The organism is Clostridiales bacterium, assembly GCA_015243575.1.
Taxonomy (GTDB): Bacteria; Bacillota; Clostridia; order Peptostreptococcales; family Anaerovoracaceae; genus Anoxybacterium; species Anoxybacterium hadale.
In genome coordinates, this window is record CP042469.1 from 4,497,958 (window position 1) to 4,613,300 (window position 115,343).

Genomic DNA, 115,343 nt, shown 5'->3' on the forward strand with positions numbered 1-115,343 from the left:
ATTATTTGGCAGCTCTGCGGAAAAGAGACCCGCAACAGCTGTACGGCAGGGTACAAGGAGATCTGGAATAAAGCCGCCGGATATCCGACTAATGAGTTTTTCAAAGCGCTTGATCCCAGACTGGAGAAGGTAGTTGAGGAAAAGCTTGGCACGTTGATTACTCCCCTTGGTGAAAAGGCAGGCTTCGTTACTCAAAAAGCCGCACAACTGACTGGACTGAAGGAAGGAACTGCCGTGGCAATTGGAAATGTGGACGCCCATGTAAGCGCTCCGGCAGTAGGAATTGACGGGCCGGGAAAGATTTTGGCGATTATGGGGACCTCTACCTGTCACGTGTTGATGGGAACAGAGGAAACACAGGTGCCCGGGATGTGTGGTGTGGTAGCCGATGGCATTCTCCCCGGGTATTACGGCTATGAGGCAGGTCAATCCTGTGTGGGAGATCATTTCGCATGGTTCGTAGATCACTGTTTGCCGGCAGGATACTATGATGAAGCTCAAAAAATGGGCATGAATGTACATAGATATCTCACAGAAAAAGCCCAGAAGCTCAAGCCCGGAGAGAGCGGACTTCTGGCTCTTGACTGGTGGAATGGAAACCGCAGCGTGCTGGTAGACGTGGACCTGACCGGAATGATCCTGGGAATGACCCTCCAGACAAAGCCGGAGGAGATTTACCGGGCTTTAATTGAAGCAACTGCTTACGGAAACCGTGAGATCGTAGAAAACTTTCGACGCAACGGTGTGCCGGTGGAAGAGTTCTTTGCCGCAGGAGGCATCAGCCAGAAAAATCCGCTCATGATGCAGATCTATGCCGATGTTCTTGGAATGCCGGTGAAAATATCCGGAAGCGACCAATGTCCCGCATTGGGAAGTGCCATCTTTGCGGCAGTAGCCGCAGGAAAAGAGGCAGGGGGCTACGATACGGTCTATGAAGCTGCAAGAGTGATGGGCAAGATTAAGGATACAGTTTATCAGCCAAATCCGGAGCATGCAGCAGTATACGACCGGCTCTTCCGAGAGTACGTAACGCTCCATGACTACTTTGGCAGGGGAGAAAACGACGTTATGAAACGACTTAAAAGGATAAAGATAGAACAGTCGAAAGCCTAAGGAAAACGCTGACTCATTACGCGAGTACGCTATCGAATGAGCGCTTTTCCAAAATAAATATTGATCGTCAGTAAAGGAGGAAACGGCAATGGCATTAAAGGATTATGAATTTTGGTTGATCGTAGGAAGTCAGATATTATATGGACCGGAAGTATTAAAGACGGTGGCCGAGCGGGGAGAAGAAATGGCTGCAGCAATGAACGCATCCGGCTTACTGCCCTGCAAATTGGTCTATAAACTTACGGCCAAGTCTCCTGAGGAAATCAGCGAAATCGTCAAGGAGGCGAACTATGATGAGAAATGTGCGGGTACCATCATGTGGATGCATACTTTCAGCCCGAGCAAAATGTGGATCAATGGTTTGAAAGACCTCCAAAAGCCATATTGTCACCTGGCTACCCAATACAATCGACAGATACCCAATGATGAGATTGATATGGATTTTATGAACCTGAACCAGGCAGCCCATGGAGACAGAGAACATGGTTTTATTGGTGCTCGTCTGCGTATGAAACGAAAGATCATTGCAGGATACTGGAAGGATGAAGAGGTTCAAAAGCGTTTGGGAAATTGGATGCGTGCCGCTGTTGGAGCCGCTTTCAGTAAAAAACTCAAAGTGATGCGCTTTGGCGACAATATGAGGAATGTAGCGGTAACAGAAGGAGATAAGGTCGAAGCACAGACAAAGCTTGGCTGGCAGGTAAATACCTGGCCTGTGGGAAAGCTGGTTGATTTGATCAACGAAGTGGCTGAGGACGAAATAGAGACTCTGATGAAAGAAATGGAAACGCTTTACGAAATCAGCACCTCTCAGCTGGACAGTATACGGTATCAGGCCAAAGCAGAGCTTGCCATGAAGAAGCTGCTGGAAGAAGAGCACTGCGGCGCGTTCAGCAATACCTTTGAGGATTTATACGGCATGGAGCAGCTGCCCGGCCTGGCCACCCAGCGCCTGATGAGTCAGGGCTATGGCTATGGAGGTGAAGGGGATTGGAAGGTTTCGGCCATGACTGCTGTGATGAAAGCTATGGCGGAAGGTCTCAGTGGCGGAACGACATTTATGGAAGATTATACATATGATTTGACAAAGGGCGCGGAGTGCAGTTTGGGTGCTCATATGCTTGAAGTCTGTCCGTCCATTGCAGCAGGAAAACCGAGAATCGAGGTTCACCCTCTTGGCATCGGCGGCAAATCAGACCCCGCACGTCTTGTTTTTGAAGGCAGGGAAGGAACTGCAATCGTAGTTTCCCTCGTTGATATGGGAGGCCGACTCCGCCTGATCTGCCATGATATTGAGTGCATTAAGCCCATTTACGAGATGCCGAATCTGCCCGTCGCTCGTACCATGTGGAAAGCAATGCCGAATCTGCTGACCGGTTTAGAGGCATGGATCTTGGCAGGCGGCGCGCACCATACGACACTGTCCTATGATATTACTGCAGAGCAGATGAAGGATTGGGCAAGAATGATGGATATTGAGTTCGTGCATATCTCAAAAGACACCACGCTGGAAGGTTTGGAGCACAGTCTGTTTCTTGCAGATCTCGCGTGGAAACTGCAATAAAAAAAGAAGGGAGTATTTATGCTGGAGCAGTTGAAGGAACAGGTTTACAACGCCAATATGATGCTGCCACGCTATGGTTTAATTACCTTTACCTGGGGCAATGTATCAGCGGTGGACCGAAAGGAAAACGCTATTGTGATTAAACCGTCTGGCGTCGAGTATGATGAAATGATGGCGGAAGATATGGTCGTAATCGATCTGAAGACAGGAGATAAACTGGAAGGCAGTATGAATCCTTCCTCTGATACACTGACCCATCTGGTGCTTTACCGCACCTTTCCCAATATTGGAGGCGTGGTGCATACCCATAGCAGGTGGGCTACGATTTATGCCCAGGCAGGACGGAGTATTCCAGCACTGGGAACGACTCACGGAGATTATTTCTATGGGGAGATTCCCTGCACACGGGGTATGCTTCATGAAGAAATTTATGGAAGTCCGGGACATTACGAAGAAGAGACGGGTAATGTAATCGCTGAAACCTTTCAGGAGCGAGACCCGGATCAAGTTCCTGCTGTTTTAGTGAGAAACCACGGACCCTTTGCCTGGGGAAAGGATGCCCGAGATGCAGTACATAATGCAGTGGTTTTGGAGGAATTGGCATTTATGGCATGGCAGAACCAGATGGCAAATCCCTTCATACCGCAGATGCCCGGTGACCTTCTCGATAAGCATTATTTGAGAAAGCACGGCGCCGGAGCCTATTACGGACAAAGCAGAAAATAAGGTATGAAGAAATAAGTGTTTAACAGTATTTGACGTAAGCCAAATGTGTTATAATGAACACAAAACAAGGAAAAAAATCAAAGATTTTCAAGTCAAGTCAGGAGCATGTTGTACCAGTCTGTAACAAGCTGGTGCAACATCGGCTTGCATTTATAATACAATTGTATCAAAAGGGGAGAAGGGAAAATGTACAGTGTATTCCTGGTCGAAGACGAAATTGTAATGCGCGATGGAATCAGGGAACTGATTGCATGGAATGAATATGGATTTTCCTTCGCCGGTGAAGCTTCGGATGGAGAACTGGCCTGGCCTCAGATTCAAAAGCTAAAGCCTGATATAGTGATTACGGATATTAAAATGCCATTCATGGATGGTCTGGCACTCAGCCGTCTTGTGAGAAAAGAGTTCCCACGAACTACAATTATTATCCTGAGCGGCTATGATGATTTTGTTTATGCAAAGGAAGCCATCTCCATCGGGGTAAATCAATATCTGCTCAAACCTCTCTCCAGAGATCAGCTTGTGGAGATTCTTTGCGAAGTAAAAATGCAAAAGGACAAGGAAGCGGAGCAAGCTAGATATCTTGCTCAGTTCAACGGTGAAATACAGGAATACCTCAGCAATTCCAGAAGGGGCTTCTTTGATCAGCTCGTTTCCGGCAAACATTCGGTAGGGGAATTGCTGGCAAGGGCGGAACGTCTCAAGCTGCCATTATCGGCAGAATGCTACAATGTAATTCTTTTTCTTCTTGAAGAGGATCCGGTGCGTACACAATATTCTGCCCAGATGGCTGATGTACAGTCGGATATCTGTGGCTGTTTTCCAGAAAACAAGAACCTGGTCATGTTCAGCATGGGGATTGATCTGATCGTATTTCTAGTAATGGCTGATGCAAGCTCCATTCAACTGGAAACAGAATCCTGCGTCGAATGTATCCGAGAGATTTGTCAGCCCATACGGAAGACAATCAACTGGTCGGTCGTCGTAAGCACCCCGGTCAACAGGCTAAGCGGGGTTGCAGACTGCTATCGAGCAGCTCGAAAAGGAATGTTTTATCGCCATGGAGCTAAAGACGGAAATGTCTTCTACGTGGATCGCACCGCCTTGAACGGTGGGCCTGCTGCCCAAACTGCCAATGTTGTAGATTTTGACCTCAATGATACGGATGCAGCCAAGATGGACCAACGCATTGTAGAAAAGTTTTTGATCAGCGGCCTTCCGGAGGAGCTCACCACCTTCGTTGAGGATTATTTCAGATCCATAGGAATTGCGGCAGTTCAGTCTCTGATCTTCCGCCAATACGTAGTACTGAATATAAATTTTACAGTAAAAGCATTTCTGGAAAAGTATGGGTATACGAAGGAATCCATCTGCTCCACTCAAGAGAAAGGTCCGCAGCTTCAGGAGTCCATTCTCTCTTTGGAGGCGTCAGAACAATATGTCCGGGATCTTTTGGAGCATGCGCTGGAATTAAGAGATCAGGCAGTTAACAGCCGCTATACAAAAAAACTGCAAAAAGCAGTGGATTACATAAAAAACAATTATTCCGATCCTGAGATCAGCTTGAATACAGTGGCAAAGGTGGCAATTGTGAGCCCTACTCACTTCAGTGCAGTGTTCAGCCAGCAGATGGGAAAAACCTTTGTGGAATACCTAACAGAGCTGCGTATGGAGAAGGCGAAAGAATTGCTGCGGTGTACGGACACCAGTTCCAGTGAAATTGCATATCAGGTGGGGTACAGCGATCCTCATTATTTCAGTTTTATATTTAAGAAAATCAATGGATGTTCACCTCGGGATTATCGTATGGGGAGGAAGGCCACATGAGGCATTTGATTCAGAAATTGATCCGCCTATTAGAAACACGCTCTACCTTAAGCAGGCAGTTGCGTGTTTTGCTCATTGTAGCAGCAGCACCCTTCATCATTATGATTTCCATCCTTCTTTTTATGCTTTATTCTTTCAACCATGAATACGATGTTACGCTTCATAATGCAAGTATCGCAAGTGAATTCAACTTTGATTTTAAAGATAAACTGGATCTTGAGATGTATTATTATGTTGTAGGCAGCAGAAGCAACATTGACCATCTTCCGCTGGAAGATGTGGAGCATGCTCAAAATGTGATCGGACGCTTGCAAAAAACCACCACACAAAAGGAAAATCAGTGGCGGATTCGCAGTATGCTGAACCTGTGCAGAAGATTGAGCGAATGTATGGTGGAGATTAAAAATACGGCAGACTATGACTCAAGAATGGAGCAGCTTGAGCACAATACCTATATCATCACCGCGCTCATTGAAGCATACATGCATGATTACATATACGATGAAGTCCGGGAACTTTCTGCACTTCAGCAACAGATCAGCGATCGGGTCATAACCACAGTGATCTTTACCGGCGTAATCAGCATGGTTCTGCTTTTATTTATGCTCTGGTATTCCCTGAGATTTACAAAAAGCATTACAAGACCGGTACAGGAGCTTTGCAAGAAAGTAGAGCGTCTAGGCGCAGGAGATTTCACAATCATACCAGTAAAGACCAATAACCTGGAAATCAAAACCCTGGATGACGGCTTTAATAAAATGATTGGCAGGATCAATCAACTGCTGGAGCATGTGAGGGAGGATCAGAATGCCCTTCACCGTGCAGAAATGGAATTGCTTCAAGCACAAATTAATCCCCATTTCTTATACAACACCTTCGACTCTATTGTTTGGCTGGCCGAGGCTAATCAAAATTCAGAGGTGGTCAAGATGACCACCAGTCTTTCCACTTTTTTTCGTAACTCTCTCAGCAAGGGGCAGGATATCATTACGCTTGAAGCGGAAATGCAGCAGGTTGAGAGTTATCTGAACATCCAGCAGATTCGCTATAGGGACATCCTCGATTACAGTATTAGCATTCCGGAAGAACTGCTTCAATACACCATACCCAAGCTGACACTGCAGCCTTTGGTGGAAAATGCCCTGTATCACGGAGTAAAAAACAAGCGGAGCAAAGGAACCATCGAAATTAGTGGAAGGTCTTCTGGTGAGGACATCTATCTTTCTGTCACAGACAACGGGGCAGGTATGACGCCGGAACAGCTCAAATCCCTTCGTGCTGGGATTTATCAGGATCGGCACACCGGATTAGGTCTGATGAACGTTCACAGAAGGCTTCGTATGTATTGCGGCGATCGATACGGCTTGACGTTTAAAAGTAAGCTAGATGAAGGAACGACAGTGACTGTCCGCATATCGAAAAAAAATCAACCAGAATCATAGGATATTTAACCTTGAACTTTGGAAATTTCCTTTATGGTGATAAATAATAAAATTAAGATATTATTGAGTAAGATTCTCAATGGGAATTTCTTACACGCTGGGTTACAATCAAATTGAGTAAGCGAAGTCGTTATGTCGCTGATCTTAATAATAAGGAGGAAGTAATAATGAAAGGAAAAAAGTCTTTTGTATTTCTGCTTGCAGTACTGCTAGTCATCAGTCTTGCTGCATGCGGCGGAAGCTCAGGCGGAGACGCAACAGCGCCACCTGCGGATGACTCAAGTGCCCTGATCGTTGTCGGGTTTTCACAGGTTGGAGCTGAGTCTGACTGGCGTACTGCCAACACCCAATCCATGAAAGATACTTTTGTGGAAGCGAATGGCTATAAACTGATTTTTGACGATGCTCAGCAAAAACAAGAAAATCAAATCACTGCAATTCGTAATTTTATTCAGCAGGAAGTTGACTATATCGTTCTTGCTCCTGTAACGGAGACCGGATGGGATACCGTTTTGCAGGAAGCCAAAGATGCAGGAATTCCTGTCATTATTGTAGACCGTATGATCGATGTATCTGATGATAGCCTGTATACCGCATGGGTTGGCTCTGACTTCCGCAAAGAAGGCGACAAAGCCGCTGCGTGGATCGTTGACAACTTTAAAGATAAAGAGGTCAATATCGTACATATTCAGGGAACCATCGGCTCCTCGGCTCAAATTGGACGTACCGCAGGTTTGGAAGATGCAGTAGCAAAGAACAGCAATCTGAAGATCATCGCGCAGCAGTCCGGTGAATTCACTCAGGCCAAAGGTCAGGAAGTAATGGAAAGCGTACTAAAACAGAATGATAAAATCGATGTCGTTTACTGTGAGAATGATAATGAAGCCTTTGGTGTAATCGATGCACTTGAAGCTGCAGGAAAAACCTACGGCAAAGACGGCGATATCAAGATCATCTCCTTTGATGCGACCAATGCTGGATTGACCGATACCCTCTCCGGAAAGATCAACTACAACGTTGAGTGTAATCCGCTTCACGGACCTCGTGTTGAAAAGATCATCAAGCAGCTCGAAGGCGGCCAAACTCCGGATAAGAAGGCATATGTAGACGAAGCAGCTTTTGATGCCAACACCATTACTCAGGCTGATATTGATGCACGTGCGTATTAATAGACGATAGTGTGCTGACCGGCTGACATCTCGGGTAATGGCTTGCTTAAATTTCCATCTGCGTTGTTGCCTTTTTGCCCCAAGCTTGCTTGGATGGCAAAACGGACAGCAGGGAGCAGTGCGAGTCGGAGTCCCTGAAAGGGACGTTGTTGTCGGACAGCGTAGCTACGGCTACGCCGTCCTCCTCCGCCTAGCAGACTGAAAATTTATTCGGCGCCATTACTCCAAGTACCAACCGGTCATCACACTAGCACCTATTCCTTGCAATACTGCCGGTTCAATTTTGCTTTCCGGCTGGTATTGCTAGAAGGTTCATGATTTGTTATGACATGGTGCGGAGACCCCGGATCCTCTCCGGATCTCCGCACCGTTTCTTTTTGTCCAAGGAAGCGCTGATCTAATCCAGTGTGCGCATGGAATGAACCAACGTTTCCCTAAGGGATTCATGCAGTTGAATCGTATGAAAGCAGGTGAGAAATACGATGGAAGACAGGATTGTACTATCAATGCGAGGAATTAATAAAGCCTTTCCTGGAGTGAAAGCACTGAAAAATGTTGATTTCACACTGCGAAGCGGAGAAGTGCACGCATTGATGGGAGAGAACGGTGCAGGAAAGTCAACATTGATTAAAGTATTAACAGGAGTTTATGAAGCAGAATCGGGAGAGATCAGAATTACAGGTGAGGATAGGCCCGTCATCATCCATTCCCCAAAGGAGGCACAGGAAAAAGGAATAAGCACCGTTTATCAGGAAATTACCCTTTGTCCCAATCTCACCGTTGCAGAAAACCTGTTCCTGGGCAGAGAGCCTAGGAAAGCCGGATTCATAGACTGGAAAACGATGAACAGAAAGTCCACAGAGCTGCTATCGGGGCTGGATATTCATGTTCCACCAACCAAGCAGCTTGACGGATGCTCCATTGCTGTGCAGCAGATGATTGCCATTGCAAGAGCAGTGGATATGCAGTGCCGGGTTCTCATTTTGGATGAACCCACCTCTTCTCTGGATGATGAAGAGGTCGGAAAGCTATTTTCATTGATGCGTAAGCTCAAAGATCAGAATGTCGGTATTATCTTTGTTACTCACTTTTTAGAGCAGGTATATGCGGTAAGCGACCGGATAACGGTCCTTCGCAACGGAGAACTGGTGGGCGAGTTTATGACGCAGGATCTTCCCAGACTCAAGCTAGTCGCAAAAATGATGGGGAAAGATTTTGATGATCTTGCGGAAATCAAGCATGCTCATGAAAAAAGAAAAGAATTTGAAGAAACACCGGTGGTGGAAGCAGAAAGCCTTGGCCGCCGGGGCTCAATCAAGCCCTTTGATCTGAGGGCACATAAAGGAGAGGTTATGGGTTTTACCGGTCTTCTCGGAAGCGGACGCAGCGAATTGGTGCGGACGATTTATGGTGCTGATAAGGCCGATAACGGTACTTTGAAAATAAAAGGAAAAACCGTTCGAATAAATACTCCGCTTGATGCGATGAAGAAAGGAATGGCCTATCTTCCGGAAGATCGCAAGCGGGACGGAATTATCGCAGACCTGTCGGTGCGGGAAAATATCATCATCGCACTTCAGGCAAAACGCGGTATGTTCCGTCCTATGAGACGAAAAGAGGCGGAGGAGTTTGCGGATCGTTATATCGAGCTTCTGCAAATCAAGACAGCATCCAGAGAAACTCCTTTAAAGAGCCTGTCTGGAGGAAATCAACAGAAAGTAATCATCGGACGCTGGCTTCTTACCCACCCGGAGTATCTGATTTTAGATGAACCAACCAGAGGAATTGATGTGGGAACAAAGACAGAGATTCAGAAGTTGGTTTTGAATCTGGCGGATGAGGGCATGAGCGTAGCCTTTATCTCATCTGAAGTGGAGGAGATGCTGAGAACCTGCTCGCGCATGGCTGTATTGCGCGACGGCGAAAAGGTTGGCGAATTATTTGGAGAAGATTTGACTCAGGAGAAGATCATGAAGACCATCGCAGGAGGTGAGCATGCCAATGGCTGACAACGGAAAACTTCATCTAAAAAAAATAACTGAGCATCATCTTTTTCTGCCGCTGGTCTGTCTGGCTGTGGTGCTCCTTGCAAATGTAATCAAAACACCAAATTTCTTTCAGGTATCCATTAACAATGGCATTTTGTACGGCTATGTTGTGGACGTGATCAATCGCTCATCGGAACTCGTCATTCTGGCAGTTGGCATGACGCTGGTAACTGCGGCCTCTGGAGGTCAGGATATCAGTGTAGGATCGGTGATGGCGGTGGCTGGCGCAGTCTGCTGCCAAGTTCTTTCTGGCGGTCAGGTATCGGTCAACAGTTTTCAGAATCCTTTTCCCCTTGCAGTGCTGGCAGCCTTGGCTGCGGCGGCTCTGTGCGGTGCTTTTAACGGGCTTCTGGTTTCAAAAATTAACATCCCGCCCATGGTGGCAACGCTGATTCTTTATACAGCAGGCCGGGGTATTGCCCAGCTTGTCACCAACGGGCAGATTACATACGTTCGTGTGGAAGCTTATAAGCTTGCAGGGGGCTATCTTCCCGGATGCCCTGTACCCACACCGGTATTCTTTGCTGTGGGAATTGTTGTTCTGGTCAGTATTATTATGAAGACAACGACCCTGCGCCTCTATATTGAAAGCGTAGGGATCAACGGGAGTGCGTCACGGCTTGTGGGACTCAATTCGACGAGGATCAAATTTATCAGTTATGTGATCTGCGGCCTGCTGGCGGGGGTCGCCGGAATTGTAGCCAGCAGCAGGATTTATTCAGCAGATGCAAATAACATCGGTATTTATCTGGAGATGGACGCGATTCTGGCTGTGGCGCTGGGAGGGAATCTCCTGGGTGGAGGAAAGTTCAGCCTGGCAGGGTCCGTCATAGGGGCTTTCACAATCCAAGCCCTCACAACAACACTGTATGCGATGAATGTTGCAGCAGATCAGCTTCCTGTTTATAAGGCAATTGTAGTTATTATTATTGTTACCCTGCAAAGTTCGGTTTTCAGGAGATTCATTACCTCAAAGCTGCCCGCAGGCAGAAAACCTCTGACGCCTGTTGAGCAGGAAGTGGAGGTGCAGTCATGAAATCGCTGAATGATAAAAAGCATATGAGCGGGACCACGTTCCTGCTTATCATAACCATCGGCTTGTTTGTCATCATGTACGCTGCGGGAATGATTGCCTTTGCAGAGGGTGGCTTTGCAAAACCGCAAATGTTCCTCAACCTTTTTATTTCAAATGCGGGACTGATTGTCATTGCCTGCGGACTGACCCTTGTCATGATCACGGGAGGAATCGATATCTCCGTTGGTTCCGTCACAGCATTGGTATGCATGGCGGTTGCCTATCAGATGGAAGTAAAGCATATGAGCGCCTACGGAGCCATTTTCATTGCGCTGGGCATTGGGTTACTCTTTGGGATTGTTCAGGGCTTTCTAGTGGCGTATCTTGATATCCAGCCCTTTATCGTGACTCTGGCAGGTTTGTTTTTAGGCCGTGGATTGACCTCATTGATCAGCACTGAGATGATCTCTATAAAAAATGAGGTATTCCTCTCCTGGGCCAAATACAAAATATTTTTGCCCTTCGGCTCTGTCAACAAAAAAGGGATCTTTCAGCCGGCTTATATTTATCCTACGGTGATCATAGCACTCCTTGTCGTTGTGATGATGGTGATTATTCTGCGGTATACAAAATTCGGAAGAAGAGTGTACGCGGTGGGAGGAAATCAGCAAAGTGCCATGATGATGGGGCTCAATGTCCGGAGAACAAAAATGCAAGCCTATGTTCTGAATGGTTTTCTTGTAGGACTGGGTGGCTTCCTATTTGGACTGAACAGCTGCGCCGGCTTTGTAGAGCAGGCTAAATGGCTTGAAATGGATGCGATTTCTTCAGCAGTTATTGGCGGAACCCTACTGACGGGAGGAGTGGGAAATCCCATTGGAACCCTCTTTGGCGTTCTGATCAAGGGAACGATCTCCAGCCTGATCACGACCCAAGGTACCCTTTCCAGCTGGTGGGTGCGCATTGCACTATCTGCGCTGCTTTGCTTCTTTATTGTGCTGCAGAGCATCATTGTATCAAGAAACAGAAAAACTCGATAATGTGTTTTTTCTCCTCATATAACAAAACAAGGGCGTCTCAAATGATCACCGCAGAGATTTTGAGATACCCTTGTTTTTGTTGCTGAATAAATCTATTTCGGCTATTTCGTCACAGGCTCCTGATATTCATAATCAAACAGCTCTACTGTTGCTGATTCGATCATCTGGGGCTCGATAGGCTTGTCCTGTGCATTGGTTTTAACAGAAGCGATACGATCTACTTCCTCGATTCCCTCAATGACCTTGCCAAAGCCGGCATACTGACCATCCAGATGCGGGGAATTTTTGTGCATAATGAAAAACTGTGAACCTGCGGAATCGGGATGCATCGATCTAGCCATGGAGATGACGCCTCGGTCATGCTTGAGGTTATTCTCAACGCCGTTGATTTTGAATTCACCCTTGATCTGATATCCAGGACCTCCGGTGCCGATTCCATTGGGGCAGCCCCCCTGAATCATAAAGCCGGAAATGACCCGGTGAAAGATAAGGTTGTTGTAATAGCCCTTTTGGACCAGAGAAATAAAATTATTCACCGTATTCGGCGCGATGTCCGGATATAGTTCCAACTTAATTTTATTTCCGTCTTTCATGTTGATTGTTACGATTGGATTACTCATTGAATACCATCCTTTATTTTTTTTCTACCTCTATTTTAGTATCTGACACTGCCATAGTAAAGAGTTTTTCCAAAGGAGGCTGGAATTATAACATTTGGTTCGTTCAGGTGGTAGGGACTCAGGCTTTTTCCAGAAAAAGGACAGCCTTTTGTACCGCAAAGTAATTATAACGGGTAGCAAGCTAATCCTTTGGGGATATAAGGAAATGAAGTGAAATGTGGGCTACAACCATTGAAAAATCAGGATTATTATAAAAAATACGTGTGTTTGCTTTGTGAATTTTGATTTGACTGCATTGACTTTCTTGTAACAATATTGTAATATTTCAGTAAGTCATGAAACTGACCGGGAATACATATTATATAACTGGGTATGCTATTTCGAAGCATTATTTCAGTTTCCCAAAATTTGTACAAGGAGGGTTGATTAATAAATACGCTATCACTTAAGGAGAGAATCATATGAGTTTTAAAGATAGTTTTAAAATGAAATCATGCAAGGAATTTATAAATAAATGTAGATTAGATACAGCAGCAAAAGTGGAAAAAGCGGTAGAAACATTCGAAGCAAAATTGAAAGCTGGAAAAGCCGCTGAAGTATTTAAAACGAAAATCAATGCGGGTAAAGCTTCCGAGGTATTCAGAGCAAAATTTGTTGATTCAAAAACCGCAAAGACACTGAAAGCAGGGCTGACTGATTTTAGGATAGATATATTAAGCCGTCTCAACACAAAAGCCAAAATCGGAATCGGAGCGGGAGCGCTGTCGGTGGTCGTAATCAGTACCGCAGTATTCCTGAATTCGGGCCCGGACGTTTATAAGCTCACCATAAATGGACAGGAGGCAGGTTACCTGCCTGATGGTGCCATGGTGGCAGAAAGTCTTGAAGAAATAAAAGCAGATCTGTCAAAAGGTTCAGATGGACTGGAATTCATCGTGGATGATCAAGCCATCACCTATGAAAAGACAGAGTTAAAAGCCAGAAAAGTAACTTTCTTAACAGAGGAAGATCTGAAAAAAGCGATTCTCGCCGCTGACCTTTGTAAAGCCAGCGCCTGGGCTGTCACAATCAACGGAAACAAAGTTGTGGCGGCATCAACAGAGGCGGAAGCAAACAGCATTCTTGAGGGCGTTAAGAGCCATTATCTCACCCAAGGCTCTGAAGTTCTGAGTGCAAGCTTTAATGAAGATGTTTCAGTGACGAGAGCAGCCATCAATGCAGCGGACATTATGAAGGCTCCTGATGCTGTCAGTCTGATCTTGACAGGTACTAAGGAACCCAAGGTATACACCGTACAGGGTGGAGATACCCTTTGGGATATCGCAATCGCAAACGGCATGACTCCGGCAGAACTGGAAAGCGCCAACCCTGGCTTCAATCCGGCTAAGCTTCAGATCGGACAGCAGCTGAATCTGTTCCAGACAAAGCCTTTCGTAACCGTTCAGACAAAAGAAGTTGTAGCTGCATCGGAAAAAATTGATTTTAAGACCATCTATGAAAACACAGACTCCCTATACAAAGGAGAGGTGAAAGTCAAAACACCTGGTGTATACGGAACAAAAGAAATCAGAACAGAAGTAACAAAAGAAAACGGTGTTGTTGTCGCATCTGCTCAGCTGGATGCAGTGGTAACTGCCGAACCGCAGGATCAGGTTGCATTAAAAGGAACAAAGTCAATTGCAACCTTTGCGGGAACAGGATCTATGTCAAGCCCTGTAAGTCACATTGAAATTTCTTCCGCCTTCGGTGCATCCAGAGGAGGAAGCAGACACACGGGAGTTGACCTCAGAAATCCTAAAGGAACACCAATCAAAGCGGCTGACGACGGCGTAGTTACTTTTGCAGCATATTCTGGCACCTACGGAAATGTGGTAAGACTTAGCCATGGCAACGGACTGGAAACCTGGTATGCACACTGTGATACAATGAGCGTATCCGTTGGGCAAGTTGTGAAAAAAGGCGAAGTGATTGCTACGGTAGGAATCACCGGTCGTGCTACCGGATACCATGTTCATTTTGAAGTCAGAAAGAATGGTACACCGCAGAACCCCATGAATTATCTGTAATAGAATATTCTCCGGACAGATGTGGTATAAAAGTTTTGATTCCAACAGAAAAATAATGTATAATTTTAGGGCAGGTATGAACCTGCCCTGTTATTTTATAATAAGACTGGGTAACATATTTTTATTCAGTACTCTGTAATCCTTAAAACTTGCGTTAACCGGCGGCTTGGGAAGGAATTGAGTATCGCAGAGTACTCATGCGAAAGATACTTTATATAAAGGAGCTGCTTTCTATGGCGTTTTTTAAAGATATTCAAGAGGATATTCATGCAGTGCTGAACCGGGACCCCGCAGCGCGGAACGGGTTTGAAGTGCTGATCTGTTATCCCGGTATCTGGGCTCTGATCTTACATAGGCCGGCCCACTGGCTGTATCTGAATGATCTGAAACTGCTCGCAAGGTTGATTTCACAATGGGCTCGATTTTTCACCGGAATTGAAATTCATCCCGGTGCGGTAATCGGCAGAAGATGTTTTATCGATCATGGTATGGCGGTGGTGATCGGGGAGACGACAGAGATCGGCGATGATGTGACAATCTATCAGGCCGTTACCTTGGGCGGTACAGGAAAAGACACTGGGAAACGTCATCCGACCATCGGAAATGATGTCGTAATCAGTTCGGGAGCGAAGGTTCTGGGGCCGTTTAAAGTTGGAGATCATTCCAAAATCGGAGCAGGGTCGGTAGTTCTGGAAGAAGTTCCTCCAAACTGTACTGTTGTAGGCATCCCCGGCAAGATTGTTCGAAGGGGAGGAAACAAGACCCAGGATCTGAACCAGACAGATCTGCCCGATCCTATTGCGGTAGAGCTGGAGTGCCTCAGAAGACGTATCGTGATGCTGGAAAACAAGCTGAGGGAGCTGGATACAAATGAAAGCATGGTGTTGAACAATAGATTGAGCGGCGGCGTCGGTAAGGGGCAGATTACAAGGCGACTAAAAAAATAAGGAAGAAAGGAAACGGAATGAAAATATATAATACACTCACAAGAAAAAAAGAAGAATTCGTACCAATTGACGAAAACGAAATAAAAATCTATGTCTGTGGTCCTACGGTCTATAACTATTTCCACATCGGAAATGCTAGACCTTTTGTTGTTTTTGATACGCTGAGAAAATATCTCACGTATCGCGGAAAGACTGTTAAATTCGTACAAAACTTTACCGATGTAGATGATAAGATTATCAACAAGGCGAGAGAAGAGGGCGTTAAAGCTGGAGAAATCAGCGAGAAATATATCGAAGAGTATTATAAGGATGCAAAAGCGCTCAATGTTGAAAAGGCCAGTGTTCATCCCAAAGTTACGGAGAACATGACTGAAATTATAGATTTTGTTCAGGAGCTCATTGACAAGGGCTACGCATATGAAGCTGGCGGAGATGTTTATTACAGCACCCGTAAGTTTAATGATTACGGAAAGCTCTCAAAACAGAATATTGAAGATCTGGAAGCGGGTGCCCGTATTGAAGTTGAGGAGAAAAAGCAGGATCCCCTTGATTTTGCCCTGTGGAAGGCACAAAAGACAGATGACGAGCTGGCATGGAAGTCTCCATGGGGTCTTGGGAGACCGGGCTGGCATATTGAATGTTCGGTCATGTCCACCAAATATCTGGGTGAAACCATAGACATTCATGCAGGAGGACAGGATCTGACCTTCCCCCACCACGAAAATGAAATTGCCCAGACAGAAGCCCATACGGGAAAGCCATTTGCAAACTACTGGATGCACAATGGATACATCACCATTGATAACGAAAAAATGTCAAAATCAAAAGGGAATTTCTTTACTGTCCGGGATATCCTAAAGGACTATGACGGCGAGATTATGCGATTCTTTCTACTGTCCGGTCATTACCGCAGCCCCATCAATTTCAGCAGAGAGCTGATGGAACAGGCGAAAAATGCTTTGGCCAGAATGCAAAACGCAAAGAACAACCTCAAACACCTGGCGGAAAAGGGTGAGGGCAGGTTGACAGACCGTGAAAAAACAGCCTACGAGGAACTTCTAAAATATCGAGAAAAGTTCATCGATGCCATGGATGATGATTTAAATACCGCCGATGCCATCAGTGTAATTTTTGAGCTGATCAAGGATATCAACACGGTTTCCAAAGATGGGGCAACTAAAGAATTTGCCGAAAAATGTCTATCGTTGTTAGACGAACTAACTGCAGTTCTTGGCATTTTGAGAGATAAAGAAGAATCAGGTGGAATCGACGAAGAAATTCAAAAACTCGTCGACGAACGCCAGGCTGCTCGGAAAGCTAAGGATTTCGCAAGATCTGATGAGATCAGAGATATCCTGAAGGCCAAGGGAATTACCCTGGAAGATACCCCGCAGGGCGTAAGGGTGGTTCTCTGTAAAAATTAGAATGAATACAGGCTGAGTTATCGAAATCTAGTAATTTCAACAATTATGTTAAAAATGGGACGGCTAATCGGCGTCCTTTTTTATTTTTTGTTATGCGATCAGATCCGAATTACAAATGAAAATTGGTAAAAGCTAAACCGATTCCTTATTATCGAATTTGGCTAAACTGAGCCTTTTATTAATCTATAAAATTAACTTTATAAAAAGATCCCCATTTTTTTGTTAATGGATTGATCTTTTTTTCGTATTTACTAGTGTAACAGAAAGATGAACTGCGCAGGGAATCTGGTTATAAGAAAGGAGGGACGAATGGAGATCTCCCAAACTGACACCACGCTTTTAAGACTAGAAAAAACATCCAAATCAGCGGACAATCTGACCAGCAAGGAATTTGATGAGATTTTCGATCTGTATTATAAACGCGTATATAAATATATATGTTATAGAATCGATGATCGGAATATGGCGGAAGATCTTTGCAGCCAGGTATTTGAAAGGGTTATTTATAAATATCACACCTTTTTGCCGGAGAAGTCCTCTTTAGAGGTATGGCTGTTTGCCATAGCGAGAAATATTGTAACGGACTATCATCGTTCCAGCAAAAGCCGATACCTGCTTCCTCTGGACAGCATATTTGATATGATTTCACCGAATTCTACGCCTGATGAAAAAATGATTAAGCAAGACACAAATGAAAAACTGCTGGCCGCGATAAGGAAACTGAGCGAAAAGGAGCGGAATATAGTGGCCATGAAGTATGCGGCAGGTTTAAAGAACTCGGAAATCGCAGCGTTACTTGATATCAGTGATTCCAATGTTGGAGTTGTTCTCTATAGGAGTTTAAAAAAGCTTCAAAAACATCTGGATTTGGGAGGGTATAAGCGTGACTAAGAAATATAATATGGATGAATTCCAAGAAGTAGACCGTCTGCTGGTCGAAGCGGACTTTAGTGATAGACATCTCATGGAGCGAACACATGACCGAATGAAATTTATCATTGAAGCAGCACCTGAAAAAAATGATTTTACAAAAGGGGATAAGAAATATATGATAACAAGTAAAAACAATAAAAGAAAATCTGCTGCAATTGCGGCTGCGGTATTTGTTTGTCTGCTTGGAGGATTCTCGGCGACAGCGTATGGGCAGGATATCGTCCATAACATAGTAGCCTATTTCCAGGCGGGGAATATTGAGATTACTCAGTATGATAAAATTCCGGAAAACCCAGCGGGTGACGGAACGGAAAGCAGCGACCAGAAAAGTGAGGAAAAATATACATCGATCGAATCAGCAAGAAACGATATGGGGATTGACTTTGCTGTACCGACCTGGCTGCCGGAGGGCTTTTCTTACACGACAGCTATCCAGCATGGTAGCAGCGCAGTTGAGTTGCAATATACAAATGATGAAGAAGGGACATTCTTTTCCCTTCTGATCTCCCAAGGAAAAAACGGAATTGACACCGCCGGTGATGTGAAGGAAGAAACGATTGCCAAACAAAAAGTGTATTTTGCGAATGGGATCATATTATGGGGACAGGATAACATGAATTACGAGATATATTATACGGGCGAAAAAGACTTTGATTCCAGAACCCTTGAACAAATAATTGGAAATATGACACGAGAGGCAGTATCATACGATAAAGCTCCGCCGGTGGTTTTAGAAAATGGTCGTGAAACTGCCGGGCCAGCACGGGTTGAGCAGACCCAGTAAAACCCATCAAACTGAAAGAGACCTTCCGAGCTGAGGAATGAATCGGCTTCGGGAGGTTTTTCTTTTCTCGCGCCCACAACAAACGTTATCGTGGGGTTTTTACTGTCGTATGATGTTTTTGATGGATAAAACAGCAAAACTTAAGGTAAAAGGTGAGGGTTTCTTGTCGATGGGTTTGCGAGTTTTGCGAATGGCAGAAAAGCCGGAGCATGAAAATCCTTAAGAGTGGTCAATTGTTGATTCGAGACAGTAAATGCTTAAATTTCAACGGTTCCTGAATTTTATCCGGTTGGATGCAAAATGCAAACAACGAAAAATGCATATCATTTCCAATCTTGACTATTTTTCCGGTGCGTTATTTTTGAGAAAAACATTGCATATTTAACAAACGTTTGCTATGATGAATTTAATAAGAGATAGGGAGATGATTCCAATTAGTATTACGATTAAAGATGTTGCTAGAGAACTGGGTGTTTCCTACTCTTCCATTTCCAGAGCTTTGAACGGAAAAGAAGGCGTCAGCAAGGAAACCCGGGATAAAATTCTAGAGATGGCAGAGAAAATGGGATACCAGCCTAATGATCTGGCCAGAGGCCTGGTGAATAAAATTTCAAAGACCGTAGGAGTTATCGTACCGGATATCAACAATCCTTTTTTCGGAGAAATCGTAGCGGGTATCACCGATGCTTCCAGTGAAAACGAATATAACATATTCCTATGTGTTTCGGGCTGGAGTGTAAAGCGGGAGAAAGAATATTTCAATACGCTGATACAGAAGAGAGTTGACGGCATTATACTGAAATCCGTTGGGGATTATAATGAATATGAAAATATCAAGTCACCACTCATGATTATTGAACGATATGACAGAAATCAAAAATTTGATTCCGTAGAGGTGGATAATGAATTTGGTGGCTATCTTGCGACAAAACATCTCCTGGAATGCGGATATCGAAAATTGGGATTCATTTCAGGTCGAGAGGATGATTCTGCTTGCAAGCGGCGACTGAGAGGTGCCAAAAAGGCTCTTGAGGAATACGGTCTGTCCTTAAATAAGGATCTCGTAATAGAAGGAAGCTTCTCTATTGAGGGCGGCAGAGCAGCGGCAAAACAGTTGTTTGAAAAGGGTCTGCCCATCGATGCAATCTTTGGGATGAATGATTTGATTGCCCTGGGTGCACTTCAGTATTGTGATGAAACTGGGATTAGCATCCCCGATGAGGTTGGGGTTGTCGGTTTTGATAATATTTCCTATGCCGGACTTCCTCAGATCAGACTGACTACTGTACATCAGCCTAAGTATGAGCTCGGAAAGATGCTCTTTGCGACCCTGCTTGAAGAGATACATAATAAAGAAGAGAAAAAACCGACAAAGAAAATTATCTTGAATCCCGAACTTAAGATCAGGAAGACCACCAGGATGAAATAGCCTGGATTCACTGCAGCCAAGCCTTAAGACCAGGCTGCAGCCAAGTGTTAAAAGCAGCTGCAACCAAGTGCTGTTAGCACCTCAACCAAGTGTTGAAACAGAGAAACGGATCGCAGCAACTCGTAATAGATTGATGAGGTGAAGAAATGGTAACAAAAAAAATGACGATGGCCCAAGCTTTGCTCAAATTTCTTGACAACCAGTACATAAGCTTTGACGGTGAAGAAATTAAATTTGTTCAGGGAGTACTGGGTATTTTCGGGCACGGTATGGTAGTAGGATTGGGGGAAGCTCTGGAATCCGGTGATCATGGCCTTAAATTCATTCAAGGAAAGAATGAACAGGGCATGGCTCATATTGCCATGGGCTTTGCAAAGCAGAAGAACAGACGACAGATCATGGCAGTCACAAGTTCCATTGGTCCCGGCGCGCTGAATATGGTAACCGCTGCAGGAACTGCAACAGCCAATCGAATTCCCGTGTTATTCCTGCCATCTGATGCCTATGCCAGCAGACAGCCAGACCCGGTTCTGCAGCAAATTGAGCAGACCTATGATTATAATGTAACCGCAAACGACGCATTCAAAGCGGTAAGCAAGTACTGGGACAGAATTGCAAGGCCGGAGCAGCTGATGACGGCTGCCATTAATGCAATGCGTGTTCTGACCGATCCCGCTGACACGGGAGCTGTAACTCTTTGCTTACCCCAGGATGTCCAGGGAGAAGCCTTTGATTATCCTGTGGAATTCTTTGAAAAAAGAGTTCATTACATACAGAGAAGGGACATTGATCCCGTTATTTTGGAGAAGGCTGCTGCACTGATCGCATCCAAGAAAAAGCCATTCATCATCTGCGGCGGCGGAGTAAAATATTCCGATGCAGCAAAAGAACTGGCTGCTTTCACGGAAACCTTCAAGATTCCTTTCGGAGAGACACAAGCCGGAAAAGGAGCTGTACTTTTTGAACATCCGATGAATATGGGCGGAGCCGGATTGACTGGTGCTTCTGCAGCAAATCAACTTGCTCAGGAAGCAGATCTGATCATCGGCATTGGAACGAAGCTCAACGACTTTTGCACCTGTTCCAAATGGCTGTATCAGAATGACGACGTATCCATGCTGACCATCAATCTCAACAGCTTTGATGCATATAAAATGAATTCACTGCCGGTAATCGCTGATGTGAAACTTGCGCTTGAAGGGCTTTCCAAAGTTCTCAAGGAAAAAGGTTATCAGAGTGCCTATACCAATGAGATCACTGAGGCAAGGCAGGAATGGGATCAGGAAGTAGACCGCCTATATGCCATTGAAAATGAAAACGGTTTGGCCCAATCCCGGATCCTAGGCGAACTGAATGAGAAGCTTATAGAGAACAACGGCATCATTGTCGCGGCTTCCGGAAGTCTTCCGAGTGACGTGCAGCGGGTATGGAGATGCAGAGACGAGGGCGTGTACCATGTGGAATACGGTTTCTCCTGCATGGGCTACGAAGTAGCTGCGGCAGTAGGTGTGAAACTGGCTGAGCCTGACAGAGAGGTTTATGTACTGCTTGGTGATGGAAGCTTTAATATGCTCCATTCTGAGTTTTTAACCAGTTTGCAGGAGCAGATTAAAATCAATGTGATCCTTCTGGATAACCACGGCTTCCAATGTATTCACAACCTCCAGAGAAGCCAGGGAATTCCAAGCTTCGGAAACGAATACAGAAAGAGAGAAAAAGAAACGAATCGTTTGACTGGAGACTATCTTGCTGTGGATTATGCTATGGTAGCAAGAGGTTACGGCGGAAACGGTTACTCTGCAAAAACTGTAGAGGAAATCACGGAAGCTTTCGCGAAGCTAAAGAAGAGCGAAGTAAGCAGTATCGTAGATATTAAGACACTGCCCGGAACTATGACTGATGGATACAATGCTTGGTGGAGAGTGGGTACCGCACAGGTTTCCGCCCATCCTTCTGTTGAATCAGCAGCAAGAGACATTCAGGAGCACGTTGCCAAGGCAAGAATGTACTAGGATGCATTTGGTACTGGATATACTAGCGGAATGCAGCTTTTCATGCAGCAAATGTATGAAAAAATAAATATCATAAAGACTAAATAAAAAACTATGGCAGGGCCTTGCTTGAAAAAACAAGTTAAGGTGCCCGCCTGGTGATAGATTTCCAATACTAAGACTCCGGGCGAGTCTAAAAACTCAGTTTTCTGACATGCCCAAGTAAAAACCAAAAACAAATCAAACGTAGTATCCGCTATTAGCCAAAGATCATGAGATTTTTGTGAACCTATAAATCAGAAAATAACACGAAGAATAAATCAGCAGTCAACAGGCTAATAAGTAAGAGAACAATCACTAAAGGATGGTAAAAGAGTATGGAGAAGAAAAGAATCAGAATCGGAATTGCTCCAATCGGCTGGACTAACGATGACCTGCCAGATTTAGGAAGTGAAAACACCTTTGAGCAGTGTGTAAGCGAAATGGCTCTGGCCGGTTTCAAGGGAACAGAAGTAGGAAACAAGTATCCTCGTGATACAGCAGTTCTGAAGAAGGCCCTTGCCCTGCGTGACATCGAAATCTGCAATGCATGGTTCAGCGCTTGCTTTACAACTAAGTCAGAAGAAGAAGTTCTGAAGGAATTCGTTGAACATAGAGATTTCCTCTATGAAATGGGAGCTAAGGTTATCGGTGCTGCAGAAGTTGGAAACAGCATTCAGGGGCTGAGCGATCCGATCTTTGATGCAAAACCGGTATATACGGAAGAACAGTGGGAAAAGGTTGTCAGAGGCTATAATAAGATGGCAGATCTGGCCGCAGAAAAAGGAATGAAGGTGGCTTGCCATCATCATATGGGAACCGGAGTTCAGACGATGGAAGAAATCGATCGCTTTATGGAAAGCGTTCAGGATAACGTTTACCTGCTTTACGATTCCGGTCATATTTACTATTCAGAAGGAAATTATGAAGCCTGCCTGACTCTGCTGAAGAAATACATCGACAGAACAGCACACATCCACCTTAAGGATGTAAGACCTGAAATTGTAGAACAGATCAGAGCAGAGAAGAAGAGCTTCCTGGACGGCGTTAGAGCTGGTACCTTCACAGTACCCGGAGACGGAGCGATCGACTTTGAACCAATTTTCAAGATTGTTAACGAGAGCAACTTCGAAGGCTGGATGGTCGTAGAAGCTGAGCAGGATCCCGCTAAGGCAAATCCTCTTGAATATGCTTTAAAAGCAAGAAAATATATTGAAGAAAAATCCGGTTGCTAATATAAGGAAGCACTGCTTAATCGATAAAAAATTTTTGAGGTGAAATAAATGGATAAGAAATTAAAGGTTGGTATTATTGGTACCGGCAGAATCGGAAAGGTTCATACAATGAGCATTATGAACCAGCTTCCAGATGTTGAAGTTGCAGCTGTTACAGACATTTTCCTTGATTCCGCTAAGGAATGGGCAGCTCAGACAGGCGTGAAGAAAGTTTATAATGATTATAAGGAACTGCTTGCAGATCCTGAAATCGATGCTGTACTGGTATGCTCCTCCACAGATACACATGCAGATATCGCCATTGCTGCTGCAAATGCAGGTAAGCACGTATTCTGTGAAAAACCTGTTGATCTAACGATTGAAAAGGTTGAAGCTGTTATCGATGCTGCGAAAAAAGCAGGCGTTAAGCTTCAGATCGGTTTTAACAGAAGATTTGACCACAATTTCCGTAAAGTAAAGGAACTCATTGATAATAAAGTAATCGGAGATCTTCAGATTCTGAAAATTACTTCCAGAGATCCGGGACCGCCGCCAATTGAATATGTAAAGGTATCCGGCGGAATTTTCATGGACATGACCATTCATGATTTTGATATGGCAAGATTCCTTACCGGCAGCGAAGCAGAAGAAGTTTATGTAGCTGCTGCCTGCATGGTAGATCCAGCCATCGGTGAAGCAGGAGATGTTGACACAGCTCTGATCACGATTCGTTTCAAGAGCGGAGCAATCTGCGTAATCGACAACTCCAGAAAAGCAGCTTATGGCTACGATCAGAGAGTAGAAGCGTTCGGTTCCAAGGGTAAGGCTGAAATCGCCAACGATTATCCAAACACAGCTGTTTGGAGCACTGAAGAAGGCGTATTCAGTGAAAAGCCTTTATACTTCTTCCTGGAAAGATACATGGATTCCTTCGCAGAAGAAATGAAGCAGTTTGCAAGCGCTCTTATCAATGATACAGAAACTCCTGTAACAGGAATCGACGGACTTCAGCCAATCAAACTCGGACTTGCAGCTAAAAAATCTGTTGCAGAAGGAAGACCGGTTAAGCTGAGCGAAATCGACGCATAGTAAAAAATTGGAGACCGTGATCTACGTTTCAATTTATGTAAATAGATTTGGAAGAAATCATTGGTCACAATTCACATTTTATGGTAATATTAGGGTTGCCGGAGGAAACAGAGCTGTATCCTTAGGCAACCCTGAATATTTCATTTCCTAAAGGGAATAGTCTGGAGGCATGTATGGTAGGAATCAAAGAGGTAGCAAAAAAAGCAGGCGTTTCTATTTCCACCGTTTCCAATGTAATGAATGAGAAGAAGCCCGTCAGTCCCGAACTGAAAGCGCGCGTGACAGAAGCTATTGAATCGCTGCAGTATGAAGTCAACCCCGTTGGCAGAGGCCTGAAGAGCAATAAGACGAATCAAGTTGGAGTTATTGTCCCTTCTTTCAATCAAGTATATTTTCCGGCTATTTTGCAAGGAATCCATGAAGCCGGTTTAAAATTCGGATATACTATTTTGGTTTTTGAAACCAACGGCAATGTTGAATTGGAAAAACAACACGTAAGGTTTTTGCAGCATTCCTGGTCCGATGGAATCATTCTTGCCTCCTATGCAAATGGAGAAAACATATCAGATCGAAAATATATTCGCTCTCTTCTTGACAGTGGAAATCGAAAAAAGAGGATTCCTGTTGTTTCCCTCGAAAATGTTCTTGATCCTGGCATTGATGCAGTGGTGATCGATAACAAAAGGGCTGCAGAAACCGCAGTAAAACACCTTCTGTCCCTTGGTCACAACAAGATCGCGCATGTTGCAGCACCTCTGAGATTTCAGATCGGCAGCCTTCGTCTTGAAGGATACAAAGAAACTCTTTCAAAGGAAGGCATTCTGGTGGATGATGAGCTCATTGAAGAAGGGGACTATTCCCCGGCCAGCGGGTACGATGCAATGATGCGGCTCCTCTCAAAAGGAAAGTCTTTTTCTGCTGTTTTCGCAGGGAACGATCAAATGGGAATCGGTGCCATTCGCGCACTGCTGGATGAGGGATATCGGATTCCGGAAGACGTTGCAGTAATCGGTATTGACAACAACTTTCCCTCCACACTGGTCTCCCCATCTCTTTCAAGTGTCAATCTTCCTAAGTATGATATGGGATATCAGGCGATGTATCTTCTCAATGAGAGAATGAAGGACCCTGATAAGAACCGTTCCGTAATTACCTTGGAATCTGAGCTGGTGGTGAGAACCTCTACGAGCAAAGACGGAGACGGAACATGGAACCTTCGCGGTTGGTAAACCCGTGAGCAATCTTTGTGGATCGTAAAGACCAGAAACAATATTCGGATTGATTTAGGCAGCGCTCAACTTTTGTATCTGAAAAGAGGAATCCTATGGAAGAATTCTTAACGCTTAAGGATCATGTTTACAATTATATTGCCGAACAGATCAGCGGCGGCAGTCTTGTGCCGGGTGAAAAGATCAATGAAAACAGCATATCAGAGCGGATGAACATCAGCAGGACCCCTGTCAGGGAGGCATTGATTCAGCTTGCTTCTGAAGGACTTTTAGAAAATTCGCCGCGAAAAGGTTTCGTTATCAAGCATCTATCAGAGGAGGAAGCAAAAGAAATTTATTTCATCATTGGTGTGATGGATGGATTGGCCGTTTCTCTGGCTTGCCTTTTTCTCACAGAACAGGCAGTAAAAGACATGGAATTTTATGCTGCAAGTATGGATCTTGCCATTGAAACCGGAAATTTTGTGATGTATCATAAGCTTCAAGAGGAGTTCCATAATGTTTATTTGACTCTTTGTCCCAATAAAAGCCTCGTCAATCTGCTGCAGCAGCTAAAGAAGAAATTCCTCAGAAGGACTTATGTGGCTGAGCCTCAGGTTGACATGAAGGAAATCCTGTTTGCCACCAATGAGGAGCATCGCGAGATGATTCGCCTAGCTAAGGAGAAGGATACCCAGGGATTGGAGCGCTATCTTCGGGATGTGCACTGGAATCCTAATAAGGCATACATGGAGACACTATAATCATATAAAATATTTGTTTCGGAAGTACGTTCTGTATAGGCGGCCTCGCATTTAATGTGGAGCCGTTTTTTTATTCTTTCAAGTATTTTCACTTTTTCCTTCTATTCATTTGACTTCGCAATAAATATACAGTATAAAATATATAATATATTTAGTCTGATGGAGGATGATAAGTTACAGTTCTACACGCCTTTGAGACACTGAGATATAGAACGTGATAGAAATCAGTGTCCTTCAGTAAGGCATCTTGAAAAAGACGAAACTGGAAGGTGAAAGAAAGGAAGGTACTATGTTTCAGAATGTTATTGTAAGAAGGCCATGCAAAGCAATGATCCAGGGAATTACCTCAGCACCGGAGCTTGGGGCTCCTGACTATGAACTGGCGCTAAAGCAGCACGACGCGTATATTGAAGCGCTGAGCTCCTGCGGAGTGAAGGTGACCATTCTGCCTGCTTTGGAAGAATTTCCGGATTCTTGCTTTGTAGAAGATCCTGCGGTATTAACGGAAAAATGTGCGATTATTACCAATCCGGGAGCGCCCTCGAGAACGCAGGAGACAATAGCTATGATTCCGGTTATCAAGGAGTTTTATAAGGAAGAACAAATCGAATATATCAAGGCGCCCGGCACGCTAGAGGGCGGAGACGTGATGATGGTAGGAAATCATTTCTATGTGGGACGATCTGCAAGAACCAATGAAGAAGGGATCGGGCAGTTTATAGCAATCCTGAATAAATACGGCTATACTGGTTCCGAAGTGCCTCTTGATGAGGTTCTGCACTTAAAAACAGGAGTGAATTACATAGAGAATAACAACATGCTTGTCAGCGGAGAATTTGTGTCGAAGTCGGATTTTGCTGCTTTTAACAAAATTATCGTACCAGAGGAAGAGGCGTACGGAGCAAACTGTATCTGGGTCAACGGCACCGTTATTGTGCCGAAAGGTTATCCTGCAGTTCACGATGCTGTTCTTAAGGCAGGATATCAGACCATACTTGTTGATACCTCAGAGTACCGGAAGCTGGACGGCGGTCTGAGCTGCCTGTCTCTTCGGTTTTAAAGGAAGGGGAGGTTTGATTCATGGAAAAGGTAACGCATGATAAGAGTAAGTCCTTCCGTCTGCAGCGAAAACTCAGAGCACGTCATATGAATATGATTGCCATCGGAGGCGCTATCGGAACAGGGCTCTTTGTTGCAACCGGTGCTTCCATCAGCACCGCAGGGCCTGGTGGGGCAATGGTTTCCTATGCAATCATTGGAATGGCAGTATTTTTTGTAATGAATGCACTGGGGGAAATGGCCACCTATACTCCTGTGCCTGGTGCATTTGAAACGTATTCTACCAAGTATGTAGATCCATCCTTTGGATTTACCATGGGCTGGAATTACTGGTACTGCAGCACTATGACCATTGCGGTAGAGGTGGTAGCCGCCTCTATCCTAATAAAATTTTGGCTTCCAAGCAGCAGCTCTGCCCTTTGGAGTGCGCTGTGCCTGATCATTCTGATCGCACTGAATCTTTTTTCTGCCAGTGTATTTGGTGAGGCAGAATTCTGGTTTGCAGGAATTAAGGTCGTAACCATTATTATCTTCCTAATAGTAGGTATTTTGATGATCTGCGGTATTTTTAACGGAGAAGCAACCGGATTTCACAATTGGACTTTAGCTGAGGCTCCCTTTGTAGGCGGAGGGTATGCGATTTTTAGTATCCTCATGGTTGCCGGATTTTCCTTTGTCGGTGTGGAGGCAACTGCGGTGGCAGCAGGCGAATGTGTCGATCCGGATAAAACGGTACCAAAGGCCATCAATCATGTATTCTGGAGAATTATGATCTTTTATATTGGCGGAATCTTTGTGGTTGCGACACTTCTTCCATATACAGACCCCAATTTGCTCAGTGGCTCCATCGACAACGTTGCGGTAAGCCCCTTTACCCTTATCTTCGAGCGAGCGGGTCTTGCCATTGCCGCGTCTCTCATGAATGCGGTCATTCTTACATCTGTGCTATCCTGCGGAAATTCTACCTTATATATTGCAAGCCGACTTCTATACTCCATGGCTAAAAGTGGGAAAGCGCCAAAGGTATTTGGTAAAGTAAGCCGCAGAGGGGTACCGATCTACGCTGTTCTTGGCACTGCAGCCATCTCCTGTTTATGCTTTCTTTCCTCCTTTGCAGGGGACAGCGTAGTATATACCTGGCTCTATAATGCAACTGGCTTGACAGGCTTCATTACATGGTTCGGCATCTGCATCTGCCATCTACGCTTTCGAAAGGCGTTCAAGGCGCAAGGCAGGGATCTTGCAGAGCTAAAATATCAAGCGAAGCTCTACCCCTATGGAACCATTGCAGCGCTGATCATCTGCGGACTGGTAATTGCTGGTCAGGGCTATTATGCCATAACCGAAACGGGAATTGACTGGTATGGAATTCTTGTGGCTTACATCGGTCTTCCCATTGCTGTAGCGCTTTATCTCATTCATAAATTGGTTAAAAAGACAAAGCTGATCCCTGTTATGGAAATGGATTTAACAGCAGGGGAAGGGAAAGAATAATCAGCCGGGAGGGAACAGAAATGAAATACGGATGCCAGTCCATGACTGGAGAATTGAAAACAGTACTAATCAAAAAGCCTGAGCGTGCATTTCGAAATCAACAGTACCTGAAGGATGAATACCAGGCTTATGGGTATCTGGAGTGTCCTGATCTGCAGAAGGCACAGCAAGAGTTCGCTGTGTTTGAGGAAATTCTTCGTCAGAATACGGAGATGGTGTTGTATTTACCCTATGATGAATCAGCGGGTATGGACTCGATCTATACCCATGATACTGTAAAGGTGACGAAAAATGGTGCCATCTACTTCCCGATGGGAAAGAAACTGCGGCAGGGGGAGCCTGCTGCAACCAGAAGATATCTCGAATCCATCGGTATCCCCACACTGGGAACCATTGGGGGAGCAGGAAAGATGGAGGGCGGAGACGTTGTGTGGATTGATGAAGAGACGGTGGCTATCGGAATGGGATACCGTACCAACGCAGAAGGAATTCGTCAATTTCAGGATCTGACTGCGGATCTGGTTAAGGAAATCATAACGGTCCCCATGCCCCATGGAGAAGGAGCGGATGCCTGCCTCCATCTCATGAGCATCATCAGCATGGTGGACAGAGACCTTGCAGTAGTGTATTCTAAATACATGCCTGTCTTCTTTCGGGAATTGCTTCTGGAAAGAGGAATCAAACTCATTGAAGTACCGGATGAGGAGTATGACCTTTTGGGATCAAACGTTCTCTCTCTTGGTGGTCGGAGGTGCATGGTTCTCCAAGGCAGTCCTAAGACGAAGGAGGCACTTTTGGAAGCAGGCGCAGCGGTGCTGGAATATCAGGGAAGGGATCTGTCCTACTTCGGAACAGGAGGCCCAACCTGCTTGACTTGTCCTCTTCTTCGGGAATCAAATGGATAGATTTCTTAGAGAATAAAGGGACTCATAAAAGAAAGAATAAAAAGGAATCAATAAATAAGAATAAAAAAAAGAACGGAGCGAAAACGATAGATGATGATCGGCACAACAGATTTGACTGGAATTGATACGGAAATCGACTTGGTATTAAGGAGATTGATTGCGGTAAACAGTGAGACAGATACAGCAGGCGAAAAGGATTGCGAGGCGTTCTTAACAAGTTACTTGTCCGATATACCCTATTTTCAGGAAAATAGGGAGCTATTCGGCAGCTATGCGGTTGAGGAAGACCCGCTTCATAGGGCCGTATGCTGGGCATTGATCAAAGGGAGGGGGGCTTCCACCGTTGTGCTGATTCATCATTATGATGTTGTTGGTATAGAAGATTTTAAAAATTTGAGAGAGTTTGCATTTCAACCTGATGCTCTTGCAGAAGCATTGGAAAGCATCAAAGAAGAGCTGAATCCGGAGGCAAGAGCAGATCTTTCCTCGGGGGACTATTTGTTCGGACGGGGGAGCGCAGACATGAAAGCCGGAGGTGCAATACAGCTTGCTCTGCTGAAACGATACTCAGAAATCAAGGAGCTTGAGGGGAATATCCTGCTGCTGTCCCTGCCGGATGAAGAGAAACTGTCTGCCGGCATGCGAGCAGCGGTGGATCTGCTGGATGAACTCAAGGAAAAACACGGACTACATTATGTATATGGTTTTAATTCGGAGCCTCATCAGAGAAGAATAGATGGGCGGGGTCTGATTTCGGAAGGTTCTGTGGGGAAAATTCTTTCTTTTGTTTCGGTACGAGGATTTTTATCTCATGTTGGGAAGGTTTTTGAGGGATTCAACCCAGTACATTTGCTCTCTGAAATTGTAGCAGAAACAGAACTGTCACCTTTGTTTTCTGATTGGATCAACGGGGAAGCAGCCCCGCCGCCCACCTGGCTGAACCTGCGAGACAGAAAGGAAAACTACGATGTATCCATGCCTCTCAGCGCGGGAGGCTGCATCAGTATTCTAACACTGGATTCAGACCCGAGGAATGTCCTGAAATTACTACGCTCGTCTGCTGAAAAGTCCTTTGAGACGGTGATCGATCGGATGAACAGCAGTTATACAGAATTCTGCAGACGGACGGGACGAACAACAGAAAAACTTCCATGGAAATCGTTGGTGATGACCTATGCAGAGCTTTTGGATGAAGCAGAAGAACATGGGGGGGAGAACTTTCGCAAGGCATATACTGACGAACGGAAATCCATTGAGAAACGGATCAAGGAAGGGGAACTGGATTTCATAGAAGGAACCTTTCTCCTGACAGAATTCGTATTTCATTTTATCAGTGATCTCTCTCCGAGAGTTGTATTAGGTTTTGTGCCGCCTTACTATCCCAATGTATCAAACTTTTTACTGAAGGATCTGACTCAGAGCCAGGTCATGGTGGCTGACCGGATTCGTGAATTCAGCTTGGAGAACTTTTCGGTGGAATACGAGAAGGAATCTTATTATACGGGGATCTCAGACCTAAGCTATCTATCTCTGAAGGACAGCAGAGGAGTTCAATCGGAGCTTAAGAGGGATATGCCCCTTTATGGCGACGCCTACTCCATACCGCTAGAAAAGATAGAAGCGCTTTCTATGCCCTGTGTCAATATAGGACCGTGGGGAAAGGATTTTCACAAGCTTACGGAACGAGTTTACAAACCCGATCTATATATTCAAACGCCTGCGCTGCTCGACCATGCGATCCGGTTTATTTTGGAACAAGAGAAATAATTAAAAAGCTCAGTGGCTTGTTTGCGGCAAGCACTGAGCTTTTGTATTGTTCGTCTTTATTTCATGCTGACGACGGTTCTCTTGTCTACTGCTTCTTTTGCAGCGAATGCCCACTGAACAGCTTTGTAAGCATCTTCAAGGCCAGCTTTTGGCTGTTTGCCGTTTTGGATGCAGTCTACGAAGTCCTGAAGCTCTGCTTCAAAGGTTGGAAGCCAGAATTCAAAGAAGGATTTTACGCATTCTGTGGTAACACCATTGCGGTTCATGGATACGACTCTGTCTTTATTCGGTGTCGTTCCCAGTCTCAGGGAGCCTTCTGTACCGAATACTTCGTATTCTACATGATATCCGTAAGTGGCATTTCTGGAAGTTTCCATATAACCCATGACGCCGTTTTCAAATCCGATGGAGATGATGCAGTTGTCAATATCGTTGAGTTCAGCAAGTCCTTCATATCCATAAGCACCACCAATTCCGTAGAGCGTTTCGGCATCGGAACCGATAAGCCATCTTGCTACGTCATAATCATGGGTCAGCATGTCAAATACCAGTCCGCCGCTTGTAGGGCTGAATTTCAGCAGCGCTTCTCTGTTCCACTCAGGATCTCTGTTTACCAGTTTAATCAGGATTGGTTTGCCGATGAAACCAGCATCGATCTTTTCCTTCATAGACATCAAAGCCTGGTCAAATCTTCTGTTGTAACCGATCTGGAAAATGTTCATGTTATTCTTTTCGACAGTTTCCTTAATCAGATCAATTTCCTCCAATGTCATGCCCAAAGGCTTTTCACAATAGATGTTCTTGACACCTGCGTTTGCTGCATCACAGATCATCTTGCAGTGGAAGGCTGAGTTGGAAGCGATTACGATACCGTCCAGATTCTTATCATTGAACATTTCCATGTAATCTGTGGTGCCATAGCCCGGATTCATTTCCTTCATTACAGATTCCACTTCTTCTGGAACTGCACTGCAGACGGCAGCCAGCTCAGCATTAATAATGTTATAATTAATGTTAGCCGCATGTTCGCGACCTAATCTTCCAAGACCTACGATACCTAATTTTACTTTCTCCATTTTTTACCTCCGTATGGTTTGCTTTTCTCGGGACACGCTGATTTTTAAGACGCATCTCCATAAATAGTGACTTTTCTAAAAAGCCTTTTTAATCCCCTCAATCCAGCCTGCAAGTGCGGTGTCGGAGTCGGGAAGGGGCAGACATTCTGCGCTTAGTACGCCGTTGTAACCGACCTTTATCAATGCTTCGACGATCTCCTTCATTTGAATGTGTCCTTCGCCGGTGTAGCGCCTGTTACTGTCCGCTATATGAATATAGCCCAATAAATTGCCGCAGTCAAGGACAGCTTTCGCCATATCTTTATCCTCTATATTCATATGGAACGTATCCAGCAGAATTTTCGTATTGGGAAGCTGAAAGTTTCGGATGAATGAGGCAGTTTCTTCTGCGGTGTTCAGATAATTATTCTCATATCGGTTAATGGCTTCGAAAACAATTCCCACACCCTTTTCATCGGCATATTCTGCCACCATGCGTGTGGAATTGGCCAAAAGCTCCAATGAACGGGAGCGGGAGGCTTCCGAAGCGAGATTTCCGCGGATGCAGCCAATGATGACGGTTGCGTGATAGGGTGATGCTGCATCTACAAAAGACTTTAGCCTTGCTATGGCTGCCGCCCGGTTATTTTCATCCTCATGGGTCAGGGAGAGTCCTTCCTGCACGTAGGCCCTTCCTGTTGCAAAGGCGGAAATATCCATCTGATGATCACTGCAGGCAACTGCTATCTGATCCAGAGGAATTCGTGACGGATCTGACCAATGAAGCTCAAGGGAATCATATCCTAATCTGGAGGCTAGCGCGATTCTTCCTGCTGGCTCCCCTGCCATAATCACAGGCGAGGAAGGGTTAAGCTCTGCAGAAAGCGTAGCAGCAAGCTTGAACTGATCGGGAAGGCCATTCTTCTTACTCATAATATTTCCTCTCATAACGCGGAAACTTGCCCTGCAATACATCAATTACAGGACAAGTCTACTTGTGGAAGCGCAGATGGATCTGCGCTTCCCGAACCTAATCTTTCAGGCCAACAAGCTGAAGATGCCGACCGATATGGGTGATAAGCCTGCCGTAGTACCGTTCTTCGTTTTGGGAAAGAGTGCGGTACAGCTCATCTTTTAACCGGGAATCACCAAGGATAAAACCATAGGTGATATGGAGCAGCTGCCTGCTGTTGACGTCTGTCAGGTAATCGGCCAAAGCTTCATCGCCGATGGAACTGAGCTCTGCTGCTTTCGATGGATCGGCGGAAACATGATAAAATGCTCTGGCTTGTTCAAAATGGTCAAGAGCTTTTTGATGGATGCTGCGATATAGTTTTGGGTTTTTTTCTGCAATCACACCAATCGCCTCGAGCCAGTTTGTTCCTGAAGTCTTTAAATGAAGTCTTCCCGCAGTATATAATCCGATCAACGGGAAAACACTGAATTTATCGCTGCCGGAATGAATGCTAAGCTTATAGCCAAAATGATCGGCGATGGCAGCATGTTCCTTCAGCTGTTGTTCGAACTCCGAAAAGTTCCCGATATAATCGATGCCTTTTTGAAATTCTCCTATAAACCTGGGTGCGAGGCTTGTGACCTCAATTTTTAGATGATCCAGCTCCATGGCTACGAAAAGATGGCCTTGGGCTGTAGTGACTGCTTCTGTCTCGTCAATGGAAAGTTCGAAATCCACAGCATGATCTGCTTTCTGAATATAGTCGAAGAAAACCTCTTTGACAAATTCAATTGCAAGCCCATAGATCAGCACGCAGCGGATCAGTTCTTCTCTATTGAAACGATATTCTTCCAGACCGATGAGAAATTCCCTGTTCAGGTAGGTATCTCCAACTCTCTGCCTGTAATCAGCGGGGAGGTTTGCGAAAGCTTGCTCCAGCTGTTGAGATGTCATCGCTTCAATTCCTTTTCCGATTTTTTCGGAGCAGTCCAGCGTAATCATGGTATAGCCGCAGTCCAGGGCTTCTTTGATGTCATCTGTTTGTTTCAGATGATCTCCGTCAGCGCCGAAGCCGCCTTGATAACCTTCCTGAAAGACAGCGAAACTTACATCATCAAGAACCTGCGCATAAGTTCTTCCTGTCAAATCCAGTTCTCGTTTGCTTTGCTGAGCCAAAACAGGTCTTGCTGAGCTTCGCTCAAAGCAGCGGATATGACCGGGTGTTGCTATTCCAAGACGATCCCCCAGACCAAAGGTTGCAATCTTGCGACCGAACGCAGAAGGCCTGGTATATGGCAGGAATTGATTCAACACCAACCTGTTCTCATGGCTGAGGGGGCAAATTTTTAATGAAGGCGGCAGGGGTTCGCCATGAAGGCGGGAGGAGAACAGTCCGTTCCCCAATGCCAGAAGCTTTTTCTCACCGGCAATTTTACACAGGATGATTTGGTCTCCTTCAATTTGCTTGTAAGAAGCAGGATACGCTATGATGCTTTCCGGGTCGACTGAGAAAAAGCTGCTTATGGTCTCTTTATATTCTGATATCATGGCCGGGTCTTCACCTCCCTGAAACTTGTTTCGATTAGTCAATGGGGAACTGGAGCATTACTTTGAACGCAGTATCCTTCTCATTGATTGCGGTGTCCATTGCTTCGTGCAGCTTATCAAAGCTGAAATAGTGGGTATTCAAAGCATCAAAATCATACTTGTCCTTGATGGCGCTCATGAAACGGATGGTTCTCTGACCAAAGTCTTTTGTACCTCCGGAACCGTTGATCTTCAAGGTTTTCCAGATGGTCCAGCCCAATTCTACTGGAACCTTTCTGCCGATGGAGTGTCCGATGAGATGAATTCTGCAGCTATGGCCTGCAATGTCAAAGATGGATGCAATCGCAGTATCGTTGCCGGATGCTTCTGCAATAACAGAAGGACCGCTGCCGTTTGTGAGCTTGTCGATCTGCTCTTTTAAATTGCCGGCTGTAGGATCAACAACATGGTCAGCTCCATATTTCAAAGCCAGTTCTCTTCTGGAAGGAATAGGATCTACTACGATTACCGTTGCTCCGGATGTTTTTGCAGCCATAGTCGCAGAAATACCTACAGGTCCTACTCCGAAGATTACTGCTGTATCAGAAGCATCGATGTAACCGCCGTTGCCCCAAAGCCCGAAATAGCCGATGGAGAAGGTTTCAACCCAAGCGCCCATGGCATAGGACCAGTCGTCTGGAATCTGGTGGACATACTGTTCTTCTACGATCATGTACTCGCCCATTCCTCCGGGAGAGTCAGGACGAAAGCCGATTTCTCTCATATTCAGACACGCAGAGGGCATCAAACCATCTTTGCAGTTCTGACATACGCCGCAGGCCATAACACAGTCACCTGTAACCTTCATGCCAGCCTTCAGTGTGGATACACCGGAACCAACCTCAACAATTTTTCCTCCCCATTCGTGTCCGGGAGTATAAGGAGCAATGTCATATCGTCCTTCAGCGGATTTCCCTTCAAAACATTCTACGTCGGAGCCGCAAATGCCGCAGGCACCTACCTGAATCAGGACCTGATTGGGTTTCAGAGGAGCAAGTTCAACTTCTTCGATTCGAAGATCGTGTGGCTTATGCAGAAAAGCAGTCTTGGATTTCATTTTGTTATCTCCTTTATATATAATATATTTGGATTTTCTAGAGTCTTTCGAAGATTCCGATTCTTGGAAGCTCGTCTACGGATTTCCAACCTTCGCTGAGAGGCTCTCTCAGGAATGGCTCCATATCTTCCGGCTTACGCAGAGTGATCTGATCTACCGGCGGAACGGTTCCAGCAGGGTATGCTTCGAGAATTTCGTCATGAAGCAGTGTCAGGTATTTCAGGATTGCAGCAATCGGTCTTTTCGCCTTGTCTGCTGTAGCCTGAGAAGGCTTGCCTACGATACCTTCAGGAGTGGCAGCTCTTTCAATCGCTGCGTGGCCTTCTCCTTCAGACCATCTGCAGGGTCTTCTGTAAGGATCTACGGATTTGTCCATATGACCGTCAGGCAGAAGCGCTTTTCCGTCTGCATCCTGTACAACGTTCATGTCAATCATTTCCTTAAACATCAGCAGAGCAACTGCAGTTTCTGCTTCATCAGCGTGGATGAAGTTGGTCTCAAGGCTGTTCTTGCGGTTTGTGGGATAGAAGAATTCTCTGACCGCTCTGTGCCACTCGATGACTCTGAAGATACCTGGAAGCTGATATCTTTTGCAGAACTCGTGTATTGCTGATTCCAGCATCCACAGATGTCCGTGGTTATTCACAAAGATGATCTTTCTGTAGCCATCGTTCCACAGTCCGAGCATGCAGTAAATTAAGGATTCTTTAACAACTTCCTCCGGCATGATTACTGTTCCGGGCATCCCGATATGATGATAAGGATGGCCGCCGTAGTTCAGTGGTGTGAATGCAAGGTTCACTTCATGTCCCTGCTTAGCAGTAAATCTTCTTACGCCTTCAAGAATCTGAGTACACATAAAGGTATCAAGACCAGTGTTGGCGTGCATGCCATGGTTTTCTGTACATCCGATTGGCACGAATACGATGTCATTTTTTCTTCTTTTCTCAATCTGTGTTGCCCGGGGGGTATTCTGAATATAAGTTCCAGCTACGCCAAGCTCGGAAGGGGATGGGATTCCATACTCCTCAAGGATTGCATCGATCTCTTCTTCAGAAGCATCCCAGATCTGTTTCTTCATTTGACCGACTGCATTGTCACCCTCAAACATGATGTTTGGGTCTTCAGTAAATAACCATTTTTTTTCAGGTACCATGTTGTTTTCCTCCGTTATTCTCGATGTGTTAACTTAACTTTGTAATTGAATCATTTGGCAATGGAAATGGCAGAAAACGTATTCTCATTTTGAGCTGAAAAACGTTTTTCTATTTACCCAGATTATATTATCAATCATTAAAATTGTCAACAGAAAAAAATAAAAAATGCATGAAAAAAAGAAAAAGATACAAAATAAGAATTGTGAAAGAAATGTCATGGTAGAACAATGATATTAATTAGTATGCGTATTTTTTTACTATTGACAAATCACCTATAAGATGGTAGTATCAACCTTAGCAAGCGTTTTCGTAAAACGCCTGAGGTACTTCTCTGTTATTAGCAGTTTGAGCTGTTAATATAAAGGATTATTCAATCAATCGTTTAGAATTGAGGAGGAAAAAAAATGAAAAAGATACTTGCAATTTTGCTGGTACTCGTACTCGCCCTTGGAATGTTCACCGCATGCGGCGGCGGAGCTGACAAAGAGACTCCTGCTGATGGCGGAACAAAAACAATCGGATTTGCATCCTGCAATCTGAATGACACATTCCAGACTTACGTTGTTGATGCGGCTACCGCAAAAGCTCAGGAACTCGGATATAAACTCGACGTTCAGGATGCGCAGGAAGACGTAGTAAAACAGCAGGATCAGGTTAACACAATGATCCAGCAGGGTTATGATGCGATCATGGTAGTTCCGGTTGATACCGCAGCTATGGGTCCGATCACTGACGCTGTTACAGCTGCAGGAATTCCACTGGTATACGTTAACAGAAACCCCTTCGGAACAGACAACCCACCGGAAGGCGTATACTATGTAGGTTCACAGGAAATCGTTGCTGGTCAGCTCCAGGGTCAGTTCCTTGTTGACAAAATGGGAACAAAAGGCGGAGTTGGAATCCTGATGGGAATCCTGAGCAATGAAGGTGCTGTAAAGAGAACTGAAGGAAACGAAGAAGTTCTTGCTCAGTATCCTGATGTCAAGATCCTTGCAAAAGAGTCCGGCGAATGGCAGTATGACAAAGGTATGTCCATTACCGAAAACTGGCTCACTGCTTATGGCAATGATCTGAATGCGATTCTTGCTAACAATGACGGTATGGCTATCGGTGCTCTTCAGGCTCTTGAAGCTGCTGGAAGAGATGATGTTATCGTCGTTGGTGTAGATGCTATTCCTGATGCTGTTAATTTAGTAGCAGAAGGTAAATTGGATGCTACTGTACTTCAGGATGCTGAAGGACAGGGCGCAGGTGGTGTTGATGTAGCCGTTAAGGCAGCTACTGATGCAGCTCCTGAAGCAGTTACTTGGATTGACTTCGTTCTGGTTACCCCTGACAACGTTGCTGATTTCCAGTAACTACATAAACGAGGATCAACGAGATGTGGGAGAGGGGTTTTTATGCCTTTCTCCCACAATTTAATTAAGAGGTGAAGGCAATGGAAATGGAAAAAGACATCCTGGTCATGAAAGACATTGTGAAGACCTTTCCTGGTGTAAAAGCACTAAAGGGAGTTCAGCTCAATGTCAAATACGGTGAAATTCATGCCTTGATGGGGGAAAACGGCGCAGGAAAATCCACCCTCATGAAAAGCTTGATCGGGATTCATCCACCTACATCCGGGCAGATATATTTTGAAGGAAACCTGATTGAGAATTACACCACGGCTGAAGCTCTGAAAATGGGTATTGCGATGATTCACCAGGAATTGAGCCCTGTAGAGCATCGTTCCATCATGGAAAATATCTGGCTGGGAAGAGAACCCAAAAACAAACTGGGTCTCATTGACCACAAAAAAATGTATGAAATGAGTAAAGAAGTTTTAAAAGAAATTGATTTTAACGAAGACCCGAAGACTCTAATGGTAAACTTGACAGTTGCACAGATGCAGATGATCGAAATCGCAAAAGCATTGTCTTATAAGGCAAAGCTTATAATTATGGACGAACCGACTTCTGCGTTAACCAATAAGGAAATCGATCAGCTGTTTTCAATCATGAGAAGGCTTAGAGAAAGTGGAAAATCGATAATTTATATTTCACATAAATTGGACGAAATTTATACAATTACAGATAAGATCACTGTCTATCGTGACGGGGAATTCATTGGTACCGGCAATACGAAGGACATTGACGTTTCTCAGTTGATCAAAATGATGGTTGGCCGTGAAGTTGATGAAATGTTTCCAAAAGAGATCTGTGAAATCGGTGACGTAAAAATGGAAGTTAAGAACCTTTCTTACGGCAAGAAATTTCAGGATGTATCTTTCAACGTACGAAAGGGAGAAATTCTGGGAATTGCAGGTCTGGTCGGCGCAGGAAGAACTGAGGTAATCGAAACGATCTTCGGGATTAGAGGAAAGACCAGCGGACAGATCATCATTGATGGAACAGAAGTGAACATCAAGACTCCAAGAGATGCCAAGGAAAACAAAATGGCACTTTTGACAGAAGACAGAAGACAGACGGGAATTTTCCCAATGCTGACCGTATTGCAAAATACGATCATCGCACACTTAAGCAAATATGTTAAAAAGAATGGACTATTAGATCATAAACAGGCGATTGCAGACACTAATGAATATGTCAGCGCCATCAGTATTAAAACACCGAGTATTTATCAGAAAATAGAAAATCTCAGCGGAGGAAACCAGCAGAAAGTGCTGGTGGCCAGATGGCTTTTAACCGATCCTGAGATCCTTTTCCTGGATGAGCCCACAAGGGGAATCGACGTCGGTGCCAAATCCGAAATCCACAGGCTGATTACCAGACTTGCAGGACAGGGAAAATCCATCATCATGGTTTCCTCCGAACTGCCTGAGGTAATGGGAATGAGCGACCGAATCGTAATCATGCATGAAGGTAAGGTTACCGGTATTGTAGAAAACAACAGTGAACTAACACAGGAAGAAATCATGAGATATGCTACGGGCCAGCAGGCCGAACGTACGGCATAACCAAATACAAGGAGGATTAGTCAATGACGTCTGATTCAAAAAAGTTAATGGAGAAATCCGGGATCGCAAATGACCATAAAGCAACTGCCAAAGCTCTTTTGGGCAAATATGGAATTATTCTGGTTCTGCTTTTCCTGATCATAGTTATTTCAATTGCACAGCCAAAATTCTTATCACCAACGAATCTTTTCAACGTAATGACTCAAAGCTCGATCTTCGGTATCATGGCTCTGGGTATGACGTTAGTTATTACATCAAAGGGAATTGACCTTTCAGTAGGATCTGTTCTTGCCTTCTCCGGCGTTGTTGCCGCGAGCCTTGCGCAGGTCAGCACTGCTACCACACACTATTATGCAAATCTTCCCCAGCTGCCCTTTATCGTACCGATTCTTGCAGCGTTAGCCATCGGTTGCCTGCTGGGTGCGATCAACGGAGGATTGATTGCCTTTACTGGCATCCCGGCCTTTATCGCAACCCTTGGTATGATGACCATCGCAAGAGGTGCTGCGCTGATTTACACAGGCGGTAAGCCAGTCAGCCAGTTTGTACCTGGCATCATGAAAATCGGTGGTAAGGTAGGGGACTTCCCGGTACCTGTAATCGTGTATCTTATCATGATTGCTATTACTTGGGTTCTCTTGGGATACACCAGCTTTGGTAAAAACGTATACGCTATCGGCGGTAATATTAAAGCGGCCGAAATATCAGGTGTTAATGTCAAGAAGAATCTGGTTCTGATCTATGGATTCGCAGGTCTATGTTCTGCAGTAGCCGCTTTGGTTTTCGCAGGACGTGTAGGAAGCGTACATCCAGGTGCAGCTACTGGTTATGAGCTCACTGCAATCGCAGCGACCACAATCGGCGGAACAAGCCATTACGGCGGTATCGGAACCATCTGGGGAGCTGTTGTCGGTGCACTGGTACTCGGTGTACTGAGAAACGGACTCACCTTACTCGGAATTGACGCTTATTGGCAGCAGATTATCGAAGGCTGCATCATTATTGTCGCTGTAATATTTGATATGAGAAAGAATGCCAAAAAGAAGTAGAAAAGCTTCCCCGACATTCGAACAAGGAGGAAAAAAATGAGTAAACTTTTGGAAATGACGCAAAAATTTCCGATGACGAAGTACTGGAATGATTCCTGTTCAATTAAGGAACTGACCTATGCCATCGAGAGGGGCGCTGTAGGCGCTACGACCAACCCGGTCATCGTAAAGGGCGTACTGGAAAAAGAACTGGACAGCTACCGTGATTACATCGCTCAGCTGGTCAAAGACAATCCGACCAAATCTGAGGATGAAATTGCTTGGATCGTGATCGAGAAAATGGCGATTGACGGTGCAAAGCTGCTTGAGCCTATGTTCGATCCTAAAACAGGAACCGGAAGACTTTCTATTCAGACTAATACAAAGTATTTCAACAATGCAGAAAAGCTTGTAGAGCAGGCAGTCTACTTCAACACCCTTGCTCCCAACATGCAGGTTAAGGCACCTACAACAGCAGCTGGTATCAAGGCATTTGAAGAAATGACTTACCAGGGTGTCAGCATCAATGCGACAGTATCCTTCTCCGCAACTCAGGCTATCGCAGTAGGCGAAGCCGTAGAAAGAGGACTTGCAAGAAGAGAGGCGGAAGGCCTTGACAACTCCGAGATCAATCCTGTTTGCACCATCATGGTTGGACGTCTTGACGACTGGCTGAGAGAAGTAGCGGATAAGAAAGATATCTGTGTTGATCCATGTGCATTCTTCTATGCTGGAATTGCTTGCGTAAAGAAAGCATACAAGGTATACAACGAAAGAGGCTACAAGACAAAGATGCTGTCCGCAGCATACAGAACACCGCTGCAGTGGCTGGAGTTCATCGGCGGCGACATGCTTATGACGATCCCCTACAAGAATCAGGTACCATTCAATGGCTCTGATTTTGAAATTGAAGCTCGCATGGATAAGGAAGTAGATCCTTACTACATCAAGGAGCTGAGAAAGCTTCCTGACTTCATCAAGGCTTATGATGAGATGAGCGTAGAAGACTTTGATACCTTCGGACCGGTTGTTAAGACACTGACTCAGTTCGCAGGCGGATATGACGATCTTGTTAAGATCATCAGAGCATTTATGATCAAATATTAATCTGACCAGGTGTACGGTTTTAGCCGGAAGCCTTAAGGGTTACAAATTTATAAAACAACATCAAGGAGAGGGCGAAACCCCTCTCCTTATTTCCGAATTAAGGAATAAATGAGTGCGCCCGGAGCCATTTTGGCAATGAGAGGCCGCCGCTTATTCTGAAAATAAGGGGCCGAGAGCAATTCGTGCCTCTGAAAGGAGACAAGATATGGTAACAGTATACGGTGATATGAAAAAGGGTTACAATGAGATCTGCAATATGGAAGATAACCATACCGACATGCTGATGGATATCGGGATTCAGAAGATGGATGCGGGAGAAACCCTGACCATTTTGGAATCGGAAAAAGAAACTGCAGTTCTGCTGTTAGACGGAGAAATTACCCTGAATTGGGAAGGAAACAGTGCGGATGCAGTGAGACGTTCCCTCTTTGATGAAAACCCGGTTGTGCTCCATGTAGCAAAGGGCGTAGAAATCACGGTAACAGCAAAGGATAACGTAGAGATTTTAATACAGAAGACCACAAATGAAAAGAGTTTTGCTTCAAAGCTTTATACCCAAGAGGATATCGGGACCGGATTCTTTGGAGATGGGGTCTGGGAAAATACGGCTCGCAGAGCTGTAAGAGACGTCTTTAATTACAGCAATGCTCCCTATTCCAATATGGTCCTAGGTGAACTGATCAACTACCCTGGCAGATGGTCTAGCTATATTCCCCACGGCCATGATCAGCCTGAGGTCTATTACTATCGCTTTGACAGACCAGAAGGTTTTGGTGCAGCGTTCCTTGGAGACGAAGCCTTTAAAATTATGGATAACAGTGCGTTCTTTATTCCAGGAGGACCGACCCATCCGCAGGTTGCAGCGCCCGGCTTTGCTATGTACTATACCTGGATGATCCGTCACCTTGAGAACAATCCATGGGTATCCAGAGACAACGATCCTAGATACAATTGGCTTCTTGAAGCCGACGCGAAGATCTGGCCGAATAAATAGACTTTGGAAATCAAGCGCCTCCGGTTGCATTCAGATGCAAAGGAGGCGTTTTCGTTAGTCTCATCCGGGTTGACAGGACAGGGCCTCTTTGTCATAATAAAAGGGTAAGCAGGGATAAGGAGGAAGAATTTTGAAATATAAACTTGTTGTATCGGATTTAGACGGCACTCTTTTAGGCAATGACGGAAACGTGTCAGCGGCTACAAAAGAATTGATCCAATCATACCAGCGTCAAGGAGGTATCTTTACCGTTGCTACCGGAAGAATGGAGGATGCGGTGAAGCCGCATTTGAATCTTTTGAATGTCGCAGGGCCTGCAATTCTTTATAACGGCGCTAAAATAATAGACATGGATAAGAATGATATCATTTTCGAAGCATTCTTGAAATATGAAGTGGCGAAAGAAGCGTTAAAACTGCTCCAAGATTATGAGTGGGATGTTCTTTTATATCAGAACGGTAAGATTTACATAAAAGAAATGACTCCTGGAATTGAAAAGCACCTCAAAAAGGAAGACGTGGAATGCGAAGTAGTGGGGGATTTGCATGATTTCCTGCAGCTTGCTCCGACGAAAATTCTGATCATAGGCGACAATGGTAAATTCGATTTTTTTTCGCAAGATCTGCAAAATCGCATGGGAATAAAGATCAACTTTACCCAATCAGAAGAAACTTATCTTGAAATTCTTCCGGAAGGAGCTTCGAAGGGAGCTGCACTCAAGACGCTAGCGGATGCTCTTAAGATTTCGATAGAAGATGTCATTGCAATCGGAGATCATTTAAACGATCTGTCGATGATACAGGTTGCAGGACTGGGAATTGCAATGGAAAATGCCCATCCTCAGCTGAAGGACAACGCGGGTTTTATAACCGTTTCCAATGAAGCGGAAGGTGTGAAAGAGGTCTTGCTCAGAGTGCTGAATGATTTGGACTTTTCCTATAATATACCCGATGCTGATGCTATCTAAGGGCACTGATTCATTCTGAGTACGCATCTGATCGGCTAATTTTTGCTTGGCGGTGTCAAATATGAAAAAGGAAGATTTTTATTTCAGGGTCTACGAAGTCGTTGGCAGAATTCCGAAAGGAAGGGTAACGACCTACGGTGCCATTGCGCGGATGCTGGGAGAACCACAGAGATCCAGAATGGTAGGGCAGGCAATGCATTACGCATCATTTTATACGGAAGTTCCCTGCCATCGCGTCGTAAACAGCCAGGGGCGATTGGTGCCCCACTGGGATCAGCAGCGAACCCTTCTGAAGATGGAGGGCATTCATTTCAAGGAAAATGGTTTCATAGATTTGAAGGTTCACTTCTGGGAAGATGCAGGAGTTTAAAAAGTTTATCGCAGGAAATCGAATTCTGTGGTAAACTTTTTCTGTTATATAGCGAGCAAGGAGGAATATTTGACTTGAGAATATTAGTATTCAGCGATACCCACGGAAAAATTGACAAAGCAGTGGAGATTTATCATCAGCTTCAGGAAATTGATTTGATCATTCATCTGGGTGATCTTTGGAACGATGCGAAACGGTTAAAAGAGCTGCTTCCCGTTTCTTTACTATCTGTAAGAGGCAACATGGACGGGGCTTTTTCGAGGGAAGAATATCAGATTTTTGAAACCGAATATGGAAAAATATATTTGTCCCACGGACATATGGAAAATGTAAAGCAAGGTCTGGATCATATCATGTATAAAGCAGAATCGCTAGGGTGCAGGGCGGTCTTTTTCGGTCATACGCATATCCCGTTATTCCGTCAGGTGGAAGGGCTTTATTTGCTGAATCCGGGAAGCTTGTCCCTGCCTGTGGGAGGCAGAAAAGGCTCGTATGCAGTTGTCACGATAACATGTGATTCTCTGAATGCGTCGATTCTGTATGAGGAGGCCCCTCAGACGCAAAAAACGGAATCTGGCTTCCTTAAAAACCTTCTGAATAATAGCGACCGATTCTAGTGTTCGCTTGACAGGGTGATAAATTATTCTGCGCAGTAACTCTAAATCTCAACGAGACAGTGCCTTAGCGTTTGAGGATAGAGCGAATGATATAATTTGCTGTAAAGTACCAGCAAAAATAATGGCGAATAAAGTTGAAACTTGTTGAAAATAATCGGGCAGACAGATATAATTAAATCACGTAAACGTGTTTTATGATTTGAAAGTGTGTGTGTGATGTATTTCGGAAGTGTACGCTTTTTTAAGCATTTTATTATTGCTATTATTATACTTCTTATTTGTGGGCTAACTGTTTCGACGATCTGCCTTGCGGTAATGAATGGTAATTATCGTGACCAGATTGCTGAAATACAGTCTGGGATTGTACTTGCGCAGGCAAATCCAAAGGAAGAAGAAGAGCCGCAAAACAGCCTTTCCATAGAGTATCAGGCCCTCTATCCGGATCTTTATGCAAAGCCCGAAAAGGCAACGAAATCAGTGGCAGGCACAGTGTATCTTACCTTTGATGACGGACCATCGGGAAGAACCTTGGAGATATTGGACATTCTAAAGAAAGAAAATATCAAGGCGACCTTCTTCATTATTGGGAAAGAGGGCGAAAAAGAACCCGAAATCATGCGCAGGATTGTAGCGGAGGGGCATACCCTTGGAATTCATACTTATTCCCATGTATACACAAGCGTCTATGATTCAGTGGAAAGTTATCTGGAGGATTTCAATCGCACTTATGAGCTGATCTATGAGGCAACCGGACTCAAGACAGAGATTTTTCGCTTTCCGGGCGGCAGCATTAACAAATACAATGCGCTTTTTTATGAAGAGATCATTGCTGAGATGACAAGGCGCGGATTTACTTACTATGACTGGAATTCATCCAACGGAGATGCAGCTTCCAATGCAACAGCAGCTTCCGTGTATAACAACACCATTCGTTCGTCAGAAAAAAAGGACCGGATTATTTTATTGATGCATGACAGTGCCGCAAAGTATTACACCGTTGCTGCATTGCCGGGAATCATCGAGTATTATAAGAGCAGAGGCATGCAATTTGAGGCATTGACAAATGACGTCAGTCCCATTGCATTTAATTATATCAATTACGAATAGAAAAATTTAAGACGAATAGAAAAATTCAAGATGGAGGATGCCGAAATGGGAGTGAAAAGTAATTTTTCCCAAGCTGTATCAGAGCTGATTGGAATATCCAAAACAGTTGAGCCGGAACCGGAGAAGGAGCTGGCAAATGAGATTCCCGAGATGATAGAGGGTGCAGCGGAAACCGCTGCTGAAGAAGAACTCATAGAGGAGGAAACGGAAGCGATGACGGATTTGGATAAAGAAAACCTTCAGACAGAACAGAAGGATGGCGGTGTATTCAAAGCAGGTCAGAACCCTAAAGAGAGAATTATGGCAATGCTTGCACAGCAGCAGACATCGCAGCCGCAGGATGCTCCACAGCAAATTCAAGTTGAATCGACTCAAACAGCTGAGACACTGCAGCAATCACAGCCTTTGTCGCAGCCACAGCAGAGTCAACCATTTCAGTCTCAGACATCGGTGCGTGGAAATTCGGATGCTATCAAGGAACCTCCGGGTGTTACGACCATAGCAAGAGGGACCGTTTTGATCGGAGAAATTAATGCTGAAGGCGATGTTGAGCTTCTGGGAAGTGTGAAAGGAAAAGTTGCATCTCATGGCGACATTCGAGCCAATGGCAAGGTAATCGGGGATCTGATCGGAAAAGATATTGAACTGATCGCCTGTGCTGTGCAGGGCAATATCATTGCAAGCGGATCGGTTACAGTGGATGAGAACTCTGTTGTGATCGGTGATGTTAAGGGCGAGAACTTTTGTTTGGATGGAAGAATCAAAGGGAATGTAAATGTGGGCAACGAAGCTAAATTCCAGCCCAAGGCAATCCTTGCAGGCAACGTAACGACCACATCTATTGCTATGAGTCAGGGTGCAAAGATCCAAGGCGAAGTCAATATACCTCTGAATGAAAAAGAGACAGATATCAGCTTCGACGTAGATATCGTAGTTTAATATGAACGAAGCATTATTCATGGTTGGATGATGCCGCAGTTTTGAATAAGATTTTGGAGGGATAAATTATGGCAAATAAAAATAATTTCTCTAAGGCAGTTTTGGATTTAATGGGCCTGCCCGGAAATGATCAAGCTTCTGGGATCAAAGGCCAGGATGATTCTGCCGATACAAGTTATGAACAGAATAAAGTAACAGACTATTTTGCAGAAAAGGATCAGGAAGCAGAGCGGGAATCTGATGTTGATCAGGAACGCAGAAAGTTTCTCTATAATGCAAAAGCGGTAACAGAGACTGGCGCTTCGCCAGTGCAGGATGATGTGCCGGCCACAGTAATATCGAGATCCATGGTTATTGTCGGTGAAATCACATCCAGCGGGAATATTGATATCTATGGCGATGTGAAAGGCTCTATTCGCACAGATGGCGATATCAAGGCGACAGGGACCGTTGTAGGTGATCTTGCAGGCCATAGTTTTACACTGAATGGCTGTACAATTCAAGGAAATATCAAGGCGAAAGGTAACGTTACAATTGGGCAGAATACAGTTGTTGTTGGGGATATCATAGCCGAAAACATAAAAATAAACGGAAAGGTCAAAGGCAATCTCGTGATCACAAAGATGTCCGAGTTTTTTGAAAATGCGCTTTTGGCTGGAGATGTGCGTTCTCAGACCATCTCTATGAGTCAGGGGGCGAAGCTGCACGGAAATGTCAGCGTTGCTCTAGACAGCTCACAAAGTGAAAAAGAATTCAATTCCATTTTCGGAGTGTAGAAGTAGTGAGGTAAAATAATGAGTGACAATGAGAATAAAGATAAGGTGATTCAGAAGGGAAGCGAGCTGGGAGAGAGTTTTTCAGATCTAATGAAGAAGGTAGTTGAAAAGCAGCTGGAGGAAGAATCGGTTCATTCGGAAGAACAAAGGCAGGAAGAACAAAAGCAGGAAGCAACTGCTGCGGCTGAGGAAATAAACTCTTTTGTGTCAGACAAAAAAGGGTTTGAAGGTGTTGTGAAATCTGACGAGGTTGTTGCAAAAAAAGTTGAAATTCCTGTATTCGAATGGAAAGAAGAACCGAAACCAGTCATCGAAAATTATCAGCCCGTTTCAGAGGTGGGTGTAATTTCTTCCTTGACAACCATTAACGGGACAGTCAGCAGCAAAGGTCATATCCGGGTTGAAGGAAGCATCATTGGGGATGTCTTTGCTTATGGAGATATCAAGGTGACAGGAAAGGTCGCTGGAGATATTGAAGGCGGAAATGTTGAACTGGGAACCTGCATTGTTGAAGGTGACGTAAAGGCACGGGGCGATGTGAACATAGGAAAAGAAAGCACCTTGTCCGGAAATATGATCGGTCAGCTGATAACCATTGACGGAAAGATCAAAGGGAATGTTGAGGCCGTTAAGGGAGCTCACATGTCTGGGACATCACTGGTGAAAGGCTCCATTACCGCACCGACACTTTCCATGAGTGCAGGTGCAGAGCTGCAGGGTAAAGTTAACGTCTCAAAAGAAGATAACGAGTAGAAAAAATATGATGAGGGCACCTCAATTCATTGCAGGTGCTCTTTTATATTGTTTCTATTTTAATTTCTTTGATTTTGTGCTATACTGGCAACGGTAGCAAAAGCCTGCCAAGCCTTGCAATCAAAGGCAAATTAAAAAAATCGGAGAGACTATGGAAAAACAGAATTATGAGTTTATGAATACCACAGCCCTTGCTTTTATGGGCGACGCTGTCTATGAAATCTATGTCAGAAAGCACGTTATGGAACGTGGGCTGATTAATGCTGATATTCTTCATCGAGAAGCGGTACGCTTTGTACGAGCCGATGCACAAGCTGCTGCCCTGAAACTCTTGATGGACAAGCTTTCAGAGTCAGAGCTTAATCTGGTAAAGCGAGCAAGAAATAAAAAGTCCGCTACAAAACCGAGAAATGCAGACCCTGTTGATTATAAGCTCGCAACTGCGTTTGAGGCCCTGGTCGGGTTTCTGTATCTGTCTCAAAACCATGAAAGAATGGAAGAACTCATAGATCAAACAATTGACCTGATTGAAAGGAAAAAGGGAAAAGAGAATGCAGGAGCACAAAAGGAAGAAAAAGGTTGTTCGCAATAAATTTCGTGATGGAATTGGCGATTATTATAAAACCAACAGAAAGATCAGCCAGGAAAGCAGTGAGGAGACAGAGAAAAAAGCTCCTATGAGCAGCAGAGAAAAAACAATGATTATCATGATTATCGTATTGCTCATAGCTCTTGTGATAAAATCAACCATGCTGGATGAAGTAAAAAATCTATCCATAGATGAGCAGAACTTTAAGACGTTCGTAGACTACTCGGTGACGGAGCAATACGACGGGTTTCTGGAACGTTCCGGAATTTTGATGTATCGAGTTTACGACATCAAAATAGCTGATAAAGATCAAAAGGGGCTGCTTCGCTATGAGGATCCGAATACTGGAAGACCGGTTGAACTAATTCAGGACGTCAGATATCGTGCTAAGGTGAGAGGTTATCTGCTTTGGATTTTACCGATCAAGCACCTTTCGGTAACAGCAGAAATAGAAAAATAGTTGAGTTGTTAAGAAAAAAGAAGATTTGGAAAAAGTCATAAGGAAAGATGGAGGTGCGCTGTGAGTAAGGCAGATTATATTTTTATTCAAAATTGTAAGGACATAATGGAAAACGGTGTATGGGATACGGATTTAGCAGTTCGGCCAAGGTGGGAGGACGGAACCCCTGCACACACTGTAAAAAAATTTGGAATCATAAATCGCTATGACCTTAAAGAAGAATTTCCTATTATGACCCTGCGCCGCACGTATTGGAAAAGTGCGCTGGATGAGCTGCTGTGGATATGGCAAAAGAAATCCAACGATATTCATGAATTGAGTAGCAGCATCTGGGACAGCTGGGCTGATGAGCATGGTACCATCGGGAAAGCCTACGGGTATCAGCTTGGCGTAAAGCACAAATACCCGGAAGGAGAATTTGATCAGGTAGATCGGGTTCTCTTTGATTTGAAAAACAATCCTGCAAGCCGCAGAATTATGACGAATATTTATACCTTTCAAGACCTTCATGAGATGGGGCTTTATCCCTGTGCATATTCCATGACGTTCAATGTCAGCGGAAACGTATTGAATGCAATTTTGAATCAGAGATCGCAGGACATGGCCACTGCGTCTAACTGGAATGTGACCCAGTACAGTTTGCTCTTGATTATGATGGCTCAGGCAACAGGATTTGAGGCAGGAGAATTGATCCACGTTATTGCCGATGCGCATATCTATGACAGGCATGTGCCCCTGGTGGAAGAGATGATAAAAAGAGCGCCAAAACCGGCACCGAAATTGATTGTTGACCAATCCATTGATGATTTTTATCAGTTTACAAAGGAACATTTTAAGCTGGAAGACTATGATTACCATGATTTCAATGAAAAGATCCCCGTTGCTATCTAGAAGGCGGAATCTCTAAGAAGTGCTTTAGAAAAAAAAGGGTACCATATAAGGGAAAGAACGGAAAGGAGCAATCAATTGAAAACCATCGTTGCAGTAGATCGTAACTGGGGAATCGGGAAAGACGGCGGTCTTCTCGTGAATCTGCCTGGCGATCTCAAATATTTTAAAGAGAAGACCTTGGGCAAGGTCGTTGTCATGGGCAGGACAACCTTTGAATCCTTACCGGGGAAAAAACCTCTTAGGGACAGAGTCAATATTGTCCTTTCGAGAAACGAGGAATTTGAGCCGGACTGTATCAAGTGCGGATCTATGGGTGAATTATTTAAGACTCTGGAGGCTTATGATATGGAGGATGTTTTCATTATTGGCGGGGCTGACATCTATCGGCAGTTTCTGCCCTATTGCAGCAGCCATATCGTAACAAAAATTCATGGAGTCTATGAAGCTGATAAGTTCTTTGAGAATCTGGACGTGAGAAATGATATGGAACTGGTCAGCGTCAGTGACCCCGTTACAGAGAAAGGTGTATCGTATCAGTTTACAGAATATAGGAGAAAATAAATTGAAGGATATTCAACGCGGGCAAAATAAGTATAAAGAAGAAAAACAATCTAAGAATGAAGAAGTGGTTCCAGAAAATGAGAACATCATTATCGGAAGAAATCCGGTAATGGAAGCGCTGAAAAGCGGTCGTGAAATCGAGAAGCTGGTGATCTTAAAGGATGCTGAAGGATCTATCAAGAAAATCATCGGCATGGCAAAGGAGAAAAAGCTTCATTACCAGTTGGTGGACAAAGCCGCTTTGGAGCGGATTGCCGATGGGAGGGTTCATCAGGGTGTTGCAGCTGTAGTCTCAAACTACGAATACTGCGATGTGGAAGATATTCTTGAGAAAGCCAGAGAAAAGGGAGAAGACCCATTCCTGATCATTCTGGATGGGATCGAAGATCCACATAATCTGGGAGCCATCATTCGTACCGCAGACGGTGCCGGTGCCCATGGAATTATCATTCCCAAGCGTAGGGCTGCCGGAATCACGGACGTAGTAGTCAAAGCGTCTGCAGGAGCGGTGGAATATGTATCTGTTGCAAAGGTTTCCAACATCGCGCAGACTGTGGACAAGCTCAAGGAACTGGGCGTATGGGTAGGGGCTTGTGATATGGGGGGTACTGAGTATCATAAGGCAGACCTGAGAGGGAAGATTGCGCTGGTCATCGGGGCAGAAGGACAGGGAATCAGCAGGCTTGTAAAAGAAAAATGCGATTTCAGTTTATCCATCCCCATGTGTGGAAAAATCAATTCACTCAATGCATCCAATGCTGCTGCGATTTTGATGTATGAGGTTAGACGGCAAAGAGGTTGATAGAGGTATTCTCACGGAAACCGCCGTCTTACTATGCGTCGCACAAAGACGGTGATAGGATCTACGGTTTTCTTAGAGAATACCTCTATCTCCGCGCAGCAAGTACTTGACTAGAACAAGGAAAGCTTTGATAAGGGGAATGACAAAAGTAGGAAACCGCCGTCTTACTATGCGTCGCACAAAGACGGTGATAGGGTTTACGGTTTCCTTACAAATATGAAAATGAATGGTATAAAAAGGGATAATTGTATGGAGAAAAATTATGAAGAATTTACCGACGAGGAACTGGTGAATTTAGCGCAGGAAGGCGAGGCAAACGCTGAGGAGTTTCTCATCAGAAAGTATAAGGATGTGGTCAGAAGCAAAGCACATCTTTATTTTATGGTGGGTGCAGACAGCGAGGATATCGTTCAGGAAGGCATGATCGGGATTTTTAAAGCCATTCGGAGCTACAACAAGGGCAGACAGGCATCCTTTCATACTTTTGCGGAGCTATGCATCAACAGACAGATCATCACTGCAATCAAGCGGGCGACGAGGCTGAAACACTCTCCGCTGAATACATCTGTATCTCTCAGCAAGCCATTGTCTGATACGGAACCGGATACCACCTTGGAGGAAATCCTTTCTTCAAACAGCAACACAGATCCGGAGGCATTATTTCTTTTAAAGGAAGATATGGGTTATATTGAGGGGAATGGGGCTGAGATTTTCAGTGATCTCGAACTCAGTGTCTGGAATGAATATTTAAAAGGAAAATCCTACCATAAAATTGCCGAAATTACCGGAAAATCGCCGAAAGCCATTGATAATGCTATACAGAGGACAAAAAGAAAATTAGAGTTATATTTAGGTAGATAAATGTATTGACATTATGAGCAGGAGTATAGTAAAATAACCTAGTGCATCGGACACAGCTAGTTATGCTGTTGTAGCTCAGTAGGTAGAGCACTTCCTTGGTAAGGAAGAGGTAGGCAGTTCGAACCTGCTCAACAGCTCCAATTTAGTACCATGCAGGGATACTTTCCTCAGTGAACGGATCAACTGAGAATCATGAAGGTACAATCAAAAAATAGAAGGTTAAAATCTAACGGAGGAGTAAAAAATGGCAAAAGCTAAATTTGAAAGAAACAAGCCCCATGTTAATATTGGGACAATCGGTCACGTAGACCATGGCAAGACCACATTGACAGCGGCAATCACAAAGACCTTATACCAGAGATACGGACTCGGCCAGATGGTAGCCTTCGACCAGATCGACAAGGCACCAGAAGAAAGAGAAAGAGGTATCACCATCGCAACTGCGCACGTAGAGTACGAAACACCGAACAGACACTATGCGCACGTTGACTGCCCCGGACATGCTGACTATGTAAAGAACATGATCACAGGAGCAGCGCAGATGGACGGAGCAATCCTTGTAGTAGCAGCAACAGACGGACCAATGCCGCAGACAAGAGAGCACATCCTGCTGTCCAGACAGGTAGGCGTACCATACATCGTAGTATTCCTGAACAAATGTGACATGGTAGACGATGATGAGCTTCTTGACCTTGTAGAAATGGAAGTAAGAGAACTTCTTGACGTATATGAATTCCCTGGCGATGACACACCAATCATCAGAGGATCCGCACTGGAAGCATTAAATAATCCAGAAGGCCCATGGGGAGATAAGATTGTTGAACTGTTTGATGCAGTAGACAGCTTTATTCCAGAGCCAGAAAGACCAACCGACAAGCCATTCCTGATGCCTGTTGAGGATGTATTCTCCATCACAGGAAGAGGAACAGTAGCAACAGGAAGAGTCGAAAGAGGAATCCTGAAGGTATCCGACGAAGTAGAAATCGTAGGACTTGCAGAAGCATCAAGAAAAGTAGTTGTAACAGGCGTAGAAATGTTCAGAAAGCTTCTTGATCAGGCACAGGCTGGAGACAACATCGGAGCACTGCTTCGTGGTGTACAGAGAACTGACATCGAAAGAGGTCAGGTACTTGCAAAGCCGGGCAGCATCAAGCCCCACACAAAGTTCACTTCCCAGGTATACGTATTGAAGAAGGAAGAAGGCGGGAGACATACACCGTTCTTTAACGGATACAGACCGCAGTTCTACTTCAGAACAACAGACGTAACAGGAAACCTGAACTTACCAGAAGGCGTAGAAATGTGTATGCCTGGAGACAACATCCAGATGGAAATCGAGCTGATCAGCCCGATCGCTATCGAAGAAGGACTGAGATTCGCCATCAGAGAAGGTGGAAGAACAGTAGGTTCCGGCGTTGTAGCTAAGATCGTCGAATAATTGCTTGCCAAATTAAATGATTGACCGGAAACGGTTTCAGCGAAGACCCGCAGTAATGCGGGTCTTAATACTAGCACTCTGTAACACCCAATTCTGAGTACTAGCACAGCATTTTTAATGAACTACCTGATCTGTGAAAAGTTTATTTTAACCGATCAAGGCCACATACGGAGAGAAAATGAGCTGGGAAAGTGTAAAAAAGCATTTTGATGACCATAATATACCAAATGAGATCATTCTGCTAAAGGAAAGCAGCGCGACAGTTGAACTGGCTGCGAAAGCTCTGGGAAGGGAACCTGGAGAGATCGCCAAATCCCTTGCTCTGCGTTTAAAGGATGGCAGAATCATCATTCTGGTAGTTTGTGGGACCGCAAGAATTGATAATCGGAAGTTTAAAGAAACCTTTCAATGTAAGGCGCAAATGCTTTCTCACGATGAGACCCTCGTCTTAACCGGGCATCCGGTAGGCGGCGTTTGTCCCTTCGCACTTCCGGACAATATCACCGTATATTTGGACGAGTCCTTGAAGCGATATGAGGTTGTATATCCTGCGGCGGGGACAGCCAATTCCGCAGTGCGGTTTACCATTGAAGAGCTTGTGACCGCAACAAAGGGGAGTTGGGTGTCGATCACCCAGACCAATTAAGGCAGTTGGGGAAGATCCTCTTGATTTCCAAGGCTTTTGGCAAGGTTTCGTCGAAATTCTCTTGACAGGCATCGGAAAGTATGATAACTTAATTAAGCGACTTTATGGTAAGAACATGATATAATCGTGTGATTTATGTCACAATAAAGAAATATTTAATATACGACGGAGCATGAAACATGGCTCTGAATTTTAGATTAGACGGAGGACAATCATGAGAGTAAGAGTAACGTTGGCATGCACAGAGTGCAAGCAGAGGAATTACAATACTACGAAAAACAAAAAAAACGATCCTGATCGTTTAGAGTTCAGCAAGTATTGCAGATTCTGCAAAAAACACACCGCTCACAAAGAAACGAAATAGAGGATGTGATTATTATGGAAAAGGAAAAAGCGAAGAAACCTGTTCCTGCTGCGGCTGCTAATAAGAAGCCGAGAGCAAGCCTGAAAGATTATTTCAAGGGAATTAGGACGGAAGTTAAAAAAGTTGTATGGCCCACAAGACGGGAATTGATTTCCTATACTGGCGTTGTGCTTTTTACTTGTGTCGCTATGGGTCTGGCTATCTGGGCTGTTGACTCCGCTTTCCTGGCTTCCCTGAAATACGTACTGAACATTAGTTTCTAACGAGGGGTAACCCCTGTTAGGTGCGCAGGATGCAAATGATTTTGTAGGTGCGCATTAATTATTATGTAAAAAAGGAAGGCACAGATGGCCAAGAGTAAGAAGAACGAAGAATTCGAAGAATTCGAAGTACTTGATGATTATGATGACGAAGATTTCGAAGAGGAAGATGCGGAACTCGAATCAGAGGTAGAAGAAACCGAAGAAGAGGAAACCGAAGAAGCAGCAGATGACGATGAAACTGATTCCCAGCCTGCTGAAGAAACAGACTCTGTTTTTCCTGCAAAGGAAGAGGATATTGTCGGTGACAAATCCAAAAAAGCGAAATGGTACGTTGTTCATACGTATTCGGGTCATGAAAACAAGGTAAAGGTGAATATTGAGAAAATCGTTGAGAACAGAGGTATGCAAGATCTTGTTCTGAGCATTGTAGTGCCTACCGAAGACCACGTAGAAATCAAAAATGGCCAGAGGAAGGTCAAAACAAGAAAGATGTTCCCCGGCTATGTCCTTGTTAAAATGATCGTAACCAACGAATCATGGTACCTTGTAAGAAATACGCAGGGTGTAACCGGGTTTGTAGGCCACGGTTCAGAACCGATTCCGCTTACCGGCGATGAAGTTCGCAGAATGGGAATTGAAAAGGTTTATATCCAGTTGGATATCGAACCAGGCGACAGCGTCAAAGTAATCAACGGGCCCTTTGAAAGCTTTATGGGTGTTGTTGAGGAAGTCAATATGGATAAGCAGACGCTGAAAGTCAGAATTTCAATGTTTGGTAGAGATACTCCCGTCGAACTGGAATTTGGCCAGGTCGACAAAATATAGGAATTAAATTGCGCAGAAATTTTTCCGAAGACGCGAAACTGCGAGATCGTATGAAGCGCACGTACCAAGATGTACGTAAGCGAATACGAAAGCGCATGTGAGAAAGTATTTCGGAACATTAACAAGCAATTAGAAAGGAGACCGATCAATATGGCAAAGAAAGTTGAAGGGTTAATTAAACTGCAGATTCCCGCAGGGAACGCAACTCCAGCTCCACCGGTAGGACCGGCGCTTGGACAAAAGGGCGTTAACATCATGGATTTCTGCAAGCAGTTTAACGCAAAAACCGCCGATCAGCCTGGAATGATCATCCCTGTAGTTATTACAGTTTATGGTGACAGATCATTTACCTTTGTTACGAAGACACCGCCGGCAGCAGTACTGCTTAAGAAAGCTGCAAATCTGAAGTCCGCGTCGGGAGAACCAAACAAGAAAAAGGTTGCTACAATTAGTGTAGAACAGGTTAAGGAAATTGCAAAGCTCAAAATGCCGGATCTGAATGCTGCCAATCTTGACAGCGCAACTTCAATGATCGCTGGCACAGCAAGAAGCATGGGAATTGTTGTTAAGGAATAATTACGTGGGAGGCGCAGCCGTTTGCACCACAAGGAGGTAATTGAAATGCCTAAAAGAGGTAAGATTTACAAGGAGTCGGCAAAATTAGTCGACAGAAGCACAGTATACGACGTAAAAGAAGCGTTAGGACTTGCAGTTCAGACTGCAAAAGCGAAATTCGATGAAACCGTTGAAGTTCACATCAAGCTTGGCGTTGACGGAAGACATGCAGACCAGCAGGTCAGAGGAGCAATCGTACTGCCACACGGAACCGGTAAAACCAAGAGAGTATTGGTTTTTGCAAAGGGACCGAAGGCTGCTGAGGCAGAAGCTGCAGGAGCAGAATTTGTCGGTGCGGAAGAACTGGCCACAAAGATTCAGACAGAAAACTGGTTTGACTTTGATGTAGTAGTAGCTACACCGGATATGATGGGCGTTGTTGGTAGACTTGGTAAGATTCTGGGACCGAAAGGCCTCATGCCGAATCCTAAGTCTGGAACTGTAACAATGGATGTGGAGAAGGCACTTCAGGAGATCAAAGCCGGTAAGGTTGAGTATCGTCTGGACAAGACCAATATCATCCACACTCCTATCGGAAAGGTTTCCTTTGGACCAGAGAAGCTTGCAGACAACTTCAATGCATTGCTTGAAGCTGTTGTTAAGGCTAAGCCAGCAGCTGCGAAGGGCCAGTATCTGAAGAGTGTTACGGTGGCTTCCACCATGGGACCTGGAGTCAAGGTCAATCCGATTAAGATAACATTCTAATAATTAAAAAGAATATCCGCCGTAGACAGCAGGTGCAATCGCTTAATTTCCTGCCGAGGTATTTCATAAATATCAATTGATGATTATGGAGCCTTTTCTGTCTATGGCAGGAAAGGCCTTTTTATTAACATCGCATGGCTCCACGGGGCGGTGCGGGAGAGGAGAACAGAATATGTCAGTTGAACATCTGAAGCAAAAACAGGCGATTATTGATGAAATCAAAGAGAAGCTGGAGAAAGCGCAGTCCGCGGTCGTGATCGATTATATCGGCATCACCGTAGCTCAGGCAGACGCCATGAGAAAAAAGCTGCGTGAGGCCAACGTAGACTATACCGTATACAAGAATACTCTGGTGAACAGAGCCATCGAAGGAACCAAATATGAAGCATTGAAGGACGTTCTTTCCGGACCGAGCGCATTTGCCATCAGCTATGATGACGCGGTTGCACCGGCAAGAGTTCTCAGCGGAATTATCAAGGATTTCAAAAAGATGGATTTCAAGGCGGGTGTTATCGAAGGAACTTTCTTTGATGCAGAGGGCGTAAAAGCAGTCGCATCCCTACCATCCAGAGATGAATTGATCGCGAAATTCATGGGAAGCATCCAGTCACCGGTATCCAAGTTTGCACGCACACTGCAGGCAATTGCTGATGCAAAGACAGAGGCGTAAATCCCTCTGAAATTAGATAAAACTAAAAATAACAATTTGAAAATTTATAAAGGAGATTATTAAAATGAATAAAGAGCAAATTATCGAAGCGATAAAAGCTATGACCGTTTTAGAGTTAAACGAACTCGTTAAAGCTTGTGAAGAAGAATTCGGCGTATCCGCAGCAGCTCCAGTAGCAGCAGCAGGTGGAGCAGCAGCAGTAGCTGAGGTTGAAGAGCAGACTGAATTCACTGTAGTTCTTGCTAGCGCAGGCGCAGAAAAGATCAAAGTAATCAAGGTTGTTAGAGAGCTGACAGGACTTGGTCTGAAGGAAGCTAAGGACCTGGTTGACGGTGCTCCTGCTAACCTCAAAGAAGGCGTATCCAAGGCAGAAGCTGAAGAAATCAAAACAAAGCTTACTGAAGTTGGCGCTACAGTAGAACTGAAATAGTTCTGTTAATAGGATTTAAGAGATAACCCCTTAGCCTATCGAAGCAATTTCAAGATAATGCAGTCCCGCATTCTACGGAAGCGGGACTTCATTTTGCCAGCCGGGAACTGATGGAAACGGAGAGGCAGAATGGAGAATACTATAGCCAGAAATATTTTCTTGGAAACATGTATAACATATCACCAAAAGGGCGATGCTTAAAAATAATCGCCTTTTTTCTATTTGCTAAAATATTGCTTGACTACTTGAAGCACGTATGATATTATAGTACATTGCCACGCGAAGTATTTTGTTTTCTATGCAAGGAGTGATGAATATGCCAGATCCCGTTAAAATAGGTAAAAAGACACGAATGAGCTACTCGAAGATAAATGAAGTAGCGGCAATGCCAAATCTTATCCAAATTCAGACTGAATCATATGATTGGTTCATCGAGGAAGGCCTTCGGGAGGTCTTCGAAGATATCTCTCCAATCAAGGATTACGCAGGTAATCTGGTGTTGGAATTTATTGATTATTCTCTGAATGATTCCCCAAAATATGATCAGGAAGAATGTAAAGAACGTGACGTAACATATGCAGCTCCACTGAAGGTAAAAGTCAGATTAGTCAATAAAGAAACCGGAGAAGTTAAAGAGCAGGAAGTCTTTATGGGTGACTTTCCTCTCATGACAGAGAAAGGTACCTTCATCTATAACGGTGCCGAGCGTGTTGTGGTAACGCAATTGGTTCGTTCTCCAGGACCGTATTACAGCGTTACTGTTGACAAATCAAATAATAAATTGTTTTCAACAACGATTATTCCAAATCGAGGCGCATGGCTGGAATATGAGACAGATTCCAATGAAATTATATCTGTTCGTGTAGACCGTACAAGAAAACAGCCGGTTACAACCTTGCTGAGAGCGCTTGGTTTTGCAACTGATCAGGAAATCGTTGACATCTTCGGTGAAGATGAAAGATTGCGCAGGACAATCGAAAAGGATCCTACCAAGACCTACGAAGATGGTCTGAAGGAAATCTACAAGAAACTGAGACCTGGAGAGCCACCTACCGTGGAAAGTGCAAAATCTCTCTTGGATTCCCTGTTTTTTGATCCGAAGCGCTATGATTTAGCCAAGGTAGGAAGATATAAGTATAATAAGAAGCTGGGATTATCCAACCGTATTATAGGCTGCGTGGCGGCAGAAGATGTCATAGACCCCAATACGGGCGAAATTCTAGTGGAGAAAGATGCCAAGATTTCAAGGGAAGCTGGATTTCAGATTGAAAATGCCGGCGTGAAATATATCTACGTTTACAGCAAAACCGAAGAAGGACATGTTGTGAAGATTATCGGAAACAATTTTGTCAATCTTGAGGATTATGTTGATTTCAGCCTGGAAGGCTTTAAGATAGCAGACAAGGTTTACTACCCTGTTCTGAAAGACATCCTGGAAAACAACGAGGGAGAGGCAGCCATTAAAGAAGCACTTGCGCTGAATAAGGCAACCCTTTCTCCGAAACATATTATTGTCGATGACATTATCGCATCGGTAAGCTACATTCTGAACCTGGATCACGGGATTGGAAATGTTGACGATATCGACCATTTGGGCAACAGAAGACTGAGGACGGTTGGAGAACTTCTTCAAAACCAGTTCCGAATCGGTCTTGCACGTATGGAAAGAGTCGTAAAAGAAAGAATGACGATTCAGGATATCGAGGTAACAACACCTCAGGCGCTGATGAACATCAGACCGGTTACTGCAGCCATCAAGGAGTTTTTCGGAAGCTCCCAGCTGTCACAGTTTATGGATCAGACCAACCCCCTTGCTGAGCTGACTCACAAGAGAAGGCTTTCTGCATTGGGACCCGGAGGTCTTTCCAGAGAGAGGGCCGGATTCGAAGTTCGAGACGTTCACCATTCCCACTACGGAAGAATGTGCCCGATCGAGACTCCTGAAGGACCGAACATTGGTCTCATAGGATCTCTTACCACATATGGAAGAATCAATGAGTATGGCTTTATCGAAGCTCCTTATCGCCGCGTGGACAAAGGCAGGGGCATCGTAAGCGAAACCATTGATTATGTTACCGCAGATGAAGAAGAAATGCTCATCATCGCGCAGGCGAATGAGCCTCTTGATTCTGAAGGAAGGTTTGTAAATCACAGAGTTGCATCCAGAGGTGCAGGCGGAGAAATCGACCTTGTACCGAGAGATCTCATTGATTATATGGACGTATCTCCAAAGCAGGTAGTATCTGTAGCGACAGCAATGATCCCGTTCCTTGAGAACGATGACGCCAACCGAGCACTGATGGGATCCAACATGCAGCGTCAGGCTGTGCCTCTTCTGATTACCGACGCACCAATCGTTGGAACCGGTATGGAGCATACCGCTGCAAGGGATTCAGGAGTTGTTCTCCTGGCCAGAAATGCAGGTACTGTCGAGTATGTTGATGCTACGAAGATAAAGATCAGAAGGGACGACGGACTGGGCGCCGACGAATATAAGATGCTCAAATTTAAGCGTTCCAACCAGGGTACCTGTATCAACCAGAAGCCCATCGTCAGCAAAAATGAACACATAGAGCAGGGTGAGGTCATAGCAGACGGACCTTCTACTGACATGGGTGAGGTCGCATTGGGCAAGAACCTTCTTATCGGTTTTATGACCTGGGAAGGCTACAATTACGAGGATGCGATTATTCTGAATGAAAGATTGATCATGGAGGATGCACTCACTTCCCTCCATATTGAAGAATATGAGGCAGAAGCAAGAGATACGAAGCTGGGACCCGAAGAAATCACAAGGGATATCCCCAATGTGGGCGAAGATGCACTGAGAGATCTGGATGAGGAAGGTATCATCAGAATCGGTGCAGAAGTAAGCTCTTCTGATATTCTGGTAGGTAAAGTTACACCTAAGGGAGAAACGGAACTTACTGCAGAAGAACGTTTGCTGAGAGCAATCTTCGGTGAAAAAGCGAGAGAAGTAAGAGACACTTCCCTCAGAGTACCTCACGGAGAAGCCGGTATCATCGTTGACGTTAAGATTTTCTCAAGGGAAAACGGCGACGAACTGCCACCTGGCGTAAACAAGCTGGTAAGATGCTATATCGCAACAAAGAGAAAGATCAGCGTAGGCGATAAGATGGCCGGTCGTCACGGAAATAAGGGTGTTATCTCCCGAATTCTTCCGGAAGAGGATATGCCTTTTATGGAAAACGGCGTGCCCCTTCAGGTCATGCTGAACCCCCTGGGTGTACCGTCTCGTATGAACGTCGGTCAGGTTTTGGAAACCCATCTGGGTCTTGCTGCCAAATACAAAGACTGGTATATTGCAACACCGGTATTTGACGGTGCCAGCGAGCAGGATATCATCGACTTGCTTGATGAGTGCGGATATCCAAAGAGCGGAAAGCTGATTTTAAGAGACGGAAGAACCGGAGAAGCATTTGATAATCCGGTTACCGTAGGATATATGTATATGCTGAAGCTGCATCACCTTGTTGATGACAAGATTCATGCAAGAAGCACTGGACCTTACTCCCTGGTCACACAGCAGCCTTTGGGCGGAAAAGCTCAGTTCGGCGGACAGCGATTCGGAGAAATGGAAGTATGGGCACTGGAGGCTTATGGAGCGGCTTATACGCTGCAAGAAATTCTCACCGTAAAATCCGATGATGTCGTAGGCCGTGTAAAGACCTATGAAGCAATCGTCAAGGGCGAGAACATTCCGGAACCGGGAATTCCTGAATCCTTCAAGGTACTGATTAAAGAAATGCAGAGCCTTGGTCTGGACGTTAAGGTATTGACTGATGACAATGAAGAGATCGAAATCAAGGAATCAGCAGAAGTCGATGGCATTTCAGGATTAGAGAGCATTATCGATATTGAATCCATAACGGATGAAGGCGAATTCTTCGAGGAAGAAGGCGGTTTCTCCGAGGAAATTGTGGATGAAGACGTTGATGATGAAGACATGGATATGGACTTGATTGACGAAGATTTCAATGATGAAGTATAAGAAAGGGGGAGAAGCTCCTTGTATGAATTAAACAATTTTGAAGCACTGCAAATCAGTCTTGCATCTACAGAAAAGATAAGAAGCTGGTCAAAAGGAGAGGTTAAAAAACCCGAAACCATTAACTACAGAACTTTGAAACCTGAGAAAGAAGGTTTGTTCTGCGAGAGAATCTTCGGGCCTCAGAAGGACTGGGAGTGTCATTGCGGTAAATATAAGAGAATTCGATATAAAGGCATCGTTTGTGATCGCTGCGGAGTAGAGGTTACAAAGGCAAAAGTCAGAAGAGAAAGAATGGGCCACATCGAACTTGCGGCCCCTGTTTCCCACATTTGGTATTTCAAGGGCATCCCGAGCAGAATGGGTTTGGTTCTTGACATTTCCCCAAGAAATTTGGAGAAAGTCTTATATTTCGCAGCTTACATCGTTACCGATCCGGGCAGCTCTGGACTGGGATACAAGGAAATTTTGACTGAGCAGCAGTACCGAGAAGCAAGAGACAAGTACGGTGCAGGGTTTAAGGCGGCAATGGGTGCGGAAGCGATTCGTGACCTGCTGGCCCAGATTGACCTTGTGGCTCTGTCCGACGACATGAGAAAAAAGCTGAGAGACAGCTCCGGGCAGAAGAAGATTAGAATCGTCAGAAGGCTTGAAGTGATTGAAGCGCTGAGATTATCTGAGAATAAACCGGAATGGATGGTTCTTGAGGTAATCCCGGTGATTCCTCCGGATCTGAGACCGATGGTTCAGCTGGACGGCGGACGTTTTGCCACTTCCGACCTGAACGACCTATATAGAAGAGTAATCAACAGAAATAATAGACTTAAGAGACTGCTGGATCTTGGAGCACCTGATATCATCGTCAGAAATGAAAAGAGAATGCTTCAGGAGGCGGTAGATGCCCTCATCGACAACGGCAGGAGAGGAAGACCGGTAACGGGACCTGGAAGCAGACCGCTGAAATCCCTGTCAGACATGCTGAAGGGAAAACAGGGACGATTCAGACAGAACCTTCTCGGAAAGCGTGTTGACTATTCCGGACGTTCCGTAATCGTTGTTGGACCGGAGCTGAAGTTCTATCAGTGCGGTCTGCCAAAGAAAATGGCACTGGAGCTGTTTAAGCCTTTCATTATGAAAAAGCTTGTTCAGAAGGGGCATTCCCACAATATCAAGAGCGCTAAGAGAATGGTTGAAAAGGTTAGACCAGAGGTTTGGGACGTTCTCGACGAGGTTATCAAGGAGCATCCTGTACTTTTAAACCGTGCTCCCACGCTGCATAGATTGGGAATTCAGGCTTTCGAGCCGGTCCTTGTAGAAGGTAAAGCCATAAAGCTCCATCCGCTGGTTTGTACTGCATATAATGCGGACTTCGATGGAGACCAGATGGCGGTACACGTTCCACTGTCTGTAGAAGCACAGGCAGAAGCAAGATTCCTCATGCTTTCCGTAAACAACATTCTTGCGCCGAAAGATGGATCGCCTATCACGACGCCGACACAGGATATGATTTTGGGAAGCTACTACCTGACCCACCCCGGTGTAGAAGAGAGAAATACTCCGGCCGAAAAGGGCGATGGAAAGATCTTTACTGACTTTGATGAAATGCTTATGGCATATAGAAACGGAGTTGTGGGCCTTCATGCGAGAGTAAAGGTGAGATTGTTCCTGGAAGGAGATTCAAGAGGTAAGCTCATCGAATCCACCGTCGGAAGGTTCATCTTCAACGAGAAGATCCCTCAGGATATGGGCTATGTGGACAGAGAAATCGACAAGTATTCTCTTGAAATCGATTTTCTTTGCGACAAGAAGAAGCTGAGTCAGATCATTGATAAATGCTACAGAAGACACGGAAATACAAAGACGGCAATCATGCTTGACTATATCAAGGATACGGGCTTCCACTACTCCACCATCGGAGCCATTACCATCAGCGTCTCCGACATGGAAATACCGAAAGAGAAACCAAGAATCCTTGCAGAAGCGGAAAAGAAGGTTGAAAAGTACGAAACCGCTTATCGAAGAGGACTCATGTCCAATTCGGAACGATATGAAAAGGTTATCGATATTTGGAACAATGCGACAGATGACATCGCTGATGAACTGATGAAGTCGCTGGGGACACTGAATAACCTGTTCATCATGGCGCACTCCGGAGCTCGAGGAAGCAAGAGCCAGATCAAGCAGGTCGGCGGTATGCGTGGACTCATGGCCAACGCATCAGGAAAGACCATTGAAATTCCGATCAAGTCCAACTTCCGTGAAGGACTTTCCGTACTGGAATACTTTATTTCCACCAACGGAGCAAGAAAAGGTCTTGCAGATACAGCGCTCAGAACGGCAGACTCCGGTTATCTGACCAGAAGACTTGTAGACGTCAGCCATAACGTTATCGTAAGGGAAGTTGACTGCGGAACCGATGAGGGAATCGAAGTTAAGGCCTTTACAGATGGCAAGGAGGTTATTGAGCCTCTGAAGCTCCGTATCATCGGAAGAATTGCTTTGATCGACATCGTGAACCCGAAAACCGGAAAGGTTATCGTGGAACAGGGAGAAGAAATTCTGGAGGGTCACGCCGACGAGATTGAGGCATCCGGCATTGAATCGGTAGCCATCCGTTCCGTTATGACCTGTCACAGTGTATACGGTATCTGCGCGAAATGCTACGGCAGAAACCTGGCGACAGGAGAGTCGGTCAACATCGGTGAAGCGGTCGGTATCACAGCTGCTCAGTCCATCGGTGAACCGGGTACTCAGCTGACCATGCGTACGTTCCATACAGGAGGCGTAGCGGGAAGCGATATCACACACGGTCTTCCTAGAGTAGAAGAACTTTTCGAGGCTAGAAAGCCAAAGGGTCTTGCAGAGATCTGCGAAGGGGACGGGACTGTTGTATCGATTGAATCAAGAAAAGACAATAAGACAGAAGTAAAGGTCAGAGGAGAAGAGGAACGGGTATATATCATACCTTACGGTGCAAGACTGAACGTTAAGGAAGGGGATTACGTCCTCGCCGGCGGACAGATTACCAAAGGTCCGTTGAACCCTCATGATATTTTAAGACTCAATGGAGTCGAAGGCGTATATCAGTACCTTCTCAAAGAAGTACAGAGAGTATACAAACAGCAGGGTGTAGATATCAACGACAAACACGTTGAAGTAATCGTAAGCCAGATGCTGTCTAAGTATAAAATCGAGGATGCCGGAGATACTGCGTTACTGCCAGGTGGTTTGTACAGCAAATTTGAGCTGGACGATGCCAATGAAGCAGCAGAAGCGGCCGGTGGAGAAATGGCAGTGGGTAAGAGGATCCTCCTTGGAATCACGAAGGCTTCTCTTGCAACAAATTCCTTCCTGTCAGCAGCATCCTTCCAGGAAACGACCCGTGTTCTCACAGATGCTGCCATCAAAGGCAAGATGGACCGACTCCTGGGATTAAAGGAAAATGTTATCATTGGAAAGCTGATCCCTGCAGGAACTGGTATGAAGAGATACAAGAATATCACTGTTGACTACGGTGTAAACACCGAGTTGATGGACTCCTTCAAACCACCGGTGGAGGATGAGGACTTCGACGATTATGACAGTGAACCGATGAGAGCGGCAGATGTGGAAGACCTGGCAGATATGTCAGAGATTGCAGAACTCGCCGAGATCATTGAAGTCGAATAAGCAAAAGATTATACTCGCAGATTGCATTACAGCAGTCTGCGAGTATGAATTGAGAAAACGAAACATGAACTGAGCGAAACACCTGCGAGAAATCCATTGACATAATGATTCGAGCTGTGATATACTATGCGTTGGTTTTAAGCTTCGTAGCTTAGAATATATTTTATTGTGCCCTTGCACAAGCAAGGAAAGGAGAAACGAAGAATGCCTACAATCAATCAGTTGGTTCGTCAAGGAAGAACAAGTGCGATTAAGAAGTCAACGTCCCCTGCTCTGTTAAAAGGCCTGAACTCAATTAAGAGAGTTCCTACCGATACAGAAGCACCTCAGAAGAGAGGCGTTTGCACTTCTGTAAAAACTGTTACTCCTAAGAAACCGAACTCCGCGCTGAGAAAAGTAGCGAGAGTACGTCTGTCCAACGGTATCGAAGTAACGGCTTACATTCCTGGTATTGGTCACAACCTTCAGGAACACAGCGTCGTTCTGATCAGAGGCGGAAGAGTCAAAGACCTTCCTGGAGTAAGATACCACATTATCAGAGGAACTCTTGATACTGCTGGTGTAGCAAAGAGAAACCAGGCTCGTTCCAAATATGGAGCAAAGAGACCTAAAGCTGCTAAGAAATAATCGGGAAAGAATATTACACAGCTGATTTTGCCAATACTATATAAGTATGGCTCAGAATCAGAAGGTAATAGTTGCGTAGGGAATTTTATGCAAGGCATGGAAGCAGAAGATGAAGGGCGCGTATATAGACATGCGCAAACGAGTCTGAGGCTGACGATAACGCAGTATTGCATAAAATTAACAAGCAAGATGTGCCCTTGATATATAGATTGATACTTTATTTATCATGTGCACCGCGGCATTCATTTGGATGTCGAGTACCGAGCGAAAGCGCATAATTTTAATTTCATTATTGAGTTGCGCTGTTAATTTTGTGCGGGACGAGGAGCGATGAATGAGCGTGAAGCGTGTGTGTGTATACAGATATCTGCGAACGCAAATGAATCTCAAACAAAGTATTGTGCAGAATTAACAAGCAAGATTGCGCAGGTAATTTCGCATAAGGCAAGGCGCGGCTGAGGAAGGCGAAGGACGCGTATACTGACATACGCAAGCGAGCCTGACGAAGCCAGCAACGCAGCGTTATGTGAAATTAACAAGCAAGGAGGGAAGAGAAGTGCCAAGAAAAGGTAATATACCAAAGAGAGAAGTACTTCCAGATCCAGTTTACGGAAGTGTTGTTGTAGCAAAGCTGATCAACAGCATCATGTTAGACGGAAAAAAGGGAGTAGCGCAGTCAATTGTATATGACGCGTTTGAAACAATTAAGAAGAATACAGGAGAGGAACCTCTTGATGTATTTGAAAAGGCTATGAACAACATCATGCCTGTCCTTGAAGTAAAGGCCAGACGTGTTGGAGGTGCCAACTATCAGGTTCCTATCGAAGTTAGATCTGACAGACGTCAGACACTGGGAATCAGATGGCTTACAAAATATATCCGCGCCAGAGGTGAAAAAACCATGGCCGAGAGACTTGCTAAGGAACTTCTGGATGCTTCGAATAACACTGGAGCAACCGTGAAGAAGAAGGAAGATACCCACAAGATGGCGGATGCGAATAGAGCATTTGCACATTACAGATGGTAATTGAAATTAATGTTAATAAAGAATTTTAGAAAGAAGCAGAAAGGAGGTTTCTAGTATGCCTAGACAATTCCCGCTTGAGAAAACCAGAAACATTGGCATCATGGCGCATATTGACGCCGGAAAGACCACAACCACAGAGAGAATTCTGTTCTACACAGGAAAAACCCATAAGCTTGGCGAAGTTCATGAAGGCGCAGCTACTATGGACTGGATGGAGCAGGAGCAGGAGAGAGGTATCACTATTACCTCTGCTGCTACAACGGCGCAATGGAAAGATACTCGAATCAATATAATTGATACACCCGGCCACGTTGACTTTACCGTAGAGGTAGAAAGATCACTGAGAGTCCTGGATGGAGCTGTTACTGTTCTATGTGCGAAAGGCGGAGTTGAACCTCAGTCAGAAACCGTTTGGAGACAGGCAGAGAAGTATGGTGTACCCCGGATGATTTTCGTCAACAAGATGGATATCATGGGTGCGGACTTCTTCCGCGTTGTTGGTATGGTAAAAGACAGACTGAAGGCCAATGCTGTGCCAATTCAGCTGCCTATCGGCTCGGAAGACAGCTTTGTCGGAATTGTAGATCTGGTTGAAATGAATGCAGAAATCTACAAGGACGATCTGGGAAAAGAGTTTGACGTCGTGGATATCCCAGAAAATCTTAAGGAGATGGCAGCCGAGGCGAGACACAATCTGATGGAGGCGGTAGCGGAATCAGATGAAGAACTGCTCATGAAGTATCTTGAGGGCGAAGAACTCTCAAAAACTGAAGTGAAAAGCGCCATCAGAAAGATGACTGTTGCAGGAAAATTGATTCCCGTTATCTGCGGATCATCCTACAGAAACAAAGGTGTTCAGATGCTTTTGGATGCAGTCGTAGATTATATGCCATCACCAGTAGACATTCCCGCAATTAAGGGAGTGCTTCCAGATTCAGAAACAGAGGATACAAGACCTGCTGATGACAAAGGTCCATTTTCAGCTCTTGCTTTCAAAATTATGGCCGATCCCTTTGTGGGAAAACTTGCATTCTTTAGAGTATATTCCGGAACACTGAAATCGGGTTCCTATGTTTATAACTCAACAAAGGATAAGAAGGAAAGAATCGGAAGAATCCTGCAGATGCATGCAAACAGAAGAGAAGATATCGAAGAAGTCTACTCTGGTGATATTGCAGCAGCAGTAGGACTGAAGGATACAACAACCGGAGATACTTTGTGTGATGAAAATCAAGCAATCATACTGGAGTCTATGGAATTCCCTGATCCGGTTATTGAAATCGCCATCGAACCTAAGACCAAAGCCGGACAGCAAAAGATGGGTCTTGGCTTAGCAAAGCTGGCAGAAGAAGATCCTACTTTCAAAACCTATACCAATGAAGAAACAGGCCAGACGATTATTGCCGGTATGGGAGAACTTCACTTGGAAATCATCGTAGATCGTCTTCTGCGTGAATTCAAAGTTGAAGCAAACGTAGGTAAGCCGCAGGTATCCTATAAAGAAACTATTTCTGGAACAGCGGATGTGGATCACAAATATGCGAAGCAGTCTGGTGGACGCGGTCAGTATGGTCACGTTAAAATCAGAGTTTATCCGAGAGATCCTGGAGCTGGTTATGAATTCAAGAATGCAGTTGTCGGAGGTGCGATTCCTAAGGAATACATTTCAAAAGTCGATGATGGTATTCGTGAAGCAATGCAGAACGGACCTCTTGCAGGATATCAGGTTGTTGACGTCGGCGTAGAACTCTATGATGGTTCTTACCACGAAGTTGACTCCTCTGAAATGGCCTTCAAAATTGCCGGATCCATGGCATTCAGAGAAGCTGCTAAGAAAGCGAAGCCTGTACTTCTTGAACCGATCTTTAAGATTGAGGTCACTGTGCCTGAAGACTATATGGGCGACGTAATCGGTGATATCAGCTCCAGAAGAGGAAGAATCGAAGGAACTGATATGAACTTTGGAGCAGTTGCAGTCAGAGGGTTTGTGCCTCTTTCTGAAATGTTCGGATATGCTACCGATCTGAGATCCAGAACACAGGGTCGAGGAGTCTATGTTATGCAGTTTGACCACTTCGAGAAGCTGCCGGATAGCTTAGTAGAGAAGCTGAACAAATAATGTACGAAAACGAGGCATTCATTGCTTTGCCTCGTTGCCCATTTCCCTTTCGAGGGACATATCGCGTAATGATGCTAGAGAATTTTCAAAGGAAAATGATCTACTGAAACGTATAAAAATTTTAATGGAGGATCACGAAAATGGCAAAAGCTAAATTTGAAAGAAACAAGCCCCATGTTAATATCGGGACAATCGGTCACGTAGACCATGGCAAGACCACATTGACAGCGGCAATCACAAAGACCTTATACCAGAGATACGGACTCGGCCAGATGGTAGCCTTCGACCAGATCGACAAGGCACCAGAAGAAAGAGAAAGAGGTATCACCATCGCAACTGCGCACGTAGAGTACGAAACACCGAACAGACACTATGCGCACGTTGACTGCCCCGGACATGCTGACTATGTAAAGAACATGATCACAGGAGCAGCGCAGATGGACGGAGCAATCCTTGTAGTAGCAGCAACAGACGGACCAATGCCGCAGACAAGAGAGCACATCCTGCTGTCCAGACAGGTAGGCGTACCATACATCGTAGTATTCCTGAACAAATGTGACATGGTAGACGATGATGAGCTTCTTGACCTTGTAGAAATGGAAGTAAGAGAACTTCTTGACGTATATGAATTCCCTGGCGATGACACACCAATCATCAGAGGATCCGCACTGGAAGCATTAAATAATCCAGAAGGCCCATGGGGAGATAAGATTGTTGAACTGTTTGATGCAGTAGACAGCTTTATTCCAGAGCCAGAAAGACCAACCGACAAGCCATTCCTGATGCCTGTTGAGGATGTATTCTCCATCACAGGAAGAGGAACAGTAGCAACAGGAAGAGTCGAAAGAGGAATCCTGAAGGTATCCGACGAAGTAGAAATCGTAGGACTTGCAGAAGCATCAAGAAAAGTAGTTGTAACAGGCGTAGAAATGTTCAGAAAGCTTCTTGATCAGGCACAGGCTGGAGACAACATCGGAGCACTGCTTCGTGGTGTACAGAGAACTGACATCGAAAGAGGTCAGGTACTTGCAAAGCCGGGCAGCATCAAGCCCCACACAAAGTTCACTTCCCAGGTATACGTATTGAAGAAGGAAGAAGGCGGAAGACATACACCGTTCTTTAACGGATACAGACCGCAGTTCTACTTCAGAACAACAGACGTAACAGGAAACCTGAACTTACCAGAAGGCGTAGAAATGTGTATGCCTGGAGACAACATCCAGATGGAAATCGAGCTGATCAGCCCGATCGCTATCGAAGAAGGACTGAGATTCGCCATCAGAGAAGGTGGAAGAACAGTAGGTTCCGGCGTTGTAGCTAAGATCGTCGAGTAATTTCGGATCTTATAAACACTATTAAAATTTAAAAGAGGTCTTCTTTGGGTGATTCAATCCCGAAGAAAACCTCTTTTTTTCATTTTCATACCAAATTTCTATCTGCCTCCTGCTCAATATCCCAAAAATGGGATAAATTTCACTCAAAATGGAAAGAAATAGTACTGGGAGTACTACATCGCTCCATTTCGTTTTTTAACGGGCAGCTGTCCTATCGTTTCTAAGAATATCCAACCCGTGACCATAATGTGACTACGCTGTGAAATAATGTAATGAAATATTTGAAATCGTCAACCCATGAAAATATTGAAAAGGCAAACCTGCCGAAAGACAGGGACGCAAAGCAAGGAGCCTAAAGCATTCTAAGCCTAAATTGCAAGGGTTGTCCTGCTGCCACATATTTCATTCCATACTTTTTAGGAAACTATGAAAGGAGAAATGAAGATGATGGCTTTTTTTTATTGTAACAGTGACGATCCGTAATGTTGCTAGTCTGAACTTTGGTACTCCAAGAGACAAAGTGTGATCTATTTACTAGTAAACAGGAGGAAAATCGATGAATCGATTCAAACAAAAGACAGGGAAAAGAGTGCTCTCCTTTATGCTTGTTCTTGCACTTCTGATTCCTATGATTCCTGCGCCGGTGTTCGCAGCTGAACCAACCCCTGCAGAAAAGCTAAATGGGATGGTAAACACTCTGCTTGCATACAGGGATGAGGCATTAGGTTTAACGGAGAGCTTGCTTGAAAGCCCTTGTGTAGACAAGACTTGTGATGATTACGGTAAAGTTGACTGTACCGAACTTGATCATAGGCTGCTGGTTGATAGGACAAAATTTGATGCAGCCGTAGTACAGTTTGCAGACTACATCAACCGAGATATTGATATTGTAAAACAGCTTACAAGCGGTGCTATCACGGGATACACGTATGTGAACAACAGTGGAGCTGCATATTACACCGGAACTGCTGCAAACACTGTTGCGAAAAAAGTTGATGCTGCAATCTCCTTTCTTGAGAGTGGAGGCTACCAATGCGGAGAAAAGAGCTACTTTATAGGAGTTCCAACGGGATGGAAAAAGCAATTGGGTTTTAAGTCTTCTTTTAATCCCGGCTTTGATGTTCACTTTCTAACAGGTGCATCCAATGAAAATGCAGTAATACCGCTTGCCGAGGGATTTCTCAATATCCTTCGTGCCGGTGCAAGTCCAGATGCAGCAGAGTTAGTATATAATATGAAAGTGAGACAGATTGAAAGTTATATTGACCGGGCTGAGAAATTGGAGGCATTACCGGCTGGAGGAACACTGACTCCGGACGAGTTTAATGCAGCGGTAAGTACCTTCATTAACAATGCAAATCGAGATCTAGAAGTGGCGTCGATACTAAAAAGCAAAACGCTAAACAAAGATTATGCATCCGCAAAACCAATTGATTTTAACTCTCTCAATAGTGATTATGGAAAACTATCCGAAAATGACCGCTATAAAAACGTGATCACTTTTTTTAGTACAGGTGGTTTCAACTTTTCAAACCTCTTAGGAGTTAATTTCATTGTTTATAAATCAGTGTTCTACCCCGATTATTCTGACGGCTTGTTTGGTATCGGTGTTAGTAAGGCGGATGCTTTGGTCATTATGAGCGACACCATCGCTGCATTGGAACTGGGGATGCCGTATATGTCAGCCCTTGATCTTGCAAAGATGAAGTATGCAGAGTCCCGCGAACGCTTGCTTGCGATAAAGAATAATCCCGATGGAATCGTGGCGACACTATTGAGCAATGATCAGGAACTCAGGCAGCTTATTGCCGATCTTAATATGATTATTGGCAGTCTGGATGATATTATCAGTACAGTGGAAACCTTAGAGCGTCTTGGTATCGGAGCGGATGTTCTCGATACCATATTAAGCCCAATGGGATTAAGCTATAATGATCTCAAGCAGCTGGCGAGTCTGCGTGAATTACTCAATAACGCAGGAATTGACACTTCGGGAGAGGTTTCTCTTGAGGACTCTTTTGAAGATGTTGCCGGCGCACTGGTCCGAGGTGCAATTGATCTTTCAATCGGAGGTGCAGATGCTCTAGTAGCAGTTAATCCTAATTCCGCGTCTGCTTATAAGAATGCCAAGGCTATTATAGATCAGACCTATTCCTCGCTCATGGAGGATGCATTAAAAGAGATCTACAATAAGTTAGGAGCTATTATAATAGTTATAGAACCAGTACGACCGTACCTGGGAATGATCAATTCGACTGTTAGCTTGGTTAAAAACATGGCAGTACTTGTTGAACAAGTAGATGCTTTGCAAGATGACTTTACCGTTGGAGGCCTTTCTGTTGCAACTTATACGACAGCAGGTACCTTGGATAATCTTGCAAACTTCTTAGTTGCGTTTGATGCAGCAGGTCTTGGAGAAAAGCTTTCAGGACTGCTGGAAAACAGCAATCTCGGAGGCACGGTTGCAGACGGAACTGCAGCTATGCTGAATCAACTCATCAAAGAGCTGATCAAGCAGGATGTTGGACTAAGCGGATCAGATTTAGGTATTATTCAAAGAACCGTTGACTCCCTTACAAAAGCAGGACTTGATAATCCTACTGCTCTCGTCCCAATGCTCAGAGCCTCTGCCGATGTACTGCGCAGAGCAGCGGAGTTGGAAGGCGGGATTCAGGATGCCATCGACGGTAATTATGAGAGTGCCTGGAATGTCCTTACAAAGGATCTCGGCGGTATGTTCAGCAAGACAGTTACTCTTTGGAACTCCATTGTGGCGTTATATGAAAAACCTGAGGTACAACAATTTACCGCATTCACCATGGATCATAAAACGGGAGAACTGAATCTTGACAGTCTCGAGAAGGATGAATTCCTTCAAGCCTTCGGAGCAGGGATCAATGAGGAGGCCCAAGCAACCTTTAAGATTTTGATTGATCCGAAATGCAGCGACAGTGAGAAATTGACAAGTTGTTATAAGTTCTACTATTTCCTCAAGGATGTGAAAACTTTTGTAGCTGACCTTGAGGCTGCCAGCAAATGTCTGAATGATGCATGCAAATGGGCAGAAGAAAATCTGTCAAGAGAAGAGGCGAAAGCATTCATTGAAAATATGGGTCGCCACTATGCTGCGGAGCTGCGGGCTTGTATCCAAGATGGTTTAAGCAGCAGTTCAATTAAGGCGGTGTGCAGAGAGATTGAAGACTCAGTATCTGAAATGAGAGACCTGCTGAACTATATCAAGTGTACTGGTGACTTGGAAATCACAGCAACACCTGGTGAGGGAAGTGCATTCTATACCTTCGGTACAAATTACGATGCGCTGAGAGTCCGTCTGGACAGCCTGCTCCGTACACTGGGTATCAGCACCGGGTATAAAGTGAACTCTCCGGCTGAACAGTTTACGGTTGACGGAAACAAGCTCGTTGCCATCGGAGATTTGGAAGATGGCCAATATAAGGTCAAGGTTGCATACCAGATGTACTTTGCAGTATGTGACCGTGATTTCGCCAGTACCCTGGCAACCAAGTGGGTAACGGTGAACATCAGCGGAGGCGGAGAGGAACCGGATGAGGCACTCACTGGAATAGAGATAACTGCGCTTCCGCATAAAATCTCCTATCGTGTTGGTGAAAGTCTCAATTTGACTGGTTTACAGGTAATGGCTCACTTTGATGATGAAACGGAAAAACTTCTTGATCTTGCGGATTGTAATATCACGCCTGAAGCAGGAACTCGCCTTACCCTTGAGGGTATTCAGCCTGTAACCATCTCCTATGCAGGATTCTCTGATTCGTTCGAGATTACTGTGAAGGAAGCAAAAGCAGACATTTATCAGGTACGCTTTGATACCGACGGAGGTTTCCTTCTAAACGGAGCGTCTGAAACGGAAACCGTTGAGGCAGGAAGTGACATTGAGCTTCCCTGGGTCGAAAAAATGGGTCATAGCTTTAAAGGATGGTTTGACGCAGATGGGACGTATCAAGGAAACAGCGGGGAATTCTACCGGGTAAGAAGTGATGTTGAATTCTTTGCACATTGGAAAGCGATTGAAGGAAAGAAAGAATTCACAGTTACTTTTGATCCAAATGGTGGAACCTTCTCTGCAGGAATGCCAGCATCTGTAACGAAGCAAGAGGGGGAGGTGATTCCTCTTCCAGTGGTTACTAGATCGGGTTATACGTTCGACGGATGGTATAGCGGAAAATCCTTCATCGGAAAAGCAAATGATGTCTATACCGTTTATCAGAACATCACACTGACCGCAGGTTGGTCCCGCAACAGCACCGGCGGCGGAGGAGGCAGCAGCAGTTCAACGCAAATTGTGGATGAAGCAATCCCATTGGGCGGAATTTATTCCCTGATGTCCCTTCCTGCTGAACCAAAGGATGGCATCGTGTACTATGTAGACGCAGATGGAAATACAGTCTTTGTACCATTCTGTTATCCCATAGGAGATAAAATTTATTTCTTGGGACAGGTTGGAATTAAGTATCTGGTTAAAGCAAATCCAAAACAATTTGGAGATATTACAGGGAATTGGGCGTATGACAATATCTTAGCTATCGCTTCCCGAGAAGCGTTCCAAGGATACCCTGACAGCAGCTTCCAGCCTGGAAGCCCAATGACTAGAGCGATGCTGTCAGCAGTGCTTGCAAGAATGGCTATGGTAGATACCAGTTCTTACAAAACTCGTGTGTTCGATGATGTTTCTCCGGATGCATGGTATGGACCGTCGGTAGCTTGGGCACTTGAACAGGGCATTGTCACCGGTGTAGGAGGCAAGCAATTCAATCCCAATGCAAATATAACTCGTCAGGAGTTCTCCGTAATGCTTGCCAGATTCATAAGCTATATGAGCATCAGTCTTCCGTCTGAAACGGCAGCACCTTTTGCTGATGAAGATATGGCAAGTGATTGGGCGAAAACTGCAATTGCCGATATGAAGAAATATAATATCGTAACAGGCAGAAGCGGAAACCTGTTTGATCCATATTCAGATATTACCAGAGCAGAAATCACGACAATGCTTTATCGATTGATCCAGACATCCATCACCTATGGATATGAGAACAGCCTGAAAGAAACTAAGAAAGCAAATTAAATCCAGAAGAGACTCGCACCGAAAGCTGCGGGTCTCTTTTTTCTAATTAGCTCTTTCTCATGAATATATTGTTCCCTAACAGTGTTTTATGATAAAATAAATCAAATTTCAAAATTGGAAAAAGGAGGAATGTAAGAATGGAAAGCAAAAAAGCTGCCAATAAGCTGAAGATAGATACAGTCATTAAAAATCTGGAAAAGCGGGGAATGGAAGGTCATTACTGTCAAACGAGCGAAGAGGCAGTGGAATTAATTTTGTCGATGATACCAGACAAGACCATTGTGTCCTGGGGCGGATCTGCAACACTGAATGAATTGGGAGTGAAGGGAAAGCTGGCGGAAAGAGATCTCGAAATCATAGATCCCTACAGTACTTCTGACTCTGCCGAATCCATGGAACGCAGGAGAAGAGGTCTTCTTTCAGATTATTATCTTATGAGCACCAATGCTCTTACCATGGATGGTGAGCTGGTAAATATCGATGGCACAAGCAATCGAGTTGCAGCTCTGTGTTTCGGACCTAAAAATGTTATCGTGGTAGCTGGTGCAAACAAATTGGCAATAGGTCTGGACGATGCGTTTACCAGAGCAAAGCTTAGTGCAGCAGTTCCCAACAATGTCAGACTAAAAAGGAATAATCCATGTACCATAACAGGAACCTGCAACAACTGCCTTTCTAAAGACTGTATCTGCTGCAACATTGTGACAACAAGATATTGCGGCACTCCAGGCAGAATTCAGGTTATACTAGTCAACGAAGAATTAGGATATTAAAGTAGGTGTGTATTTATGACAAAAGCAAGAGTAGTTGTTGTTGATGATTCTCCATTTTCTGTAGGAATGATCAGTAACATTCTCATAGAAAAGGGCTATGAAGTGGTAGGAAGTGCCAATTCTCTCAGCGGTGCGCTGGAGACGATCAGGAGGGTGTCTCCGGACATCGTTACCATGGACATGACGATGCCGGGAGCAGATGGCATTGAATGTACTATGGCGATCCATGAAGAAGCGCCACATATCAAAGTCATCATTATCAGTTCTATGATGGATGATGAAATTGTAAGAAAAGCAAAAAAAGCTAAGGTTTCCGGCTATCTGCAAAAACCTGTGGATGCTGATGAACTAGCACTTCTCATTGAGCGAATTCAGGCAAGTGAAGAACTGTTTGTTGAACTGGATGGAGTATACTATTCAGTTTTTAAAGAGGCTTTAAACGAAACTTGCTGTAAATTCTTTCAAGCATCTCCGAATTTCCGTCAAGAACTTAAGATCAATGACGAAAAGGTTTCAAGAGGTGTATCCGCTGTTCTAGGTATCATCGGAAGATATGGCGGGAGGATGCTTCTGGATCTGTCAGAGGATACCGCACGCCGGCTGGCGTTCCATATTCTCAGGCAAGAGGATCTGGATCATGAACAGGTTGTTGATGCAATCGCAGAAATCGCCAACATCGTAGCAGGCAATGCTTGTTCCCTGCTCAATCGTGCAAACCCAATCTATGGTTTTCGGGTTGCACCCCCGACAGTTGTATACGGAGAATCCATTCGTATTTCAAAATTAGGATTAAGCACGGTATCTTCAGTAATCGCAGAGACAGCGTTTGGAGATTTGTATATGAATGTAGGATTTAGCAGGAGCGAGGAACATGAGTAAAGAATATATCAAGGCATTCTCTGAGGCAGTATCAAACATACTGTCCCAATTTGGCATGACGGAAATTAGCCTGCAGGAGATACAAGGCTGCGGAAAGAACATTGATGCGTCAGGCGTAGTCTGTATTGTTGGTGTGTTTGGCGATCTGACAGGAAACGTCATCTTCTCAATGACTGAGGAGGGGGCAAAAGGAATTGCTTCCTGTATGATGGGCGGAATGGAAATTGATGCGTTCGATGAACTTGCACAGAGTGCGATTTCAGAATTAGGAAATATGCTGGCGGCAAATGCTTGTATCGGACTGTCTGAACTAGGCTTTGAAGCAGACATTTCTACTCCAACCTTGATGCAGGGCATTTTCACATTAAGCGGAAACTACGAAAAAGCAGAACGCATCGCTATGGATGCAGGCGGATACGATTTTGACGTCATCGTTTCGGTGGAGAGACGAGGACAAAAATAAAATCTCCAGGAATAAAAAAATGGGCTTGTTACGAAATTTGAATCAGATCTCGTAACAAGCCCATTTTTTATTGATTGCTTTTCTTTGGGTCCCCCCCAACCCTTAACAGGGGTCCTTTATTTTGTTGTTATGATTACTCTATTTAGAGCACTGTCCCATTTCACGTCAGCACCTAAGCCTTCTGATACAAACCGAAGTGGCACAAAAGTCAATTCGTCTTGGATGAATGGCACCGCGTCCAGCTGAATCTTGGCTCCGTTCACATAGGCGATAGGGCTGCCGACGGTCAGGTGAAGCTTTGTTGCACCGCTGACTGCGGTAACCGTTTGGGTGGAGGCATCCCATTCAACCGTTGCCCCCAGTGCCTCAAAGATTTTTCGCAGAGGCACCATTGTCTTGTTGTTCTTAATGGTGGGTACAGAATCAAAGTACAACTCTACTCCGTTCAGATATACCGTCACAGGGCGAGAAGCTGTTCTTATGGTTTGCCAGCTTTCAGGAACTTTAAAGTATCCTACTCGAGCATTGCCGGAGTCATCTCCTATCGTAACGAAGGCATAGCCTTCGTCGGTCAGTATGATATCTTCAAATAGGGTGGGGAGAACTTCTGCTCCATATTGATTTAACAGGCCGGCGCCCTCGTAGTAATATCGAAAGACAACCTTAAAGTTATTAAAAAAGTCTCCGGTATTGGAATATTTAAAACCGGTCAGATTATTTCCCGCGGCGTCCAACAGAGCGAATCTCTGGTTATAGTCGTGAGGAGGAACAACTCCCGGAGGGTATTCCCCGCTCTTCTGTCCCAGGTAGAGGTTATCGCTGAGATAAAAAAGGGAAAAGTCTTTCCAGCCGGTCAGTAGATTTTCATCCTTGTCCAAAAAGGCACTAATTTCTTGACCGTCCTTGATTTTTTGGGCATAGAATCGACCGTCTGAACTCCCGTCATAAGATACATAGGAATAATCGCCGGTCATCTTCACCGGCTTTCCTGAAGAATCCAGTAGAGAGGACGTATCTCCTTTCTGCGCCAGATATAATCCGTTTTCTTGCTCATAAAGATAATCGTTCTCCAAAGGCAGTATCATATTTCCTGCCTTATCGATAAGACCCCATTTGTCGCTGACCGCCACGGCGGCAAGCCCCTTGCTGAAGTAACGGGCACTGTCGTAAGTCAGAGGAATCACCTCAGCTCCTGTTTTGTCAATATAGCCCCATTTTCCGTCACGGCAGACGGGGGCCAAGCCCTCGGAAAAACGGAGTGTGTCATCGTAGATGAACGGAGTAATTTCCTTACCGGACAAATCCAGATAGCCGTACTTTCCTTCTTTGGAGGCAGCGATGGATTCTTCAGAGACCATAAATGACCAATCGGTAGAATAGATCGCTTCGGTCAGAGGTGTTCCGGCTCTGTCCAGGAAGGCATACTTTTCTCCTTTGATCTTTGCTGCGAAGATGCCACTGCCGATGTGGATCAAATCGGTATATTTTCCATCCTTATCTTCAAAGACGAGGGCTCCGTTTTGGTCTAGGATTCCTTTGCGAGATGTTGCTTTTACAGTAACGGACGTATAGCCTTGGAAAAATGAACTGACATCGCTGTAAATAGTGCCGTCAATCGATATAATTTTATCGGATGATATAATACTGTGACTGTTTTCTGCGTTCATTATCGTTACACTTTCTCCATCGGAATAGGAAGACCGCATGGAGTGATAGTTCATCGGAGGAAGTGCAAGGGATCCATCTCCTTTTACATAGGCGGTTTTACTGCTGGGTCCATTAGACATCTCCAAACGATAAAAACCTGTATTTGATCCGTCGCCGCTAATATAATAATGATTATATGGGCCGAAATCAAACCATGTGACTTCAATGCCTAGGTTTGAAATAAATTTTTCGGCTGATGGATCTTTTTCGACAGCAGAAACACTGCCGGCTGTACTGCCTGTAATGAGGGCTGCGGCCAGAAGACAGCAGAAGCTCTTCAAGATGATTTTTTTAATCTGTTTTTTAGATTTTAAAGCGGTTGCATTAGACTTCATGATAATCTCTCTCCTATATGAATAACAATACCCTTTGTGTTGATTTTAATCCATATAAAGGGAAATTACAAGGTTGGTTTGAAAGGACACAAGGGGCAGGGGAGCGCTTTGCAGTAGATACGATTATCACTGAAATTCATAGACAACCATGTTGCCTAAAGGCGGTGTTTCCGAGAGGCAAGTAATATCGTGTTGTTTTCTAATACAGTTGAAAACAGCATAAAACATTATTTGGTACGTGCCAATCAGTGAAATAAATTGTAGAATAATAGAATGAAATGTCAAAATCGAAACAAATGAATTTCGATTATATTGTACGCCCCGCTGCGTGTATTGCAGAAGCTGGTCTAAAACGTTGAAATAGTCAGAAAACTTGACATGAATATCCTGATATTTTCTCAAACTTTTTTTCACAAATATCTTGCAATCTATTGAAATCTATAATATACTACAAAGGCTTGCTATACCAGCTCTCCAGATTTGCATCATTAATGCAGATCGTAGGCGAACTAATGCAACGAAATCATAGATCTAAAATTGATCGATTTCGACTGCAAAAAGGCGATGAAGCAGGAAGTTGCTGAGCTATCAGGTAATTTCTGCAGAGAATTGTCCGTTCCAGAAACGGGCGAAGGGATTCTCGTGCTTTTTGCTTTGTGTAAAAAAATATGAAACACACGGCGCCGTGTATCGTGATAGCAAAACTCATGAAAACGGCGGCAGCAAGAGACGGAACCCCTCGTACAGCATAGCGAAAACGTACGAAAATCAAGGAGGATTGAAAGAATGAGCGAACAACAAAAAATCAGAATCAAGCTGAAGGCTTATGATCACAAAACTTTGGATCAGTCCGCAGCGAAGATCGTTGACACTGCGAAGAAGACCGGAGCAGATGTATCCGGACCGATTCCGCTGCCAACAGAGAAGCAGGTCATCACAATCTTGAGAGCCGTTCACAAGTACAAGGACAGCAGAGAGCAGTTCGAACAGAGAACGCACAAGAGACTCATCGACATCACAAACACGACGCCCAAGACTGTTGACGCGCTGATGAAGCTCGACTTACCGGCTGGTGTTGATATCGAAATCAAATTATAACGTAAGGGAACTCCCCTTAGTATGATTGCCCGAAAGGGTAATCCGCTGTAAGAATTCAGGAGGATGAATATGAAAACAATTTTAGGAAAAAAAATCGGAATGACTCAGATTTTTTCCGAAACTGGGGAATCGATTCCGGTTACTGTGATTGAAGCAGGCCCGGCAGTCGTTACTCAAATCAAGTCTGTTGAAACAGACGGATACAACGCAGTACAGATTGGTTACGGCGATGTGAAAGAGCAGAGAATGAACAAGCCTGAAAAAGGACACTTTGCTAAGTGGCAGGCTCCGCTCAAGAAGCATCTTACAGAAATCAGACTGGATGAAGGCGAAACCTACGAAGCAAATCAGGTGATCACCGTTGCCGATTTCGAAATAGGCAAGAAGCTGGATGTAACAGGCGTTTCCAAGGGTAAAGGAACTCAGGGTAACATCAAGAGACATGGACACCACAGAGGACCCATGACTCACGGTTCCAAGCACAAGAGACTTGCCGGAGCACTCGCTGCTGGTACTTATCCTTCCAGAGTATTCAAGGGCAACAAAGGCCCCGGAAGAATGGGACGTGATACGGTAACTGTGCAGAACGTGGTTCTTGTAAAGGTCATTGAAGACAGAAACCTGATGCTTGTAAAAGGCGCAGTTCCCGGTGCTAAGGGTGGCCTGCTCCGCATACAATACGCAGTTAAAGGTCAGGACAAATAGATAAAGACTTCAGAAAGGAGGAAGTAAAATGGCAAAAGTAACTATGCTGAACATGGCCGGAGCAGAAGCCGGTACCATCGAATTAAAAGACGAGATCTTTGGAATCGAAATAAATCAGTACGCTGTACATGAAGTTGTCAAGAACTATCTTGCAAATCAGAGACAGGGAACCCAGTCAGCCAAGACAAGAGCTGAAGTCAGAGGCGGCGGAAGGAAACCTTTCAGACAGAAGGGAACTGGACGTCACAGACAGGGAAGCTCAACGGATCCATCTCAGATCGGCGGCGGAATCGTATTCGCGCCAAAGCCGAGAGATTACAGATATACCGTATCCAAGAAATTAAAGAGACTTGCATTAAAGTCCGCTTTATCCTCAAAGGTGGAGGAAAAAGAAATTATCGTACTTGACTCCCTTTCCTTTGCTGAACCAAAGACAAAGGAAATGATCAAAGTACTTGCAAACGTAAAGGCTGCTAAAAAAGCCCTTATCGTAATGGCAGAAAAGGATGAAAACGTAATCAAGTCCGCTGCCAACATCCCCGGAGTTAGAACTGCTCTTGTAGGCACAATGAACGTGTATGAGATCATCAATTATACAAGCTTCATCGTGACGAAAGATGCGATCAACAAGATTGAGGAGGTGTATGCATAATGACAACCGCCTACGACATTATTATTAAGCCAGTTATTTCCGAAAGATCCATGGATGACGCGGCGAATAAAAAATATACCTTCAAGGTTGCTACCAGCGCAAACAAAACTCAGGTGAAGCACGCACTGGAAGAAATCTTCGGAGTAGAAGTAGAAAAAGTAAACATTATGAATGTTCAAGGTAAAGTAAAGAGAATGGGAAAAAACGTGGGAAGAACGGCAGCATCCAAAAAAGCCATCGTAACCCTTACAGCAAAGAGTAAGGAAATCGAATTCTTCCAAGGTCTGTAAGGAGGGACGAAAGATATGGGAATTAAAAAGTATAATCCGACCACTCCTGGATTAAGAGGAATGACGGTTTCAACTTTTGAAGAAATCACAACAAGTACCCCGGAAAAGTCTCTTACGGTTACATTAAAGAAAAACGCGGGAAGAAACGTTCGCGGTAAGATCACCGTAAGACACAGAGGCGGCGGCACAAGAGCTAAATACAGAATCATCGATTTCAAGAGAACGAAAGATGGTATCCCGGGAACGGTATCAACCATCGAATACGATCCAAACAGAAGCGCTAACATCGCACTGATCGTTTATGCTGACGGCGAAAAGAGATATATTATCGCACCGAACAAGCTGAAAGTCGGCGATGTGCTCGTATCAGGAGTTGATGCTGATATCAAGATAGGAAATGCACTTCCAGTGAAGAACATCCCTGTTGGTACCATCATCCACAACATCGAGCTCAAACCTGGAAAAGGCGGACAGATGGTTCGTTCTGCTGGAAACGGCGCTCAGCTCATGGCGAAAGAAGGCAACTACGCATCCGTAAGACTTCCTTCCGGAGAAGTGAGAAGAATCAGAATCGAGTGCAGAGCTACTATCGGCGAAGTTGGAAATCTGGATCACGAAAATATCAAGATCGGTAAAGCCGGAAGAAAAAGACATATGGGTATCAGACCTACTGTCAGAGGTTCCGTAATGAATCCGAACGACCATCCGCACGGTGGTGGAGAAGGAAAGACCGGTATTGGTAGAGTTAGCCCGGTTACTCCTTGGGGTAAGCCTGCTCTTGGATATAAGACAAGAAAGAAGAACAAACCGTCAAATCAATATATCGTAAAGAAACGTAACGAAAAATAGTTGAAGGGAGGAAGCAGAAAAAATGGGAAGATCACTAAAAAAAGGCCCTTTTGTAAATGAAAAGTTGCTCAAGGTCATTGATGGCTTGAACGCAACCAACGAAAAGAAAGTTCTGAAAACATGGTCAAGGCCATCAACTATATTCCCGCAGATGGTGGGACACACAATCGCGGTGCATGACGGAAAAAAGCACGTTCCGGTATATATCACTGAAGACATGGTTGGACACAGACTCGGAGAATTCGCTCCTACCAGAAACTACAGAGGTCATGCCGCAGACAAGTCTTCGAAAGTTAAGAAAAAATAAGTAAAGGAGGATCTTAATCAATGGAAGCAAAAGCAGTTGCAAAATATGTAAGGATGTCTCCTATCAAGCTGAAGCCTGTTACCGATCTGGTAAGAGGAAAGAACTTAGGCGAGGCGCTGACCATATTAAAATTCACACCCGGAAAGGGCGCTGAAATCGTTGAGAAGGTTGTTAAATCAGCTGCAGCAAACGCTGAGAACAATTTCGACATGAACGTTGACAAGCTCTATGTAGCTGAAGTTTATGCCCACCAGGGACCCACAATGAAGAGATGGAGAGCCGGAGCGCAGGGCAGAGCATCCGTTATTCTAAAGAGAAGCAGCCACGTAGGCGTTACTTTAAAGGAAAGATAAAATATTCAGAACAGGAGGTTCGTTGAATGGGTCAGAAAGTAAGTCCACATGGATTGAGAGTGGGCATTATAAAAGACTGGGATTCCAAATGGTATGCAGATAAAAAAGATTTCGCAGATTATCTCGTAGAAGACCATAAGGTCAGAGAATTTGTTAAGAAGAGACTCTATGCAGCCGGAATTTCAAAGATATTAATTGACAGAGCAGCAAACAATCAGGTTAAAATAACCGTTCTCACTGGGAAACCCGGTATGGTTATCGGCAGATCCGGCAATGGAATCGACGAGCTCAAGGCTGAGGTTGAAAAACTTACCGGCAAGAGCACGCTGATCAATATTGTAGAAATCAGAAGAATCGAGCTCGACGCACAGCTGACAGCTGAAAGCATCGCTCAGGCTCTGGAAAAGAGAATTTCCTTCAGAAGAGCTATGAAGCAGGCAATCGGAAGAACCATGAAAGCGAATGCCAAGGGAGTCAAGGTTCTTGTTTCCGGAAGATTAGGCGGCGCCGAAATCGCCAGAAGCGAAAAGTATAGCGAAGGAAATGTTCCGCTCCATACGCTGAGAGCCAATATAGATTATGGATTTGCTGAAGCAAATACAACCTATGGTAAAATTGGAGTTAAAGTCTGGATCAACCACGGCGAAATTCTTGAGAAGGGCCTGAAGAGTCCGATTCCTGAAGATAAGCCGGAAAGAGGCGGAGACAGAAGAAGAAACGATAATAGACCAAGAAGAGATGGTGACAACAGGCCAAGAAGAGATGGTGACAGGCCAAGAAGAGACGATAGAAATGGCCCAAGAGGTGAAAGCAGACCGGAAGAAAAGAGAGCTGTAAACCCAAGAACCAGAACTCCGAAGCCCGCAGCGGCACCTGCTCCCGCTCCACAGGAAGCACAGGCAGAAGCCCCAGTAGCTGAAGCAACAGAATAAGCGATAGAGAAAGGAGGAAGACAGCGATGTTAATGCCAAAAAGAGTGAAACGTCGTAGAGTCCACAGAGGAAGAATGAAGGGCATTGCCACCAAGGGTAACACGATTACTTACGGTGCGTATGGCCTGATTGCACAGGAATGTGGTTGGATCACTTCAAATCAGATAGAGTCTGCTCGTATTGCGATGACCAGATCTATCAAAAGAGGTGGTAAAGTATTTATAAAGATTTTCCCGCACAAGTCAGTAACAAAGAAGCCTGCTGAAGTCCGAATGGGTTCCGGTAAGGGAGCTCCTGAGTACTGGGTAGCAGTAGTAAAACCGGGAAGAGTCATGTTTGAAATCGAGGGCGTGTCGGAGGCTGCTGCTAGAGAAGCTATGCGGCTTGCATCCCACAAGCTTCCCGTAAAGAGCAAGTTTGCCATCAAAGGCCAGGAAATTGCAGAGGGTGGTGAAGCGTAATGAAGATTGAAAAGATGAGAGAAATGACAGAAGTCGAACTGACTGCTGAAGTAAAGAAGCTGAAGAATGAACTCTTTAATCTGAGATTCCAGCACGTAACAGGTCAGCTTGAAAACCCCATTAAAATGAGGGATGTCAAGAAAGAAATCGCACGCGTGAAGACCATAATCAGAGAAAAAGAGCTGAAGAAGGTTCAAGGATAATCGAAAGGAGGATGTAATATGTTGGATATTCAAGATAGAAACAGAAGAAAAACCAAGGTTGGCTTAGTTGTCAGCGATAAGATGGATAAGACAATCGTTGTTGCTGTCGAAGACTTCGTAAGACATTCCCTTTACGGAAAATCTGTAAAGAGAACCAAGAAGTTTAAGGCTCATGATGAAAATAATGAGTGCAACATCGGTGATAAAGTAAGAATTATGGAAACAAGACCTCTTTCCAAGGATAAGAGATGGAGACTTGTAAACGTAATGGAAAAAGTTAAATAGTAAAGGAGGCACCAGTCATGATTCAGCCGGAAAGCAGATTAAGAGTAGCTGACAATTCAGGCGCGAAAGAATTATTGTGTATCCGCATACTGGGGGGAACAAGCCGTCACTATGCGAACATAGGCGATATCATCGTGTGCGCTGTAAAAGAAGCGACTCCGGGCGGAGTTGTCAAAAAGGGCGACGTTGTGAAAGCTGTTGTTGTCAGAACAAAGCATGGCGCCAGAAGAGTTGACGGAAGCTATGTCAAGTTCGACCAGAATGCAGCGGTTATTATAAAGGAAGATAAGAATCCTGTTGGAACTCGTATTTTCGGGCCAGTAGCCAGGGAGCTTAGAGAAAAGAGCTTTATGAAAATCGTGTCATTGGCACCAGAAGTACTTTAGTGGGGAGGTGTACAGATGCATATTAAGAAAGACGATACGGTAATGGTTATTACCGGTAAGGATAAAGGAAAAAAAGGCAAGGTTCTGCGAGCAATGCCGACAGAAGAAAAAGTTATCGTAGAGGGAATTAACATCCAGACAAAGCACCAGAAACAAACGAGAACACTGAAAGCTGAAATTAAGCATCAGGAAGGTCCCATCCATGTTTCAAATGTAATGTTCTATGATAGCAAGGCGAAAGCCCCGACAAGAATCGGATACAAACTTGAGAACGGAAAGAAAAAGAGAGTATCCAAGAAAACAGGTCAGGTAATCGACTAATTAGTTTGAAAGGAGGGAACAATCTTGGCAGCTAGACTAAGAGAAACTTTTAAAAGTGAAACATTTAACGCTTTAATGGAAAAGTTCAAATATAAGAACGTTATGGAAGTGCCGAAGCTCGAGAAGATCACCATTAACATGGGTCTTGGAGATGCAAAGGACAACGCCAAGCTGATGGAGACTGCAGTGGAAGAACTTTCCTTAATCAGCGGTCAGAAACCGGTTGTTACAAAGTCAAAGAAGTCTATTGCAAACTTCAAGTTAAGACAGGGAATGTCTGTCGGAGCTAAGGTTACCTTAAGAGGAGACAGCATGTATGAGTTTGCAGACAAATTCTTCAACATCTCTCTTCCTAGAGTAAGAGACTTCAAAGGAGTGAGCAAGAATTCATTTGATGGCAGAGGAAATTACTCTATGGGAATCAAAGAACAGCTTATTTTCCCTGAAATCAACTTTGACAAGGTAGACAAAATCAAAGGTATGAATATCGTATTCACCACAACGGCAAAGACAGACGAAGAAGCGATGGCTCTTCTCGAGTTCCTGGGAATGCCGTTCGAGAAATAGGAGGGAACAAATGGCAAAGACATCTCTCAAAATAAAACAGGCTAGAAAACCTAAGTTTTCAACGCGCGCATATACAAGATGCAGAATTTGCGGAAGACCGCATTCGGTTTTGAGAAAATTTGGTATATGCCGTATCTGTTTCAGAGAACTGGCTTACAAAGGTGAAATTCCAGGCGTTAAGAAAGCAAGCTGGTAAATGATAGTAAATAGGAAGGAGGTACTTCAAAAATGACCATGACAGATCCTATAGCAGATATGCTAACAAGAATCAGAAATGCCAATACTGTAGGACATGCGACCGTTGAGATTCCTGCGTCCAAGATGAAAAAATCCATCGCGGGAATTCTGACTGCAGAAGGCTACATTAAAGGGTTTGACGTTATAGAGGACGATAAACAGGGCACCATCAAGATTTTCATGAAATACGGTGCAGACAAAGAACGCGTTATTAGTGGTATCAAGAAAATTTCTAAGCCGGGGCTTAAGGTATATGCCAAGAGCGACGAGGTGCCAAAAGTACTGGGAGGACTTGGAATCGCAATTATTTCCACTTCAAATGGAATCATCAGCGACAAGGAAGCCAGAAAACTGGGCGTAGGCGGCGAAGTTATTTGCTATGTTTGGTAGGGAGGAAATAGAAGATGTCAAGAATAGGTAGACTGCCTGTTGCTCTTCCTGCCGGCGTAGAGGTCAAGGTAAGCGACAGCAATGTTGTTACTGTAAAAGGACCGAAAGGCGAACTGCAGGAGCAGATCAGCAAGTTAATAAAAGTAGAGATCAATGAAGGTGTACTCACCGTTACCAGAGATTCCGACGTTAAGGAAGCAAGATCCGCTCACGGACTTTCCAGAACGCTGATCAACAATATGGTAACAGGCGTAACCACCGGATTCGAGAAGAAACTCCAGATGGTAGGCGTTGGTTACAAAGCCGAGAAAAAGGGAAATACCCTTGTAATGAACCTGGGTTACTCACATCCTATCGAAATGGTAGACCCTGATGGAATTCAGACTGAGGTTACAACCCCAACTGAAATCATTATCAGAGGTATCAGCAAGGCACTTGTTGGAAACTATGCGGCAAACGTCAGAAAGTGGAGACAGCCTGAGCCATATAAGGGCAAGGGAATTAAGTACGCTGGCGAAATCATCCGCAGAAAAGAAGGCAAGACCGGCGGTAAGAAGAAATAGGAAGGAGTGAGATAAATGGCAAAAGAGAGTAGAACAGATAGACGTTTGGCCAGACACGCAAGAGTCAGAAAAAACCTGTCCGGAACTCCTGAAAGACCAAGACTTTGTGTTTTTAGAAGCATTAAAAATATCTCCGTTCAGATTATAGATGACGTCAGCGGAACAACGCTGGCTGCTGCATCCACCCTTGACAAGGACATCAAGGCACAGGCTGCATATGGCGGAAACAAGGCAGCTGCAAAGCTGGTTGGAGAAGCTGTGGCAAAGAGAGCACTTGAAAAGGGAATCGATACTGTGGCCTTTGACAGAGGCGGATTCTTATATCACGGAAGAGTAAAAGAGCTGGCTGACGGAGCACGTGAAGCCGGCCTGAAATTCTAACAGGAAGGGAGAAAAGGAATGCGACAGAATATGATAGATGCATCCAAGCTTGACTTAAAGGAATCCATCGTTAACATCAGACGTGTTGCCAAGGTTGTTAAAGGCGGAAGAAACTTCAGATTCAGCGTAACCGTAGTAGTCGGAAACGGCGAAGGCTATGTAGGCGTTGGTCTTGGAAAAGCTCAGGAAATTCCTGAGGCCGTAAGAAAAGCAATCGAAGATGCTAAGAAAAAATTGATCTATGTTCCTACCGTAGGAACGACGATTCCTCACAGATCGCTGGGAATTTTCGGCGCAGGGCAGGTTCTGATCATGCCTGCTGCTCCCGGTACAGGAGTAATCGCAGGAAGCGCAGTACGTACTGTACTGGAACTTGCTGGCATTAAAGACGTAAGAGCAAAATCTATCGGATCAAACAATGCGGGTAATATGGCTTACGCTACCATCGAAGGACTGAAAAGCCTTACGACTGTTGAACAGATCGCAAGACTCAGAGGAAAAACGAAAGAAGAAATACTAGGATAAGGAGGAGACGTAAATGGCAGATAAAATGATTAAAATCACATTAAAGAAAAGTGTCATCGGCGCTTCCCCACTTCAGAGAAAAGTAGTCGAAGCGTTGGGACTCAGAAAGCTGAATCAGACGGTAGAACGTCCTGACACCCCTCAGACACGCGGAGCGGTAGAAAAAGTAAAGCATCTTTTACAAATAGAAGAAGTGTAAGATTGGAGGTGTTGAGAAATGAAACTGCATGAATTAAGAGCTGCAGAAGGGTCCACCAGAAAGCCTAAGAGAAAGGGCAGAGGTACCGCTACCGGACAGGGTAAGACCGCCGGAAGAGGTATGAACGGGCAGAACTCCAGAAGCGGCGGCGGAACCAGACTTGGTTTCGAAGGCGGCCAGATGCCTTTATACAGAAGAATCCCAAAGAGAGGATTCACCAACATCTGGAAAAAGGAATATGTCATTTTGAATGTAGATGACTTAAATATATTCGAAGCAGGCACTGTAGTAACTCCCGAACTTCTTAAGGAGAAGGGATTAGCAAAGCAGGTTGTCGACGGAATTAAGATTCTTGGAGAAGGAAACCTTGAAAAGAATGTAACCGTACAGGCTCACAAGTTTAGTAAAACTGCTATAGAGAAGATCGAACAAGCCGGAGGAAAGGCAGAGGTGATCTAAGATGAGCATGATAAAAACAATCGCCCAGGCGTGGAAGATCGCGGATATCAGAAAAAAGATCATCTTCACATTGTTAATGCTTTTAGTTTTCAGACTTGGCTCAAACATTCCCGTGCCCGGTATTGACAGAGCTATCCTTAAGGAAGTTTTCAGCGGCAATACAGGATTGTTTGGCCTGTTTGACCTGTTCTCAGGAGGGGCGTTCAGCAATTTCACAATTTTTGCTTTGAGCATCACTCCTTATGTAACGGCCTCTATTATTTTACAGCTTCTTACCATCGCGGTGCCCAGCCTGGAGGCTCTAGCAAAGGAAGGAACTGAAGGAAAAAAGAAGATCGCTCAATATACGAGATATCTCACCGTCGTTTTGGCGTTTGTTCAGGCCATCGGACTTTCCGTGGGACTGTTCCGCCAGGCGGTTGTCAGCAAAGACCTTTTCTCTATCACCGTTATTGTTTTGACGCTATCCGCTGGTACCGCATTCCTGATGTGGCTCGGTGAGCAGATCAACGAAAACGGCATTGGAAACGGCATATCCCTGATCATTATGGCAGGTATTGTATCCCGTATTCCAACCGCATTCCATCAGGGATGGGTACAGTTTAAGGCTGGAGAATTGGGCGTTGTAACAATCATCCTGTTTGTTGTCTTTGCACTGATCGTAATTGTTGGAATCATTCTCATCCAGCAGGGACAGAGAAGAATTCCAGTACAGTATGCAAAGCGTGTTGTTGGAAGAAAAATGTACGGAGGACAGAGCACCCACATTCCGATGAAGGTGAATCAAGCCGGCGTAATTCCGGTTATTTTCTCTCTGTCACTACTGCAGTTCCCTCTGACGGTAACCTACTTCCTGCCAAGCGGTGGTAATTTCACCGCCTTTGTACAGAAGTGGTTTTCGCTGCAGGGAAATCCGGGCGTATGGATTTATGGTTTGCTTAATGTTATACTAATCATGTTCTTTACCTATTTCTATACAGCGGTTACTTTTAATCCTATGGAAGTAGCGAATAATATGAAAGCCAACGGGGGATTTATCCCCGGAATCAGACCCGGTAGATCTACAGTTGAATATTTAAATAAAGTAATGACCAGAATCACATTTGTTGGGGCTGTTTTCCTTGCTTTCATTGCGACGCTGCCGACCCTGATCAGCCACCTGACACCAATGAACGTTAGCTTTGGCGGAACGTCACTGCTCATCGTAGTCGGTGTCGCACTTGACACAATGAAACAGCTAGAATCGCAAATGGTTATGAGAAATTACCAAGGGTTCCTCAAATAGCAGCTGAAATCTGCATTGCAGATTTCCTGTTATGAGGATTTGCATGGAGGATCTTGAGAATGAGACTTATACTACTCGGCCCCCCAGGTGCCGGTAAGGGTACTCAAGCAGCCAGGATATGTCAGGAATATAAAATCCCTCACATTTCAACCGGTGACATATTCAGACGTCACATCAAAGAGGGCACAGAATTAGGCATTAAGGCGCAAGAATACATGAACAAAGGTGAACTCGTTCCTGATAATCTAGTTTTAGAGATTGCGGAAGCACGCCTGATAGAGGAAGACTGCAAGAACGGCTTTCTACTGGATGGTTTTCCAAGGACAGTAAACCAGGCGGAACAGCTGGATAAATTTTTAGATGAAAGAAACCTTTCCATAGATAAGGTGCTCGATATCGATATCGACAAGGAAGTACTGATGATGAGACTAATTGGAAGAAGAGTTTGCAGAAATTGCGGAGCCAGTTATCATGTCATCAATATGCCCCCTGAGAAGGAAGGAATCTGTGATGTTTGCGGAGGAGCTCTCTATCAGAGATCTGACGACACTGCGGCAACGGTTGAAAATCGCATCGAAGTCTATACCGCATTGACAGAACCCCTTGTGGCCTATTATGAAACGTTAGGCAACATCGCATATGTCGACGGTAGCAAAGGACTTGACGAGGTTTTTGATGGCATTGTGAGTGCAATAGGAGATCAGAAATGATTATCATCAAATCACAACAGGAAATTGATATCATGAGAGAGTCCGGAAAGGTCACCGCATTTATTCTATCGGAACTTGCAAATATGGTTCGCCCAGGAATGTCCACGAAAGAAATCGACGAATTTGTCGAGAGTACTATTTTGAAGCACGGGATGATCCCCAGCTTTAAAGGGTATAATGGGTATCCGGCGAGTGCCTGTGTATCAGTAAACGAGGAAGTGGTTCATGGCATCCCTTCAGAAAAGAAACTTTTGAAGGAAGGTGACATTGTCAGTGTTGACGTGGGCAGCACCTATAAAGGTTATGTCAGTGACGCGGCTAGAACCTATCCGGTAGGAACAATCAGCCCGGAGGCACAAAAGCTGATTACTGTTACAGAACAAAGTTTTTTCGAAGGACTGAAGTTTTGTAAAGTGGGATATCGGCTTTCCGATATTTCCGCGGCGATTCAAAGAAAAGCGGAAGCGGAAGGATTTTCTGTCATTCGGGATTTTGTAGGACACGGAGTTGGCAGGGCGATGCATGAAGAACCCCAGATTCCCAACTATGGAAAACCGGGCAGAGGTCCGCGGCTGGCTGCCGGCATGGTGTTCGCAATTGAACCCATGATCAATCAGGGAGACTACGAGGTCGAGGTCCTTCAAAACAACTGGACAGTAGTCACCGTTGATGGGAAACTTTCCGCTCATTATGAAAATACTGTTGTTATCACTGATGGTGAGCCAGAGCTTTTAACGCTTGCGTAAACCATATTAAGTGTTGCGCAGGTGATTTTTCAAAAGACGAGAAACAGCGATTGAGTACGCAGTGCACGTATAACATACGTAAGCGAGTACGAGAGAGCCAGTGACAATGTATTTTGAAAAATTAACAAGCAAAGAGAGGTGTAATATATGGCAAAAAAAGATGTCATAGAGGTATTTGGTACCGTGTTGGAAGCTCAGCCAAATGCAATGTTTATTGTCAAGCTGGAAAATGGGTACGAAGTACTGGCGCACATTTCAGGAAAAATAAGAATGAACTTCATCAGAATTCTGCCGGGTGATCGCGTTAAGGTTGAATTATCACCTTACGATCTCACCAGAGGCAGAATTACATGGAGAGATAAATAAGGCTCGTGAAATGTTTTTCCTGCAAATGCCGAAGCTGAGAACAATCGGTTCAAGGATGAAACATATCACTTGCCGAGTTAAGATAAACTAATTAAGGACTGAACGCACAATCAAGGAGGAAGAAAAAATGAAAGTTAGAGCTTCCGTTAAGCCGATCTGCGAAAAGTGCAAAATTATTAAGAGAAATGGGAAGGTCATGATTATTTGTGAAAATCCCAAGCACAAGCAGACACAAGGCTAAAGAAGAAATGTTTTCTCGAGAACCGCACTGTAATAAGTATTTCCTCAAAACCACCTGATATTTTGATGCTTTGCATCAAAATCAGGAATGGTTTTACGGTTTCCGAAGAAAACTGCGCAAAGATAGAGTCAATATAGGGGCAGGGTAGTGTTAGTCAGAAAAAAATTGATGTTCCCAGCAACTAGTTGATGAAATTCGATTGCAATTGTGGTAAAATTAAAATATTGTGATCAATCGAGAAATTACCCAAAATTTAGGAAATTTCTCGAAATCTATGTGTAATTATTTCGCTTTTTTGGGCAACAATCAATTAGACGCAATCTCAGCGAGCTATAATTGTTTGCGGATTTGAGTATTTGGCAGATTGCTATCATTTCGTATAGCTAGTCTATTAAAGTTTGCCTTCTCAAATAGTAAGGCGGTAACAAAGCATAAGGAACAACCCTTGGGGGAGCGGCTGTGTTTTATTATCGTGAGATAAGAAAACTACCTCAAATGGTATTCCAGATAAATAATTCTAAAATCAGCAAACAAATTTTCACAAGAGAAAATTCAGTATGCAAGTAAGGAGGATAACTTATGGCTCGTATATCGGGTGTCGACTTACCAAGAGATAAAAGAGTAGAGATTGGACTAACGTATATTTACGGAATAGGCAGACCTACTTCCTTAGAGATACTCGCAAAAGCTGGAATCAACCCAGACACAAGAATTAAGGATCTGTCTGAGGACGAAGCTGGTACCATCAGAAAGATCATTGACACAGAATATGTTGTAGAAGGAGATCTTCGCAGAGAAATCTCCCTGAATATTAAACGACTCATGGAAATCGGCTGTTACAGAGGAATTCGTCATAGAAGAGGATTGCCTGTAAGAGGTCAGAAAACCAAGACAAACGCAAGAACCAGAAAAGGTCCGAAGAAGACTGTAGGAAGAAAGAAGAAGAAGTAAGGAGGTAACGGAAAATGGCTAAAACTGTAAAGAAAACAGTTAGAAAAAAGAGAAGAGAACGAAAGAACATTGAACGTGGTCAGGCTCATATCCAATCCACCTTTAACAATACTCTGGTAACTCTTACAGACCTCAGCGGAAATGCTTTATCCTGGTCAAGCGCTGGATCACTTGGCTTCAAGGGCTCAAGAAAATCCACTCCTTTTGCTGCTCAGATGGCAGCTGAAGAAGCGGCTAAGGGTGCTATGGAGCACGGTCTTAAGATGGTAGAGGTTTATGTAAAGGGACCTGGTTCCGGTCGTGAAGCTGCTATCAGAGCATTGCAGGCAGCGGGACTTGAAATCAATCTTATTAAAGATATCACCCCGATTCCGCACAACGGATGCAGACCACCAAAGAGAAGAAGAGTTTAATTAAAGGGAGGTGTAATTAAAAATGGCAAGATATACGGATGCTTCGTGCAGATTATGCAGAAGAGAAGGCCAGAAGCTGTTCCTGAAGGGCGAAAGATGTTACAGCCCCAAATGCGCTGTTGAAAAAAGAAATTACGCGCCCGGACAGCATGGACAGAGCAGAAAGAAAATCTCTGAGTACGGCGTACAGCTGAGAGAAAAACAAAAGGCAAAGAGATTCTACGGAGTTCTTGAGACACAGTTCAGAAATTACTTCGATAAGGCTGCTAAGAAAAAGGGAATTACAGGTGAAAACCTGCTTATTATGTTAGAAACTAGATTAGACAACGCTGTGTTCAGAATGGGATTTGCTTCCTCCAGAAAAGAAGCAAGACAGCTCGTTCGACATGGACATTTTACTGTAAACGGACATAAAGAAAATATTCCGTCATTTGCAGTAAAAGCCGGTGATTCTATAAAAGTGAAGGAAAAAAGCGCATCTTCTCCAAAGTTCAAGGAGATAAAGGATATGTCAATCAGTGTACCTTCATGGATTACTGTTGATGTAGAAAAACTTGAGGGTAAGGTTGTTACTCTGCCGAGAAGAGAAGATATCGATACTCCTATCGCAGAACACCTCATCGTTGAGTTGTACTCAAAGTAAGATAGCCTGACAGCTTAACTGCGATTGAGTAAATAAAGGAGGGTTTTGAGTGATAGAAATCGAAAAACCAACAATTGAATGCTTTTATTCTGACGAAAACGAAAATTACGGCAAATTTGTCGTAGAACCGCTTGAAAGAGGCTATGGAACAACTCTGGGCAACAGCCTGAGAAGAATCCTTCTCTCGTCTCTGCCTGGCGCTGCCGTTACTTCAGTCAAAATCGACGGGATACTTCATGAGTTTTCCACAATACCGGGAGTCAAAGAAGATGTTACGGAAATTATCCTGAATCTTAAAAAACTTGCGGTCCGTATCAACGGAGAAAATTCAAAGAGAGTTATCATCAATGCAGTAGGACCGAAAACGGTAACAGCCGGCGACATCATTGCCGACAGCGACCTGGAGATCTTTAATCCCGATCTGCACATTGCGACTCTCGAAGAGAATGCTACCCTTGTAATGGAAATCAACATCGCAAGAGGAAGAGGCTATGTCCCAGCAGATCAGAATAAAACCGAATCCATGCCGATCGCTGTGATACCGGTTGACTCCATCTATACTCCTGTTCGTAAAGTGAATTTCACTGTTGAAAACACGAGAGTAGGACAGGTCACCGACTATGACAAGCTCATTCTGGAAATCTGGACCGACGGAAGCATTACGCCGGAAGAAGGTGTCTCCATAGGCGCTAAGATCATGCAGGAGCATTTGAAACTGTTCATTGATCTGACCGATAGTATGGAGTCCATGGAAATCATGGTTGAAAAGGAAGAAGACCAGAAGGAAAAGGCGCTTGAAATGACCATCGAAGAACTGGAACTCTCCGTACGCTCATTCAACTGCCTGAAGCGTGCAGCTATCAACACGGTGGAGGAGCTTACTCATAGAACGGAAGATGATATGATGAAGGTCCGAAACCTTGGCAAAAAATCACTGGATGAAGTAAAGCATAAACTGGAAGAATTGGGCCTCGGTCTTAAACCGAGCGACGACTAGGAGCACTTGTTCACATTTACAATGCCTTGTTAGAAATTGAACCCATTCGGTTGTTGAATTATACAACGAGGTATGGTGGATAAAGCGCGCAGAATCTTAGCAAAGGAGGAATAACAATGCCAGGTTACAGAAAATTAGGCAGACCAACTGCACACAGAAAAGCAATGCTTAGAAATATTGTGACGGATCTTTTTAGAGAAGGCCGTATCACTACAACTGACTGCAGAGCGAAGGAAGCAAGAAGAGCAGCTGAAAAGATGATCACCCTTGCAAAGCGCGGCGACTTACATGCAAAGAGACAGGTACTTTCTTACGTTTATGACGAAGATGTAGTGAAAAAGCTCTTTGATGAAATCGCTCCAAAGTATGCAGAAAGACATGGTGGATATACCAGAATCCTCAAGTTGGGACCTCGTCAGGGGGACAACGCAGAAGTGGTATTCCTGGAGCTTGTATAAATAAAATCAATAAATTATGAGACTGTGTGACCTGGTTGCACAGTCTTTTTTATTATGATAAATCCTAATTGGAGATTTTCTATCAATAGAAAATGTAGGAATTGATAGAATTTTGGATAGATTGATACATTTCCCTTATAGAGTTGAATTTAAGCCTTTAATGGGTTATAATAAAGTGCATCAGGCAGGGGTGCGTTTCGTTTGGAGGTCGAATAAAAATGAAAAAAGGGGCAGCTGGCATTTTGATCAGTTTATTGATCATAGGGACATTCTCAGGATGTCGACAAAACCAAGAGAAGATATTGGGTGATTTCTTGACCATGCTTGAGGAGCCTGCTTCAGAAGTGACGATTAACGCTGCTGACGCATATCTGAAACAGTATTTGCCCAAAGTCGATGATGAATATGCTGATGATATGGTGATTCGTCTTGAACAATATATCGAAGGTACAAATCCTGAGGGGGTTAACTATACTGAATGGCTCTCTCAATACGAGAAGTTTATTACGCCTTCCCTAAGCGAATTATATCAGCTGAAAGAACAAGAACAGCTGAACCCAATGGTTGTAGATACAGTACTTAAAATTAGCTGGGAAGAGTTGCTTCAGAGAACTTACGATTTGGATGCATTTATTCAAGAGAACAAGACCTATAAAGAGATCAGGGAAGACCTAAGCTGGATGTATTCCAATTACGTGATTACTCTAGTGATGGGAACCAACGGAACACCTATTTTTGATTATAAGACCCATGCGTTTTCAGAGTCTGCAAAATTGGCATATTTGTCATATATGCGCAAATATCCGAAAGCTGCGACAACTTGGGCACTTTCTGAGTATTTTACATATCTGGAGAGTATAAATTTTACACTGGATTATAATGATAAAGCAGCAAGTAAACAATTTTTCGATGCCTGTGATTGGCTGGTGTCGGAATCAGGAAAGAGAGTTTTTCAAGTAGATGAACGAAATGATCAAGATTGATGATCTGGTATATCAATATAGGAGAGAGGATCAGCTGGAACCGGTATATGCTGTCAACCATGTCAGCATTGATGTGAAGCGAGGAAGCTTTACCGCAATCATCGGGAAAAATGGATCCGGTAAATCCACACTGGCGAAAAATATCAATGCCTTGCTGCTTCCGAGTGGTGGGGCTATTTATGTAAAGGGCTACAATACGACAGATGAATCCAAGTTGTGGGAGATCCGCCAGGCCGCAGGAATGGTTTTTCAAAATCCCGATAACCAGCTGGTTTCAACAATCGTTGAAGATGATGTGGCGTTCGGCCCGGAGAATCTGGGAATAGAACCTGGGGAAATAAGACGTCGGGTTGATGATTCCCTGTATGCCGTCAATATGTATGAGGAACGGAAAAAAGCACCGCACCTGCTTTCCGGAGGACAGAAACAGCGGATTGCGATTGCCGGTGTGATTGCAATGCGTCCAGAATGTATCATTCTGGATGAACCTACCGCAATGCTTGACCCCCATGGCCGTGCAGAGGTTATGGAGATTATTGAAAAGCTCAATCGGGAAGGGATTACCATTCTTCTCATCACACATTTTATGGATGAAGCAGCAAGAGCTGATCGCGTGATTATTATGGAACAGGGGCGGGTTATCTTGGATGGAACTCCGGAAGAAGTGTACGGCCATGCAGAAGAAATTAAGCAGCTTGGTCTTGATGTTCCCTTTGCAGTAGATGTGGCGCACCGCCTTAGAAAACGGGGAATTGAGATTCCTGGAAGCATCATCGGATCAGACGATTTGGCAGACTATATCGCAGAAAGAGCTGTAATACCCTTCAAAGGGATGAAAGAGCATCCAAGGCCGAACGGTGAAAATACTGCTGCTGCAACGGATGGAAAGCCTGTGATTGAAGTAAAGAATCTTACTCATATTTATAGTGAGGGCATGCCATATGAGTCTGCCGCAATAAAGGATATCAGCTTCCGAATAGAACGGGGATCTTTCGTTGGTATCATTGGGCATACCGGTTCGGGCAAATCGACTTTGATACAGCATCTGAACGGCCTTCTGAAACCCAAGTCCGGAAGCATTGTGATCAATGATATTGATATAACGGCGAGGGACATCACCATGAGAGAGATCAGACGGAAGATTGGACTGGTTTTTCAGTATCCGGAATATCAGCTCTTTGAGGAAACCGTTCACAAGGATGTTGCCTTTGGTCCGCTGAACCTAGGACTGACTCAGGAAGAGGCAGATAAGCGGGTTGTTGAAGCAATAGGACTGGTGGGATTGAACTACGAGGAGATCGCTCAGCGATCACCATTTGAATTGTCTGGAGGTCAAAAGAGAAGAGTGGCGATTGCGGGAGTCATTGCGATGAAGCCCCAAATCCTGATCTTGGACGAGCCAACTGCAGGCTTGGACCCAAAAGCTCATGCTGATATTCTAAAAATGATTGAAACGATTCACACTGCAGAAAATATCAGTATTCTTCTTGTATCTCATAATATGGGAGATATCGCTCGTCTTGCTGATAAGGTTCTCGTCTTAGATCGAGGAAGGCTTGCTCTCATGGGAACTCCGACTGAGGTGTTTGCCAATGCGGATCGGCTGGAAACCCTCGGGCTGGGATTGCCGCCGGCAGCGGAGCTGATGAAGGCGCTTAGAGAAAGAGGCATAGAGGTTTCGCATGATATCCTAACAATTGAAGCAGCAGAAGAAGAACTGCATTTGCTCATGCAAAACAGAAAATAATTATTTGATTGGATGATTCATATATGATACGTGATATCACTTTAGGACAGTATTATCCGGGAGATTCCTGGATACACCGGTTGGATGCCAGAATTAAGATCATATGGACGTTTGTCTATATAATATCGCTGTTTGTAATCCGCGATTTTTGGGGCTATATTCCTGTACTTCTTACGCTGGCGCTGATTATTGGAGTATCCGCTGTTCCGCTTAAGTTTATTTTGAAAGGCTTAAAACCCATCTTCCTGATCATTGTATTTACCTTTACTATTAATATGTTTATGACCAAGGGGACTCCGCTTTTGACGCTGGGCTTTCTTACTATTACAAGAGAAGGCCTTTATAACGCACTATTTATGGGAAGCCGTCTTGTGCTGTTGATCATCGGTTCTTCGCTGCTGACCCTTGCCACGAAACCGATCAATTTGACCGACGGGATTGAAAAGCTATTGAGCCCTGCTCAGAAAATAGGTGTTCCAGCACATGAACTCGCTATGATGATGACTATTGCGCTCCGGTTTATCCCGACACTTCTCGAAGAGACTGATAAAATCATGAAGGCGCAGATGGCCAGAGGCGCGGATTTTGAAAGCGGGAATTTGATCAATCGAGCCAAAAGCCTGATTCCGCTGCTTGTACCGCTATTTATCAGTGCATTTAGAATTGCACAGGATCTTGCTATGGCGATGGAAGCACGGTGCTATCGCGGAGGCAGTCATAGGACGAGAATGAACGGTATGAAATTAAAAAAGAAGGATGCGGCTGCCAGTGTACTTATTGCTCTTTACCTTGTGCTTATCATCGCACAGTCACAAGGACTATTCCATTGGCTGATCCGTTTCCTATAAGAGGATTGATATGAAAAGTACAAAATTCATGCTTCAAGCTGCAGTGATAGCTGCTGTTTATGCAACATTAACACTGGTTTTAATGCCGCTTAGCTATGGTGTAATGCAGATCAGAGTATCGGAAGCGCTTACCATACTGCCGTTTTTTACACCTGCGGCGATACCGGGTCTTTTTATTGGCTGCCTAGTCTCCAATATGATCAGTCCATATGGGATTTTGGATATGGTAATTGGAAGCGGTGCCACGCTGATTGCGGCGTTGTTCTCCTACTTGCTGAGGCGCAGACCTTTGTTAGTCCCACTGCCTCCGGTAATCGCCAATGGCGTCCTAATTGGGGGAATGCTCTATTATGCTTATTCCGTCCCGTTTTCGCTGACGGCTTGTATTCTTTGGGTAGCGTTGGGGGAACTGGTTGCATGCTATGCAGTAGGATATCCTTTGCTGAGATACCTAAAAAAATATAAAAAGATATTTGAGCTGCAATAACGCGGCTCAAATTTTCATATACTGTCTTAGGCTATGCCTTTCCGCAGCTTTAGCTGCAATGGGAAAACGGACAGCAGTTTATGAAATCATAGGGGGGAATACCATGCAGAAGAATCTTCGGCTGACCATTCTGGTCTTGTCGTTGCTTTCGGTGTTGCTTTTTGTGCTCATCGTCGGGCCGGAAATCAACGGAACCATTGAAGCGGCAAATGGGAATGGAAATTCACTAAAATCCGAAGGAAAGCAAGGGGATGCAGGTTCTTCGCAGAGCGCAGTCAGCAGCGGTACTCAAGGGGAAGGCGCCGCCGCAGGGGGCAGTGCAGAGTTGCCGCCAAATCATGTAGACAGCTCAAAGGAACCGACGGATTCAGCCATAGACAAGGATGAAGGCCTAAAGGACGTCACCGATGAAATTTTAGAGCCCGATGTCACATTTGAACTGAAATACGATCAATATCCGCTTACCTACCTGTATCTTGCAGTTTTAAATAACGGAGCGAAAATCAGATCCGGCCCAGGCGGGGCAGAACCGGTGATTCGGACTGCCGGGCAGAATGAAAAGTTAAATTACTTAGAGACCATAACCAATGATGGCTTATGGTATCATGTAACTTGGAATGATAAGGATCAGCAGAAGTTTGGTTTTGTCAGTGCGGATGCAGTTACGAAACGGGTATTTCAATTCAACAAGATGGATCTGGCCGTTCAGAAGGCGGAAAAGGCCTTTGCGGCAGGACCGCTGACCTATATTAATAATTATCATAATCTAAAAGGGAATGCACCCAAATATAAGGGCAAGGATCAGGATAACGGCGGAAATCGCAGAAGTCAGAGTGCTCCCGGCTATCCAAATCCAGCCGACCTGAGTGAATTTAGTTATCTGGGTGATGGAACCCTGGTTCGCATCTTGTCTACGGGAAGCGAGTATACAAGAGTCGCACAAGTCAAGGACGAGAAAGTCTTCTTTGTCCCCAACCAGTATGTTGCAATGCCTGCGGCTGTTTACCAAATTGGAAAAGCCATCATTATCGATCGGGAAAACCAAAATGAAGCCGTCTTTGAAAAGATAGGTGACCAATGGAGGGTTATTTCCTATACCCTGGCTACAACGGGAAAAGTTGGCACATATCACCAGCCTACTCCGCTGGGATATTATTATGCGATGGAAAAGAGAGAGCGATTTTACTATTATGAGGATGGAACGACGAAGATCCAAGGATATGCACCGTATGCAGTAAGATTTGCAGGGGGGGCCTATGTTCATGGCGTGCCGGTGAACTACAAATTCGCAAGCGACGGAAGCAGGATTGATCCGGGAAAGATCGAGTATTCAAAGACTCTCGGAACAGTTCCCCTGTCACATAAATGTGTCAGAAATTACACGTCCCATGCAAAATTTCTGTATGATTGGTATACACCTGGGAATACGATCGTGATCGTCATTGAATGACGGAAAATCCCTTTGATCTCAGAATGGGGGGCAATTATGCGTTTGATCAGAGTTTACAAGGGAGAAAGAAGACTGGAATTCTGGAACAACGGAATTCTGGAACAGCCTTTTAAAATTGCGCTTGGCTTTTCGCCAAAGGGGAATAAGCTCCGTGACGGAGATGGAAGAACGCCGGAAGGCAGTTATTATATCTGCACCAAGAATCCAAGGAGCAAGTTTACCTTATTTCTTGGCATCTGTTATCCAAACTTAACCGATGCAGAGCGAGGACTCAATGAGGGACTCATCTCAGAGGAAGAGTTTGACCGAATCAAGACGGCCCTTGAGGCGGGTAAGCGTCCGGACTGGGAGACGGCGCTGGGAGGTAAAATAGGCATCCATGGTATGGGTACCGCGCTGGACTGGACTGCAGGTTGTGTGGCCCTTGCGGATGAGGATATCAGGTGGCTTTGGGATCGGGTAGAGTTGGGTGATGAGGTAGAAATTTACGAATAGATAAAGGAAGAAAAACACAATGAGACAAAGAAAAGTAAAAAACGAAGAAGAAAAACTAGCAGAGCATCAGCTCTTTTTAATTGTTGAACCATACAAACAAAAAGGAAAATGGCAGGAGTTATTCGGGAACGAAAACGATATTTATGCCGAATTTGGCTGTGGTAAGGGACAATTCATTCTCACTCTTGCAGAGCAGAATCCCGACAGAAACTATATTGCCTTTGAGGGCAGCGGAACTATAGTACTCAGAGCGCTGCAGAAGGCTGAACAGCGCGGCCTTAAGAATATCTTCTTCACAAAAGAATATGTGCGAGATGTCAGCGAATATTTTGAAGAGGGGGAACTGGCCGGAATCTATCTGAACTTCAGTGACCCCTGGCCGAAAGACCGACACGCCAAGAGAAGGCTGACTCACGGCAGATACTTGGAAGGATATAAGCAGGTGCTAAAAATGGGAGGCTGTATCGAGTTTAAAACCGATAATGAACAGCTTTATGCCTTTGCGTGCTTGGAATTTGAAAATTGCGGGATGCAGCTTTTAGAGGCAACGGAGGATCTCCATGGTTCTGCGCTGCCAGCAAAGGCTGTGACCACCGAGTATGAGGACAAGTTCCGTACGGAAGGCAAAAAAATAAAATATTGCAGAGTAAAGGCCTAATCTGTCAACCGAATTCTTAAAATATGACTGAATAAACGCTGATTTGCTAGGCGAGCAAAACAGAAGACCGCAGTCCATTAAAAAAACTGCCATGTTTCCATCGGCAGTTTAATATTGATCTGATCACACGATAACATTTCTATGCGTTAATCGTTTTTAGTACCTTTAAAATGGACGCAGGAAGCTTTTTACAGACTTCCTCTGAAATGGATGCAACAGATACACGAAGTCCTTTTCCAAGCGGAACCGCAAAGATTCCTTCCTTCTGAAGGGCTTCTCCTGCCGCATCTGGGTTATCACATGGAATGGATACGAAAAAGCCTGCATCAAATGGGACGATTTCTAGTCCCACTTCATTTGCTGCCTTCTGAAAGGCCTTCCCACGCTGAACCAGCATTTTGCAATAACCTTGTCTCTCCGAAGTTACCTTGGCAAGAAGTTCTTCATCGGCATAAATACTGGAAAGCGTCGCCATAGCAGCTCTGTTGCAGTTGGACCAGGTTCCTCGGCTTGAGAACGAGCAGACTGTCTTAAACTCGTCGGCAATTTCCTTCTCCGATGTCATACAGATCATGGCACCGCTTCTCATTCCGTACATCGTGTAACTCTTAGACAGACTGTAAGCAATGACAACCAGAATGTTGGAGGGGAGATCCTCAAGCAAAGGATAGAACTTTCTATATTCCTCTTCGTCTCCTGCATAATCCACATAGGCTACATCCACCAGCAGTGTAATCTTCTTTGTAGGATCTGTGGTTGCAGCTTTCGCAATGCTGAGAATGCTGTACCAATCGTCCTTGGTAAAGCTATAACCTGTGGGGTTGTGAGCCGGGGTGTTCAGTATGATAACCAGACCGTCTTGGCTTCCAAGAAGTTCCTTAACCTTACTTTCAAAAGAAGCGGAATTAAAACTTCCGTTTTCATCAAAGAGGGTATACGTAACAATGGATCGTTCAATATCCTGCGCAATGGTGCTGTATGGGGCCCAGAACCAATCTGAAGTCAGAACTTTATCTCCTCGCTTGGAATAATTCTGTATCGTATTTCGGATTGCACCGGTACCTCCCGGTGTCGCAATCGCTTCTGTATATGCTTTCGGTACGTAGCTGCCGAAAGCAGCCTTTTTAATCGCCTTGATAAAATCCGGCGTCCCCGAAATGGGAGCGTAATCCGCATAATCTATGGGAGTCAGCCCTTTAAGCACCTCTACAACAGAGGAAAGGATGACCAGATTACCATCATCATCAAGAAGAGAGCCAATGGTTGCATTGACAACTTTATCAGCGCCTTCCTTTGCGATCATTTCTTTTGCCTTTTGATTAATACCGAATATCTTATCTTCAACAGGGATCACCCTATTATTGGCTTCAGCCATTTTGTAATTCGACATCTAAATACTCACCTACCTTAATTTATATGAAGAACATTATAGCAGATAGATTTAATATATGCGAGAATTATTTCTTTTTTTACGATAAATTATGTGATATATTTGCAAATTCCCCGGTTCTACTGTATTTTTGTACTCAATTTTGTAATTCTCACGATTATTTTGATAAGAAATAAAGACAAGCTTGTTATACTCAAAAGATTTCAATAAAAATAATGTGAATCAAAACCTCCGAAAGTATGAATTCCAGGAAAGAAGGAAATAATACTGTTGGAGGTGTTTTATATGCGATTGAATCCTAAAAAACCAAATGACAGAGTAGCTGTTGCACTTGTTCTTTGCTTCTGTGTAGTTGCGATTGCGTCGATTTTCACAATGAAATCCAATTTTGATCAACTGAATCTTGATGATGACGATAATATTAATATTGCACAAGACGATAATATGATTGATCAGGGGGGGCAGGATGTAGTAAAGCCAGTACCGACTATTGACAGTACTGCGCAGAAACCAGAGCCTGCTGAGACTCCGGGAACAAAAGAGAAAAAGGCAACTTCCTTTACAGTACCCCTTGAGGGAAAGGTAGTAAAAGAGTTTTCAAAGGATGTGCCAATCTATTCTCCTACACTGGATCAATTTATTGTTCATACCGGAGTAGACATTGAGGCTCCTACAGACACCCCGGTGCTGGCTGCGGGAGATGGAACCATAACAAAGGTATATAATGATGACAAGTTGGGAATTACCATTGAGATTGCACATGGCGACGGAATTGTAACAAGATATTCTAATTTAAGTACAACAAAAATGATCGGTGAGGGAGATGTTGTCAAAAAAGGACAAGCCATCAGCGGTGTTGGAAGCTCTTCACTGTTTGAGAGTTTAGAGACTCCACATTTACATTTTGAAGTGCTGAAAGACGGTATTCCGATCGATCCTAGCAGCTATATTAGATAATCCATAGGCCGCAGATTTTCAGAATAGAGAGTCTGCGGTCTAACTTTTTTCAAAAGAAATTCTGCTCGCATCTGCCGTCCTGCGCCTGAACACAGGCTTGGACCATCTCGCTAAAAACCATCCACGATGGTTTTCCTAACGCTCGATGCCCTTTCGGCTCCGATTCCCCTCCTGACAGAAATAAAAAAGGCATTCCATTTCAGAATACCTTTTTTTTGGAGCGGGTGAGGGGAATTTGCAGCTGCCTCGCATGTTTTTTTAGTCCTTAATTCTGCTCGCATGCTTGGACCATCTCGCTAAAAACCATCCACGATGGTTTTCCTAACGCTCGATGCCCTTTCGGCTCCGATTCCCCTCCTGACAGAAATAAAAAAGGCATTCCATTTCAGAATACCTTTTTTTTGGAGCGGGTGAGGGGAATCGGACCCCCGTATCCAGCTTGGGAAGCTGGTGTTCTGCCATTGAACTACACCCGCACGTTGATCCTATTTAACCTGCGAATAAAATGATACCTCAATTGAATCCAAAAAGCAAGTATTACAATTCAATTTCATTCGATATTCTGATGTCATAGAACCTAAAGAACAGAAGATATTAGAGGAAGCCGAAGACGAGCTGAAACTTCCATGGATGATTGACGATAAAAGGGTAGATTTCCCCAACCTGTGGATAAATTTAAAAAAGGGAATTGAATATTTCCATAAAACCCTGCAATCGCAAGGATTACAGAAGTGAAAGTTATACACAAGGCGAAGTGGATAGAATTGTATACAATTTTTTTGGACGTGTGGATAACCACTATAATCATTGAAATTCTAAATAATAACATCTGTTGAAAAGGTTGAAGCAAAAGATGCGGACAATGAATATACTAAAACGAGAGGCGGGTGCTTGGTTTTACGAAATAAAATGGTGCTGCGCACTTCAGTCCTTAACTTTGCTTTGGCAATGTCCAGGCGGCATGATTCACATTGGGGATATTCTCCAAAGCAGAATGCAGAAAATTTAAAATAGAAACAGATGTGAAAATTATGAATGAATTATATGAGATTGTTGGATTATTTCCTAATGTAACAACAGAGGGTTTTTCTGCGGTAAAGTCATCTCTCGCTGTATCTGCAAATTCACAAATTACAGCATTTAACGCCTCGGATCCATTTTTCAGCAGTTCGAACTTCAATGCTACGACAGGATATTATACTGTGCCAACGGCAGGAATCTATCAGATGCAGGCAAACTTGAATTATAATACGAATGCTGCAATTTCAGCCACGCTAAGTGCAGACATTAATCCAGCACTTGAGATCCGGCGGACATCCACACCCGCCGCAACGCTTGCAGCAGGGCAGTTTCCAATTGTGAATCTGAATTTAGATCTGGGTCTGGTACAGCTGACAATCAGAGCAGTGCTTGGCGGTGGTTCCGCTACTGCCACTGGATTAATGAATTTAGATGCAGGGGACGTTTTGCAGCTGTATTATAATGCGGATGGTATGACTGTAGCACTAACTTTAATCAACGTCCAGTGGTTGATCTATCGCGTCGCATAGACCATATCCGTCATGCTGAATACTGCAATGTAAGGCATTCCGAATGGAATGCCTTTGCGATATTACGCACTGCTGAGGCAGACGATATCAAGTGGACTGATTGCTGAATTGAATTTGGGAATGGATATCAATGATAAAAAGGGATGATTTTCAATCAGAAAAGTAGTAAACTAAAAAGGAAATATTATCCTTAAACATCTACTAATGGGATGAAATAAGACAAGCTCTGGTAAGGAAGTGGTGAAATGACGATTCAAAATAATATTAAAGAGACAGCACTCATCTTTGAAGGTGGCGGGATGAGAGCGAGCTATACAGCAGGTTTTCTCAACAACCTCTTGGAGAATGAGCTGTATTTTGATTATGTAGCGGGGATTTCAGCGGGGTCCAGCCACAGCGTAAACTATCTATCGCGGGATACTCAGCGAGCAAAGCGCTCTTTTGTCGATTTGGTTTTGGATCCTCAATTTGGGGGTTGGCACTCCTTCGTTCGAGGTGAGGGATTTTTCAGAGCAAAGTATATCTATGAGGAGACACCCTATCAGGAAGCAGCTCTGCCCTTTGATATGCAAACTTTTCTAGAGAATCCAGCACGGCTTCGCATTGGAGCATTTGACCGTGACTCCGGTGAGATGAGATATTTCTCAAAGCATGACATCAGAAGCATTCCGGATTTGGCGAAAATCGTAAGGTCATCTTCTTCAATGCCCGTGTTTATGCCACCCACTTACTATGATAATTGTTATTACGTGGACGGTGGCCTGGGAGGAGGCATCCCTTTGGATATTGCGAAGACAGACGGTCTAAAAAAATTTTTTGTTATCCTGACCCGACCAAAGGGCTATAGGAAGACGCCGGTTAAGTATCAAGGCGCTATAAAGAGTATCTATCGGAAATACCCGATGGTTGCCGAAGCAATGCTGGATCGACACAACTCATATAACAGCACGCTGGACGAACTGGAAGCACTTGAAAAAGAGGGCAAAGCATTTCTTGTATATCCTGAGACTATGCCGGTATCGAACCGTGAAGTCAATTATTCAAAATTAAAAGAGAGCTATCGGTTGGGGTATGAACAAGGAAAGCGGGACTTGCCTGCATGGAAGGAATTTCTGAAATACTAACAACAGGCTGTGGATAAAATCTGTAGAATCCTGTCGAAAAAGGATAATGAGCATTGAAATATCAACGGTGTACTAGGTTTGGATTATCCACAGGCTAATGTGCATAGAATTGTATACAATTTCTGAAATCATGTGGAAAAGAATATAAAACCTTAAAAATACACGTTTTATGCCTGTTGAAAAATGTGTTGGCAAAACCGTGAATTGATATTGTGTAAAAGAAATTTCTGTGGATTATATTATGGAGTCGTTCGTCTGCACGGGCGTTGGAGCATTAAAAAACCGGAGATATCCACAAGGAAACTCCGGTTTTTTGATTACGTATGACTTGATTGACAGATCCGATTCTTCACTGTCAATTCCTGTATCATTCTACAAAGATTACAGATACGGGACAATTTTCCTGTGCTTCAACTGCAGTACCTTCCGCATCAGCCGGAACGTCCTCCACGATTACTTCTGCCAACCCATCATCAGCCATCTGAAACACTTCTGGACAGATGGAAGGACAAAGGCCACAGCCGATACAGCCGTCACGATCAATTCTCGCTTTCATAACTAACCCTCCTGAAGAAACTAATTTATATTGAATATTATGTCAAAGGATGGACGATGCCATTCTTTGAAAACCTATTCCTGCAAAGAAAACTTGCTGACAAATGCTGCATTTTCATTGAATCCATTCACAGCATGCAGCTTACCATGCTAAAAGACCACAGTCAGCATAAACTTCATTCTAGTAGGTGCAGATACCGCATGAGGGGTTTCTGCAGGCATCAGTATGGTTTCTCCCGCACTGACTAAGTATTGTTCACTGCCAATTGTGACGTCAGCTTGCCCGTCTATCACATAGACCAGTGCATCGCCATGGGAAGCATGGGTACTAATTTCCTCTCCTTGATCAAAAGAAAACAGAGTAAGACTGACGTTAGGGTTTTGGACGAGAGTTTTGCTAACGACCTGGCCCTCCTGATATGCAACCAATTCCGAAAGCGCCTGAACCTTTGACGCTTCAATATTTTTCATAACCTTATTACTCATATGATCCCTGCTTTCATAATTAAACGTAACGTTAGCTTCTATCGGTATCGTAGCATGCAGAGTATCCTTTGTGTGTTGCATTTGCAACATATGTGAAAATTTGTTAGATTCATTATAAATCTTTTCTTGACGGTCTCTGCCGTTACGTTAGGTGAAGATATCCAAAAGATACCATAACAAGAATAGTATGAGCGATACTGGAATAATTATTCTTTCATTTTCAAATCAAATACGTATCCAAACTTTCATTTGCCGTAATAGTTTTTCAGTTGATCGATAAATCGCTGCACATCCTTTTCTTCTGTAGCCCAGGAGGTAACCAAGCGGATTGCTGAGTGGGTATCATCTGTTTTTTTCCATCGGTAGAAAGCATAATCTTCCTCTAACTTGTTTATGATTTCATTTGGCAGGATGGGGAAGATTTGGTTTGACGGCGAGTGTGTTAAAAAACTGCAGTTTAAGTCTAGAAAACATTCATTTAGTAGCCCGGCCATCCGGTTTGCGTGAGCCGCAAGCTCAAAATATAAATGATCACGAAACAACTCTTCAAATTGAATTCCCAGGAGTCTGCCTTTTGCAAGTAGACCGCCTCTCTGCTTGATATGATACCGAAAGTCTTCTTTCAGATCCTCCCTGCAAATGACCAGTGCTTCACCCATCAGAGCACCGTTTTTGGTTCCTCCAATATAGAAGGCATCAACTAGGCCAGCAATATCCTGCAATGTCATGTCATTTTCCCTTGAAGAAAGTGCAGAGCCTAAACGAGCCCCATCCATATAAAGAATTAAACCATTCGATCTGCAGATAAGACTTAGCTGCTCGATTTCCGCCTTGAGATAAATAGAACCTATTTCTGTAGAATTGGAAATGTACACCAATTTAGGTTTTGCCATATGCTCATCCTCATGCTCATCGAGGGCTGCTTGAATATGAGCTGGAGTCAGTTTGCCGTCAGCAGAAGATTTTAAAAGGATTTTATGGCCGGTTGCTTCTATCGCTCCGGTTTCGTGAACCTGAATATGAGCTGTGGAAGCAGCAATAACAGCGTGATGGGGCCTTAAAAACGCAGAAATCGCTGTTAGATTCGTCTGGGTGCCGCCGACGAAGAAATGGATGTCCGCATCTTCTCTGCCGATATGCCGCTGGATCAGAGCCGCCGCTTCCCTGCAATGGGGGTCCATACCGTAGCCTTCGGTCTGCTCAAGGTTTGTCCGGTTCAGAGCATCTAAAATTTGGGGATGGGCGCCTTCACTGTAATCACATAAAAAACTGTACATGGTTATGCCTCCGTATTGCATAAATTTTGCTTCTTTACTCTGCGTTCATTTTATCATTCGTGCAAACCGCAGCTCCGGTTTGCTTCACACCGATACAATGAACGCCTTTCTTCGGCAAAAACTTTCTTGATTTTGCTTCATTACTCTGCGTTCATTATAACATAAGTATAGATCCAAGATAAGCTTCACTAAAAAAGTTGGCCTACACCACTCCGTTATGAGGTACCTAAGTTTCCTTCGGCAGCAGTTTCCTCTGTACTCCACATACTATATTGTAGATAAAGTCATATAAAAAAGGGAGAATAAGACTATTCTCCCTTACAAATCAACATCTGCAGAAATAATCTGAACGAATTCGTTAAAGATCCAAAACTGCAGTTTCTTTTCAAAGAAATAAAAAGACTCAGGCTATAGGTGCATCAATAAGGGACGTAAAGGATTTGCATGCATCTCTTTCCCAAATTTATCTGAAGGCGGTCTGCAATTGACCGCATATTACAGTATATGAACCTTTAACGGGGATGTGACAGATCGTTAGGAGTTGCCAAAAAAATTTCACTTTTGCTAGGAAAGTGCTAGATATTTTTTAAGCAATGTGTTAATATTGTGCAGAGGAAATTTAAAATCACATGTTTTGTGATTTTTTTCATGGGTGAATGCACGAACTGCACATACTATGATAAGAATTGAATAAAGGAAGCTATCGTGAACGAATAGAGGACGGTCATTTGGTGGGGCTTATATTGTACACCCCAAAAATACCGAATCTATTTTTTTATTTTTGCAGGGAGGTGAAAACGGTTATGACAAAGTTTATCTTTGTTACAGGAGGAGTTGTATCGGGTCTTGGAAAAGGGATTACCGCTGCGTCACTTGGGCGGCTGTTGAAGGCCAGAGGCCTAAAGATTGCAGCACAGAAGCTGGATCCTTATATCAATGTGGACCCGGGTACCATGAGTCCGTACCAGCACGGAGAGGTATTTGTAACGGAGGATGGTGCGGAAACAGATCTGGACCTTGGACACTATGAACGGTTTATCGATGAAGATTTAAATAAGTATTCCAACCTGACCACAGGAAAGGTTTACTGGAATGTTTTGTCCAAAGAAAGAGCAGGGGAGTATCTGGGCAGCACGGTTCAGGTCATTCCTCATGTGACGAACGAAATTAAGAAATTTATTTATTCCGTTGGAGAAAATAGTCATGCTGATGTTGTTATTACAGAAATCGGCGGAACAACAGGGGATATTGAAAGTCAGCCCTTTCTTGAAGCGATAAGACAGGTGTCCCTTGAAGTGGGAAAAGAAAATTGCCTGTTTATGCATGTAACGCTTGTTCCCTATATCAAGGGTTCCGGAGAACATAAATCAAAACCCACGCAGCACTCTGTCAAGGAACTCAGAGCGCTTGGAATTTCTCCAGATATTATTGTCACAAGAGCGGACGAGCCTATTGAAGATGAGATCAAACAAAAAATTGCATTGTTTTGCAATGTAAAGCCTGATTGCGTCATAGAAAATATTACGGTTCCGGTTTTATATGAGGCACCGATGATGCTTGAGGAAAGTGGTTTGTCGGAGATCGTTTGCAGAGAACTTCATTTGGATTGCTGTGCAACATATGACATGGGAGAATGGATCTCCATGCTTGACCGCATCAGAAAAAGAGACAAAGCGGTAACCATTGCCATTGTCGGCAAGTATGTAAAGCTCCATGATGCCTATTTGTCCGTTGCGGAAGCACTCAATCATGCTGGCTATGAAAACGGATGCATCGTCAATATCAAGTGGGTTGACTCAGAAGAGGTGACAGAGCAAACAGCAGCGTCTCTTCTTGGAGACTGCAGCGGAATTCTCGTTCCCGGAGGATTTGGAGACCGGGGAATTCAAGGTAAAATTGCAGCAGCGGGATTTGCCCGTGAACATAACATTCCCTATCTGGGAATCTGCTTAGGAATGCAAATTGCAGTGATTGAGTTTGCACAGAAGGTGCTGGGCCTTTCTGAGGCCAATTCCAGCGAATTTGATGTAGACGGATGTCACTCTGTTATAGATTTCATGCCAGATCAGTACGGTGATATCCCCAAGGGAGGAACCATGCGTCTAGGTGCTTATCCCTGCAGTATTAAAGCCGGAAGCATGATGGAAAAGGCATATGGGAAAGATCACATCAGCGAACGCCACAGACATCGTTATGAATTTAACAACAAATATCGTGAATTGGTAGAAGGCAGCGGGATGGTTATAACCGGAACGTCACCGGATGGAAGACTGGTTGAAGCTGTTGAAATTCCAACAAACGATTTCTACGTTGGCGTGCAATATCACCCCGAATTTAAAAGCCGGCCCAATCAGGCCCATCCCTTGTTCCGGGAATTTGTAAAGGCGGCCTTGTTTAGTAAATAACCCAAAGGGGTACTATATGGATGAATAAGGAGGATGTAGCAATGAAGACAAAACAATTAAAAGAGGATCTATTCTGGGTAGGAAATCAAGATCCTGACTTAAGAATATTCGATATCATCATGTACACCGAATTCGGTACTTCCTATAATTCCTATGTTCTGAAGGGTTCGGAAAAAAGTATGGTTTTTGAAACCTCCAAGGCAAAGTTCTCTGAGGATTACCTGGAGAAGCTCACGGGGATCATTCCTTTGAATGAAATCGACTATATTATCGTGAGTCACACAGAGCCGGATCACAGTGGGACTATTGAAAAGCTTTTGGAGATCAATCCAAAACTGAAACTTGTCGGTACGTCGGCAGCGATCAACTTTATGAAGGAGATCTGCAACAAGGACTTCAATAGTGTAATTGTAAAAGATGGGGACAAGCTTTCCCTTGGAAATAAGACACTGAAGTTCATCAGTGCTCCCAATTTGCACTGGCCGGATACCATGTTCACCTTTGTTGAAGAGGATGGAATTTTGGTGACCTGCGATGCCTTTGGCACCCACTACTCGCTGGAAGGGATCACCAATGATACCGTCGCAAGCAAAGAAGATTACATGAGTTCTCTGAAATACTATTTTGACTGCATCATGGCACCGTTTAAACCCAACGTCCTGGACGCGGTCAAGAAGGTGCAGGATCTGGATC

The 115,343-nt window shown here is 44.3% G+C and carries 115 protein-coding genes, 2 tRNA genes and 1 riboswitch (2 of these 118 only partly in view); of the genes, 105 read left to right on the forward strand and 12 right to left on the reverse strand.

The genetic code is table 11. The features are described from left to right. The 9 genes from araB to FRZ06_19765 form a co-directional block, all read left to right on the forward strand. Positions 1-1,113, forward strand: the 3' portion of a protein-coding gene (araB, locus tag FRZ06_19725) for a ribulokinase (protein ID QOX65425.1). Its footprint begins 558 nt before the window's first position; the window shows 1,113 of its 1,671 coding nt (coding positions 559-1,671); its start codon lies off the left edge, out of view; its stop codon occupies positions 1,111-1,113. An 88-nt stretch (positions 1,114-1,201) separates the two neighbouring features. Next, complete coding sequence (araA, locus tag FRZ06_19730) at positions 1,202-2,677, forward strand: L-arabinose isomerase (GenBank protein ID QOX65426.1); 1,476 nt, start codon at positions 1,202-1,204, stop codon at positions 2,675-2,677. Between the two features lie 18 nt (positions 2,678-2,695). Continuing rightward, complete coding sequence (locus FRZ06_19735) at positions 2,696-3,403, forward strand: L-ribulose-5-phosphate 4-epimerase (GenBank protein ID QOX65427.1); 708 nt, start codon at positions 2,696-2,698, stop codon at positions 3,401-3,403. Positions 3,404-3,589: 186 nt separating this feature from the next. Continuing rightward, complete coding sequence (locus FRZ06_19740; GenBank protein QOX65428.1) at positions 3,590-5,230, forward strand: response regulator; 1,641 nt, start codon at positions 3,590-3,592, stop codon at positions 5,228-5,230. Next, positions 5,188-6,672, forward strand: coding sequence for a sensor histidine kinase (locus FRZ06_19745; GenBank protein QOX65429.1), 1,485 nt, complete (start codon positions 5,188-5,190; stop codon positions 6,670-6,672). The genes FRZ06_19740 and FRZ06_19745 overlap by 43 nt, the downstream gene beginning before the upstream one ends. 167 nt (positions 6,673-6,839) lie before the next feature. After that, positions 6,840-7,841 (forward strand): ABC transporter substrate-binding protein, encoded by a 1,002-nt coding sequence (locus FRZ06_19750; protein ID QOX65430.1) that lies wholly within the window; start codon positions 6,840-6,842, stop codon positions 7,839-7,841. A gap of 482 nt (positions 7,842-8,323) precedes the next feature. After that, a complete protein-coding gene (locus FRZ06_19755) occupies positions 8,324-9,850 on the forward strand; it encodes a sugar ABC transporter ATP-binding protein (GenBank protein ID QOX65431.1) in 1,527 nt (508 codons plus the stop codon). After that, positions 9,843-10,925, forward strand: coding sequence for an ABC transporter permease (locus FRZ06_19760; protein QOX65432.1), 1,083 nt, complete (start codon positions 9,843-9,845; stop codon positions 10,923-10,925). Before FRZ06_19755 ends, FRZ06_19760 begins: the two co-directional genes overlap by 8 nt. Then, a complete protein-coding gene (locus tag FRZ06_19765; GenBank protein ID QOX65433.1) occupies positions 10,922-11,944 on the forward strand; it encodes a sugar ABC transporter permease YjfF in 1,023 nt (340 codons plus the stop codon). Before FRZ06_19760 ends, FRZ06_19765 begins: the two co-directional genes overlap by 4 nt. 101 nt (positions 11,945-12,045) lie before the next feature. Here FRZ06_19765 and FRZ06_19770 read toward each other — a convergent pair whose 3' ends face one another. Continuing rightward, on the reverse strand, positions 12,046-12,564 hold the full coding sequence (locus FRZ06_19770; GenBank protein ID QOX65434.1) for a peptidylprolyl isomerase: 519 nt from the start codon (positions 12,562-12,564) through the stop codon (positions 12,046-12,048). A gap of 461 nt (positions 12,565-13,025) precedes the next feature. Here FRZ06_19770 and FRZ06_19775 point away from each other — a divergent pair, with 461 nt between their 5' ends. The 15 genes from FRZ06_19775 (at position 13,026) to FRZ06_19845 (ending at position 31,677) form a co-directional block, all read left to right on the forward strand. Beyond that, a complete protein-coding gene (locus FRZ06_19775; protein ID QOX65435.1) occupies positions 13,026-14,630 on the forward strand; it encodes a M23 family metallopeptidase in 1,605 nt (534 codons plus the stop codon). A gap of 233 nt (positions 14,631-14,863) precedes the next feature. Continuing rightward, positions 14,864-15,577 carry a serine O-acetyltransferase gene (gene cysE, locus FRZ06_19780; protein ID QOX65436.1) on the forward strand — a complete coding sequence of 238 codons (714 nt, stop codon included), beginning with the start codon at positions 14,864-14,866 and terminating at the stop codon, positions 15,575-15,577. Positions 15,578-15,594: 17 nt separating this feature from the next. Then, complete coding sequence (locus tag FRZ06_19785; GenBank protein QOX65437.1) at positions 15,595-17,001, forward strand: cysteine--tRNA ligase; 1,407 nt, start codon at positions 15,595-15,597, stop codon at positions 16,999-17,001. Positions 17,002-17,310: 309 nt separating this feature from the next. Continuing rightward, positions 17,311-17,892, forward strand: coding sequence for a sigma-70 family RNA polymerase sigma factor (locus FRZ06_19790; GenBank protein QOX65438.1), 582 nt, complete (start codon positions 17,311-17,313; stop codon positions 17,890-17,892). Further along, positions 17,885-18,718, forward strand: a complete 834-nt coding sequence (locus FRZ06_19795) for a DUF4367 domain-containing protein (protein ID QOX65439.1) — start codon at positions 17,885-17,887, stop codon at positions 18,716-18,718. Before FRZ06_19790 ends, FRZ06_19795 begins: the two co-directional genes overlap by 8 nt. 397 nt (positions 18,719-19,115) lie before the next feature. Further along, complete coding sequence (locus FRZ06_19800; protein ID QOX65440.1) at positions 19,116-20,147, forward strand: LacI family transcriptional regulator; 1,032 nt, start codon at positions 19,116-19,118, stop codon at positions 20,145-20,147. A gap of 146 nt (positions 20,148-20,293) precedes the next feature. Beyond that, the gene (gene iolD, locus FRZ06_19805; protein QOX65441.1) at positions 20,294-22,159 is read left to right on the forward strand and encodes a 3D-(3,5/4)-trihydroxycyclohexane-1,2-dione acylhydrolase (decyclizing); all 1,866 of its coding nucleotides are present in this window, start codon (positions 20,294-20,296) and stop codon (positions 22,157-22,159) included. Between the two features lie 356 nt (positions 22,160-22,515). Next, entirely contained in the window at positions 22,516-23,412 is an 897-nt protein-coding gene (iolE, locus tag FRZ06_19810; GenBank protein ID QOX65442.1) for a myo-inosose-2 dehydratase, read from the forward strand. 48 nt (positions 23,413-23,460) lie between these two features. Further along, a complete protein-coding gene (gene iolG / locus FRZ06_19815; protein QOX65443.1) occupies positions 23,461-24,480 on the forward strand; it encodes an inositol 2-dehydrogenase in 1,020 nt (339 codons plus the stop codon). A gap of 173 nt (positions 24,481-24,653) precedes the next feature. Beyond that, positions 24,654-25,709, forward strand: coding sequence for a LacI family transcriptional regulator (locus FRZ06_19820; protein ID QOX65444.1), 1,056 nt, complete (start codon positions 24,654-24,656; stop codon positions 25,707-25,709). Between the two features lie 95 nt (positions 25,710-25,804). Beyond that, positions 25,805-26,452, forward strand: a complete 648-nt coding sequence (locus tag FRZ06_19825; GenBank protein ID QOX65445.1) for a GntR family transcriptional regulator — start codon at positions 25,805-25,807, stop codon at positions 26,450-26,452. 289 nt (positions 26,453-26,741) lie between these two features. Further along, positions 26,742-27,512, forward strand: coding sequence for a N(G),N(G)-dimethylarginine dimethylaminohydrolase (locus FRZ06_19830; GenBank protein QOX65446.1), 771 nt, complete (start codon positions 26,742-26,744; stop codon positions 27,510-27,512). Between the two features lie 20 nt (positions 27,513-27,532). Beyond that, the gene (locus tag FRZ06_19835) at positions 27,533-29,005 is read left to right on the forward strand and encodes an amino acid permease (GenBank protein ID QOX65447.1); all 1,473 of its coding nucleotides are present in this window, start codon (positions 27,533-27,535) and stop codon (positions 29,003-29,005) included. Positions 29,006-29,025: 20 nt separating this feature from the next. Further along, positions 29,026-29,910, forward strand: coding sequence for an amidinotransferase (locus FRZ06_19840; protein ID QOX65448.1), 885 nt, complete (start codon positions 29,026-29,028; stop codon positions 29,908-29,910). Positions 29,911-30,000: 90 nt separating this feature from the next. Beyond that, a complete protein-coding gene (locus FRZ06_19845; GenBank protein ID QOX65449.1) occupies positions 30,001-31,677 on the forward strand; it encodes a M20/M25/M40 family metallo-hydrolase in 1,677 nt (558 codons plus the stop codon). A gap of 56 nt (positions 31,678-31,733) precedes the next feature. Here the strand turns inward: FRZ06_19845 and FRZ06_19850 are convergent, their stop codons facing one another. The 5 genes from FRZ06_19850 to FRZ06_19870 form a co-directional block, all read right to left on the reverse strand. Continuing rightward, positions 31,734-32,753 carry an inositol 2-dehydrogenase gene (locus FRZ06_19850; GenBank protein QOX65450.1) on the reverse strand — a complete coding sequence of 340 codons (1,020 nt, stop codon included), beginning with the start codon at positions 32,751-32,753 and terminating at the stop codon, positions 31,734-31,736. 75 nt (positions 32,754-32,828) lie between these two features. Further along, positions 32,829-33,710: a sugar phosphate isomerase/epimerase gene (locus FRZ06_19855; GenBank protein ID QOX65451.1), complete on the reverse strand. Its 882-nt coding sequence runs from the start codon at positions 33,708-33,710 to the stop codon at positions 32,829-32,831. Between the two features lie 52 nt (positions 33,711-33,762). Further along, positions 33,763-35,235: a hypothetical protein gene (locus FRZ06_19860; GenBank protein QOX65452.1), complete on the reverse strand. Its 1,473-nt coding sequence runs from the start codon at positions 35,233-35,235 to the stop codon at positions 33,763-33,765. Positions 35,236-35,269: 34 nt separating this feature from the next. Further along, the gene (locus tag FRZ06_19865; GenBank protein ID QOX65453.1) at positions 35,270-36,331 is read right to left on the reverse strand and encodes a zinc-binding dehydrogenase; all 1,062 of its coding nucleotides are present in this window, start codon (positions 36,329-36,331) and stop codon (positions 35,270-35,272) included. Positions 36,332-36,368: 37 nt separating this feature from the next. Further along, the gene (locus FRZ06_19870; GenBank protein QOX65454.1) at positions 36,369-37,487 is read right to left on the reverse strand and encodes a creatininase family protein; all 1,119 of its coding nucleotides are present in this window, start codon (positions 37,485-37,487) and stop codon (positions 36,369-36,371) included. Between the two features lie 405 nt (positions 37,488-37,892). Here FRZ06_19870 and FRZ06_19875 point away from each other — a divergent pair, with 405 nt between their 5' ends. From FRZ06_19875 to FRZ06_20060, 38 genes are all read left to right on the forward strand, one after another. Then, on the forward strand, positions 37,893-38,846 hold the full coding sequence (locus FRZ06_19875) for a sugar ABC transporter substrate-binding protein (GenBank protein ID QOX65455.1): 954 nt from the start codon (positions 37,893-37,895) through the stop codon (positions 38,844-38,846). 80 nt (positions 38,847-38,926) lie between these two features. Next, positions 38,927-40,444 (forward strand): sugar ABC transporter ATP-binding protein, encoded by a 1,518-nt coding sequence (locus FRZ06_19880; GenBank protein QOX65456.1) that lies wholly within the window; start codon positions 38,927-38,929, stop codon positions 40,442-40,444. Between the two features lie 23 nt (positions 40,445-40,467). Next, positions 40,468-41,493, forward strand: a complete 1,026-nt coding sequence (locus FRZ06_19885; GenBank protein ID QOX65457.1) for an ABC transporter permease — start codon at positions 40,468-40,470, stop codon at positions 41,491-41,493. Between the two features lie 54 nt (positions 41,494-41,547). Further along, positions 41,548-42,579, forward strand: a complete 1,032-nt coding sequence (locus FRZ06_19890; protein ID QOX66024.1) for a transaldolase — start codon at positions 41,548-41,550, stop codon at positions 42,577-42,579. Positions 42,580-42,784: 205 nt separating this feature from the next. After that, a complete protein-coding gene (locus FRZ06_19895) occupies positions 42,785-43,573 on the forward strand; it encodes a 5-deoxy-glucuronate isomerase (GenBank protein ID QOX65458.1) in 789 nt (262 codons plus the stop codon). A 127-nt stretch (positions 43,574-43,700) separates the two neighbouring features. Further along, complete coding sequence (locus FRZ06_19900) at positions 43,701-44,540, forward strand: HAD family hydrolase (protein QOX65459.1); 840 nt, start codon at positions 43,701-43,703, stop codon at positions 44,538-44,540. Positions 44,541-44,601: 61 nt separating this feature from the next. Continuing rightward, positions 44,602-44,910, forward strand: a complete 309-nt coding sequence (locus FRZ06_19905) for a methylated-DNA--[protein]-cysteine S-methyltransferase (GenBank protein ID QOX65460.1) — start codon at positions 44,602-44,604, stop codon at positions 44,908-44,910. Then, on the forward strand, positions 44,796-45,527 hold the full coding sequence (locus FRZ06_19910) for a metallophosphoesterase (GenBank protein QOX66025.1): 732 nt from the start codon (positions 44,796-44,798) through the stop codon (positions 45,525-45,527). The genes FRZ06_19905 and FRZ06_19910 overlap by 115 nt, the downstream gene beginning before the upstream one ends. Positions 45,528-45,743: 216 nt before the next feature. Next, positions 45,744-46,634: a polysaccharide deacetylase gene (locus FRZ06_19915; GenBank protein ID QOX65461.1), complete on the forward strand. Its 891-nt coding sequence runs from the start codon at positions 45,744-45,746 to the stop codon at positions 46,632-46,634. Positions 46,635-46,664: 30 nt separating this feature from the next. Then, positions 46,665-47,573: a polymer-forming cytoskeletal protein gene (locus FRZ06_19920; GenBank protein ID QOX65462.1), complete on the forward strand. Its 909-nt coding sequence runs from the start codon at positions 46,665-46,667 to the stop codon at positions 47,571-47,573. A 68-nt stretch (positions 47,574-47,641) separates the two neighbouring features. Continuing rightward, positions 47,642-48,349: a polymer-forming cytoskeletal protein gene (locus tag FRZ06_19925; protein QOX65463.1), complete on the forward strand. Its 708-nt coding sequence runs from the start codon at positions 47,642-47,644 to the stop codon at positions 48,347-48,349. Positions 48,350-48,367: 18 nt separating this feature from the next. Beyond that, entirely contained in the window at positions 48,368-49,102 is a 735-nt protein-coding gene (locus tag FRZ06_19930) for a polymer-forming cytoskeletal protein (GenBank protein QOX65464.1), read from the forward strand. Positions 49,103-49,253: 151 nt separating this feature from the next. Continuing rightward, a complete protein-coding gene (locus FRZ06_19935) occupies positions 49,254-49,694 on the forward strand; it encodes a ribonuclease III (protein QOX65465.1) in 441 nt (146 codons plus the stop codon). Continuing rightward, positions 49,654-50,151 (forward strand): hypothetical protein, encoded by a 498-nt coding sequence (locus FRZ06_19940; protein ID QOX65466.1) that lies wholly within the window; start codon positions 49,654-49,656, stop codon positions 50,149-50,151. The genes FRZ06_19935 and FRZ06_19940 overlap by 41 nt, the downstream gene beginning before the upstream one ends. 60 nt (positions 50,152-50,211) lie before the next feature. Continuing rightward, a complete protein-coding gene (gene thyA, locus FRZ06_19945) occupies positions 50,212-51,042 on the forward strand; it encodes a thymidylate synthase (GenBank protein ID QOX65467.1) in 831 nt (276 codons plus the stop codon). A 75-nt stretch (positions 51,043-51,117) separates the two neighbouring features. Next, the gene (locus FRZ06_19950) at positions 51,118-51,603 is read left to right on the forward strand and encodes a dihydrofolate reductase (protein QOX65468.1); all 486 of its coding nucleotides are present in this window, start codon (positions 51,118-51,120) and stop codon (positions 51,601-51,603) included. Then, positions 51,521-52,405 (forward strand): 23S rRNA (guanosine(2251)-2'-O)-methyltransferase RlmB, encoded by an 885-nt coding sequence (gene rlmB, locus FRZ06_19955; protein QOX65469.1) that lies wholly within the window; start codon positions 51,521-51,523, stop codon positions 52,403-52,405. The genes FRZ06_19950 and rlmB overlap by 83 nt, the downstream gene beginning before the upstream one ends. A 216-nt stretch (positions 52,406-52,621) precedes the next feature. Then, on the forward strand, positions 52,622-53,266 hold the full coding sequence (gene sigH / locus FRZ06_19960) for an RNA polymerase sporulation sigma factor SigH (GenBank protein ID QOX65470.1): 645 nt from the start codon (positions 52,622-52,624) through the stop codon (positions 53,264-53,266). Positions 53,267-53,330: 64 nt separating this feature from the next. Continuing rightward, positions 53,331-53,406: transfer RNA gene (locus tag FRZ06_19965), tRNA-Thr, on the forward strand. 104 nt (positions 53,407-53,510) lie between these two features. Then, the gene (gene tuf, locus FRZ06_19970) at positions 53,511-54,704 is read left to right on the forward strand and encodes an elongation factor Tu (GenBank protein ID QOX65471.1); all 1,194 of its coding nucleotides are present in this window, start codon (positions 53,511-53,513) and stop codon (positions 54,702-54,704) included. Positions 54,705-54,882: 178 nt separating this feature from the next. Next, the gene (locus FRZ06_19975) at positions 54,883-55,350 is read left to right on the forward strand and encodes a YbaK/EbsC family protein (GenBank protein ID QOX65472.1); all 468 of its coding nucleotides are present in this window, start codon (positions 54,883-54,885) and stop codon (positions 55,348-55,350) included. A gap of 214 nt (positions 55,351-55,564) precedes the next feature. Continuing rightward, positions 55,565-55,714, forward strand: coding sequence for a 50S ribosomal protein L33 (gene rpmG, locus FRZ06_19980; GenBank protein QOX65473.1), 150 nt, complete (start codon positions 55,565-55,567; stop codon positions 55,712-55,714). A 14-nt stretch (positions 55,715-55,728) separates the two neighbouring features. After that, a complete protein-coding gene (secE, locus tag FRZ06_19985; protein QOX65474.1) occupies positions 55,729-55,977 on the forward strand; it encodes a preprotein translocase subunit SecE in 249 nt (82 codons plus the stop codon). Positions 55,978-56,061: 84 nt separating this feature from the next. Then, entirely contained in the window at positions 56,062-56,802 is a 741-nt protein-coding gene (gene nusG, locus FRZ06_19990; protein ID QOX65475.1) for a transcription termination/antitermination protein NusG, read from the forward strand. Between the two features lie 150 nt (positions 56,803-56,952). Further along, positions 56,953-57,378, forward strand: a complete 426-nt coding sequence (gene rplK, locus FRZ06_19995) for a 50S ribosomal protein L11 (protein ID QOX65476.1) — start codon at positions 56,953-56,955, stop codon at positions 57,376-57,378. A 45-nt stretch (positions 57,379-57,423) separates the two neighbouring features. Then, entirely contained in the window at positions 57,424-58,122 is a 699-nt protein-coding gene (locus FRZ06_20000) for a 50S ribosomal protein L1 (GenBank protein QOX65477.1), read from the forward strand. A gap of 172 nt (positions 58,123-58,294) precedes the next feature. Beyond that, complete coding sequence (locus tag FRZ06_20005; protein QOX65478.1) at positions 58,295-58,792, forward strand: 50S ribosomal protein L10; 498 nt, start codon at positions 58,295-58,297, stop codon at positions 58,790-58,792. A gap of 64 nt (positions 58,793-58,856) precedes the next feature. Next, positions 58,857-59,222 carry a 50S ribosomal protein L7/L12 gene (locus FRZ06_20010; protein QOX65479.1) on the forward strand — a complete coding sequence of 122 codons (366 nt, stop codon included), beginning with the start codon at positions 58,857-58,859 and terminating at the stop codon, positions 59,220-59,222. 316 nt (positions 59,223-59,538) lie between these two features. Continuing rightward, positions 59,539-63,234 (forward strand): DNA-directed RNA polymerase subunit beta, encoded by a 3,696-nt coding sequence (gene rpoB / locus FRZ06_20015; protein QOX65480.1) that lies wholly within the window; start codon positions 59,539-59,541, stop codon positions 63,232-63,234. Between the two features lie 18 nt (positions 63,235-63,252). After that, complete coding sequence (rpoC, locus tag FRZ06_20020) at positions 63,253-66,900, forward strand: DNA-directed RNA polymerase subunit beta' (protein QOX65481.1); 3,648 nt, start codon at positions 63,253-63,255, stop codon at positions 66,898-66,900. A 204-nt stretch (positions 66,901-67,104) separates the two neighbouring features. Next, the gene (locus tag FRZ06_20025; GenBank protein ID QOX65482.1) at positions 67,105-67,527 is read left to right on the forward strand and encodes a 30S ribosomal protein S12; all 423 of its coding nucleotides are present in this window, start codon (positions 67,105-67,107) and stop codon (positions 67,525-67,527) included. Between the two features lie 556 nt (positions 67,528-68,083). After that, complete coding sequence (gene rpsG, locus FRZ06_20030; protein ID QOX65483.1) at positions 68,084-68,554, forward strand: 30S ribosomal protein S7; 471 nt, start codon at positions 68,084-68,086, stop codon at positions 68,552-68,554. A gap of 55 nt (positions 68,555-68,609) precedes the next feature. Beyond that, positions 68,610-70,673 (forward strand): elongation factor G, encoded by a 2,064-nt coding sequence (gene fusA, locus FRZ06_20035; GenBank protein ID QOX65484.1) that lies wholly within the window; start codon positions 68,610-68,612, stop codon positions 70,671-70,673. Positions 70,674-70,813: 140 nt separating this feature from the next. Then, positions 70,814-72,007: an elongation factor Tu gene (gene tuf, locus FRZ06_20040; protein ID QOX65485.1), complete on the forward strand. Its 1,194-nt coding sequence runs from the start codon at positions 70,814-70,816 to the stop codon at positions 72,005-72,007. A gap of 303 nt (positions 72,008-72,310) precedes the next feature. Next, positions 72,311-72,405, forward strand: a riboswitch (cyclic di-GMP riboswitch). A gap of 158 nt (positions 72,406-72,563) precedes the next feature. Next, positions 72,564-77,108 (forward strand): hypothetical protein, encoded by a 4,545-nt coding sequence (locus FRZ06_20045; protein QOX65486.1) that lies wholly within the window; start codon positions 72,564-72,566, stop codon positions 77,106-77,108. Between the two features lie 137 nt (positions 77,109-77,245). Beyond that, positions 77,246-77,881 carry a lactate utilization protein gene (locus tag FRZ06_20050; protein ID QOX65487.1) on the forward strand — a complete coding sequence of 212 codons (636 nt, stop codon included), beginning with the start codon at positions 77,246-77,248 and terminating at the stop codon, positions 77,879-77,881. 15 nt (positions 77,882-77,896) lie between these two features. Then, positions 77,897-78,760, forward strand: coding sequence for a response regulator (locus FRZ06_20055; GenBank protein QOX65488.1), 864 nt, complete (start codon positions 77,897-77,899; stop codon positions 78,758-78,760). Then, the gene (locus FRZ06_20060; GenBank protein QOX65489.1) at positions 78,753-79,223 is read left to right on the forward strand and encodes a chemotaxis protein CheX; all 471 of its coding nucleotides are present in this window, start codon (positions 78,753-78,755) and stop codon (positions 79,221-79,223) included. The genes FRZ06_20055 and FRZ06_20060 overlap by 8 nt, the downstream gene beginning before the upstream one ends. A 116-nt stretch (positions 79,224-79,339) precedes the next feature. Here the strand turns inward: FRZ06_20060 and FRZ06_20065 are convergent, their stop codons facing one another. Then, on the reverse strand, positions 79,340-81,265 hold the full coding sequence (locus tag FRZ06_20065) for a hypothetical protein (protein QOX65490.1): 1,926 nt from the start codon (positions 81,263-81,265) through the stop codon (positions 79,340-79,342). Between the two features lie 786 nt (positions 81,266-82,051). Here FRZ06_20065 and rpsJ point away from each other — a divergent pair. The 38 genes from rpsJ (at position 82,052) to trmB (ending at position 104,906) form a co-directional block, all read left to right on the forward strand. Continuing rightward, the gene (rpsJ, locus tag FRZ06_20070) at positions 82,052-82,363 is read left to right on the forward strand and encodes a 30S ribosomal protein S10 (protein QOX65491.1); all 312 of its coding nucleotides are present in this window, start codon (positions 82,052-82,054) and stop codon (positions 82,361-82,363) included. A gap of 69 nt (positions 82,364-82,432) precedes the next feature. Beyond that, positions 82,433-83,068 carry a 50S ribosomal protein L3 gene (locus FRZ06_20075; GenBank protein ID QOX65492.1) on the forward strand — a complete coding sequence of 212 codons (636 nt, stop codon included), beginning with the start codon at positions 82,433-82,435 and terminating at the stop codon, positions 83,066-83,068. 28 nt (positions 83,069-83,096) lie between these two features. Further along, positions 83,097-83,720 carry a 50S ribosomal protein L4 gene (gene rplD, locus FRZ06_20080; GenBank protein QOX65493.1) on the forward strand — a complete coding sequence of 208 codons (624 nt, stop codon included), beginning with the start codon at positions 83,097-83,099 and terminating at the stop codon, positions 83,718-83,720. Continuing rightward, a complete protein-coding gene (locus FRZ06_20085) occupies positions 83,720-84,010 on the forward strand; it encodes a 50S ribosomal protein L23 (GenBank protein QOX65494.1) in 291 nt (96 codons plus the stop codon). The genes rplD and FRZ06_20085 overlap by 1 nt, the downstream gene beginning before the upstream one ends. Before the next feature lie 15 nt (positions 84,011-84,025). Further along, the gene (gene rplB, locus FRZ06_20090; GenBank protein QOX65495.1) at positions 84,026-84,859 is read left to right on the forward strand and encodes a 50S ribosomal protein L2; all 834 of its coding nucleotides are present in this window, start codon (positions 84,026-84,028) and stop codon (positions 84,857-84,859) included. Between the two features lie 22 nt (positions 84,860-84,881). Further along, positions 84,882-85,166: a 30S ribosomal protein S19 gene (gene rpsS / locus FRZ06_20095; GenBank protein QOX65496.1), complete on the forward strand. Its 285-nt coding sequence runs from the start codon at positions 84,882-84,884 to the stop codon at positions 85,164-85,166. A gap of 20 nt (positions 85,167-85,186) precedes the next feature. Further along, the gene (locus FRZ06_20100; protein QOX65497.1) at positions 85,187-85,519 is read left to right on the forward strand and encodes a 50S ribosomal protein L22; all 333 of its coding nucleotides are present in this window, start codon (positions 85,187-85,189) and stop codon (positions 85,517-85,519) included. Between the two features lie 26 nt (positions 85,520-85,545). Then, positions 85,546-86,451, forward strand: a complete 906-nt coding sequence (gene rpsC, locus FRZ06_20105; GenBank protein ID QOX65498.1) for a 30S ribosomal protein S3 — start codon at positions 85,546-85,548, stop codon at positions 86,449-86,451. A gap of 26 nt (positions 86,452-86,477) precedes the next feature. After that, positions 86,478-86,912, forward strand: coding sequence for a 50S ribosomal protein L16 (rplP, locus tag FRZ06_20110; GenBank protein QOX65499.1), 435 nt, complete (start codon positions 86,478-86,480; stop codon positions 86,910-86,912). Continuing rightward, on the forward strand, positions 86,912-87,115 hold the full coding sequence (locus FRZ06_20115) for a 50S ribosomal protein L29 (protein QOX65500.1): 204 nt from the start codon (positions 86,912-86,914) through the stop codon (positions 87,113-87,115). The genes rplP and FRZ06_20115 overlap by 1 nt, the downstream gene beginning before the upstream one ends. Positions 87,116-87,133: 18 nt before the next feature. Further along, positions 87,134-87,400, forward strand: a complete 267-nt coding sequence (rpsQ, locus tag FRZ06_20120) for a 30S ribosomal protein S17 (protein ID QOX65501.1) — start codon at positions 87,134-87,136, stop codon at positions 87,398-87,400. Positions 87,401-87,417: 17 nt separating this feature from the next. Beyond that, on the forward strand, positions 87,418-87,786 hold the full coding sequence (rplN, locus tag FRZ06_20125) for a 50S ribosomal protein L14 (protein QOX65502.1): 369 nt from the start codon (positions 87,418-87,420) through the stop codon (positions 87,784-87,786). Positions 87,787-87,801: 15 nt separating this feature from the next. Next, positions 87,802-88,107 carry a 50S ribosomal protein L24 gene (locus FRZ06_20130; GenBank protein ID QOX65503.1) on the forward strand — a complete coding sequence of 102 codons (306 nt, stop codon included), beginning with the start codon at positions 87,802-87,804 and terminating at the stop codon, positions 88,105-88,107. A gap of 21 nt (positions 88,108-88,128) precedes the next feature. Next, positions 88,129-88,674, forward strand: a complete 546-nt coding sequence (gene rplE, locus FRZ06_20135) for a 50S ribosomal protein L5 (protein QOX65504.1) — start codon at positions 88,129-88,131, stop codon at positions 88,672-88,674. A 10-nt stretch (positions 88,675-88,684) separates the two neighbouring features. Then, positions 88,685-88,870, forward strand: coding sequence for a type Z 30S ribosomal protein S14 (locus tag FRZ06_20140; GenBank protein ID QOX65505.1), 186 nt, complete (start codon positions 88,685-88,687; stop codon positions 88,868-88,870). 32 nt (positions 88,871-88,902) lie between these two features. Beyond that, the gene (gene rpsH / locus FRZ06_20145) at positions 88,903-89,301 is read left to right on the forward strand and encodes a 30S ribosomal protein S8 (protein QOX65506.1); all 399 of its coding nucleotides are present in this window, start codon (positions 88,903-88,905) and stop codon (positions 89,299-89,301) included. 14 nt (positions 89,302-89,315) lie between these two features. Continuing rightward, entirely contained in the window at positions 89,316-89,864 is a 549-nt protein-coding gene (locus tag FRZ06_20150) for a 50S ribosomal protein L6 (GenBank protein QOX65507.1), read from the forward strand. A gap of 15 nt (positions 89,865-89,879) precedes the next feature. After that, complete coding sequence (locus tag FRZ06_20155; GenBank protein QOX65508.1) at positions 89,880-90,245, forward strand: 50S ribosomal protein L18; 366 nt, start codon at positions 89,880-89,882, stop codon at positions 90,243-90,245. Between the two features lie 18 nt (positions 90,246-90,263). Then, entirely contained in the window at positions 90,264-90,770 is a 507-nt protein-coding gene (locus tag FRZ06_20160; protein QOX65509.1) for a 30S ribosomal protein S5, read from the forward strand. A 13-nt stretch (positions 90,771-90,783) separates the two neighbouring features. Continuing rightward, the gene (gene rpmD / locus FRZ06_20165) at positions 90,784-90,969 is read left to right on the forward strand and encodes a 50S ribosomal protein L30 (GenBank protein QOX65510.1); all 186 of its coding nucleotides are present in this window, start codon (positions 90,784-90,786) and stop codon (positions 90,967-90,969) included. A gap of 18 nt (positions 90,970-90,987) precedes the next feature. After that, complete coding sequence (locus tag FRZ06_20170; protein QOX65511.1) at positions 90,988-91,428, forward strand: 50S ribosomal protein L15; 441 nt, start codon at positions 90,988-90,990, stop codon at positions 91,426-91,428. A 7-nt stretch (positions 91,429-91,435) separates the two neighbouring features. After that, on the forward strand, positions 91,436-92,713 hold the full coding sequence (gene secY / locus FRZ06_20175) for a preprotein translocase subunit SecY (protein ID QOX66026.1): 1,278 nt from the start codon (positions 91,436-91,438) through the stop codon (positions 92,711-92,713). 59 nt (positions 92,714-92,772) lie between these two features. Further along, positions 92,773-93,423, forward strand: a complete 651-nt coding sequence (locus tag FRZ06_20180) for an adenylate kinase (protein ID QOX65512.1) — start codon at positions 92,773-92,775, stop codon at positions 93,421-93,423. Next, a complete protein-coding gene (gene map / locus FRZ06_20185) occupies positions 93,420-94,169 on the forward strand; it encodes a type I methionyl aminopeptidase (GenBank protein ID QOX65513.1) in 750 nt (249 codons plus the stop codon). The genes FRZ06_20180 and map overlap by 4 nt, the downstream gene beginning before the upstream one ends. Positions 94,170-94,316: 147 nt before the next feature. Next, positions 94,317-94,535 carry a translation initiation factor IF-1 gene (gene infA, locus FRZ06_20190; GenBank protein QOX65514.1) on the forward strand — a complete coding sequence of 73 codons (219 nt, stop codon included), beginning with the start codon at positions 94,317-94,319 and terminating at the stop codon, positions 94,533-94,535. Positions 94,536-94,662: 127 nt separating this feature from the next. Further along, positions 94,663-94,776: a 50S ribosomal protein L36 gene (rpmJ, locus tag FRZ06_20195; protein QOX65515.1), complete on the forward strand. Its 114-nt coding sequence runs from the start codon at positions 94,663-94,665 to the stop codon at positions 94,774-94,776. 579 nt (positions 94,777-95,355) lie between these two features. Next, the gene (gene rpsM, locus FRZ06_20200) at positions 95,356-95,727 is read left to right on the forward strand and encodes a 30S ribosomal protein S13 (protein ID QOX65516.1); all 372 of its coding nucleotides are present in this window, start codon (positions 95,356-95,358) and stop codon (positions 95,725-95,727) included. Positions 95,728-95,741: 14 nt separating this feature from the next. Next, a complete protein-coding gene (gene rpsK / locus FRZ06_20205; GenBank protein QOX65517.1) occupies positions 95,742-96,140 on the forward strand; it encodes a 30S ribosomal protein S11 in 399 nt (132 codons plus the stop codon). A 22-nt stretch (positions 96,141-96,162) separates the two neighbouring features. Further along, positions 96,163-96,783, forward strand: coding sequence for a 30S ribosomal protein S4 (gene rpsD, locus FRZ06_20210; protein QOX65518.1), 621 nt, complete (start codon positions 96,163-96,165; stop codon positions 96,781-96,783). Positions 96,784-96,832: 49 nt separating this feature from the next. Continuing rightward, the gene (locus FRZ06_20215) at positions 96,833-97,780 is read left to right on the forward strand and encodes a DNA-directed RNA polymerase subunit alpha (protein ID QOX65519.1); all 948 of its coding nucleotides are present in this window, start codon (positions 96,833-96,835) and stop codon (positions 97,778-97,780) included. Positions 97,781-97,896: 116 nt separating this feature from the next. Next, positions 97,897-98,238, forward strand: coding sequence for a 50S ribosomal protein L17 (locus FRZ06_20220; GenBank protein QOX65520.1), 342 nt, complete (start codon positions 97,897-97,899; stop codon positions 98,236-98,238). Between the two features lie 218 nt (positions 98,239-98,456). After that, a complete protein-coding gene (locus tag FRZ06_20225; GenBank protein QOX65521.1) occupies positions 98,457-99,221 on the forward strand; it encodes a hypothetical protein in 765 nt (254 codons plus the stop codon). Next, positions 99,199-100,968 (forward strand): energy-coupling factor transporter ATPase, encoded by a 1,770-nt coding sequence (locus tag FRZ06_20230; protein ID QOX65522.1) that lies wholly within the window; start codon positions 99,199-99,201, stop codon positions 100,966-100,968. The genes FRZ06_20225 and FRZ06_20230 overlap by 23 nt, the downstream gene beginning before the upstream one ends. Before the next feature lie 23 nt (positions 100,969-100,991). After that, positions 100,992-101,816 carry an energy-coupling factor transporter transmembrane protein EcfT gene (locus FRZ06_20235; protein QOX65523.1) on the forward strand — a complete coding sequence of 275 codons (825 nt, stop codon included), beginning with the start codon at positions 100,992-100,994 and terminating at the stop codon, positions 101,814-101,816. A gap of 10 nt (positions 101,817-101,826) precedes the next feature. Next, complete coding sequence (locus FRZ06_20240; protein ID QOX65524.1) at positions 101,827-102,303, forward strand: QueT transporter family protein; 477 nt, start codon at positions 101,827-101,829, stop codon at positions 102,301-102,303. 58 nt (positions 102,304-102,361) lie between these two features. Beyond that, a complete protein-coding gene (locus FRZ06_20245) occupies positions 102,362-103,753 on the forward strand; it encodes a L,D-transpeptidase family protein (protein QOX65525.1) in 1,392 nt (463 codons plus the stop codon). A gap of 36 nt (positions 103,754-103,789) precedes the next feature. Further along, positions 103,790-104,248, forward strand: coding sequence for a L,D-transpeptidase family protein (locus FRZ06_20250; GenBank protein ID QOX65526.1), 459 nt, complete (start codon positions 103,790-103,792; stop codon positions 104,246-104,248). A 19-nt stretch (positions 104,249-104,267) separates the two neighbouring features. Beyond that, entirely contained in the window at positions 104,268-104,906 is a 639-nt protein-coding gene (trmB, locus tag FRZ06_20255) for a tRNA (guanosine(46)-N7)-methyltransferase TrmB (GenBank protein QOX65527.1), read from the forward strand. Between the two features lie 139 nt (positions 104,907-105,045). Here trmB and FRZ06_20260 read toward each other — a convergent pair whose 3' ends face one another. Continuing rightward, the gene (locus FRZ06_20260; GenBank protein ID QOX65528.1) at positions 105,046-106,296 is read right to left on the reverse strand and encodes an aminotransferase class I/II-fold pyridoxal phosphate-dependent enzyme; all 1,251 of its coding nucleotides are present in this window, start codon (positions 106,294-106,296) and stop codon (positions 105,046-105,048) included. A gap of 285 nt (positions 106,297-106,581) precedes the next feature. On the opposite strand from FRZ06_20260, the gene FRZ06_20265 reads away from it, so the two are divergent. Beyond that, on the forward strand, positions 106,582-107,253 hold the full coding sequence (locus FRZ06_20265) for a M23 family metallopeptidase (GenBank protein ID QOX65529.1): 672 nt from the start codon (positions 106,582-106,584) through the stop codon (positions 107,251-107,253). Positions 107,254-107,655: 402 nt separating this feature from the next. On the opposite strand, the gene FRZ06_20270 is transcribed toward FRZ06_20265, so the two are convergent. Next, a tRNA-Gly gene (locus FRZ06_20270) sits at positions 107,656-107,729 on the reverse strand. A gap of 555 nt (positions 107,730-108,284) precedes the next feature. Between FRZ06_20270 and FRZ06_20275 the strand changes: the two genes are divergently transcribed. Together FRZ06_20275 and FRZ06_20280 are read left to right on the forward strand one after the other, a co-directional pair. Beyond that, positions 108,285-108,803, forward strand: a complete 519-nt coding sequence (locus FRZ06_20275) for a hypothetical protein (GenBank protein ID QOX65530.1) — start codon at positions 108,285-108,287, stop codon at positions 108,801-108,803. A 245-nt stretch (positions 108,804-109,048) separates the two neighbouring features. Further along, complete coding sequence (locus FRZ06_20280) at positions 109,049-109,927, forward strand: patatin family protein (GenBank protein ID QOX65531.1); 879 nt, start codon at positions 109,049-109,051, stop codon at positions 109,925-109,927. A gap of 367 nt (positions 109,928-110,294) precedes the next feature. Here the strand turns inward: FRZ06_20280 and FRZ06_20285 are convergent, their stop codons facing one another. The 3 genes from FRZ06_20285 to FRZ06_20295 form a co-directional block, all read right to left on the reverse strand. Beyond that, positions 110,295-110,483 carry a ferredoxin gene (locus FRZ06_20285; GenBank protein ID QOX65532.1) on the reverse strand — a complete coding sequence of 63 codons (189 nt, stop codon included), beginning with the start codon at positions 110,481-110,483 and terminating at the stop codon, positions 110,295-110,297. A gap of 149 nt (positions 110,484-110,632) precedes the next feature. Further along, positions 110,633-110,968 carry a cupin domain-containing protein gene (locus FRZ06_20290; protein ID QOX65533.1) on the reverse strand — a complete coding sequence of 112 codons (336 nt, stop codon included), beginning with the start codon at positions 110,966-110,968 and terminating at the stop codon, positions 110,633-110,635. Between the two features lie 245 nt (positions 110,969-111,213). Beyond that, entirely contained in the window at positions 111,214-112,245 is a 1,032-nt protein-coding gene (locus FRZ06_20295) for an aminotransferase class V-fold PLP-dependent enzyme (protein ID QOX65534.1), read from the reverse strand. An 803-nt stretch (positions 112,246-113,048) separates the two neighbouring features. Here FRZ06_20295 and FRZ06_20300 point away from each other — a divergent pair. Continuing rightward, entirely contained in the window at positions 113,049-114,650 is a 1,602-nt protein-coding gene (locus FRZ06_20300) for a CTP synthase (GenBank protein QOX65535.1), read from the forward strand. 41 nt (positions 114,651-114,691) lie between these two features. Beyond that, a protein-coding gene (locus FRZ06_20305) for an FAD-dependent oxidoreductase (GenBank protein QOX65536.1) crosses the window boundary here: on the forward strand, positions 114,692-115,343 show its start. 1,892 nt of this gene lie beyond the right edge of the window; the window shows 652 of its 2,544 coding nt (coding positions 1-652); its start codon is at positions 114,692-114,694; its stop codon lies beyond the right edge, outside the window.

Excerpts from the sequence above, each read along its gene's own strand:
- araA (QOX65426.1), top strand. The coding sequence starts at position 1,202 with ATGGCATTAAAGGATTATGAATTTTGGTTGATCGTAGGAAGTCAGATA.
- FRZ06_19735 (QOX65427.1), top strand. The coding sequence starts at position 2,696 with ATGCTGGAGCAGTTGAAGGAACAGGTTTACAACGCCAATATGATGCTG.
- FRZ06_19740 (QOX65428.1), top strand. The coding sequence starts at position 3,590 with ATGTACAGTGTATTCCTGGTCGAAGACGAAATTGTAATGCGCGATGGA.
- FRZ06_19745 (QOX65429.1), top strand. The coding sequence starts at position 5,188 with ATGTTCACCTCGGGATTATCGTATGGGGAGGAAGGCCACATGAGGCAT.
- FRZ06_19750 (QOX65430.1), top strand. The coding sequence starts at position 6,840 with ATGAAAGGAAAAAAGTCTTTTGTATTTCTGCTTGCAGTACTGCTAGTC.
- FRZ06_19755 (QOX65431.1), top strand. The coding sequence starts at position 8,324 with ATGGAAGACAGGATTGTACTATCAATGCGAGGAATTAATAAAGCCTTT.
- FRZ06_19760 (QOX65432.1), top strand. The coding sequence starts at position 9,843 with ATGGCTGACAACGGAAAACTTCATCTAAAAAAAATAACTGAGCATCAT.
- FRZ06_19765 (QOX65433.1), top strand. The coding sequence starts at position 10,922 with ATGAAATCGCTGAATGATAAAAAGCATATGAGCGGGACCACGTTCCTG.
- FRZ06_19770 (QOX65434.1), bottom strand. The coding sequence starts at position 12,564 with ATGAGTAATCCAATCGTAACAATCAACATGAAAGACGGAAATAAAATT.
- FRZ06_19775 (QOX65435.1), top strand. The coding sequence starts at position 13,026 with ATGAGTTTTAAAGATAGTTTTAAAATGAAATCATGCAAGGAATTTATA.
- cysE (QOX65436.1), top strand. The coding sequence starts at position 14,864 with ATGGCGTTTTTTAAAGATATTCAAGAGGATATTCATGCAGTGCTGAAC.
- FRZ06_19785 (QOX65437.1), top strand. The coding sequence starts at position 15,595 with ATGAAAATATATAATACACTCACAAGAAAAAAAGAAGAATTCGTACCA.
- FRZ06_19790 (QOX65438.1), top strand. The coding sequence starts at position 17,311 with ATGGAGATCTCCCAAACTGACACCACGCTTTTAAGACTAGAAAAAACA.
- FRZ06_19800 (QOX65440.1), top strand. The coding sequence starts at position 19,116 with ATGATGAATTTAATAAGAGATAGGGAGATGATTCCAATTAGTATTACG.
- iolD (QOX65441.1), top strand. The coding sequence starts at position 20,294 with ATGGTAACAAAAAAAATGACGATGGCCCAAGCTTTGCTCAAATTTCTT.
- iolE (QOX65442.1), top strand. The coding sequence starts at position 22,516 with ATGGAGAAGAAAAGAATCAGAATCGGAATTGCTCCAATCGGCTGGACT.
- iolG (QOX65443.1), top strand. The coding sequence starts at position 23,461 with ATGGATAAGAAATTAAAGGTTGGTATTATTGGTACCGGCAGAATCGGA.
- FRZ06_19820 (QOX65444.1), top strand. The coding sequence starts at position 24,654 with ATGGTAGGAATCAAAGAGGTAGCAAAAAAAGCAGGCGTTTCTATTTCC.
- FRZ06_19825 (QOX65445.1), top strand. The coding sequence starts at position 25,805 with ATGGAAGAATTCTTAACGCTTAAGGATCATGTTTACAATTATATTGCC.
- FRZ06_19830 (QOX65446.1), top strand. The coding sequence starts at position 26,742 with ATGTTTCAGAATGTTATTGTAAGAAGGCCATGCAAAGCAATGATCCAG.
- FRZ06_19835 (QOX65447.1), top strand. The coding sequence starts at position 27,533 with ATGGAAAAGGTAACGCATGATAAGAGTAAGTCCTTCCGTCTGCAGCGA.
- FRZ06_19840 (QOX65448.1), top strand. The coding sequence starts at position 29,026 with ATGAAATACGGATGCCAGTCCATGACTGGAGAATTGAAAACAGTACTA.
- FRZ06_19845 (QOX65449.1), top strand. The coding sequence starts at position 30,001 with ATGATGATCGGCACAACAGATTTGACTGGAATTGATACGGAAATCGAC.
- FRZ06_19850 (QOX65450.1), bottom strand. The coding sequence starts at position 32,753 with ATGGAGAAAGTAAAATTAGGTATCGTAGGTCTTGGAAGATTAGGTCGC.
- FRZ06_19860 (QOX65452.1), bottom strand. The coding sequence starts at position 35,235 with ATGATATCAGAATATAAAGAGACCATAAGCAGCTTTTTCTCAGTCGAC.
- FRZ06_19865 (QOX65453.1), bottom strand. The coding sequence starts at position 36,331 with ATGAAATCCAAGACTGCTTTTCTGCATAAGCCACACGATCTTCGAATC.
- FRZ06_19870 (QOX65454.1), bottom strand. The coding sequence starts at position 37,487 with ATGGTACCTGAAAAAAAATGGTTATTTACTGAAGACCCAAACATCATG.
- FRZ06_19875 (QOX65455.1), top strand. The coding sequence starts at position 37,893 with ATGAAAAAGATACTTGCAATTTTGCTGGTACTCGTACTCGCCCTTGGA.
- FRZ06_19880 (QOX65456.1), top strand. The coding sequence starts at position 38,927 with ATGGAAATGGAAAAAGACATCCTGGTCATGAAAGACATTGTGAAGACC.
- FRZ06_19885 (QOX65457.1), top strand. The coding sequence starts at position 40,468 with ATGACGTCTGATTCAAAAAAGTTAATGGAGAAATCCGGGATCGCAAAT.
- FRZ06_19890 (QOX66024.1), top strand. The coding sequence starts at position 41,548 with ATGACGCAAAAATTTCCGATGACGAAGTACTGGAATGATTCCTGTTCA.
- FRZ06_19895 (QOX65458.1), top strand. The coding sequence starts at position 42,785 with ATGGTAACAGTATACGGTGATATGAAAAAGGGTTACAATGAGATCTGC.
- FRZ06_19905 (QOX65460.1), top strand. The coding sequence starts at position 44,602 with ATGAAAAAGGAAGATTTTTATTTCAGGGTCTACGAAGTCGTTGGCAGA.
- FRZ06_19915 (QOX65461.1), top strand. The coding sequence starts at position 45,744 with ATGTATTTCGGAAGTGTACGCTTTTTTAAGCATTTTATTATTGCTATT.
- FRZ06_19920 (QOX65462.1), top strand. The coding sequence starts at position 46,665 with ATGGAGGATGCCGAAATGGGAGTGAAAAGTAATTTTTCCCAAGCTGTA.
- FRZ06_19925 (QOX65463.1), top strand. The coding sequence starts at position 47,642 with ATGGCAAATAAAAATAATTTCTCTAAGGCAGTTTTGGATTTAATGGGC.
- FRZ06_19930 (QOX65464.1), top strand. The coding sequence starts at position 48,368 with ATGAGTGACAATGAGAATAAAGATAAGGTGATTCAGAAGGGAAGCGAG.
- FRZ06_19935 (QOX65465.1), top strand. The coding sequence starts at position 49,254 with ATGGAAAAACAGAATTATGAGTTTATGAATACCACAGCCCTTGCTTTT.
- FRZ06_19940 (QOX65466.1), top strand. The coding sequence starts at position 49,654 with ATGCAGGAGCACAAAAGGAAGAAAAAGGTTGTTCGCAATAAATTTCGT.
- rlmB (QOX65469.1), top strand. The coding sequence starts at position 51,521 with ATGATATGGAACTGGTCAGCGTCAGTGACCCCGTTACAGAGAAAGGTG.
- sigH (QOX65470.1), top strand. The coding sequence starts at position 52,622 with ATGAAAATGAATGGTATAAAAAGGGATAATTGTATGGAGAAAAATTAT.
- tuf (QOX65471.1), top strand. The coding sequence starts at position 53,511 with ATGGCAAAAGCTAAATTTGAAAGAAACAAGCCCCATGTTAATATTGGG.
- FRZ06_19975 (QOX65472.1), top strand. The coding sequence starts at position 54,883 with ATGAGCTGGGAAAGTGTAAAAAAGCATTTTGATGACCATAATATACCA.
- rpmG (QOX65473.1), top strand. The coding sequence starts at position 55,565 with ATGAGAGTAAGAGTAACGTTGGCATGCACAGAGTGCAAGCAGAGGAAT.
- secE (QOX65474.1), top strand. The coding sequence starts at position 55,729 with ATGGAAAAGGAAAAAGCGAAGAAACCTGTTCCTGCTGCGGCTGCTAAT.
- nusG (QOX65475.1), top strand. The coding sequence starts at position 56,062 with ATGGCCAAGAGTAAGAAGAACGAAGAATTCGAAGAATTCGAAGTACTT.
- rplK (QOX65476.1), top strand. The coding sequence starts at position 56,953 with ATGGCAAAGAAAGTTGAAGGGTTAATTAAACTGCAGATTCCCGCAGGG.
- FRZ06_20000 (QOX65477.1), top strand. The coding sequence starts at position 57,424 with ATGCCTAAAAGAGGTAAGATTTACAAGGAGTCGGCAAAATTAGTCGAC.
- FRZ06_20005 (QOX65478.1), top strand. The coding sequence starts at position 58,295 with ATGTCAGTTGAACATCTGAAGCAAAAACAGGCGATTATTGATGAAATC.
- FRZ06_20010 (QOX65479.1), top strand. The coding sequence starts at position 58,857 with ATGAATAAAGAGCAAATTATCGAAGCGATAAAAGCTATGACCGTTTTA.
- rpoB (QOX65480.1), top strand. The coding sequence starts at position 59,539 with ATGCCAGATCCCGTTAAAATAGGTAAAAAGACACGAATGAGCTACTCG.
- FRZ06_20025 (QOX65482.1), top strand. The coding sequence starts at position 67,105 with ATGCCTACAATCAATCAGTTGGTTCGTCAAGGAAGAACAAGTGCGATT.
- fusA (QOX65484.1), top strand. The coding sequence starts at position 68,610 with ATGCCTAGACAATTCCCGCTTGAGAAAACCAGAAACATTGGCATCATG.
- tuf (QOX65485.1), top strand. The coding sequence starts at position 70,814 with ATGGCAAAAGCTAAATTTGAAAGAAACAAGCCCCATGTTAATATCGGG.
- FRZ06_20045 (QOX65486.1), top strand. The coding sequence starts at position 72,564 with ATGAATCGATTCAAACAAAAGACAGGGAAAAGAGTGCTCTCCTTTATG.
- FRZ06_20050 (QOX65487.1), top strand. The coding sequence starts at position 77,246 with ATGGAAAGCAAAAAAGCTGCCAATAAGCTGAAGATAGATACAGTCATT.
- FRZ06_20055 (QOX65488.1), top strand. The coding sequence starts at position 77,897 with ATGACAAAAGCAAGAGTAGTTGTTGTTGATGATTCTCCATTTTCTGTA.
- FRZ06_20060 (QOX65489.1), top strand. The coding sequence starts at position 78,753 with ATGAGTAAAGAATATATCAAGGCATTCTCTGAGGCAGTATCAAACATA.
- FRZ06_20065 (QOX65490.1), bottom strand. The coding sequence starts at position 81,265 with ATGAAGTCTAATGCAACCGCTTTAAAATCTAAAAAACAGATTAAAAAA.
- rpsJ (QOX65491.1), top strand. The coding sequence starts at position 82,052 with ATGAGCGAACAACAAAAAATCAGAATCAAGCTGAAGGCTTATGATCAC.
- FRZ06_20075 (QOX65492.1), top strand. The coding sequence starts at position 82,433 with ATGAAAACAATTTTAGGAAAAAAAATCGGAATGACTCAGATTTTTTCC.
- rplD (QOX65493.1), top strand. The coding sequence starts at position 83,097 with ATGGCAAAAGTAACTATGCTGAACATGGCCGGAGCAGAAGCCGGTACC.
- FRZ06_20085 (QOX65494.1), top strand. The coding sequence starts at position 83,720 with ATGACAACCGCCTACGACATTATTATTAAGCCAGTTATTTCCGAAAGA.
- rplB (QOX65495.1), top strand. The coding sequence starts at position 84,026 with ATGGGAATTAAAAAGTATAATCCGACCACTCCTGGATTAAGAGGAATG.
- rpsS (QOX65496.1), top strand. The coding sequence starts at position 84,882 with ATGGGAAGATCACTAAAAAAAGGCCCTTTTGTAAATGAAAAGTTGCTC.
- FRZ06_20100 (QOX65497.1), top strand. The coding sequence starts at position 85,187 with ATGGAAGCAAAAGCAGTTGCAAAATATGTAAGGATGTCTCCTATCAAG.
- rpsC (QOX65498.1), top strand. The coding sequence starts at position 85,546 with ATGGGTCAGAAAGTAAGTCCACATGGATTGAGAGTGGGCATTATAAAA.
- rplP (QOX65499.1), top strand. The coding sequence starts at position 86,478 with ATGTTAATGCCAAAAAGAGTGAAACGTCGTAGAGTCCACAGAGGAAGA.
- FRZ06_20115 (QOX65500.1), top strand. The coding sequence starts at position 86,912 with ATGAAGATTGAAAAGATGAGAGAAATGACAGAAGTCGAACTGACTGCT.
- rpsQ (QOX65501.1), top strand. The coding sequence starts at position 87,134 with ATGTTGGATATTCAAGATAGAAACAGAAGAAAAACCAAGGTTGGCTTA.
- rplN (QOX65502.1), top strand. The coding sequence starts at position 87,418 with ATGATTCAGCCGGAAAGCAGATTAAGAGTAGCTGACAATTCAGGCGCG.
- FRZ06_20130 (QOX65503.1), top strand. The coding sequence starts at position 87,802 with ATGCATATTAAGAAAGACGATACGGTAATGGTTATTACCGGTAAGGAT.
- FRZ06_20140 (QOX65505.1), top strand. The coding sequence starts at position 88,685 with ATGGCAAAGACATCTCTCAAAATAAAACAGGCTAGAAAACCTAAGTTT.
- rpsH (QOX65506.1), top strand. The coding sequence starts at position 88,903 with ATGACCATGACAGATCCTATAGCAGATATGCTAACAAGAATCAGAAAT.
- FRZ06_20150 (QOX65507.1), top strand. The coding sequence starts at position 89,316 with ATGTCAAGAATAGGTAGACTGCCTGTTGCTCTTCCTGCCGGCGTAGAG.
- FRZ06_20155 (QOX65508.1), top strand. The coding sequence starts at position 89,880 with ATGGCAAAAGAGAGTAGAACAGATAGACGTTTGGCCAGACACGCAAGA.
- FRZ06_20160 (QOX65509.1), top strand. The coding sequence starts at position 90,264 with ATGCGACAGAATATGATAGATGCATCCAAGCTTGACTTAAAGGAATCC.
- rpmD (QOX65510.1), top strand. The coding sequence starts at position 90,784 with ATGGCAGATAAAATGATTAAAATCACATTAAAGAAAAGTGTCATCGGC.
- FRZ06_20170 (QOX65511.1), top strand. The coding sequence starts at position 90,988 with ATGAAACTGCATGAATTAAGAGCTGCAGAAGGGTCCACCAGAAAGCCT.
- secY (QOX66026.1), top strand. The coding sequence starts at position 91,436 with ATGATAAAAACAATCGCCCAGGCGTGGAAGATCGCGGATATCAGAAAA.
- FRZ06_20180 (QOX65512.1), top strand. The coding sequence starts at position 92,773 with ATGAGACTTATACTACTCGGCCCCCCAGGTGCCGGTAAGGGTACTCAA.
- map (QOX65513.1), top strand. The coding sequence starts at position 93,420 with ATGATTATCATCAAATCACAACAGGAAATTGATATCATGAGAGAGTCC.
- infA (QOX65514.1), top strand. The coding sequence starts at position 94,317 with ATGGCAAAAAAAGATGTCATAGAGGTATTTGGTACCGTGTTGGAAGCT.
- rpmJ (QOX65515.1), top strand. The coding sequence starts at position 94,663 with ATGAAAGTTAGAGCTTCCGTTAAGCCGATCTGCGAAAAGTGCAAAATT.
- rpsM (QOX65516.1), top strand. The coding sequence starts at position 95,356 with ATGGCTCGTATATCGGGTGTCGACTTACCAAGAGATAAAAGAGTAGAG.
- rpsK (QOX65517.1), top strand. The coding sequence starts at position 95,742 with ATGGCTAAAACTGTAAAGAAAACAGTTAGAAAAAAGAGAAGAGAACGA.
- rpsD (QOX65518.1), top strand. The coding sequence starts at position 96,163 with ATGGCAAGATATACGGATGCTTCGTGCAGATTATGCAGAAGAGAAGGC.
- FRZ06_20220 (QOX65520.1), top strand. The coding sequence starts at position 97,897 with ATGCCAGGTTACAGAAAATTAGGCAGACCAACTGCACACAGAAAAGCA.
- FRZ06_20225 (QOX65521.1), top strand. The coding sequence starts at position 98,457 with ATGAAAAAAGGGGCAGCTGGCATTTTGATCAGTTTATTGATCATAGGG.
- FRZ06_20230 (QOX65522.1), top strand. The coding sequence starts at position 99,199 with ATGAACGAAATGATCAAGATTGATGATCTGGTATATCAATATAGGAGA.
- FRZ06_20235 (QOX65523.1), top strand. The coding sequence starts at position 100,992 with ATGATACGTGATATCACTTTAGGACAGTATTATCCGGGAGATTCCTGG.
- FRZ06_20240 (QOX65524.1), top strand. The coding sequence starts at position 101,827 with ATGAAAAGTACAAAATTCATGCTTCAAGCTGCAGTGATAGCTGCTGTT.
- FRZ06_20245 (QOX65525.1), top strand. The coding sequence starts at position 102,362 with ATGGGAAAACGGACAGCAGTTTATGAAATCATAGGGGGGAATACCATG.
- FRZ06_20250 (QOX65526.1), top strand. The coding sequence starts at position 103,790 with ATGCGTTTGATCAGAGTTTACAAGGGAGAAAGAAGACTGGAATTCTGG.
- trmB (QOX65527.1), top strand. The coding sequence starts at position 104,268 with ATGAGACAAAGAAAAGTAAAAAACGAAGAAGAAAAACTAGCAGAGCAT.
- FRZ06_20260 (QOX65528.1), bottom strand. The coding sequence starts at position 106,296 with ATGTCGAATTACAAAATGGCTGAAGCCAATAATAGGGTGATCCCTGTT.
- FRZ06_20265 (QOX65529.1), top strand. The coding sequence starts at position 106,582 with ATGCGATTGAATCCTAAAAAACCAAATGACAGAGTAGCTGTTGCACTT.
- FRZ06_20275 (QOX65530.1), top strand. The coding sequence starts at position 108,285 with ATGAATGAATTATATGAGATTGTTGGATTATTTCCTAATGTAACAACA.
- FRZ06_20280 (QOX65531.1), top strand. The coding sequence starts at position 109,049 with ATGACGATTCAAAATAATATTAAAGAGACAGCACTCATCTTTGAAGGT.
- FRZ06_20285 (QOX65532.1), bottom strand. The coding sequence starts at position 110,483 with ATGAAAGCGAGAATTGATCGTGACGGCTGTATCGGCTGTGGCCTTTGT.
- FRZ06_20290 (QOX65533.1), bottom strand. The coding sequence starts at position 110,968 with ATGAGTAATAAGGTTATGAAAAATATTGAAGCGTCAAAGGTTCAGGCG.
- FRZ06_20295 (QOX65534.1), bottom strand. The coding sequence starts at position 112,245 with ATGTACAGTTTTTTATGTGATTACAGTGAAGGCGCCCATCCCCAAATT.
- FRZ06_20300 (QOX65535.1), top strand. The coding sequence starts at position 113,049 with ATGACAAAGTTTATCTTTGTTACAGGAGGAGTTGTATCGGGTCTTGGA.